This is a genomic window from Nitratireductor sp. (assembly GCF_017794765.1).
Taxonomy (GTDB): Bacteria; Pseudomonadota; Alphaproteobacteria; order Rhizobiales; family Rhizobiaceae; genus Nitratireductor.
The window spans coordinates 59,118-171,276 of record NZ_CP051236.1; the positions used below are offsets into that span (position 1 = coordinate 59,118).

The following is a 112,159-nucleotide window of genomic DNA, read 5'->3' on the forward strand; positions in this document are numbered from 1 at the left end:
ATCGCGCATTGATGCAGCGGTAAGCCTGCTCAAGGCCGGCAAGGGGAAAAGGCTTCTGATAAGCGGTGTAAACCCCGTGGCACGAGCGGACGATCTGCGCATCGCGACCGGTAGCGAAGCGGCTCTCTTTGATTGCTGCGTCGATATCGACCACGCCGCACTCGATACAATTGGCAACGCCGAGGAAAGTGCCAAATGGGTTCAGGCAAACGCCTACAACAGCATTATCCTTGTGACGAACAACTATCACATGCCGCGCAGCCTCCTCGAAATGCAGCGCCTCCTGCCGGATTCGGAGGTCCACCCATATCCCGTCGTCAACACCCCGCTCGATAACGGCGCCTGGCTGGCAAAACCCGATGCGCTACGGGTGCTTGCAACCGAATACACCAAGTATGTCGGCGCACTTGTCCGCGAGGTTATTCCGCTACCCAGAAACACCCGCATGAGCGCCCCCGCGAAACTCACGAAAGCAACGGCACGCCACGACTGACCCCATCAGCGCTTTGCCTCACTGTTCTGTTAATGTAAGAGCCTCGCAAGACACCCAACGGGCCAACTTCATGCTCTTTATCCGTTCTGCCGTTTTCAACGCCGTTTTCTATCTGAACCTCATCGTTCAGATGTTATTCTGGACTCCGCTGTTTTTTCTTTTGCCGCGCAAGAAGGCCTGGTTCGTGCCAAAATTCTGGGCCGCTTCCAGCCTGTGGTTGCAAAGGGTCATCACGGGTGCACGATCCGAGATCACGGGCCTTGAAAACCTGCCCGACGGCCCTTGCATCATTGCCCCGAAGCACCAGTCGTTCTGGGACACGATCGCTTTTTTGCCAAACATTCCCGACGCACTCTATATTCTGAAGCGGGAGCTGGTCTGGATCCCGTTTTTCGGCTGGTATGTGGCCAAGATGCGCATGATCCCGATCAATCGCGGCAGCCGTACCAAAGCGCTGAAACAAGCTGTTAAATCGGCTCACGAGCTGATGCAGGACAACCGTCAGCTCATCATCTATCCGGAAGGCACGCGCCGTCCGCCGGGTGCCGAGCCAGCCTACAAATACGGCATTGTTGAACTCTATGCCCAGCTTGGCGTCCCCGTGGTGCCGGTCGCGCACGCTGCGGGACTCTTCTGGCCCCGGCGCAAGTTTCTCCGCCATCCAGGCGTGATCCGTGCCCGTTTTTTGCCGCCTATCGAGGCCGGGCTTCCCCGTGAGGTGTTCCAAGAACGCCTGGTCAGGGAAACCGAAGCCGCCTGCGACGAGATGCTGGCCGAGGCGGCCACTTCCCCCAACCCGCCGCCACTTCCTGAAACCGCTCGCCAGCGCCTGAGGGATTTGGGCATTTTACAGGAAGCCGGTGAAAGCCGGCTGCGCTAAAGTAAACTCGCCGTCTCGTCGAGGCGCGCAGCCACAGCTTCGAGCCAGTAATCGCGAATGTCCAGTGCCTTCAGGTGCTCCACGGTGTTGCGAACATAATCCACATTGGGTCCTGATTGCCCTATGGATGCGCGAACCTGCTGCACCGCATGGTCGATGTCGAGACTGCCGGCATACTGGCCATGCCTGCGATCAACCACGTAGGTAAGCGCGGTTACCGAGGTCCCGTTTGCCAAGCGGATACCGACCCGGCGTTCCAGATAGACATTCGTGACAAGCTCCCGCTCGCGCAGATAACCGATCACCTCTCCTTCGAGCTCGCCTGGAACCCTAAAGGCAAGACCCAGACAGGATCCGCCCCGGTCGAGCCCGAGGACTAGCCCCGGGCGATCCGGGGTGCCACGATGAACATGGGAATAAATGCACAGAGCGCGGCGATAGCCGTATAGTCTCGCCTTGCAGGTTTCGACGTGAGCAAAACCCGGGCGCCACATCAGCGATCCGTAGCCAAAGACCCAAAAATCGTCCATATCGCCTGCCCAATGCTTGAAAGGGTGCTGCCGTGTCGCCATGACTAGAGGCGAACGGGTTAACCGGAGGACCACATGCCGTCAAGAAAACGCGCCAGGCGCAGCTTCAGTCGCCGCTTCATTCTGTTTGCGCTTTTCATCGTTCTGGCGATCCTGACTTATACGGGCGTCTGGTTCTACGCTGCGGACACACTGGAACGACGCACCATCACGGCAATCGAGAATTTGAACGTCGGCCACCAGCGCGCAAACTGCGAAGAGCCCACAGCGCGTGGCTATCCGTTCCGCATCGGTCTGTTCTGCCGAAGCGTCTTCTACGAAGACGCAAAAAGCGGTGTTTCGGTCAGCGCCGGTGCCTTCCGCTCCGCAGCACAGGTCTACCAGCCAATGCGCACGGTCGGCGAGCTTGATGGACCTGCCCGCATAGCAACACCCTATCTCCCGGCCCTCGAAGCGAGCTGGGAAAACATGCGCGTCAGCGCGCGCCTGACGACAAGCCTGCCCGAACGCATCTCCAGTGAGGCAAGAAATGTTGTCCTGACACTCGATGACGAGAGCCGCCAGCCCATTGCCCGTGCAGAAGCGCTTCAGGGCCACACAAGACAAAACGGAAGCGATCTCGACATCGCCCTCATTGCGCAGGCTTTTACAATCGATCCAGGGCTCACAAACGGCAGCGCGATCCCGGCGATCGATGGCGAATTGCTCCTGACCGTCGAAAACGGTGTGTCACTGGCCAGCATCGAGGCGACCGGATTGCGTGGGCGCTCGGGGAAAATTGAAAATCTCAGCCTGAAGATCGCGGGCGGAGATTCGGGCCTCATGCTAAAAGGGCCGATCCGCATCGCAGATAACGGTTTCGTCGATGCCGAACTGCGCGTGACGGTCAACGAGCCGGAGAGGATTGCGCAACTCGTTGGCGAGATTCTGCCGGACAGGCGCGACGAGATCGCTGGAATAACGGCAGGGCTCGCCAATCTCGGCACGGCACCGACCCTGCCGGTGAACATTCGCCAGGGTCGCGTTTTCGTCGGCTTTCTGCCGCTTGGGTCGATCCCGCCCGTCCAGTGACGCTTACGACTTCTCGGGATGCGCCAGTGCGTGCCGGCCAAAGTCCGGCACGTCGATATCCTGACCTGCCTCGATGATGGACCGCCGTATCGCACGTGTCCGCGTAAACATCTCAAAGAGCTTATCGCCATCGCCCCAGCGGATCGCGCGCTGAAGCGCGGAAAGATCTTCGGAAAAGCGTGCGAGCATCTCCAGAATGGCATCGCTATTGTGCAGACACACATCCCGCCACATGGTCGGGTCGGAGGCTGCAAGGCGCGTGAAGTCACGAAATCCGGAGGCCGAGTATTTGATGACTTCCGACTTGGTGACCGCTTCCAGGTCGTCCGCTGTGCCGACGATGTTGTAGGCGATGATGTGCGGCAGGTGCGAGACGATGGCAAGCACCATATCGTGATGCTGCGGGTCCATGCTGTCGACCATGGCACCACACCGCTCCCAGAACGCCGTCAGACGCGAGAGCGCATCGGAATCGGTATCGGGAAGCGGTGTCAGAATGCACCAGCGCCCTTCAAACAAGTCTGCGAAACCGGCATCAGGACCAGAATCTTCCGTACCCGCGATCGGGTGCCCGGGGATGAAGTGGACGCTGTCAGGCAGGTGCGGCTGCATCTGCGCAATCACCGACGCCTTGGTGGAGCCGACATCTGTGACAATCGCGCCCGGTTTCAACCCGGGCGCGATGGCTTCCGCCACCGCCCCGGAAGCCCCCACGGGGACCGAGACGATCACCAGATCGGCATCCTGCACTGCTTCGGCCGCACCCTGCTCATAGACATCGCCCAATCCCAGTTCGCGCGCTCTGGAGAGGGTCTTTTCGCTCCGGCTCGAAATCGCGACGGTTGATGCAAGACCGCCATGCCTGATGGCTCGCGCCAGCGAGGAACCGATCAGGCCGATGCCGACCAGCGCGATCTTTTCAAAAAGTGGGTCAGGCACAACTCAACTTTCCATGAAATCCTTGAGCGCGGCAACAACGCCGCGATTGGCCTCTTCCGGGCCGACGGTCAGGCGCAATGCATTGGGGAAACCATAAGGCACCACCCTGCGCAGTATATAGCCGCGCGACCCAAGGAAAGCGTCCGCATCAGCCGCGGACTTGCCTCCATTGTCCGGGAAGTGAATCAGCAGAAAATTACCGACGCTGGGCGTGACCCTGAGACCAAGCTTGACGAGTTCGTCGACCAGCCAGGAACTCCACGTCTCATTGTGCGCAACGGCTCGCTCCACATGAGCTTTGTCGCGGATCGCCGCGGCACCTGCCTCGATGGCCAGCGCATTGACATTGAACGGACCGCGCACCCGGTTCACCGCATCCACCACATGCACCGGAGCATACATCCAGCCGATGCGCAGCGCCGCCATTCCATGGATCTTGGAGAAGGTACGCGTCATCACGACATTCTCGCAGGAAGAAACCAGCTCGATACCCGATTCATAGTCGTTGCGGCGCACATACTCGGCATAGGCCGCATCGAGCACCAGAAGAACATTCTTGGGCAGGCCCGCCTGTAGGCGGCGCACCTCGTCCACCGGCAGATACGTCCCGGTCGGGTTATTCGGATTGGCCAGGAACACAATGCGCGTCTTGTCCGTCACCGCCGCGAGAATGGCATCGACATCCGCGCGCTCATTGTCCTCCTTCACCACCACCGGCGTACCCCCGGCAGCCAGCGTCTGGATACGGTAGACAAGGAATCCGTGCTCGGTGAAAACCGCCTCGTCGCCGGGCTTGATATAGGTCTGTGCAAGCAGACCCAGCAACTCATCGGATCCGTTGGAACAAAGAATGTTGGCCGGGTTGAGCCCGTGCGTCTCCGCAATGGCGTCACGCAACTTCGTGGCAGATCCGTCCGGATAAAGTTCCAGATGCCCCATCGCTTTGGAAATCGCCTCGACAGCCGCGGGCGAGGGCCCGAGCGGAGATTCGTTCGAGGAGAGCTTCCACACCTTTGTTGCACCCGGGGCGCTTTCACGGCCGGGCACATAAGCGGCGATATCCATGACACCGGGCTTCGGTTCGGGACGGACGGACGTGCTCATTGAATGGTCCTGTTTTGAAAATCGGTTGATCGGATCCTCGACCCTTGCGTAGAAAATCCGTCCGTTGCTTTAGACCATGACGACGATTGACGCAAAGAAAACACCATCCTAAATAAAGGTCTCTCTTCGTGGTGATTTGGCCGGTCGGCTTGCAGCCACGTAAAACAATTCGCTAAAAGGCCGTGCGAAGCAGAATTTGCTGAGACCGGTCGCGATTTCGCCACCGGTCTTTTTTGTTGGAGCAAAACGATGCCGATCAAAATACCCGACCAGCTTCCCGCCCGCGACGTGCTCGTGCGTGAAGGTGTGTCCGTGATGGACGAGCAGACAGCCCTGCGGCAGGACGTCCGCCCTCTGCAGATCGGGCTCCTCAATCTCATGCCCAACAAAATCCGGACCGAAACCCAGTTCGCCCGTCTGATTGGCGCCTCACCTCTGCAGGTGGAGCTGACCCTCGTGCGCATCGGCAACCACCGCGCCAAGAACACACCGGAGGAACACCTCATTTCCTTCTACCAGACCTGGGAGGAAGTCCGGGACCGCAAGTTCGACGGTTTCATCATAACCGGTGCGCCCATTGAACTTCTGCCTTTCGAGGAAGTTACCTACTGGAAAGAGCTGGAAGAAATACTGGACTGGACGCTGACCAACGTCCATTCCTCCTTTTACATCTGCTGGGGAGCCATGGCGGCTGCCTGGCATTTCCACCGCATTCCAAAATACACGCTTGAGAAGAAGGCTTTCGGTGTCTTCCGGCACCGCAACAACGCCCCCGCGTCGCCGTTTCTGGCCGGTTTCTCAGACGATTTCGCCATCCCGGTATCACGGTGGACAGAAGTCCGCTCTTCAGACATTCCCACCGACCGTGGCCTTCAGGTGCTCATGGAATCGGATGTCACCGGTCCCTGTCTCCTGACAGAAGAAACCGGCAATCGGCTCTATATGTTCAATCACATCGAATACGATTCCACCTCGCTCAAGGAGGAATACGACCGCGATGTTGCAGCAGGAACCGAGGTTGCGGTCCCGCACGGTTATTACCCTGATGACGATCCAAGCCGCCCGCCGCTCAACCGCTGGCGCTCGCACGCGCACCTGCTCTTCGGAAACTGGATCAATCAGGTCTACCAGTCGACGCCTTATGAGCTTGAACAGATCGGTCAGCGCTGACCTCATCACGCGATAAGGCGCTGCTTGCCGGTCTTCGGTTGGCTTGCATGCCCACAGCGAGATCTATCGCATAGGAACCAAGGAGGGATTTAACAATTCCTGCTTGCACTCCCTTGCGACCTAAAGTGATTTCTGAGATACCTTAAATCATTGTATTTTAGTTATAATTTATCATATTCTCATAGGAAGCTATGAATGACGCGCAACTTTATCTCGGCTTCGGTTCTCGTATTTTCTACTTTAACGGGAAATTCATTCGCCGCGGACGGAAGGCTGCAGGATGCCCAGGTGGTGTTATCAGATAGCGGCGACATCACCTTCATTGGAGGCGTGGGGTACACCTTTCTCCAGGCTGAAGAGATCGTTTACGATACTGCTGGAAACCGCATCAGCGCGCTTTATTGGGAAAGCGAAGCTCCTGTCATAACGGGCACTTTAGAAGCGCGGTTCGCCGGACCCTGGACGTTGAAAGCAAGCGCAACAGTGGGATTCTCCGGAGATAGCCGGATGGAGGACTACGACTGGCTCGATGCAGCACCCAGCTACACCTTCAATGACTGGAGTGACCGTTCGATCCATCCCCAAACCGAGCTGGACCATTATTTCACAGGCGATATCGCATTCGGACGGGATTTCGAGATTAGGGATACAGTAATCCTCAACCTGCATGGCGGCTTTAAATACACGGATGTCAAATGGACTTCGTATGGTGGTTCGTATGTTTACAGCGAAGCGGGCTTTCGCGACGACATAGGAAGTTTTCCCGACAATGTGCGTGGCATCTCTTATCAGCAACAGTTTCCGGGTGTTTTCCTCGGAGCGGAAGCCACCACTAGACACAATGGCTGGACCCTTGCGCTGCAGGCTCGTGGCGGCCTCAATTTCGAAGTCAGGGACGAGGATCACCACTGGCAGCGCGACCTGCGTTTCCGTGAGGATTTCGGCATGCTGCCGTTTGTTTCTCTATCCGGGCGGATGGAGTACAGCCTCACCGAAAATACCAATCTGTTTCTCGCCGGAACTTTCGAGCAACACTTCAGCAAAATCGGCGACGGGCGGATTTACGAAATCGCTTCCGGCGCACCAGTCGAGGCATTTCAGGATGGTGCAGGTCTTGAATTCCGTTCCGTCACGCTCTCTGGCGGTTTCAGGGTCGAATTCTGAAACCTTCCAGGTCAGGCGCAGTTCGCCACTCTTATGATGAGGTCAGAATATCGCTTGCTTTATGGCCAGGATCGACCCCGTCGACCAGCAGGACGTCGCCGTCCGAATGGTCACTGCGCAAGCGCTTGATGGCCTGATAAGCTGACGATGCATACCAGTCGTCGGCGTTCTGACGACTGGGGAAGGCGATCACGATCAGGTCGCCCTCCCAGTTTCCTTCCTTCACGTCCGGCGGCGCACCGTGGATGATGAAATGCCCGCCGAACGGCTCCAGCGTTTCATCGATACGTTCCAGATACTCGACAATGGCCGAGCCGATGACGACATTGCGAAGATGACCGATTGCGTAGGCTTGCATTGGGCGACACCCTTCTCTCAAACACTGTTCGAGAGCACATTGGAGTGCCTTCCGAATGAAACCAATTACCCCCGGGGTAAACGTTATCCTCGAAGGAGTTTCTCGGCATCGCGGGCCAATTTGACGGTCAGTTCGCCAGCCGGTATCGGAGCGGCCAGAGCGGCCGCCTGTCCCGCCCAGAGCGGCGAAAAATCACTCACGCCCGCCTTCTCGGCAGCAGCGCGCAATGGACCCACCGCTGCTGTGGCCAGAGGGAATGCCGGAGCCTTGTCACTCATGGGTCCCACTTCGCTGACGAAGCGGTTCAGCAGACCCCGGGCCGGACGCCCCGTGAATACATTGGTAAGAACGGTGCGATCATCCCGTGCCAGCGCCAGCGCATCCCGATGCCCCTGACTGGTAAGCGCCTCCGGCGATTGCAGATAGGCCGTCCCCACCTGAACGGCAGACGCGCCAAGCACGAAGCAGGCGGCCACCGCCCGACCATCGGAAATGCCCCCGGCAGCGATGACCGGAACAGAGACCGCATCGACCACCTGCGGTACCAGAGCCAGTGTTCCCGGCTGCGTGGCGATATCCGGTTCAAGAAAAACGCCTCTGTGGCCTCCGGCTTCCACGCCTTGGGCGATGATGGCATCGCAGCCGTTCTCCTCTAGAAAACGCGCCTCGGCGACAGTCGTGGCAGAAGCGATTATCTTCGCTCCCGCATCGCGCACACGCTGCATCAAGAGAGCGTCTGGCAGGCCGAAATGAAAGCTTACCACCTCTGGACGAAACTCTTCAACGATGGCGCAGCTTTCCTCGTTAAAGGGATTTCGGCCCGCACCGGCAGGCGCGGCGTCGGGATCTATGCCGAATTCGGAATAGTACGGCCGCAGGCATTCGCGCCAAGCCGCTTCGCGCTTTGCATCAGGCATTGGCGGCACATGGCAAAAGAAATTCATGTTGACCGGCCTGTCTGTACGCTGGCGGATAACCCCCATTTCGGTGCGGATCTTTTCCGGCGTCAGCATTGCGCAGGGCAAAGCGCCAAGCCCGCCCGCCGCACTCACCGCGATGGCGAGTTCCGACCCGGCGGATCCCGCCATCGGCGCAAGAAGAACAGGTAGCTCAATACCGAACAATTCGGAGATCCGGGTATTCATCGCCATCAATCAGCACTCCCTTTCCTGATTACGCCGGATCGCGCCGACACGCGTGGCACCCTGCGGTGAAAGAACCGGAACAAAAACGCGGCGCGATGCGCGGGCTGTCACTGGCAGGCCCTGATAGAGGCGTTTTTCAGCCTCCACCACAAGAACACCGGCAAAAATCGGCCAGAAGCGTCGTCCCGCCTGTTCCAGCAATTGATGAAGCCGCAGCACAAAACGACGCTCGGAGGGGGGAAAATGCAGGGCATCGCCCCAGGCCGTCGCAGTAAAATTTGCTTCGCGCAGCGCCTCCGCAAGCTGTGTGCGCGAATAAGGCCGCCCGGTGCCAAAGGGGGTGTTCTCGAACCGGGCCCACATGCCTCGCCTATTGGGCACCGCGATGACGAGGCGGCCACCCGGCGCCAGAACCCGCCAGATTTCCAGGAGCGCCTGTTGCGGATTTTCCGTGTGCTCCAGCGCATGAATCATGAGAACCCGGTCTACCGAGGAGTCAGGCAGCGGCAGTTCCTCCTCGAACACCAGCGCGGTGGTTGAGGGTTGCCCCACGGGCCACGGAACTGCCCCCTGCATGGCCGGCATGAACGCGAATGCGCGCTCAGCATCTGCACCGAAGCGGTCGAGCCAGGGCAATGTGTAGCCAAGGCCCACCAGCCGTTCACTGGCGCTCTTTGACCAGATCGACGAGAGCGCCATGGCGAGAGAACGCTCGGCCAGACGACCAAGCAGGGAAGAGTAGAAGGCGCGAAGCGCGACGATGTCCGAAATCATGGTTGCGACGGTACCCCCCTTCCACGACACCGGCAAGAATTGTCGCACCCGGCGTGACAAGCCGGCGCCCTCGCCCTATCGTCCGCCCGATAACGGAGAGACCCATGGCCCTCGAAATTGAACAGTTCATGTGCCGAAGCGACAATTTCGGCATTCTGGCCCATGACAGCGAAACTGGCGAAACAGCCCTGATCGATGCGCCGGAAGAACGCGCTATCCTTTCGGCCGTTGAACGCACGGGCTGGCGGCCGACTATGATTCTCACCACGCATCATCACCCGGATCACGTGGAAGCAAACCTCGCCCTGAAAGAGCGCTTTGGCCTGACCATCACGGGCCCCGCTGCAGAAGCCGACCGCATACCCGGCATAGATCGCACTGTCAGCGAAGGCGACACGATTTCTATCGGAAAACAGAGCGCCACGGTGATCGAGACCCCCGGGCACACGGCAGGCCATGTGAGCTACCATTTCTCCGATGCCGGCATCGTGTTCACCGCCGATACGCTATTTGCGCTCGGTTGCGGTCGTCTTTTCGAGTGCAAGCCGCCCGTGATGCTGGCCTCACTCCGAAAGCTGGTCGCACTTCCATTGGAAACGGTCGTCTATTGCGGCCATGAATACACCGAAACCAATGCCCGCTTCGCATTGACGGTGGATCCGACCAACTCCGCGCTCAGGGAACGCGCGAAGGAAATCTCGCGTCTTCGCAGCGAAGGCCGGCCTACCCTGCCCACGACCATTGGCAAGGAGATGGCGACAAACCCCTTCCTGCGCTGGCACGACCCGATCATCCGCCGCAATCTCGGCATGGAGGATGCAAGCGACGAAGCAGTCTTTGCCGAGATCAGGAAGCGCAAGGATATTTCCTGATATTACGATGCCGCACCGGCTTGCTGCCGGCGCGGCTTCAGGATCATGTTCTTTGCAGCAAGGGCGGCACCGAACGTGATCAGAAGGCAGGCGGCGATGATGTTTGCCGTTGACTCTGCAGCGCCTGCAGCAATCAGGATCAGCGTCGAAAGAAGCGGGGCGGCATAGCTTGCCGCGCCCAACACCTGAATGTTGCCGCGTTTGACCCCGTAATCCCATGCATAGAACGCTGCCCCCACCGGCATGAGACCTAGGCCAAGCACGTTTAGCCACTCCCCGGCTGAAGCCGGCCAGATGGTCTCCTCCAGCCCGAGATGGCAGAGCGCTGAAAGCACAGCCGTTGCCGCGCAGAACCACGTGACAATGCTGGTTGGCACGGCGTCAAACCGGCGCGAGAGAAGCGAATAGCCAGACCAGAAAAGAGCACAGGCCCCCGCTGCCGCATAACCAAGCGCATAGCGGCTTTCAAAGCTGAACCCACCGCCCTTGGTGATGATAAGCGCCGTACCCGCAAGCCCCAGAAGCGCGCCCGCGATATGATGCCAGCCAAGCCGTTCACCCGGCATCAACGCCGAGCCAAGCACGATCAGCAATGGCCATAGATAGGCGATCAGGCTCGCCTCCACCGCCGGCGCGTTACGCAGCGCCGTGAAGTAGAAGAAGTGATAGCCGAAAAGCCCCGCGATACCGATGAGCCACACCACCGGCGGCACAGGTTCTGCAGGTCCGTCCGACGGAGCAGCGACCCGCATCACAAGGCCAATCAGCGTGGCCACCGAAAAGGACAGTGCGGAAAGAAGGAATGGAGGAACCTTTCCCGTACCAGCCGTGAAAAGCGCCAGAAGCGCCCACATGACGACCGCCGTGAACCCGATCAGCGTGGCACGCGCCAATTGCTCCTCCCCTTGATGACTGTTCTAGTCGACTGGCCGACCCTGAATATAAACCGTGCCAATCTTGGTTGCGATCTGCGCCTGAACGGGCGTGTGATGACCACGCGAGCCAAGCGGTTTGAAAGAAACCAGTATACGAGCCTTGTCGCGCAGGAAAGCGATTGTGGACCGCCCCTTCCGGTAGCCGGAAATCGGAATGAACCGCGCCTTGCAGGTGATCAGGTCGCGTCCGACACGCTCACCCTTGGCGGCAGGTGAAAAGACGATGTCAGCGCGCATTTCACCATCAAAAACCTTGAAACGGCGTTTGCAGACGTCTGAGCCGCTTTTCGCTGGAGAGAGCAGTGCCGAGAGCGGGTCGAGCGCATCCGTAAGATCCTCCTTCGAAACGGCGACCCAGTCATTGCCGCGCTTCTTGGGCTTCGGCGTTATCACCGTCTTCACGACCTGCCCCTTCTTGTATTGGATCGAAGTCGTCTCCCGCTTCTTCCCGCTCGTATAGGCGAGTTCGTAGAAAGAAGGTACGACGGACTGCCTGGAAAGCCGCCCTTTTGACGTGACACGCCCATCGGTCCGGTCAAACAGCCGGGCCACACCCGCGCTTGCAAAACGCCCCGAGACCTCGAAACGGTTCTCTTCAAGCCTGCTTGTGAAATCAGCCCTGCCGATGGGAATGCCGAACAGCGATGCGCTGTATTGAAAGCGGTGCGTTTCCCCGCCCTCAGCACCGGCGTTTCCGGTTGTGCCCAGAAGAAAGATCACCAGAAAAATTCGAACAATAGCAGGCCGCATCACGAGCCGTGCCCTCCAGCATGCCGACAAGCCGGCGCGTCCCTCCACTTGCATAAAGAAGAATAATAAGGCAAATCTTTGGAAAAGGGCCATGGAGATTGACCCAACCGCGTCGCAGGGTGCTTGACCCACACGCCAAATATCTCTATGGAACGGCAACTTTTTCCATAAGGCCGCCAACAATCGACAGTGCGCCGCCAGTTTCAGGTGCGCAGTTGGGTATGGACGGGCCAAGACGATGAAGGTTTGAGAAATGTCCCGCGCCTGCGAACTGACCGGCAAAGCCGTAATGACCGGCAACAATGTGAGCCACGCGAACAACAAGACGCGTCGTCGCTTTCTTCCCAACCTGTGCCATGTGACGCTTCAGTCCGAGGCTCTTGGCCAGAACGTGCGCCTGCGCGTTTCCGCCAATGCCCTGCGCACAGTGGAGCATCGCGGCGGTCTCGACGCGTTTCTCGTCAAGGCGAAGGCCAACGAGCTTTCCCAGCGCGCCCGTCTGCTCAAGAAGCAGGTCGAGAAGAAGATCGCCGAGCAGGCCGCAGCCTGAGGCCACGGCCGCAGCATGGCTGCGGCTCGGCAAAAAATTCATTGGCCCGCCGTGGCCGCGCAGATCATGAATGGGCTTCTGCCCGAGTGAAAAGCGCCGTTGGCGGGCTTTCTGGTTCCATCACCCAGGATAAAAAAATGCATCGTCTCTATGCGATTTGGCCATTCATGGCCGCCATGGCGTTTATCGTCACCGCCTCGAATTTTCTCGTCCAGTATCCATTTCAGCATTTTGGTCTCGGCGATCTGCTCACTTGGGGCGCGTTCACCTATCCGGTGGCGTTTCTGATCAACGACCTGACGAATCGCCGTTTCGGCCCTGCCGCCGCGCGGCGCGTGGTTCTGTCCGGCTTCCTGCTTGCGGTGGTGCTTTCGATCTGGCTTGCGAGCCCGCGCATCGCCATCGCCTCGGGTGCTGCCTTTCTCTTTGCACAATTGCTCGATGTGGCCGTCTTCGACAGGCTTCGCGGGAGCGCCTGGTGGCGCGCACCGCTGATCTCCACGCTTATCGGCTCCATGCTCGACACCGTGTTGTTTTTCTCGCTGGCATTTGCCGCGCGCTTCGCGTTTCTCGACACGGCATTTGGCCTTGAGGATGGATCTCTTGCCTTCCCCGTCTCGCTGTTCGGCACAGGCATTGAAGCACCGCTCTGGCTATCACTGGCACTTGGCGACTTCACGGTGAAGATCCTGATCGGGCTTGCGATGCTCGCGCCCTATGGTGCGCTTCTGACCATGCTGCGCCCCGGACCGGCCGTTAGCCGGCCGTAGAGCAATTTGTGGTCAGGTGGAATCACCTGACGTGCGCAAGAATACGGAAAAACTGATAGATAGAACCGAGCAGCGTTTCCGTGAAACGATGAACCGCTCTAGCACCTAACCCTCGGCAAGTTTCGCCAGGAGGCGCAGGAAAGTTGCCGTCTCGCGCGGCGTAAGGGGTGCGAGCGTTTCCTCGCTCACCTCGAGTGCCTCGGGGAGCAGCGCTTCGATCAGCGTCCTGCCCTCCTCGCTCAGGCTCACGACAAGCCGCCTACGGTCGCGCCCATGCGGTTTGAGCACAACCAGATCACGCGCCTTCAAACGGTCGATGACCCCCTTGATGGTGGCGGCATCCATCGCCACCAGCTGGCCAAGCTGGTTCTGCGAGGTGGCGCCCACCTCGTAAAGCTTGGCCAGAGCCGCGAATTGCGGCGGCGTCAACTCGCTTATGCGCGAAGCGAAGATCGACAGATGGCGCTGGTTGGCCTTGCGCAGGATAAAGCCGACCTGCTCGCTCAGATCATAGGCATCGGCGGACTTTCCGCCGGCCAGAACCCTGAGCTTGCCCTGTTCCACACTCATCTGAGGCCGTCCTCACCTTTCACGTCTTGCGCTTTCAAGCCACCCATGCGCGCATGGATACGCGGACCACACGCCATGGCAAGCACAAACAGTATCTCGTCCGGACGAGGGCCGTCTGCCAACCCCACTTCCATCGCATCGAAGTGGCTGCGCACATAGGCAGCATTGATATGCCCGAGCGGGATGTCTATGCGCGCACCGAAAGCCCCGACTTTTTTCGACGAAGGCACAATCGCCTTTGAATCACCAAGCCGTTCGCGCATCGCGTAGCCGCCAGGAACATGCCAGAGGGCGCCATGTTCAAGCTCCCCATCGGTGCCGACGATCGCCCCCTTGCCGAAACCATCGATCACCGAAGCATCCCCCCCGAGCGCGGCGATCAACCGGTCTGTCATATCGAGGCCGAGAGGTTTCAGATCCTCCATCGCGCTTTCAAGCTCTTCGGCATATCCGCCTGCAAAAGGGTTCCTGACCAGCGCAAGAGCCGCCGCCCGTCGGCGGGGCTCGGCGGGCGCCGGGCCGCCCTCGTGAAAAATTTCTTCGGTGACAAGCGCAATTTTGCGCAGGGTGAATTCAGGCATGGATGAAACCTTTTTGTACGTCAGAATTAGCAGGGGCGGTCGAATGCGCTGGCATCTCCAGCGTGATTGAACCGCATTCTCGGGCTTCCCCCCTCAGGAACAGAGCCGCCGCCTCAATAAGGCCACGCTCACGCATGGCCAGCGCGGTGACAAGCCCGTTGTCGAGGGCAAGCGTAATATCGGCGCAAGAAAGCGCCCCCACCGCCAGTGTCACCAGGCGATTGCGCAGATCGCTGTCCGGGTCAATCTCGTATGCAGGGGCACGCTTCACGGCCGGATGTCCCGGCAGATCGATGGCATTGGCGATCAGCGTCGCCGCTACATCAGCCGCCGCCGCCGAGCGGGCAACAACCGTCACGGCATCCGCAATCCCGAGCGAATGGCTTCTGCCGCGCCAGCCGCTGGTTGCAATTCCACGGACCGGATCGCTGGCGCGCACCGCGATGCGATCAGCCATTCCATGGCCGGTGCCTGCTATCGCTATGTCCAGCCTCTCMCCCTCAGCCAGGTAAAGCGCAACATCACCGCCATTGTTCACATAAGCCCGTGCCAGCGCCCGGTCTTTCACAAGTGCCGCCATCACTTCATCGGCGACACTGCCGGCCACAGCGGCCATCGGCGTAACGAAAGCGGGCACATGCGCATGCGCCGCCCTTTCCATACGCTGCGCGGTGGAGCCGCAAAAGCGGCGGAGCCTCGCACCAGCCGGACTGCGCAGGGCCGGTAGTTCCGCCACCAGTTCGTCAAGGATCGTCTCGAAGCGCGCAACCGCCTGTCGGTAGGCCAAAAGCCGCTCCTGTTCGTCGCCAAAGGCCTCGACGATCAGATCGATGGGCCCGTGGTTCAAATGCAGGCGGCGTCCATCGGCAAGCCAGCTGGCGGTTGGACCGCTCATCGTTTCGGTTCCCGGCGCAATTGCTGAAGCGGTGGCCAGGGATTGGAAACCACAGCCCCCCGCGCCTCACGCGGGTTGAAATATTCGCCACCCTTTTCCAGCACGTCCTCTACGCTGCGGATTTCATCTGCATAGCCACCAAGGCGAATGTAATCCTCCCGCCTGAGCGTGAATTCTATGGGCGCGACCAGCGCCGGCGTCGGCACATAGCCAAAGGCATTTTCCGGCGTGCGCATCACATCCACCATGATGGTGATGCCGCCGCCCGGCCACACATAAACCGGCGCTCCACCAACCGTGACATAGGTTTTGAGGCCCTGAACGGAGCGCGTCAGATTGACCGGGTTCTCCGTCACGCCGGCGCGCAGGCTGCCCCCCGCTCCCCCCATGAAAAGCACGGTGCACAGCGCCGGCTCGCAATTCTGCTCGATCAGGTCGACCGACTTGCGCAGCCGCTCCGGAAAGGGCTTCTTGACCGGCTGAAGCGCCTCATCAAGCTCGTAATAGGCAAACTGCTCGCCCGTGGTGGAAACCATCAGCAGGGAGAGCCCCGGCCGCGCGCCCTTCTTCTCATTGAAGGGTCCCAGAATATCGAGCGGGTCGTCAATGGTCGTCCCGCCCCATCCGAGCCCCGGCTCTGACACCTTGAAATAACGCCCCGGCGTGGAACGGCGGCCGATGATCTTGATGCCGGTATCCTCCCAGCCGATCACCTTGCCCGCCTGATGCTCGGAGACGACACCGGTAATGTGGTCATCGACCACGACGACCTCGTCCACGAGCCCCTTCCACTGGGTAGCGAACATGCCGATGGTGGCCGAGCCGCAGCCCACCCGCATGCGTTCTTCACGCGTTCCGTCGATCACCGGCGGCTGACCGGCCTGCACGATGACGCTCGCGCCCCCGTCAATGGTCAGCTCCACCGGCTTCTTGTTGCACAGGTCGAGCATCGCCTGGCAGGTAACGCGACCCTCCGCCTTCGATCCGCCGGTCAGGTGATGCACCCCGCCGAGCGAGAGCATCTGGCTGCCATATTCGGCGGTGGTGACATGGCCCACCGCCTCGCCATTCGCCCGCACCGTGGCCGCTTCAGGACCCAGATGCCGATCCGTATCGATCTTCACCTTCACCCCGCAATAGGAAAAGATGCCCTCCGTCACCACCGTGACAAGATCGACACCCTCCACCTCCTGCGAAACGATGAAGGGGGCAGGCTTGTAATCCGGATAGGTGGTGCCCGCGCCCACCGCGCTCACGAAGCGGCGCTTCGTGTTGACCAATTCGCCATCCCACGGCACTTCGCCTTCAAAGGGGACGACGGCATCCCCCACCTCGGCGGCATGTTCAAGGATCATCACCGGATCACATCGGGTAATGCGCCCGTCGAAATTGCCATAGCGATCACACGCACCCGTGCGCCCCTCGGCGATATAGCACATCACCGGGCAGGCATCGCAGCGCAGCTTTTCGTCCGAAGGCTTCTTCGGCGGCGTGACCTCAAAACGCTCGGTGAGTTCGTTCATCACCCGTTCTCCCGTGCCCGGATCGCCGCCAGAATGCGGCTCGGCGTAGCCGGCACTTTCGTAACTTCTACTCCCACCGCATGGCGGATCGCATTGAGGATCGCCGGCGCGGTGGGGATCAGCACATGCTCGCCCAGCCCCTTGGCGCCAAAAGGCCCTTCCGGGTCCGGCACTTCCACCAGAATCGTTTCGATCGGCGGCACATCGCCAATGGTGGGGATCAGATAATCATGCAGGTTTTCAGTGCGCCCCGGTACGTATTCCTCCATCAGCGCAAGGCCAATGCCCTGGGCTATACCGCCCTCGATCTGGCCTTCCACCAGAAGCGGGTTGATCGCACGGCCCACATCATGCGCCGCGGTGATCTTCAGGAGCCGCACCGTGCCAAGCGTGGTGTCGACCTCCAGCTCGACAAGCTGCGCACCATAACCGTAGACCGCATAGGGAACACCCTGCCCCTTCTCGTCCAGCGCGGTCGTGGGCGGATCGTAGGTCTCTTCCGCCGAAAACGCATAGCCATGCGCGTCGGCCTCAATATCGGAAAGCGCCACGCGCCGGCGCTCCGTCCCCTCGCTGATCACCAGCGCGCCATCCTCCAGCGCGATAGCCGCCCCCTCTGACACATTGGCAAAGCGCAGGATCTTCTCACGCAGGGCACGCCCCGCCTTTTCCGCGGCCTTGCCCGTCACATAGGTCTGGCGCGAGGCCGATGTCTTGCCGGCGTCAGGTGTCAGGCCCGTATCACCGCCCACAAGCTGAAACGCCGAGAGCGGCAGACCGCTTGCATCGGCGCAGATCTGCGTCACCACCGTGTTGGAGCCCTGCCCGATATCCACCGCGCCCTGATGCAGCATCACCGCACCGGAAGCCGTGATCCCCACGCGAATGGTTGAAGGGTTCGGCAGCGCGGTGTTGCCGCAGCCATACCAGCACGACGCGACACCGATGCCCCGCCGCACCCTGCCCTCTCGCGCATTGGCTTTCTCTGCCTCGCCTTGCGCCCGCGCCCAGTGTGGTTTCAGCGCTTCGAGACACTGGCGAATACCGACGCCAGAAAGAACCTGTCCGCAGGTGGTGCGATCCCCATCGGCAAGCGCATTCTCGATGCGGAATTCCAGCCGGTCGCGTCCCAGCTTTTCCGCCAGCCGGTCATAGAGCGTTTCCTGCATGATCGTCGCCTGCGGCACACCGAACCCGCGAAACGCGCCCGAAATCGGACCATTGGTGTGGATGGCCCGCCCCGTGGCGCGATAATTCGGCGTGCGATAGGGCCCCGACGCGTGAACAGGAACGCGGTTCGCCACCGTCGGCCCCCAGCTTGCATAGGCCCCGGTGTTGAAATCCCCTTCAAACACCATGCCGGTAACGCGCCCTGCCTCATCCGCCGCAATCGAAGCGCGCATCGTTGCCGGGTGCCGCTTGGTGGTGGAGCGCATGGAATCGCCCCGCGTATAGACAATCGCCGCCGGTCTCCCGGTCTTGAGCGCCACCAGCCCCACCAGCGGCTGCAAGGAGACGTCAAGCTTGGAACCGAAACCGCCGCCCGTCGCCAACGGCACGATGCGCACCTTCTCCGGCGGCAGACCGAGCACCTTGGCCGTGTCGTCGCGATCCATATAGGGCGCCTGCGTGCAGGCCTTGATGACCAGCATGTCGCCATCCATCATCGCATAGCCCGCTTCCGGTTCGATATAAGCGTGCTCCACATAGGAGGTCTCTATCTCTCCCGAAACAGAGACAAAGGCTTTGGAAAGCGCGCCTTCCGGGTCGCCGCATTCCACGAACCCTCGTGTCAGCTCGTTGCCCGCCCGCCCCTCATGCAGATCCGCAAAGCCTTCCCGCCGCGCCTCATCGGGCGTCAGCGCGTGGGGCAGCTCCTGCCAGCGGATCGGGAAGGCATCCATATCGAGTGCCTCGATTGCCCCGCGCTCGCCCGCAATCAGCGCCACCGCCTCGCCGCGAAACCGCGCCCGGCCCTCTGCCAGCGCCGGCTGATCGGCGAAAGGCGGGATGACGCCAAACCGATTTTCGCCTGGAATGTCGGCTGCCGTGAAAACCGCGACAATGCCCGGATGCGCGGCGATGAACGCCTCCGTGTCGCCGATTTCGAAATCGGCGTGCCAATGAGGCGACCGCACAACCGCGACCGACAGCGCATCGGCAGGTCGCTCATCCGCGCCGAAAATCTCCGTTCCATTAACCTTGCGCTCGCCATCGAGCCTGATCGGCGAGGCGCCAACCGCATGACCCTGCTCCACCATGCTGGCATCGACACCCACGGAGCGGTTGGCATTCATCACCGCCTCGATGATCTTGCGATAGCCGGTGCAACGGCAAAGAACCCCGCCCAGCGCATCCTGCACCTCGGTCTCAGACGGTGTCGGGTTCTGCTCCAGAAGTGCCGCCGCGCTCACCAGAACGCCCGGCGTGCAAATCCCGCACTGGGCCGCCCCGTGGCGCAGGAAGGATTCCTGGAGTGCCGAGAGGCTGCCATTTGAAAGCCCCTCCACCGTGCGCACGCTTTTGCCCGAAAGACCGGCTGCCGGCACGAGGCAGGCACAAACCACAGCGCCATCCACCATCACCGAACACGCCCCGCAATCACCGGCGTCACAGCCGACCTTGGTGCCGGTCAGGCCCAGTTCGTCACGCAACACCGAAGAAAGCCGCTGCAACGGAGAGACCTCGGTCACGATCGACTTGCCATTGACTTCCAGAGATAAGGAAAGGCTTTTCCCGCTCATGCCGCCACCTCGCTGCGCCCTGCGCCCTGCCACGCCTGCTCAAGCGCACGGATCACGATCTCCCGCGCCGCTTCGCGCCGATAGGCAGCGGTACCACGCACATCGTCGATGGGGGAAAGCTCCGGAAATGCGTAGTCCATCACGGTCCGGCGCAGCTCCGGCCTCTCGACGCCTTCAAGCCGCGCTTCCAGCCCCGAAAGGCGCTGCGCCACGGCAGAGCATGAACCGACACTGATGGCGGCTTTCGCTATCCGCCCTCCCTCAGGCACAACCCGAGCAGCGGCCATGGCGATGGAAATCACGAGATAGCGCCGCGCGCCCAGCTTGACGAAGCCGGAGGCACCGCGCGTCGCTGCCTTGGGCACTCGGATGGCGGTGAGAAGTTCATCATCCGCCCGCGCGGTCTTGCGATTGCCGAGAATAAAGGCCGATAGCGGCAGATGGCGCGCACCTTTTGCCGACCGCAATTCCACCTCTGCATCCAGAGCCAGAAGCGGCGGAACGCCATCTGCCGCCGGTGAGGCGTTGCACAGGTTTCCGGCGACCGTCGCCGTGTTCTGGATCTGCACCGAGCCAACCTCCCGTGCCGCCTGTTTGAGCATGTCGAAGGCGGGCGGCAGCGCCGCACCGATCACCGCACTCCAGCTCGTCCGTGCGCCTATGACGAAATGCGTCTCGGTCTCTTCAATACCGCTCAACGCGGATAACCCGTTGATGTCGAGCACGTCGCTTCTCAGCGGGCCCGCGCCAAGAGCGGGATAAAAATCCGTACCCCCGGCAAGAATGCTCCAGCGCTTCGTGCATAAGAGCCCGAGCGCCTCCTCCAGTTCGGTCGGTCTGGCATAGTCCATGCTGCGCCTGCCTGCCACTTGCGATGTTGTTCCCAGGCCCTTCTTGATGCTCTGACGGCGGGGCCCAAATTTGTTTGTATACGAATGATACGCTCCTCAGCACGCTTGTCAAAGGGGAACATTCGGTCCACCTTCGCGGCGATTTCATGCGAGAGGGAGACAGGGCATGGCCGACGAGGCACTGATCGTGATTGATGTGCAGAATGACTTCTGCCCCGGGGGAGCGCTGGCCGTTGAAGACGGCGACGCGGTGGTTCCGGTCATCAACCGGCTGATCGGGCGCTTTGATCATGTTATGCTTACTCAGGACTGGCACCCTGCCGGCCATTCCAGCTTCGCCTCCTCGCATCAGGGCAAGGCCCCGTTCGAGACGGTCGAAATGCCCTATGGCACGCAGACCCTTTGGCCCGATCACTGCGTACAGGGCACGAGGGGCGCTGCGTTCCACGAAGGGCTGGCATGGGACAAGGCAGAGCTTGTCATCCGCAAGGGGTTCCGCAGCGCGATCGACAGCTATTCGGCCTTTTTCGAAAACGATCACGAAACGCCGACCGGTCTCTCAGGCTATCTGCGCGAACGCGGCATCACCAGAGTGACGCTTGCCGGCCTCGCAACGGATTTTTGCGTTGCCTATTCTGCCATCGATGCGCGCCGGCAGGGTTTTGAGGCCACCGTCATCATGGAAGGCTGCCGCGCCATCGACCTCGGCGGCTCATTGGCAGCGATGACTGCGAAGATGAAAGAGGCCGGTGTGACGCTGGTGTGAGTGATGGGGGCAGGAGCCAGGCGCCAACGTCCCGCGTCACCCCACGCCCACATAACGGTGCACCATCTCGGGATCATCCCGCAGCCGCTCAACATCCACCGTCTCGCGGTTGCGACCGTTCTCGATAAACGCGACCCGATCCGCCACCGGCAGCACCGCATCCACCCGCTGCTCAACGAGAATGGTGGAGACCCCGCGCTCGCGCAGCCCTGCCACCGTTTCACGGATGCGCGCGATCATGGAGGGCATCAGCCCCTCCGTCGGCTCATCCAGAAGCAGCACCTGCGGCTCCAGACACAGCGCCCGCGCCATGGCCAGCATCTGCTGCTCGCCGCCGGAAAGCGTGCCGGAGCGCTGCTTCAGGCGCTCGCGCAACACAGGGAAGAGATCGAGCACACTGTCGCGCGTGGCAGCGCCCTTGCCGCGCGTCATCAGACCGATCTCGATGTTCTCGCCCACCGTCAGTTCGGAAAACAGCCGCCGCCCCTGCGGCACATAGGCGACACCAGCCTTCGGCACCTCGTGGGGGGCAAGACTGTTCAACTCCACATCGCCAAGCAGAATGCGCCCGGCGGTTGCCGGCACCAGTCCCATGATCGTTTTTAGCGCGGTCGTCTTGCCCGCACCGTTGCGGCCAAGCAGGCAAAGCACCTCGCCCTGCCGCAGTTCCAGATCGAAGCCGCGCAGCACCTGCACATGGCCATAGGCGCTGTCGACATGTTCCATTGTCAGGGCAGCCGTCATCTCAACCTCCGAGATAGGCCTGCTGGACGGCCTGGTTTGCGCGGATCTCGGCAGGCGCGCCCTGTGCGAGAATGCGCCCCTGCTCCATCACCGTGATGCGTTCGGCAAGCGCCATGACCACATCCATATTGTGTTCGATCAGAAGCACCGTCGCCTCCTCGCCGATCTGGCGCACCAGCGCGATGAAATTCTCGATCTCGCTGTCGGAAAGGCCCTGCGTCGGCTCATCAAGGATGAGAAGACGCGGCCTGAGCGCCAGTCCCATTGCCACTTCGAGAAGCCTCTGGTGGCCATAGGAAAGATTGCCGGCCACCTTGTCGGCATATTCCCCAAGCCCGACCTTCTGAAGCGCGTCCATGCCGTGCTCGGTCAGCGCGCGTGAGGAAAGCCCCCTCTCATGATCGTCGATCAATTGCCGCTGCACCGCCAGCGCCACATTGTCGAAGGCCGTCAGATTGGCAAACACGCTTGTGATCTGAAACGTGTAGGCGATGCCCGCCCGCACCCGCTTGTGAGCGGGCATAAGCGAAATGTCCTTCCCATCGAAGACGACGCGGCCATCGGTGGGCGCAACACGCCCGCAGATCAGGCTCACAAAGGTCGTCTTGCCGGCCCCGTTCGGCCCGATGATCGCGTGCGTCTCGCCTTCCGGCAGCGAGAAATCCACGCCATCGACCGCACGCAGCCCGCCGAAGGAGCGGCCAAGCTCATGGGTCTCAAGAAGCGGCTTCACGGCAGCCATGGCAACCACCTTTCACGCACCGTACCGATGATGCCTTTGGGGAAAAACAGGATGACGCCGATCAGCACCAGACCGACCACCATGAGATGTGCCGTCGTGTAGCTCGAAGCTGTGTCGATGACATAGAACATGAACAGCGTGCCGATCAGAGGCCCGAGCGTCGTCGCCGCCCCACCGACCAGCACCCACAGCAGCGGCAGGATGGAATACTGGATCGCCGCAAAGCCGGACCCGACATAGCCGAAGAGCACGGCATAGGCCGCACCCGATGCAGCGCAGAAAAGCCCCGAAAGCACCACCGCCATCAGCTTGTTGACGAAAACGTCATAGCCCAGCATGCGCATGCGCTCCTCGTTCTCGCGAATGGCGATCAGCGAGCGGCCATAGGGTGCGCGCACCAGAAACAGGATCGCAGCCAGAACGATCGCGAACAGCGAAAGCGCCACAAGGTAGCGCGTCGACGGATCCGAGAGATCAAGCACCCCGCCGGGAAAGCCCAGAACCCGCATTTCCTGCGGCAGAACAAGCCCTTCCTCGCCGCGCGTATAGGTCGTGAAATAGAGGGTCATCAGGTAGAAGACCTGCGCGAACATCAGCGTCACGATCATGAACGCGACACCCGTGGTGCGCAGCGCCAGAAAGCCGACTACAAGCGCCACCACCACGCCGGCGGCGAGCCCGGCGCCAAAGGCCGGCCACACGCTCCATTCCAGATGATAAATGGTCAACCCGGCTCCATAGAGCCCGGCTGCAAAGAACATCGCGTGGCCAAGGCTGAGCAGGCCCGTATAGCCAAAGGCCAGATTGTAGCCCATGGCGAAGACGGCCAGCACCAGCACACGCGCGAACACGCCACGATGATATTCCGGCAAGAGGAAGTTGAGTGCCAGTAGAAGCACAACCACGCCCACATGCAGCGCAATGGATTTTGTCGAAGGGGTCAGTCTGGTCATCGTGCCGCCGCTCCGAACAGGCCCTGCGGGCGGAACACCAGGATCATCGCAACAGCCAGCGTCGCCAGCATCTTGGCGAGTGTCGGCGAGAAGAACATCGAGATGATGCCATCCGACAGGCCGATCAGCACCGCCGCCAAAACCGTGCCGCGCAACGATCCCAGACCGCCGATGATCACGACAATGAAGGACAGAAGCAGCGGATCGTGTCCCATGAGATAATGCGCCTGCTGGATGGGCACGATCAGCACGGCGGCAACAGCGGCCAGCCCTGCCCCCAGCGCGAAAACGCCGGCATAGACGCGCCCGACCGGAATGCCGAAGGCCTGTGCTGTCTCCCGGTCGAACTGGGTAGCCCGCATGACGAGGCCGATCTTCGTACGCGTCAGCACAAACCACGTCGCCAGCATCATGATGATTGAAAAGCCGATCACGGCCAGCTTGTAGGCAGAATAGCCGAACCATGGCAGTTGCATGCGATAGTGGAATGGAGCCTCCACCGGTCGCGCCTCGGGCCCGTAAAACGTCAGTGCCAGCTGCTGGATGATGTAGAGCAGGCCAATCGTGGCAACGATCGTTGCCTCCGGCTCATACTTCAGCCGGCTCAAAACCAGCCGCTCGGCAACAAAGGCGATGGCGGCGACGACGAGCGGGCTCAGCACCAGCGCCACCATGAAACCGATTGCCGGATGCCCGCCGAACAGCGAGGCAACCCACCAGGCGAGCACCGCGCCCAGCATGTAGAATTCGCCATGGGCGACGTTCACCACGCGCATGACACCGAAGACAAGCGAAAGGCCGAGCGCAATCAGCGACAGGACAGCCGCCGTCACCAGCCCTTCAAGCGTAGCGAGGAGAAAATACGGACCGAAGGCCATTCACAAGCGCACTTTCATGAGAGAAGCCGAAGGAAGTTCACCGGCGTCCCAGCCAACACGGAATGAAGGCCACAACGCTGACGCCCCCTCTCCCAGCAAACGGGGAGAGGGTGACGGTGAGGGGCGAACGCCGCCCCGTGCAACATGTCAGAACGACATTGCCGTGTAATCGGCCTCGGGCTCGTACGCCCCATCCTCGATGGAGGTGCGATGCACCACTTCCAGCTTGCCGTCCTTCACCTGGCTGATGCTCTGTTCGCCAAAGACCTGATGGATCTTGCCATTGAACAGTTTCTTGCCCTGCGGGTGGTCCGGCCCGGCCTCCATCTCGGTCATCGCCTCGGTTGCCTCGATCATCGCGGCGCGGTCATCCGGCCCCTTGTAATCGCAGGCTTCCATCGAGGCCTTGATGATGTTGAGGGTCTCCCAGCAACCAAACATATGGGCCGCCGTGGAAACATCCTTTGCGTCGTTCACGCTGGCGCCATTCTCGTCGATGCCGACGGCCTCGCGGTAGGCGGTCACATAGTCCGGCTGGTCGGATTGCGCATAGCGCGGCATGCCTTCCCAGAAATGGCTGCCCTCGAGGAATTCCAGACCCGGGCTTGCGATATCGACGGCCTCGAGCGAATCGATGAAGCCGAAGAGCTGCGGCCCGCCGGAACCGAAAAATTCGCCCATCTCCTTCACGAAAGTCAGCACGGCCGGCCCCACCATCACATGGTAGATCACATCCGTGTCACGCGGGATCTGCGGGAAATAGCGGGTGAACGAGGTCTCTGTCGGCGGGATCGGCACCTTGGCAACCACCTGCCCGCCCTGCGCCTCGATGGCCGGGGTGAAGAAATCGCGGTGATCATGGCCGAACGCGTAGTCGGGATAGACCAGCGTGACCTTCTTGCCGAGATTGCCTGCAATCCACGGCGCCATGGAGCGGGCCTGCGCCTTCACATCGGTGATGCCCGGCTGCACGCAGTAGCGGTTCATCTTGCCCGAGGCCACGTGATAGCCCTCGCTCACCACGTAATAGGGAATTTTCAGTTCGCCTGCAGCCGGTGCCGAGCCGACGACCACATGGGAAAACAGCGTGCCATAGACCAGGTCGACCTTGTGCTGATTGGCGAATTTCTCGACCACTTCCGCACCGCGCTTCGGGTCGGTGCCATCGTCCTCAATGATGATTTCAAGCGGACGTCCATTGATGCCGCCGGCATCGTTGATGCGCTTGGCGGCAGCCGTCGTCACCCGTTCATACCAACGGCCATAGGCCGCACCGATGCCCGTGCGGTGGCACTGGAAACCGATCTTTATGGGCTCGGAAGACTGCGCCTGGCCATAGCGCACGAACCCCGGTGCGGCCACCAGACCCGCCGCAGCACCCAATCCCTTGAGCGCGGACCTGCGCGTCAGGCCACTGTTTAAATTGATAAGAGACTTGCGATTTTCACTCATGCCGGTTCCCCATTGTTGTGATCGTTTGACCGAGCATTTCCAACGGTTGGAAGCATTTTCCAGCGTCGGAAAAATCACTTGTGTACAAACTAAATCACCAAACCATTCCCTTGGCAACAGGACATGCCGCAAGGGAACTACGCCAGTGTTCTAGTGCATTTCGGGCTTCAGCGGAATTGCCAACGGGGGACAAAATATCGAAGAAACAAAGAGTTACTGCAAAGCAGAGATCGACAGAACGGCTGTCACGCGAAAATGCGCTTCAAGGAAATTTATTCCAGAAATCCTGCATTTCTTCAGCCGGCGGTTGGCGCAGACAGCAGCCACAGACCGAAAACCGTGTATCCGACCATGAGAACCGCAAGAGGAATCTGGCTCATCGTGGCGCGTTGAGCCGAGCCAAAATGGCGATAAGCGATCAAATGCGACAGCACCACCGCCAGAACATGCCCGCCAATGATCGCGAATGCCTGCGCATTCCATATGATCCAGGCCGATTGCGCCCCCAGCGTCGCGCCCGCCTGCACATGCAGGCCTGCCGTTCCGAACAGGTTCCAGCCCCGCATCAATGGGTCGGATAGGGCTGCAAGCGCATACTGGCTGTTGATGGTGAAGCTCACCAGATAGTGCGAGAAGTGATAGGCAAGCGCGATTGGGATGATCGACCATGCAAGATGCCCGGCGAGTTTCAGCCAGTCGCCCTCCCGGGCCAGCCGACAACCAAGCCAGACCGCTCCCATAAAGCCGGAGAAAAGAAGCCCGAACATGGCGACGAGCCCGAAGGAACTCGCCCCGACCACAGCCGATCGACCGGGAAACTCCAACGGGTTGATGCCAATGAGATCGAGCCAGAAGAAGGTGTGCTTGAGGCCGTCAAAGGAGACCGAGCTCAGAGCCAGAAGCAGAAGGGCCATGCCCGAAAGCGACAGTGCCATCGCATCGTCAAGCTTGTGGCCCGGCAGGCCAAGCGTAAGCTTTTGCCGCCCGTTCGGCTCGCTCAGCGCAAAGAATGAGAGGCGCGAGAGCATGCCGAAGAACAGCGTCAGGAATTCCACACGGCGGATCCATGGTTCATAACCATAAAGAATCATGCCTGCGTAGGTGAAACACCAGTAGAGCGATACGACCATCGCCAGCCGCTCGGGATCGGCCGGGGCCAGATAAACCAGCTCGAACCAGGCGAAACCGAACAGGGTCAGAAACGCCGGCCATTGCCTCAGCACACAGGGCAAGCCTCTGACCCCGTCTTCCGGCACTCCAAACCTCACAAGAAGCCGCCAGGGTCCATACCATGGATTGATCCACGCCCAGACATTGCCAAGCACGCCCTGCAGGACAGTCACGCCCACCCAGAGCAGCGTCCATATCACCAGTGGCAACGGATTGGAGAGCGGATCGCGGCTGCCAGAGAATCCGGCGAACACCAGCCCCGCAAGAAGGACAAAGGAGACCGTGCTGGCCACTGCCCGGCCCTCCAGAGCGACCGGAAAAAGCGCGACACGCCGCGCCAGAAGTCGCTCCAAACCCCGAACTGGAAGAAAAACAAGGACGAGAAAGCTTAGTGCAACCGCAAGCATGCCACCGAAAAGATAGTAGTCGGTGGGCAGGAGCAGCACATAGCCGCGCTCGGATGCGTGAGCCCAGGCCGCCCCGGCTGAACAACAAAGCGCCGCCCCCGCAAGAACGGAGCGACCCGTATTCTTCATGCCCTGGTTCCGGCGGCCCCGCCGCCTGCGCCATCCAGATCGGCAAGGGTGAAAACGTCGACCGTCAGACCCACATGCTCTTTCATCAGTGCCAGCGCCCCCTCCAGATTGCGGTCGAGGGCAAACTCCATGAGTTGCGTATGCTGGTCAAGTGACATGGCTGCGTCGAGAGCCGCGATGGCCGCTTCGTGACCATCCTCAGCCCCCGCAGCCGCGCGCAGGGTAGGTGTCACGGTGAGGAAGATGTGGTGCCGGCACAACTGACCCCAGATCTGCGCATAAAAATGCCTGAGCCACGTGGCATCAGCCGCGGAAAGCAGCGCCTCGTGAAAGGCCTGATGCTTCTCCACCCAGTCATGCAGGGCATCATCCGAAAGCCCCTCGGCAGGTATCTGACAGCGCGAAAGACGATAATGTGCGGTCACCACCGCAGCCTCCCAGTCGGCATTGCCCTTGCGAATGGATTCTTCCAGCAGCGTGGTTTCCACCGCCAGCCGCGCCTTGGAAAGGTCTTCCAGTTCCGCGCGCGAAACCGGCGCGACCGAAAAGCCCCGATTGCTTTCAGCCGTCACAAGCCGCTCTGCCTCCAATCGCGAAAGCGCTTCGCGCAGCGGCGTCCAGCCAAAGCCATAGGCCTTGCGCAGGGCCGCGATCGGCAACGGCGCCCCCGGCATGAGCCTTGTCGCGAGAATATCGCGCCGAAGCTGATGATAGGCTGCTTCGGTCTTCGTCAGCGGCTCCGCGCCATCCACCACCATTTGATGCAACTCTGCTCCTCCTCGGGGAACAAAAGTATATATAATTTCATCTCTGTTCAACGATTATATATAGTGTTTGACAGGCATTGCCCCGGCGATATGATGGCCCTTCAACGGATGGGGAGGCCCGGCATATTAGATGCGGAACATCATCCGGCAGGGGTTGCGGCAACAGGCGCGCGATCTCTGACTTTGTGTTTGGCAAGGACGCAGTTTACTGACTGCCCCGTTTTTGCAGGCCCCTGGCCCTGGGAGGAATGACATGACTGAAAAATCACGCTTATCGCTGCGCGGCATTGTGGCTGCCGGTGCAATTCTGTTCGGCCTTGGCGCGGCCAGCGCGGAACCAATCCGCATCGGCATCGCCAATTTCGGCGAGCACCCGCAGCTCAACACCGCCATTCAGGGCTTCAAGGACGCTCTCGCTGCCGGTGGCTATGAGGAAGGCAAGGATGTTGTCTATTCTGAAAGCCACACGAATTTCGATGCCTCGCTGGTGCCTCAGATGATCGCCAAGCTTCAGGCCGAAGGCCCGGCCCTCGTGTATACCGTCACAACGCCGGTTTCCCAGATCGCCAAGAAGGCGCTTGCCGGTTCCGGTATCCCGATCGTCTTTTCCGCCGTCACCGATCCGGTTGCCGCCAAGCTCGTTCCCTCCTGGGAAGCGGGCGATGAAGGCATGACCGGCGCCACCGACCTGCAGGACGTCGCCGCCGTCATGGAATTCGCCAGGAAGCTCGTTCCGGATGCAAAGCGCATTGGTCAGCCCTACAATCCCGGCGAGGCCAATGACGTCGCCCTGCTTGAAAAGGTTCAGGCTGCCGCACCCGACGCCGGCTTCGAGGTCGTCCCCGTGGGCGTCGACAATGTGAATGACATCCAGCAGCGCATTGCCTCGCTCGCCGGCAAGGCCGATGTGATCTACACGCCCGCTTCCAATCTTCTCCAGCCGGCCATCGCTGCCGTTTCCGCCGCCGCGAGGCAGGCCGGCATCCCGATCATCAACTCCGATGATGGTGCCGTGTCCGACGGCGTGGTTCCGGCAAGCTTCGCCGTCAACTACCAGCAGGTCGGCCTTAACGCAGGCAAGATTGCCCTGCAGATCCTCGATGGCGCCGATCCCAAGACGATCCCGCCCATGAATCCGGCCTATGAGGACCACGCTCCGCGCATCTCGAAAAAGGCCATGGCCGCCTTCGGCATCGAGATCCCCGAAGAGTTTGCCGACTGCGACTGCATCGTCGAGTAATCCGCTCAGCCAGAGACGCGGCGCCTTCCAACAGGCGCCGCGTTCATTTCATGGGAGGTGCCGGTGCTGGAAATCCGTGCCGCACGCAAAGTGTTCTATCGGGGACAACCCGACGAGAAGATCGCCTTGAACGGGCTTGATCTCACCCTCAACTCCGGAGAATTCGGTGTGGTGATCGGCTCCAACGGAGCCGGCAAGAGCAGCATGCTCAATGCCATTTCCGGTTCGCTCGCGCTCGATTCCGGACAGATCCTCATCAACGGCGAGGACATGACGGGCCTGCCCGTTCACAAGCGCGCCAAGCGCATTGCGCGTGTGTTTCAGGACCCCATGCTCGGCACCGCCGCCAGCATGACGGTGGCCGAGAACATGCTGCTTGCCGAATTACGCAACTCCAGGCGCACGCTTCGCCATGGTCTCAATGCAAAGCGATTGACCGACTACCGCGAGCGCCTGGCCATTCTGGGTCTCGGCCTTGAGGACCGTCTCAACACCCGTGTCGATCTTCTGTCCGGCGGCCAGCGCCAGTCGCTCTCGCTCATCATGGCCGTTGGCGGATCACCCGATCTCCTTCTCCTCGACGAGCACACGGCAGCGCTCGACCCCCGCACCGCCGACATTGTGATGGAGGCGACCGTTCGCGCTGTCGAAGCGCTGAAACTGACCACACTCATGGTTACCCACAACATGCAGCACGCCGTGGATTTCGGTCATCGCGTCATCATGCTCAATGCCGGCCGTGTCCATCTGGAAATCGGCGGAGAAGAAAAGACCAATGTGACCGTCCCCGACCTGATCGGCCATTTCGCCACCAAGACCGACAGCATGTTGCTCGCGAGCTGACCCATGATCGATTTTCTTCAAACCACGCTCACGAGCTTCGTCGCCCTCATTCCGGTCACGCTTGCGCAAAGCCTGATCCTCGGCTTCGTCGTCGCCGGCATCATGATCCCCTTCCGCATGCTGAGCTTTCCAGATCTCACCAGCGAAGGCGCGTTCCCGCTCGGTGGCTGCGTGTGCGGCGTCGCGCTCGCCTCCGGCCTCGGGCCCCTCACGGCCATCGGGCTGGCGCTGCTCACCGGCTTCATCGCCGGCTGCTGCACGGCCTTCATCCATCTGCGCTTCCGCATCCACACGCTTCTGGCCGGCATCCTCGTGATGACCATGCTCTACAGCGTGAACCTGCGCATCATGGGCCGCTCCAACCTTTCGGTGTTCGGCACGGAAACCATCTTCGACTGGGTGCCGTTCGTGCAGCCTGGTTTCCCGCTGGCCAAGATCCTTGCCGTGGGCGTCATCACGCTGGCTATCTTCCTGGCGCTCAACTTCTTCTTCACCACGGAGAAGGGCACGGCCGTGCGCGCCGTGGGCGCCAACCCGGTCATGGCCGAAGCGCAGGGCATCAATGTCTGGGCGGCGACCATTGGCGGCATCGGCCTTGCCGGCGCATTCTCGGCCTTCAGCGGTGCGCTGATGGTTCAGTCGCAGGGCTTTGCCGATGTGAATATGGGCCTCGGCATCCTGATCAACGGCCTTGCAGCCCTGATGATCGGCGAGGCCATAGTCGGCAAGGCGACTGTCTGGCGGCAGCTGCTCGCCCCCTTCGCCGGTGCGATGGTTTATTACCAGCTTGTCTCGCTGTGTCTGGCAGCCGGCATGCCGCCGCCCGATCTCAAGCTCGCCACCGGCGCATTCGTGCTCCTGATGCTCGCCCTGCCCACACTGCGCGCCGCGCGCGGACGGCAGGCGGCAACCCCGCGTGAAAGCTTCCGCGAATAGAAAATGCCGGGCGCGGCCTCAATCAAGGGGTCGCGCCTCCGATGGCAGCATGATCGGGATCCCGTCGCGCACCGGATAGGCAAGTTTGGCGCTTTTCGAGATCAGTTCGCTGTTCTCCGCGTCCCAGCGCAGTGACCCCTTGGTCAACGGACAGACAAGAAGTTCCAGCAGCTTGGGATCCAGTGCCGTTCCCTCTCTGTCATCGTCTTCACCCTGCATTCGATGCTCCAGTGTTGGGTTTGCAAGCACATCCGCTATTGGAGCCGGTGCCCGGCTTCGCCGCCGCCCTGCGCCAAAACGATTTCCGTAATTGCAATCAGTGTATCGGCACGCGTTTTCAGATCGGGCGCTTCCAGCAATGCCTGCTTTTCAGCCGGCCCATAGGGCACCATCATGGACAGCGCATTCACAAGGCTCGCATCTTCCGCCTGATGGACGCTGTCCCAGTCTGCTTCCAGATTGTTGGCATCGAGATAGGCACGCAATGCCTTCAAGAGCGCGCTGCGGTCCACCTCTTGTTCATCGGGCCCGTCATGCAGATCGGCCTCGAAAGGCAGGATGCGGCACTGGCGGAAAGGCGTCTTGACCTTCAACTCTTCCAGTACCCTGAAGCGGCAGATGCCGATCAGTGTGATTAGATACCTTCCATCGCCGGTTTCCGAAACCGAGCCGAGGCGCCCGACACATCCCACATCGCAGAGTTCAGGTTCGCCATCCGCCTTTTTCGCCCCATCGAGACGCGGCTGAACCATTCCAATCAGCCGCGATCCGGAAAGGGCGTGGTCGGTCATGGCGAGGTAACGCGGCTCAAAAATGTTCAGCGGTAATCTCCCACCCGGCAAGAGTAGGGCCGCAGACAATGGAAACACGGGAATCACACTGTCGATATCCCGCCCGCTGCGGTACGAGCTATTGCCTGCCTTCACATGACATCTCCCGATCTTTCCCCGATATCTGGAGCAGTCCTCCCAATAGGCAAATAATCGAAAGGCTTATGAGAACAGCAGCGAAGAAAGTTTACGCCGTGCCGACAGGGTCGCCGGATCCGTGGCTCCCCATGCTTCAAAGAATTTGAGAAGCTGTGCCCGCGCGCCGTCATCCTGCCATTCGCGGTCGGTGCGTATGATGGTCAGCAGGCTTTCGGCCGCCGCCGCACGATCGCCCTTGGCATTCTGCAAAAGCGCCAGATCAAACCGCGCCTGATGATCGTTCGGGTCCGCGGCAAGGCGCTGCTCCAGGGCGGCGCTGTCACCCAGATTGGCCACCTGTTCGGCAAGCGCGATCTTGGCCTGCACGGCGGCGATGGGTGCGGCCTCTTTGTACTTTTCCGGCACCTGTGCCAGCACCTGCTCGGCCTGCTCTTTCTGGCCAGCCTCGAAGAGCAGGTCAGCCAGTCCGGCGATGGCCTCCACATTCTCCGCATCCCGTTGAAGAACAGCCGAGTAAATCTGCGCCGCCATCTGCTGGTCGCCATTGGCGACGGCTTCCTTCGCCGCTTCGAGCGCACCGGCGATTTCATCGCCACCGGTTCCGGCTGTGAGCTTTTCGATGAATGCCTTGACCTGACTTTCCGGGAGCGCGCCCATGAAACCATCGACTGGCTGCCCGTCCTTGAACGCAAAGACCGCCGGGATCGATTGAACACCAAGCTGTCCGGCGACGGCGGGATGCTCGTCGATGTTCATCTTCACGAGCTTCACCTTGCCGCCAGCCGCGCGCACGGCGTTCTCTATGATCGGCGTAAGCTGCTTGCAGGGGCCACACCACGGGGCCCAGAAATCCACCAGGACGGGCTGATTGCGCGATTCCTGGATAACGTCGGCTGCGAAATTGGCGGTCGTCGTGTCCTTTATCAGGTCAGCGGCCGGTGTCTGCGGCGCGTCCGAAAGCGAAAACCCCTGGCCGGCCGGAGCAGCAGGTTCGGACGCTGGCGCGCCCCCTGCAAAATCCACATTGGTTGTATATTGCCCACCTGCGGCACCATAGTTCTCAGGCTTTCCGTATGGATTGTCGCCGTTGGTCATAAACGCCCCTTCCCTGCTTTCCGTTCGGCGTGGCCATGGCATCTGCCGGCTTGCCGATAGAGTATCTGTCGTCGCACCAAATGTGGCGATCACTCGGTCACTTTCAAGACGAGCGGTGGATGCCCGACCGCTTCAAGAAAACGCATGAGATCATCGCGGCCGATCGAAGTGGTCGCTTCGTTGGTCAGCGGATGCGCATTGATGACATCATTGTCTAACAAATCCGCGTCGAGCACCACTGTTACCTTGCGCTGATCGTCATTCACGGCCCCGAACACGGTCACGGATCCTGGCTCGACCCCGAGATACTCCATCAGCTTGTCCGGCTTGCCAAAAGACACACGGCTCGCCGCGCCGATCCTGTGATGAATTGTTTTCAGGTTCACCTGCGCATCCTCATCCACGGTGACGAGAAAGAAATTGTCTTTCTTGTCCTTGAGAAAGAGGTTCTTTGTATGCCCACCGGGGATTTCTCCCCGCAATGACTGCGAATCGGCGACCGTGAACAGCGGAGGATGGCGATGGGTTTTCACCTCAATGCCAAGTTCCTGCAGATATTCCAGCAGCGCCTCAGTTGATTTTGCCACGACGGAGCCTCGCATGGTCGCTAATCGTTGGTGCGGTTGGTAACCGCGCGCAGCCCATGAAGGCAAGCCCGACAAGGCCGGAAACGCCCCTCTCCGCGAGCCGTCTTCAGCCATCGCATACGGAATCAAAAAAACCGCAGCAGCGCTGTCGATTTCCTGTTGCATTTGCCGGCGAGATCAGACTATAAGCGCGCCGTCGGAAGCGACAAGCCGAGCGGGCGTAGCTCAGGGGTAGAGCACAACCTTGCCAAGGTTGGGGTCGTGAGTTCGAATCTCATCGCCCGCTCCAGTTTTCCTTTTGACATGAACGGCTTACAGGCTCGGGTTTCCCGCGCCTTTTTGCTGTATGGAGCATTTTGCAGTCAGGTGGGATCACCTGACGTCCGCAAAAATGCGGAAAAACTGATGGATTGAGCGGAGCAGCGTTTCCGTAAAACGGTGAACCGCTCTAGATGCCGGGGAGCGGGTGGGCCGGCCAATGAGGCGGGCCCTTTTGTCCTCAGCGATAGCGACCGTGTTTCTGCAGAACTTCGACCTTGTAGCCGTCAGGATCTTCCACAAAGAAAAAACGGGCCAGAAGTGAGCCCTCGCGTTCGAACGAAACAATGTCGCGCGGCTTCAGCCCAGCCTCCCTGAAACGTGTATGCTCGGCATCGAGGTCATCCACGGCGACCGCCAGATGGCCATAACCGTCGCCCAACTGATAGGGTTCGGTCCGTCCTTTGTTGACGGTCAGTTCAACCTCAAAATCAGCTTCCGTATTGCGTAGGTATACAAGGGTGAAACCGTCGAAATCGAATCGATCGGCCACCTCCAGTCCGAAAGCGGTCTTGTAAAACGCGACTGATCTCTCCTCGTTCAAGACGCGGATCATGGTGTGAATGCACTTGGCCAAATTACCTCCAATACGCTCTTCCACAGACACTTGCAGCGCAGGCAAGCCCCATCATTCCGGTTCGAGACCCGACTGGCGCCGAGTCCCGGTGCAAATGTGACAGATCACATGAATAGGGTATCATCAAAGATTGATGGCTGGCACAATGAATGCTAGCTCATAGAGAGTTTCATTCTTATTGTCTGGGAGGATCACGTGAACAGACGGCGTTTTGCGATTATTGGAGCGGTTTTGTGCGGCCTTGCCGCGAGTGGCGTGGCACTTGCACAGCAGCCCCAGTTTTTCCGGATAGGCACCGGCGGCACCGCCGGAACCTACTATCCGATCGGCGGCCTCATCGCCAATGCGATCTCCAACCCGCCCGGCTCGCGCCCCTGCGAGGAAGGCGGTTCCTGCGGTGTTCCGGGCCTGATTGCCACGGCTCTTTCGGCCAATGGTTCGGTGGCGAATGTGAACGCCATTGCGGGTGGCTCGCTTGAATCCGGCTTCTCCCAGTCGGATGTCGCCACCTGGGCCCATAGCGGCACCGGCATCTGGGAAGACCGTGAGCCGGTCGAGAAGCTGCGCGCGATCGCCAATCTCTATCCTGAGACCATTCACCTTGTGGCGAGCGCCGAAAGCGGCATCGACAGTGTGGATGATCTGAAGGGCAAGCGCGTCTCGCTCGATGAGCCCGGCTCCGGCACTCTCGTTGACGCCCGCATCATCCTCAACGCCTACGGCCTTTCCGAAGAGGATGTCGAAGCCCATTACCTCAAGCCCGATCAGGCCGCAGAGCGTATGCGCGACGGCGCGATGGATGCCTTCTTCTTTGTCGGCGGCTTCCCCGCTGGCGCCATTGCAGAACTCGCCAGCCAGCACAAGATCACGCTCGTCTCCATCGCCGGTGATGAGGCAGCAAAGGTCACGGGCGAGCATGGTTTCTTTGCTGCCAACACCGTGCCCGGCGGCACATATGAAGGCGTTGACGGGGATGTCACCACCCTTTCCGTCGGTGCTCAGTGGATCACCAGCGCCGATCAGCCTGAAGAACTCATTTATGAGATCACCAAGGCCCTGTGGAACGAAAACACCCGCAAACTCCTCGATGCCGGCCACCTCAAGGGCCGTCAGATCACCAAGGAAACCGCGCTTGACGGTGTGGGCATCCCGCTGCATCCGGGTGCCGAGAAGTTCTACCGCGAAGCGGGCGTGCTGAGCGAATAACGCTCAGAAAACTCGATGACGACCAATGGACCCGACCTGTATGACCGCAGGCCGGGTCCATCTCTATCCGCCATCGAAATGCGATTATGATGATGTCCAGAGAGGCTTTGCAGGATGGCCCATTCACCTGATACCGATCGTGCCGAAGCGCTGACCGAAGAGGAAATGAAGGCGCTTGAGGAGCAGTTCGATTCCGAAGTTCGCTTCAGACCATTGCCGTCACTGCTCGGCTGGGTTGCCGGCGGTGCCCTCTTCATCCTCTCCTGCTATCACTACTACACATCGGGATATGGCATCCCGCAGGCCACCACCCATCGCGGTCTGCATCTGGCCTTCACCCTCGCCCTGATTTTTGTCTTCTTCGCTGCATGGCACCAACCGCGCGAACCCCGCCGCGGGTTGCTCTACCCGCTTGGCCTGCCTGTTCTCGACTGGATTTTCGCCATCGCGGGTGCCGTATCGGCGCTTTATGTCCCCTGGATTTTCAACGAGCTCGCCTTCCGCGTCGGCGATCCGCTGCCCATCGATGTCATCATGGGCACCGTGCTGATCGCAGTACTGCTTGAAGCGACGCGGCGTGCCATGGGCTGGCCGCTGCCCGTCATTGCGCTGCTTTTCATCGCCTATGCCTATTTCGGCCAGTCGATGCCCGGCATTCTCGCCCATCCGGGTGCCAGCTGGGACAACATCGTCAACCATCTATACCTGACCAGCCAGGGCATTTATGGCACGGCGCTCGGCGTCATCTCCACCTATGTATTCCATTTCGTTCTGTTCGGTGTGCTCGCCACCCGCATCGGCCTCGGGCAGCTTTTCATCGATCTCGCATCGGCTCTTGCCGGCCGCTATTCCGGCGGCCCTGCCAAGGTTTCGGTGCTCTCCTCCGCCATGCTCGGCTCGATCTCCGGTTCTTCCATCGCCAACACGGTGACGACAGGCTCGCTCACCATCCCGGCGATGATCCGCATCGGCTATCCTCGCCATTTCGCGGCAGCCGTTGAGGCTGCAAGCTCCACAGGCGGCCAGATCACGCCGCCGGTCATGGGCGCGGTCGCCTTCCTGATGATCGAATATCTGGGCGTGCCGCTCACCACCATCCTGACCGCCGCGCTTGTGCCTGCCTTCATGCACTTCTTCGGCGTCTTGGTTCAGGTGCATCTGGAAGCGCGCCGCCGCGGCCTGCGCGGTCTCACCAAGGATGAGCTTCCGGTCGCGTGGACGGTCTTCAAGGCCGGCTGGCTCACCACGCTGCCACTCTTCGTGCTGGTCGCCATCCTTCTTTCGGGCAAAACCCCCTACCTTGCGGCCTTCTGGGGCATCACGGCGTGTCTGCTCGTGCTCGTCATCCAGAATTTCCTGCGGCACGATGTGAAAACAGCGATCACCGAGAGCGTCCGCGAGACCTGGGAAGGCTTCGTTGTCGGGGCGAAGTATTCGCTCTCAGTCACCGCTGCCGCGGCCCTCGTCGGCGTCATCATCGGTGTCGTCACGCTTACCGGCGTCGGCTTCAAGATCGCCTATATGGTCACCTCGGTCGCCGCCGGCTGGGCGCAGAGCGTGGCAGACAGCCTCGCCTTCCTGCCCTTCGAGCTGTTCAGCGTAAACACGCTCACCCTGCTCTTCACCCTCATCATGACAGCCATTGTCTGTGTGCTTATGGGCTGTGGTATCCCCACCACTGCCAATTACCTCATCATGATCGCGGTAGCGGCCCCCATCCTCAGCCTGCTTGGCGTCGAGCCGATCGTGGCCCACTTCTTCGTGTTTTATTTTGGCGTTCTGGCAGACATCACGCCGCCCGTTGCCCTTGCAGCCTACGCCGCGGCAGGCATTGCCGGCGCCAACGCTTTCAAGGCCGGCAACACTGCCTTCCGGCTGGGCATGGGCAAGGCGCTGGTGCCCTTCGTGTTCGTCTTCTCGCCATCCATGCTGCTCGTCACCGACAGTTTCACCTGGAACGAGTTTTTCCTGGCAACGATTGGCGCGATGCTGGGCATCTGGATGCTCTCAGCAGCGTTCTCAAGCTGGCTCTTTGCACCGCTGCGCGTCTATGAGCGGCTCCTTCTTGCCTTCGCTGCCATCCTGTTTGTCGCTCCGGACCTCTACGCCACATTGGCTGGGGCGATCATAGTTCTACCGGTTTTCGTGCGACAAATGATGGTTCGCGGACAGGAAAGTCCCTCCTCTTCCTGAGGCCGGCAACGCCACCGGCTTGCCGAGCCGATGAAAGCTGATTACGCTTCCCCTGCCTTTCCTGACTGGGAGAACCTCGATGGGAGAACAAGGAAAGGTGGGAGGAACCGTATGCCGTCTAACGAGACAAACAGCCTGGCATCGCTCGATGCATTCCAGGCTGGTGTGCGCAATGTTTGCGGCCAGTTTCTGGTCTCGCCGCCGGATGGTGCGCGCGACATGCGTGGCATCATCACGCTGAAACAGCGTCAGGCGCTGGCGGTTGCGGTCGTGCGAAACAGCGCTGCGCGCATCAACCGGGACTGGCGCTGCATCCGTCAGGATTCTGCCGAGCACCTCTTTCTCGTCCTGCAAAAGTCGGGACACTCGGTCATGCGGCAGGGCGATGCCGATGTGCGTCTTGCACCAGGCGATTTCATCATGATCGATTCAGCCTATCCGTCGCGCTTTCTCTATGGCGATAGCGGCAGCCTCCAGTATTCCGTCCATCTGAACCGTTCCGAATTCGCGCACCGTTTTGGTACGGCAGCACTCGGCGGCTGTCCGATCCCCGGCTCCACCGAGATCGGCATGGCCCTTCGCGCCACCATCGACCGCCTGGTGAATGCGGAGGATGCCGCCGCCCAGCAGCATTTCATAAGCGAAGCCTTCTTCAATCTGATGGGGGCCTATCTTTGCGGGCTTGAAGCCGGCAGTCTTCCGTCGGTTCGCACCAGCGATGACCTGCTTGTCGCCAAGGCGCGCGCCTATATCCGCCAGCGCTTCCGCGATCCCGAATGCACCCCGGCGAGCGTCGCATCGGCGATGGGGGTCAGCCTGCGTGCCCTGCAGCGCCGGTTTCAGGCTGCGGGCTCATCGCTGTCGGATTGCCTGATAGGCACACGGCTCGATTATGTCTGCGACCGGCTCATGGGTCAGAAATACGCGGGCACATCGGAGCGGATTTCCAGCATTGCATTCGATGCCGGCTTCAACGACCTGTCCTATTTCAATCGCCAGTTCCGGGCACGTTTCCAGATCCCACCCGGAGAATACCGCCTTCATGCAGCGACGTCATCGGCCAAAGACCTGACGCAATAGTCCAAGACCATTGGCCAGACGCGCCTCCACTATGACCGATTGATGCCGCCCGGAAAGCGGCGCTATCGGGAGGAGGAAGACAATGGCTGATACGGCACAGTTTCACAACATCATCAATGGGCGGGCTACACCAGCCACCCAGACACAGCCAGTGCTCGATCCGGCAACCGGCGCACCTGTCGGCCATATGCCGCTCGGCACCCGCTCCGACCTTGACGATGCCGTCAAAGCCGCGCGTGCTGCCTTTCCCGGCTGGGCAGCAGCCCGCGATGAAGAGCGCAGGACAGCCTGCCTGAAGATCGCGGACCTTGTCGAACAGAGCATTCCCGGGCTTGCTCCATTGCTCACCGCCGAACAGGGCAAACCCATCGGSGGTTTCGGCTCCCAGTGGGAAATCGGCGCAGCCGCCGCATGGACCCGCCACACCGCAAATCTCGACCTGCCCGTCTCCGTCCTGCAGGACAACAATGAGGGGCGCGTGGAGGTCCATCGCAAGCCAATTGGCGTGGTCGGCTCCATCACCCCTTGGAACTTCCCGGTGCTGATTGCCGCCTGGCACATCATTCCTGCCGTGCGCACCGGCAATTGCGTGGTCATCAAGCCCTCGCCCAACACGCCGCTTGCCACCATCCGCTTCGTCGAGCTCATCAATCGGGTGCTTCCTGCCGGCGTGGTCAACATCGTCTGTGGCGCCGACGAGATAGGCGCGGCCATGTCCGCTCATGCCGACATCGACAAGATGGTGTTCACCGGCTCCACTGGAACCGGCCGCAAGATCATGGCCTCAGCCGCCGAAACCGTGAAGCGCCTCACGCTTGAACTGGGCGGCAATGACGCCGCGATCGTGCTGCCCGATGTCGACCCACAGGCCATTGCCGAAGGGCTCTTCTGGGGCGCGTTTTTGAACAACGGCCAGACCTGCGCCTGCATCAAGCGGCTCTATGTGCATGACAGCATCTATGATGCCGTGTGCGATGCGCTTGTATCCCTTGCCAAGGCCATCCCCATGGGCGACGGGCGGCAGGAGGGCGTCGCACTTGGCCCGATCCAGAACGCGATGCAGTTCGAGCGTGTGAAGGAACTGGTCGAGGAAGCGAAAGCACAGGGCGCCCGCATCCTCACCGGAGGCGCGCCATCCGGCGGTAGCGGATACTTCTATCCCGCGACCATCGTCGCCGATGCCGAGCACGGCATGCGCCTCGTCGATGAAGAGCAGTTCGGTCCCGTCTTGCCCATCATCCGTTATAATGATGTCGAGGCGGTGATAGCCCGCGCCAACGACAATCCGAACGGGCTTGGCGGTTCGGTCTGGTCGCAGGACACCGAGCGCGCAAAGGCGCTGGCCCTGAAGCTTGAATGCGGCACCGCATGGATCAACAAGCATGGCATGATCCAGCCCAACGCGCCATTCGGCGGCATCAAGCAATCAGGGGTCGGCGTACAGTTCGCCGAGGCGGGGCTGATGGAAAATACGGTCGGCCAGACCATCATCATGTGAAAACCGGGACCTAGGAGGAGCAGATAACATGAGAAGACACTTATCGACCACATGCGCAGCCCTTGCGCTTACCGCCTTATGCAGTGGCGCACTCGCACATCCGCTGGACGGTCTCTCCAAAGACGAGATCGCTGAAATCGTCACGATCATGAAGTCCGATGACCGGATTTCCGACGAAGCCCGTTTTCCCCTGATCGAACTGAAAGAACCCGAAAAGGCCGACGTGCTTGCCTGGAAGGAAGGCGAGGAAGGCCCCCGCGCCGCCACCGTTCATGTCATTTCCGGCGACGACACCTATAAGGCCGAGGTCGATCTGGTTTCCGGTGAAATCAGCGATTTCGGCCCTATCGGCGGCCAGCATATGGTGCTGCTCGAAGAGTTCATCGGTGCCATGGATCTGGCGCTCTCTGACGAAACCTTTGTCGCAGCGCTGGCAAAGCGCGAGCTCAAGCCGGATGACGTCTTCTGCCTGCCACTCACGGCCGGTTCCTTCGACATCGAGGCGGAAGCCGGCCAGCGCCTCATGAAGGTTCCCTGCTACGTCAATCCGACCGGCTCCAATTTCTACGCCAAGCCCATCGAGGGGCTCTACGCCGTGGTCGATCTCGCCGGGAAATCCGTGGTGGAAGTCATCGACACCGGCGTCGTTCCCGTGCCGGCAGACCCCTGGGGCTATACAGAGGAAGAGGTGGAGGCCCGCACCGGCTCCCTGCGGGCCGAGAGCAATCCAGCCGTCCTGCGCCAGGAGGGCGAGCCCAATTTCACCGTCGATGGCAGCCTGGTCAGCTGGGACATGTGGCGCTTCCGCTGGCGCGTGGACAAGCGGCCCGGCGTCGTCTTGTCCAACATCGAGGTGAACGACCGCGACGACTGGCGCTCGGTGCTCTATCAGGCCCATCTGTCGGAAGTCTTCGTGCCCTATATGGACCCGGACAAGGGCTGGTACTGGCGCACCTATATGGACAGCGGCGAATATGGTTTCGGCATCTTCTTAAGCCCGCTGCGCGCAGGCGTCGACTGCCCCTCCTACGCCCGCTTCCTGCCCGCCACCGTGCATGACGATATGGGCAATCCGATCGAGATCCCGGATGCGCTCTGCATCTTCGAGCGTAATATCGGCGACCCCGCATGGCGGCACTATGAGATCTTCGCCCAGAGTGAGGATCAGGCCGTGCCGGCTGAAGGTCGCCCGGCAAACGAGCTCGTGGTCCGTTCCGCCTCACAGGTCGGCAATTATGACTATCTCATCGACTATGTGTTCGAGCAGAATGGCCGCATCCGCGTGATGGTCGGCGCAACAGGCCTCGACGCGGTCAAAGGCGCCGCATCTACCTCCATGGCGGACGCAACGGCCGAGCAGGAAACCCGTTACGGCACACTCATCATGCCCAATCTCGTGGCACCGAACCACGACCATTTCTTCAACTTCCGGCTCGATTTCGACATTGACGGCCAGGACAATGTTTTCATGCGCACTGGCCTTGTGAAGGGCGAGGTCGCAGACGACCTGCCCCGTCGATCCATGTGGGTGACAAAGGCGGAGATGCCGAAGACGGAGATGGAAGCGCGGTACCGGGTCAATCCGGCAACCCCAGCCATGTATCACATCATGAACATGGGCCGAAAGATCGGGGTCGGCCACGCGCCGGGCTACATGATCATGCCGCAAAACAGCGTCGCCTATAGCCCGCTCGACACCGAAAACGACATGCCGGCGAAACGCAATGCCTATATCGACTACACCTTCTGGAACACGCCCTATGCAGTCGACGAGCGCTATGCCGGCGGCGAATACGCGTTCCAGAGCGACGGCACGGACACGCTGGCCGAGTGGGTGAAGCAGGATCGCAGCATCGACAACACCGACATCGTGACCTGGTACACGATGGGCTTCCACCACGTGCCGCAGATGGAAGACTGGCCGGTCATGTCGACCATGTGGAAGGGCTTCACGCTGAAACCTTACAACTTCTTCCCGCACAATCCGGCACTCACCGTGCGGCTGCCGGAATAGGCACGAACGAGGGGTCGAACGGAAAGAGGCGCAGCCCTTTGACTGCGCCTCTCTTTTCCGCCCATGGCAAGCGGTTATTCAGCCCCGATTGCGTCCAGGCCGGCGCGGGCGCAGGTCGCGTCGATATCCCCCGAGGGGGCACCGCCGACACCGATACCCGCCACCAGCGCGCCGCCGACGCGAACTGGTAGCCCGCCCGCCTGGATCACCAGCCGGGAATCCATGTCACGCAGGCCGTCATTCTGCGGGTTTTCGCCAATGAAGTTCGCAAGACCCGCCGTCTCGCGGCCAAGGCTTGCGGAGGTAAAGGCCTTGCCGACGCTGCTGCCGGTCGTGTGTGGGCCTGAAGTGTCGGCCTTGACGAGAACCTTGGTCGCGCCGCTTCGCTCCACCACGGCAACGCTCACCGCGTAACCTTCGGCAGCACATGCCTCGAGCGCCGTCTGGGCTGCCCTGTAGGCCATGTCGAGCGGGAGGTAGGGCGCGGTCGGCAGATCCTGAGCCGATGCCGCGGTTGCGGCCAGAAGCGTAGCGGAAAGAACAGTCGATCGGATCATCGGGGACTCCTTGATTTTGGATGTCCGATCTTCTAGCAACCAACGCTTTGCCGGTGCATCGGTAGGTTTGCCGCCAATATCCGTAGTTCTACGGAGTTTGACCCGCCTGCAGCCACAATCGCGTCATCTCTGCTGCCGATGTCGTTCCAAGTTTCGCGCCAATAGACGCGCGGTGGCTTTCCACCGTGCGGGGCGACAATTCCAGTGAAACGGCAATCTCCTTGGTGGTGAAACCGCCTGCAATGCGCTCCAGTATCTCCTGCTCACGCGCCGTCAGGTTTGCCAGCAGATTAGCCGTCTCGGCGCGTTCGGCGGCAGCCCGTTCGGCGCAATCCAGCATGTCTTGCGCATTCTGGATCGCATCGATCAGATCCTGTTCATCCACGGGTTTGCTTAGAAAATCCACCGCTCCATTGCGAAAGGCCTTGCGGCAGGATTCAATATCTCCATGCCCGCTGATCACCACCGTCGGCCACTCCACGCCGAGTGCCAAAAGCCGCTCCTGCAGCTTCAACCCGGATATCACAGGCATACGGATATCGAGAACCAGACAGCCCGGCGGCATTTTTCCAAGTGCCGCGAGAAAGGTCTCCGGGTCGGAAAATGCCTTTACCTCCATACCCACCGTATTGAGAAGCAGAACGAGCGCTCGGCGCACAGCTTCGTCGTCATCCACCAGATAGACAGGCCGGCTCACGCTGCCGCCTCCGCTTTCATGTTCACGAGATTCAGCCGAACCTGAAACCAGGCACCTTCCTGCGGGGACCTGAGTTCGACCTCACCGTCCATCCGCTCCACCAGCCGTTGCGAGAGTGCCAGGCCGAGGCCCGTGCCCTGGCTCTTTCCTGTGACAAAAGGTTCGAATATCTGGGCGCGGATCGCCGTGTTCACACCGGGTCCGTTGTCACGCACATCAAGAACCGCCAGGCCCGCCTGCCGGCTGCTTTCGATCACCACCTCGCCCCGCCCCTTCGGCATCGTCTCCAGGGCTTCAAATGCGTTGCGAACCAGATTGAAGATCACCTGCTCCAGTTCGGTCTGATCGGCACGCACCGGCAACATGTCGCGTTCGAGGATGAGCGTCAAAATCATCGCGCGCTTGCGCGCCTCCGGCGCTAGAAGCGCTTCGACACCACGGATCGCCTTATTGAGATCGGTCACCGCCGCCGGGTTGCCCCGCGCCGGTCTGATCCACTCACGCAGATGAGCAAGGATATCCGCCCCCCGTCGCGCCTGTCCGATCAGTTCATCGAGCACCGAAGCGACGGCCCCTGTGTCACCATTTCGCAGAAGCCGCTTTCCGGCCTGAGCCTGACTTAACATCGCCGTCAGCGGCTGCGTGAGTTCGTGAGCGATGCCGCTTGCCATCTCACCAAGCGCATTGACACGGGAGGCATGAGCCAGGCGTGTTTCCTGGGCGCTGAGTTGCGCCGCTTGCTCGGCCTGACGCCGACGTGCCCATTGCTGCCACAGGACGAGGCCCACAAGGAAAACCGCCGACATCAGGATGAGCGCGGGCGCCAGCTTGGCAGGAGGGAAAAGCGCGGCCAGTGTTTGGGGAACGGCAATCTCGAGAACAAGCGGCTGTGAAGCGCTCCCCAGCCGCTGCCGGAACGCCGTATCGCCCTCGGTTTCCTGCCCCACAAGCTGTGTTCCGTCGGGAAGCGCCAGCGAGAGGTTGACCGATGGTTCCAGCTCCTGACTGCGTTCAGGTTCAAGCAACCCCTGACCGTCGATGTCGAGCGCCAGCCCATAACGGGCGGCGTCCGTGTTCGGACTGCGCTTGACGAGCAGGTAGCGGCCCGCCTCCCCTGGCGTCGGTCGCAGCGCCAGCCCACCTTTGGACGTCAACGCGGCCTCACGGATCGCTTCCTCCACCGCCGGGTTGCCCCGATCTAGCGTGTTCACCCCCGTCTCGCCGACCCTCAGCGGAACAAGATCGATCGCCACGATCCGCGGATAAAAACGATGAATCGTTTCGGCGACGTCCAGAAAGAGCTCAAAGCGGTTTTCCCCCTCCGAAACCGCAACTGCCGACAGCGCGGTCAGGTGCGCATCGTGTTGGTCGGCACGTTGCGAGGCCAGACTGTGCAGCGCCCTGCCTTCGGCCGCCAGCTCCGAAGACAATCGCCAGCGCTCATTCGCCACAACGGCCACGACCGTCAGAACCGCGAGCACAAGCCAGGCACCGGCGAGCCTGAAAGACCTGCTTGCTTTGGCGTGTTGTTCGGTAGCATTTTGCTTCATGCGCGCGATTTTGAGGAACAATCCGCCTTTTTCAAGCTCAGTGCGCCGGAAACATCTCGGCGATGATATCGGCCAGGTGATGCAGTGCTGCGCTCGCGCCGGTGCCGCGCCACGCAAAACCGATTTCAATGGCGGATTGCTGCTCTGCCAGCCGAAAATAGGCAACACCCGGTCGAACAAGTCCGCGCATGGTGCTTGGTACGAAGGCAATGCCGAGCCCGCTGGAGACAAGGTTTATGATCGTTTGCATTTGGACAGCCTGTTGCCCCGCAACCGGCACCGCATCGCGCTCGGCGTAGTAACGCGTCACAAGATCATGCAGCGCCGGGGCGCTTTGCCGCGGAAACAGAATAACCGGCAGTTCGCGCAGGGCATCGAAATCGAGCTTGCCGCCTCTCGGCGTCACACGCCCGGAAATCACCCATTCCTCCGGCACCGCGACCACCAGCTTGTCCGTTTCAATCGCCCGATAGCGCAGCGGCGAGTGCAACGCTCCGCGCGGCGGAGTGATGATGATGCCCGCGTCCAGCCTGCCATCAAGCAGTTCGGCAATCTGGACATCGCTGGTTGCTTCGTGCAGCACCAGCTCCACCTCCGGAAAACGCTTTTTGAAGCGGCGCACGAGCGCAGGCAGGAAACTGTAGCTGACGAAGCTGATAAAGGAGAGGCGTATCGTACCGATTTCACCGCGCGAAAGCCGCTGTGCCACCTTCGGCAATGCATTCGCTTCCTCCAGCACCCGCCGCGCATGAGGTAGCCATTCCTGGCCGACTGGTGTCAGCATTACACTTCGCCGTGTCCGCTCGAACAGCGTAAGCCCCAGATCCGCCTCCAACGCCTGTATGCTCTGGCTGAGCGGAGGTTGCGTCATGCCGAGACGTGCGGCCGCGCGGCCGAAATGAAGCTCCTCGGCAACTGCAACAAAGTGCCGAATCTGGCGAATATCCATGTTTTCTCATTCGGAATATGAATTAATGCGATACAATATATATATTTCTCATATCTTTCAAACTCTCCTAGCCTGCCGCACACTTTAGGCACGCGCCGGGAGAGAGACATGGCAGCCAACGACCGATCGAAGACCATTACCCAGGGAATCGAGCGCTCGCCCAATCGCGCCATGTACTATGCGCTCGGCTATCGGGAGGAAGATTTTTCCCGTCCCATGATCGGCATCGCCAACGGACATTCCACCATCACGCCGTGCAATGCGGGCCTCCAGCCCCTGGCCAATGCCGCCGTGGAGGCTGTACGCGAAGCCGGCGGCAACCCGCAGACCTTCGGCGTACCCACCATTTCCGACGGTATGTCGATGGGCACGGAAGGCATGAAATACTCGCTTGTCTCCCGTGAGGTCATCGCCGACTGCGTGGAAACAACCGTTCAGGGTCAATGGATGGACGGTGTCCTCGTCATCGGCGGCTGCGACAAAAACAAGCCTGGCGGCATGATCGGCATCGCCCGGGCAAATGTTCCGGCGATCTACGTCTATGGCGGCACGATCCTTCCTGGCCGGCTGAACGGCAAGGACCTCAATCTCGTCTCTGCCTTTGAGGCCGTGGGTGCGTTCAAAGCCGGCAGGATCACGCGGGAAGAGTTCGATGCCATTGAACGCAACGCCATCCCCGGCACCGGCGCTTGCGGCGGCATGTACACTGCGAACACGATGAGCGCGTCTTTCGAGGCTCTGGGCATGTCCCTGTTGGGGTCCTCCACAATGGCCAACGTCCACGAGGAGAAGCGTCACTCCGCCGCCCGTTCGGCCCATGTCCTGCTTGATGCAGTGGGGGCGGGTCGCAGACCCCGCGACATCATCACCCGCCAGAGTGTCGAAAATGCCATCGCCCTCGTTATGGCGACTGGCGGCTCCACCAATGCCGTCCTGCATTATCTTGCCATCTGCCGTGCCGCCGAGGTGGAGTGGTCACTCGACGATTTCGAGCGGGTGCGCCGCAAAGTGCCGGTGTTGTGCGATCTGAAGCCGTCTGGCCAATACATGGCAGTCGATCTCCATCGCGCCGGTGGTGTGCCACAGGTGCTCAAGATCCTGCTCGGGGCCGGTCTTCTGAATGGGGACTGCCTCACAATCACCGGGCGCACCCTGGCGCAGGAGCTTGCCGAAGTTCCTGACAGGCCTTCCGAAGCACAGGACGTCATTCGGCCCATCGAGAGGCCGCTCTATGCGCAAGGCCATCTTGCCATCCTGAGAGGCAATCTTGCCGAAGATGGTGCTGTCGCCAAGATCACCGGTCTCAAATCCACCAGCATCACTGGTCCTGCCCGCGTCTTTGAAGATGAGCAGTCGGCCCTTGGCGCGATTCTGTCAGACCGGATCCGCCCCGGCGATGTGATGGTCCTGCGTTATCTCGGCCCCAAAGGCGGGCCCGGCATGCCCGAGATGCTTGCCCCCAGTTCCGCTTTGATAGGACGCGGTCTGGGCGAAACGGTGGGCCTCATCACGGATGGCCGGTTTTCCGGCGGCTCGTGGGGCTTTCTTGTCGGCCATGTCACGCCTGAAGCTTTCGAAGGCGGCACCATCGCACTGGTCGAGGAAGGAGACATGATCACCATCGATGCGAACCGGCACCTCCTTCAACTGAACGTCAGCGAGGAAGAGCTTGCGCGACGGCGCGCCGACTGGTGTCAGCCCAAGCCGCGCTACCACACCGGCGTTCTGGCCAAGTTCGCTAAACTTGCTGGTCCTGCCAGCCAGGGTGCATTGACTGAATAGCCGCGATAGGCCACAGCCTTTCAGCGAATGGGAGACCTGAATCGCAACGAAATTTTGCAACGGGAGAGAGAGATGAAATTTTCCGCAAGATATACGGCGCCGTTAACGGCAATTGTGACTGCACTGGGCATTGTTACCGGCATGTCGGCCGCTCAGGCCCAGCAGGAAATCAAGATCGGCTACGCGCTCGCGCCGACCTCGCATTACGGTGTCGCAGCAGAGAAATGGCAGGAAGTCGTCGAGGCAAAGACCGATGGCCGCTATTCCTTCCGTCATTTTCCCTCCTCAGGTCTTGGCGGTGAACGCGAAGTGATCGAGGGCCTTCAGATTGGCACGATCGAAGCGACAATCGTTTCTTCTGGCACGCTGAGCAATTTCGTGCCCGAAACCGGCGTGTTCGACATCCCGTTCCTGTTCCGTGACCTCACCCATGCACGCAAGGTTCTGGACGGCGAAATTGGTCAGAATATCCTCGCAAAGTTCGATGACGTCGGCCTTGTCGCCCTCGCATGGGGTGAGCAGGGTTTCCGCCACATCACCAACAACCGCAACACAATCGGTAAGCCCGAGGACGTCTCCGGTCTCAAGTTGCGCACGATGGAGAACCCGATCCACATCACCGCGTTCGAGACGCTGGGCGCCGCGCCGACGCCGATGGCATGGCCCGAGGTCATCTCATCCCTTCAGCAGGGCACGATCGACGGCCAGGAAAACCCGCTTTCCGTCATCACCTCTGCAAAACTTTCCGAAGTCCAGAAATATCTGACGCTCTCCGGCCACGTCTATTCGCCGGCCATGCTTCTGGTTTCCCGCCAGCTTTGGGACAGCATGTCCGACGAGGACAAGAAGGTTTTCGAGGAAGGTGCGACCGAGGCCGTCAAGGCCATGCGGGCCTATGTCGACAACGTTGAGTCCTCGGGCGTCAAGCAGCTTAAGGAAGAGGGCATGGAAGTCGGCGAACTGACCGCTGAACAGAAAGCCGCCTTCCAACAGGCCGTCCAGCCGGCCTACGAAAAGTACTATGAGCAGTACGACAAGGCGCTGATCGACCAGATCATCGCGACCGAATAAGGCTCCCGGAGCCTGAAACTCCGGATAGCGGTCCCCGCGATCGCTATCCGGAGTTTTGCATCATGCTGCATTTTTCGACTATGGCTGGTTCCCACGCTTCATCATGTTGGTCTAAACAGCATGGGGTCAGCACGCTGTGGTGCTTCTGGGAAAGCCGCAGGATGCGCGGGTCGGGGAGGATCGGTGAAAACCTTTGAGAGATGTTTCATAGCCCTCAACAAATGGGCTCTGGTGCTGTTGCTGGGCGCCATGGCGGTCATCGTTTTCGCCAATGTCACGTTGCGCTATCTCACGAATTTCTCGATCACCTGGTCAGAGGAAGTCGCGCGGTATCTGATGATCTGGATGACCTTCATCGGTGCGGGCCTCGCGCTACGCACGGGCGGTCATGTGGCCGTGAGCAACTTTCAGGAGATGCTCGGCACAAAGGGCCAACGTGCCGTGCGCATCCTCATCCTGTGCCTGCTTCTCGCATTCTTCGCCATCATGATCTGGATGGGCATGAATTACATGGATCGCGCCCGCTTTCAGCTCACGCCGGCGACGCGCGTCTCCTTTAGCTATATCTACGCCGCCATGCCCATCGGCTTCGGCCTTCTCATCGTGCACCTGCTTCTCATCGCCCGTCCCTTCGTGATGGAGAACCGGTTCGCCGAAGTGGAGACCGACGCGCCATCCGCCGCCCTTCTCGAGGGCGGGGACACCCATATCGCGGCCAACCGGGACTAGACGACCGTGGCGCTGATCCTCTTTGCTTCCTTCTTCGCCCTGCTCATCATCGGCATGCCGGTGGCCTTCTCGCTTGCGCTTGCAGTCTGGGCCGCGATCAGCCTGGGCAGCACCTATCCGCAGATCGTCATCGTCAAGGAGATGTTTTCCGGTCTCGACAGTTTTCCGCTCATGGCGGTGCCCTTCTTCATCCTGGCTGCAGAGCTGATGTCGAGCGGCGCAATGACCCAGATCCTGCTGCGCTTCGCTTCGCAGTTCGTCGGTCATTTCCGGGGTGGGCTGGGCTACGCCAATGTCGTCTCCTCCACCATGTTCGCCGGCATCTCCGGCTCCGCTCTCGCCGACGCTGCCGGCCCCGGCGCCATGATGATCCGCATGATGGAGAAGGACGGCTACGACAAATCCTATGCCAGCGCACTGACCGCGTCCGCCTCGGTTGTCGGCCCCATCATACCGCCCTCGATCATCATGATCCTCTACGCCATGCAGGATGAGAATGTCTCCGTCATCGCCCTGTTCATGGCCGGCATCATTCCGGGCATCCTGATTTCGCTCGCGATGGCCGCGACCAACTGGTATGTCTGCCGCAAGCGTGGCTTTAGGAGCAGTTCGCCACGCCCGTCCCTGCGCGAGATGATGCGCACGAGTTTTCAGGCCCTACCGGCCATCTTCCTTATCGTCCTCATCATTGGCGGCATCCGCAGCGGATTGTTCACGCCGACGGAAGCCTCGGTGGTCGCCGTCTTCTACGCACTTTTGTGCGGCATGTTCATCTACCGCTCATTGAGGCTGCGCGACCTGCCGGACATTCTCTTTCGATCCGCACTGGTCACGGTCGCGATCCTGCTAATTCTGGCGGCCGCGCGGGCGTTTGCCTGGATCATCATCATCGAGGGAATCCCTCAGGCCATTGCTTCGACAATCGTGGCATGGGAGCTTAGCCCGATCCTGTTTCTTCTGGCGGTAAACGTGCTCCTGCTCGCCTTCGGGCTGTTCATGGATCCGCTCCCCGGTGTCATGATCCTTGTGCCGATCCTTGGTCCCATTGCCTATTCTCTGGGCATCGATCCGATACACTTCGCCATCGTCGTCATCGTCAACCTGACGCTCGGGCTCCTCACTCCGCCGGTCGGCGCGCTGCTTTTCGTAGTTTCCTCAGCCGTGAAAATTCGTGTCAGCGAAATGATCCGGGAAATGCCTCCCTTTCTGGTCGTGCATCTCGTCGTGCTGCTCGCCCTGACCTTCATCCCGGCGTTGTCCACCTGGCTCCCGCACCTCAGTGGATACTGACATGCGGGGAAACCGTATCAGCCTGTCAGAACGTCGGGTTCAAACCTGCCCCTCGGACCACCGAGATCGACCAGGTACACACCGCCGGCAAACGCTGCATCCGGACTGTCCGGGTCCACGCCAATCGAGGCGGATGTGACCAGAAGCCTGTCGGCCTTCGGTCCAACGAACGCCGGACAGGTGATGAGTGCTGCCGGCAGCTCGATCTTGCGAAGCAGCACACCCTGCGCCGAATAGACCTCCACACAGTGGCCGCCCCAGCGCGCCACCCAGAGATTGCCCTCGGCATCGACCACCGCGCCATCCGGATCACCGTCTCTGGACGGCTTCCCAAACGGAGACGGCTCGCCAACCGGAAGTCCCGTCTCGGGGTCGAGAGGCACCTGCATGATCTGAAGTGTGGGCGTATCCGTGAAATAACCCACCCGGCCATCGGGCGAGAAGCAGATCGCATTGGTCACGGTGATCCCGGAATAAAGTCGCCGTACCTCGCCCTTGCGGTACCAGTAGATCGATCCCATCCCCTGTTCCGCGTGCTTGCCCATCGTGCCAATCCAGAAAGCTCCACTGGGATGCACCCGGGAATCGTTGGAGCGGGTCTGCGGATTGTCCTCTTCCAACGGATGGTGAAGCTTGAGGTTTCCATCGGCAATGTTCCGCAGGTAAAGGCCGCTTTCCGCAACGAGCAATTGTCGCTCGTCATCAACCCGGGCCAATGCAGACGAAAGCTCTGGCAGAACATGCTTTCGCGTCACACCATCGGCGAAGCAATGCTCGAACAGAGCTTTGCCCAGAATGTCGAACCACCAGGCGGTATCTGTGTGGCGATCGTAGGTCGGCCCCTCGCCAAGCACACAACGTTCCGCCTCCAGACGTGTCCAATCTGCTCCTGCCACAGGCCAGCCTCCCCTCGGTTGCTTCATCAAAGGCTGCATTAGCCTTCTTTCACCAGAGCATTCAAGCAGCAGCGGCAGGAGGAAAAACCTGATCGTTCGATCACAATCCTGCGATTTGAGGCCGTTTCACCCCCCCGCCAGGGGTCGGCATATTGATATGACGGGCCCGATAGGCCTAGAAATCGTATGGGGGGCCTGTCCATCAAGGCAAATCACACGGTGAAGAGACAAACAGACGAAGGTAACAACAGCACAGTCGCTTTAAAAAACGGACTTGGATTGGTTCGGCTGCTTTCGGATGAAGGTCCGATGACGACGAATGAACTGGCCTTGCGTTTATCGCTGCGCCATGACACCGCCGCCCGGCTCTTAAAAACGTTGGAAATTCACGGCTTCGTAGAACAATCCAGATTTGCACAACGCTTCCAGCCTGGCCGCACTGCCAGCGCGCTTTCCGAAAAATTTCTGAGAGAAACCCCAGTAAGCGAGATCGCCCGCTCGGTCCTGCAGGCGCTAGCTGATCGTCACAATGCCACGTGCATACTGGCGGTCGATGACGCCGGCGAAGCGCTCTCTCTCGTCGTGTGTAACGGTCTCAATCGCGTAAGCTCACCCTGTTGCCACGTCGGTTCAGCCTACCCGCTCACAAAAACAGCCGCGGGTCATGCGCTACTCTTCACCACCAGAAGCGAGACGGATGACACTGATGAAAGCACGTCTCACACCTCCGCCGAGACGGAGGCGCTTCGGGAGAGCTTTTGTTTTTTCCGGGCGTCCGGGTGTTTCAGATTGATGCTTCAGGAAGAAAAACTTCTCCTCCTGGCCGCCCCCTTGCATCTCAACAATGCGGTTCTGGCTATGGAGATTATTCTGCCTGCAGACGCACGGTCGGCCTGCGATTCAGCCGGCACGATGAAGGACCTGCTTGCGGCTGTCGAGCTGGTTCAGCGCAAATGCGCGGCAATGGGCGTGCGGTATCTGGAAGACTCCTGATCAAAACTCCACCGGAGATGGACCGTCACCCGCAGGATCCGGTCAGGCGCTCTCGCGCCCGGACGCCAAAGCTGTCGACAGTCTCACGAGTTCCTGGCCGAGTTCCTTCAATCGGGGAAGCGACATCTGTCCCCGGGGAGCACCGCAGCCGAGCGACATGACGGCAGGCTGGTCGGAAGGTTTGAGAGGCACCGCCACGGCGTAGATGTCAGGATGCCAGCCGCCCAGCGATAGGGTGAATCCGGAGCCGGCGATCTCGGCCAATCCCTGTTCGACCTGAGGCGACAGGATATCCCAGTCGGCCCCGTGGTGACGTGCAAGGTCGCTCATGAAGGAGTGACGCTGTGCCGGTTCCAGACAGGCAAGCAAAGCATGCCCGACCGGCGTTCCGGCAATCGACACTCTGGACCCGGCCTCCAGCCGCAGGGTTACGAGGGTCGCCGTGCTGTGGCAGACCTCCACGTGCAGTGCTTCGATCCCGTCAAGAACCGCAAGCGCCGTATGCACTCGGAAACGGTCTGCAATCTCTTGTAGATGAGGCCGTATGAACTCGATGATCTGCGTCTCGCTCCGGGCGCCATATCCGAGGCGCACGACACCGGGCGCCAGCCGAAATCGCCGACGGCTGCTGCTGTAGTGCAGCAATCCCATCCCGGTGAGTGACTTTGTCAATCGCGCCACAGTCGCCGCCGGCAGATCGGTGCGCCGGGCAATATCTGAATTGCTAAGCCAGACAGGCGCATCGGCGAACACCGACAGCAAATGCAACCCTCGCGACAAGGCAGGCGAAACCGAGGACCCTTTCCGGTGCACTCGCAGCAACGGCTTTGTGGTCGCCATACCCTCCCCCTCAGGTCAACCGCCAGAAACGAACCGGAAGCCTATCAAAAACCCTGCGTCTCCGCCAACGCTCCCCCGGCATGCGCGATTTTTACTGTTCTTCCGTTTGTCCACAGGCGCGGACCATAACGATCTGCCAACTGGACCTGCACCCGATGCGGCCATGCCCTATTTTGGTTGGGGAATACAGCCATTTGCACCCGGTCTTTTTGCAACGGGTCTTTTGCACCCTGTCTTTTGCACAACGGAGCCCTTTCGTGGACGAAACCGAAAAGACGCCTCTGGAGGCCATACTGACAGGCAAAATTGCTCCGCTCGGGGAACGAAACGTGCCCAGCGGCATCGACAAGCGCGTCGTCGAGGGTCCGGTATGGCTTAGCACAAATGGTTTCATCGGCGACCATCAGGGGGACAGAAAAGTCCACGGGGGCCCCGACAAGGCCGTTCATCATTATCCGCGCGACCACTACGCGGCCTGGAGAGATGAGATCGGTGAACATCCCCTGCTCGCATCCCCCGGCGCCTTCGGCGAAAATCTTTCCACCTACGGGCTAAACGAGGAAACCGTTGCTCTTGGCGATGTATTTCGGCTCGGTGAGGCGGTGGTGGAAGTGTCACAGGGCCGTCAGCCCTGCTGGAAGCTCAACAGCCGCTTTGCTGTCGGCACGATGGCTTACCAGGTTCAGAAAACCGGGCGCACGGGCTGGTACTACCGGGTTCTTCAGGAGGGCAGGGTCTCACCCGGAGATCTTCTGCAACGCATCGAGCGCCCTTTGCGGGAGTGGCCTCTGAGGCGTCTGTGGCAGATCCTCTACGTGAAAACCCTCGATCGCGGTGAACTCGAAGAGATGGCGGCGCTCGAAAAACTCCCGGAAGGATGGCGGCGCTATGCCCAACGCCGTCTCGCCTCCGGCAGGGTCGAAGACTGGGACCGTCGCCTGAACGGCCAGGAACAGGCTTGAAGGAACACGGCCCGGTGTCTCGCGCTCGGACAAAAGGCTGGCGGACTGTCTGGAAAGGCCTGTTGGGAGATCTGTGGATGGTGCCGCTTGTCAGACTCGAACTGACGACCTCCGCATTACGAATGCGATGCTCTACCAACTGAGCTAAAGCGGCCCTTTTTTCGCGCCTCGCCAAAACCGGTTTCGACTGGCCACGAAGCACTACACCGTGCACATACCCGCCTCGGCGGGCTTTCGCAACCAAATTGTCGAGCAAGTCTGCCAATCGGACCGGAACTCCGGTCGTCAAATCCGATCAGCCGGGCGAGCGGACCGCCTGATAGCCCCGTTCGCCCCCAAGATCAAGCGCCCAGCTCGAAATTCGCGCTCTCCGCAGCAAGCGCATCAACGACAGAAATGCATAACACTTCAAGCATAAATAGAAATTTGTTGAATTAATAGGCCATATCAATCAAATTTATTTAAGGAGGATGCTATGTATAAACTGGCAATTTTTCTTTCGGTGTTCATCTCACTCGGCGCCCAGAATGCGAGAGCCTCGGAGATGATTTTTCATTGCCGCGCTTTTGGCGCAGTCTTTGAGGTTCACACCAGCTCGCCATGGAGAGCCTATTCGGACGCCTTTGCATTTCTTGTCCAAAATGGATTTCCGAACCACCCTCAAACCCTTCGCGCTATTAGCTGTCGTCTTCACCGCGCTTGAATGGCAGCAGGGCATGGACAGGAAAGCTCCATAGGTTAAGTTGGCACCCGACCAGCGTATCAGCCACCGAAAATTCCAGTAGGCAGGTATTCCATGACAGACGTGACGATGACGGTGAACGGAAAAACGGTTTCGGGCACCGTCGAGGGCAGAACCCTGCTCGTGCAGTTTCTGCGCGACAGTCTTGGCCTGACCGGAACCCATGTGGGATGTGAAACGTCGCAGTGCGGAGCGTGCACGATTCACATGGACGGTCGATCGGTCAAATCCTGCTCCATGCTCGCCGTGCAGGCCGACGGCGCCGCCATCACCACCATCGAAGGCTTGTCCGATGGTGGTGACCTGCACCCCGTCCAGGCAGCTTTCAAAGAGCATCACGGCCTTCAGTGCGGCTTCTGCACACCAGGCATGATCATGGCTGCAACGGACATGATTCGCCGCCACCCGGAAGGGCTCGACGAAAAGACCGTGCGTGAGGAGCTCGAAGGCAATATCTGCCGGTGCACCGGCTATCACAACATCGTCAAGGCGATCATGGCCGCTTCCGAGGCGATGAACAGCGCCGCCAACAAGGCCGCGTAAGCCGGGAGAACAGACTATGTATGACGTCACCTATCACCGCGCCGGGTCTGTTAGCGAAGCACTGAACCTGCTCGAAGCCGCTGAGGAAGGGAAATTCATAGCCGGCGGACAAACCCTGATTCCAGCCATGAAAACACGGCTGGCCGCACCGTCCGATCTCGTGGATTTGCGCCACGTGGCAGAACTGAAATCAATCTCGGTTGCCGACGGAAAGGTCACTATCGGTGCAGGTGTCACGCACGCTGAAGTCGCTGCAAGCAGCGAGATCAGCGATGTATGCCCCGCTTTGTCTCATCTCGCCTCCCTCATTGGCGATCCCCAGGTCCGTCATATGGGCACTATCGGCGGCTCGCTCGCAAACAATGACCCCGCCGCCGACTATCCCGCAGCAATGCTCGCCCTGGCCGCGACCATCATCACCAGCAAGCGCGAGATCGCAGCAGAAGATTTCTTCACTGGCCTGTTCGAAACGGCTCTGGATGACAATGAGTTGATCACCGCCATTCGCTTCGAGGCTCCGGAAAAAGCCGGCTACGGCAAGTTCCCCAATCCCGCTTCGCGCTATGCAATGACCGGCGTTTTCATTGCACGGAAGAGTGAAACCGTCCGCGCCGCCGTCACTGGCGCCGGTGATGACGGAGTGTTCCTCTGCTCCGAACTGGAAAGCGCCCTGAGCACCGATTTCAGTGCAAACGCATTGGATGGCTTGTCCGTACCAGCAGAAAATTTGATGACCGATATTCACGCAAGCGCGGACTACCGCGCCAGCCTCATCGTTGCCATGGCAAAGCGCGCTCTCGCCATGGCAAACGGTTGACTGTGGAAGCCGCGCATTCGTCACCGTCTGCCCCGTGCGATCGTCACGGGGCAGAGTGACGCGTCAGCCTGACAGGGGCAAGTGCCGTCCGCCCTCAGCCCAGTGCGTCAACGAGGCGTGCGGCGCCCTGCCGGAACGGATCGGCCGTGGGCAGCCCCATGCGTGCCTCGATCTCTTCAAGGCAGGCTTTTGCGTCCGCATCGTTCAGCGCCGCTGTGTTTACAGAGATGCCCACCACCTCGACGTCCGGATTGACCACACGCGCTGTCTCCAGCGCCAGATCGCGCAGGGCCTCCAGACTGGGAAGCTGATAGTGCGGCAGGCCGCGCATATGCGTACGTGTCGGCTCGTGACAAAGCACCAGTGCATCGGCCTGGCCACCATGGATCAACGCCATGGTCACACCGGAGAACGAGGGATGGAAGAGACTGCCCTGCCCCTCGATGAGATCCCAATGGTCGGCATCGTTGTCCGGGGTGATGTGCTCAACAGCGCCAGCCATGAAATCGGCTACCACCGCGTCAAGTGGAACGCCTGAGCCGGTGATCAGGATGCCTGTCTGGCCCGTCGCGCGGAACGTTGCCTTCATGCCGCGCTCACGCATTTCGCGCTCCATGGCAAGTGCGGTGTACATTTTGCCGACTGAGCAGTCCGTTCCGACTGCCAGGCACCGTTTGCCGCTCCGTCTCTTGCCGTCTGCGATGGGGTAGTCTTCCTGAGGCACGCGAACGTCAAAGAGCTGCGTGCCCGCTTTCTCGGCGGCTGCCACCAGTGCAGGCTGTGCTGTCAGCCGGTTGTGCAGACCAGACGCGATATCCATTCCGGCCTCGGCAGCGGCCACCAGCGTGGCCATCCAGCTCTGGGAGATCACGCCGCCACGATTTGCAGCGCCCACCACGAGTGTCTGGGCGCCGGCTTCCTTCGCCTCGGCTATCGTCATTTCCCTGAGGCCGAGATCCGCCTTGCAGCCATCGAGGCGCAGCTGGCCCACACAGAACTCCGGTCGCCAGTCCTTGATCCCCTGGGCAACCTTTGCAGTCAGGGCATCAGGGGCATCACCAAGAAACAGGAGATAGGGCGTCTTAAGCATGAGCGGGCGCTCCCTTAGAATTGTTTTACCGGCTCATCAATGATCCAGACACCCCTTGTCAAGCTGCAGTGGACCAGACAGGGCGTCCTGGATCAACACTTGGGCAGTGGCTGAGCCAGCGTTTGCCGACCAGATGCTAAAAGATGGTTCCCGGTAGCCATGTTGAAATCGACGGAAGCAACCAGATAACGCCCATCCCGACGATCTGCAGGATGATGAATGGAATAACGCCGCGATAAATCTGTCCCGTAGTGATTTCCTTGGGCGCTGCCGCCCGCAGGTAAAACAGCGAGAAACCGAATGGTGGGGTCAGGAACGATGTCTGCAGATTGATGGCGATCAGTATCGAGAGCCACAGCGGATCATGCCCCATCAGGATCAGGATCGGCGCCACCAGAGGGAGGACAATCACCGAGATTTCCACGAAATCCAGGAAAAAGCCGAGAATGAAGATCATCGCCATCACGAAGATCAGCGCCCCCTGTGGGCCACCCGGCATCGAATTAAGAATATCCTCAACCCGGGCATCGCCGCCCAGCCCCCGAAAAACCAGCGAGAAGACGCTTGCAGTCAGGATCGTGGCGAAGATCATGGCCGTGACCGTCATGGTGGAGGTGACGATGGGGGTCAGAATACCTCTCCTGCGCGCCCTGCCGATAGAGATCACGATAGCGATGACGCCAAGAACCAGAAGCCCGGTCGTGAGCGCCGCCATGCCCCACTCGAACAAGCCGGCGTCGCTGCGTTGCAGACGCACGGGAAAAAGCCCTGCAAGAACGGCAACCGCGCCGAGTGCGGCCGCACCCAGAACAATCATGCGGCCATTGCCCTCGCTGCGGACACCGGCCAGAAGCAACGCACCGATCGCGCCCACACTGGCTGCTTCGCTCGGTGTGGCGACACCACCGAGAATGGATCCCAATACGGCAACGATAAGCAGAACGGGAGGAACCACCGCACGCTGCACCTCCTGCCGCCCGGGCCGGTCCCCTGCCTCCATCAACGCAGGAGCGGTTTCCGGTTTTAGTGCGGCCCGCGTCATCAGGTATGCGATATAGACAGCGACAAGCGTCAGGCCCGGCAACAGGGCTGCGGCGAAGACCTGCCCCACAGAAATCGTCTCAATGGTGAATTTGCCCTGCTCATACTGCGCCTGCTGATAGGCGGTGGACATCACGTCGGACAGGATAATGAGGAGGGTCGAAGGCGGGATGATCTGGCCAAGCGTTCCGGATGTACACACAACGCCTGAAGCAAGCTTGGGGTCGTAGCCGTTGCGAACCATCGTGGGCAGCGCAATAAGGCCCATGGCCACCACGGTCGCGCCGACAATGCCGGTGGATGCCGCAAGCAGCGCCCCCACCAACACCACCGAAACGCCAAGGCCTCCACGTAAGCCGCCAAAAAGACGGCCCATCGTTTCGAGCAGTTCTTCAGCGATACGACTCTTTTCAAGAACCACGCCCATGAACACAAAAAGTGGAATGGCGATCAGAACTTCATTGGTAAGCGTCCCGAACACCCGCTGCCCCAGCGCTCCCAGGAGCCCGACGTCGAACTGCCCCGTCATCCAGCCCAGGAAGGCGAAGAACGCTGCGGTTCCCGCCAGCATGAAAGAAACCGGATAGCCAATCAGGATCGCGACGATGAGCGCCGCAAACATCAGAATGTCGAGGGGTAAGGTCATGCGGCCGGGTTTTCTTCACGAAGACGCGCAAGATCACGCAGAATGCAGGCAAGCCCCTGAATAATGAGCAGCACACAGAACAAGGGGATCAGCGACTTGAGCAAAAAGGAAGCGGGAATGCCACCGACGGAGATCGCCCCCTCCATGATGGCCCAGGAATTGCGCACGGATGGCCAGGAGTACCAGCCAATCATCACCATTGAGGGGATCAGGAAACAAAGCGCCCCGAAAATGTCGATCCGCGCCCTGCCACGCGGACCAAACATTCCGTAGAAAATGTCCACGCGCACATGCCCGTCCACCAGAAGCGTGTAACCGCCGGCCAGCATGAAGAGCGCGGCATGCAGATAGAGCACGGTCTCATTCATGAAGATAAAGCTGATTCCGTACACGTAGCGCAGCACCACGGTTCCAAACTGGACCAGCACCATGGCAAGCGCCAGCCAGCGCACCGCCGCGCCTACCACCCGGTTGATCCGGTCAAGTCTGTCCGCCAGCTCCAGCATCACGAGCGTTCCCCGAAATGAAAGAGGCCGGGCGCAGACGCCCGGCCCGGTCGATTGTGTCAGCCGCCGTAATTATAGTCCAGCGCCCGGGCGTTCATCTGCCCGTTGTCCGCATAGACCATATAGTCGGCGATGCCGGAACGGTACTCGAGGAAGCTCTCGACAATGCGCTTCACGAGTTCATCGTTGTCCTCACGCAGTTCCGCGATCACCTCGCCCGCGGCGTTGCCCATGGCGACGATCACATCCTCGGGAAGCTGTTTCACCTGCACGCCCTGCTCGGCCACAAGCTGCTTCAGCGCAGCGGCGTGTTTGGTCGTGTACTCCGTCCACACCGGGTTGTAGAGCGATTCACAGGCATAGGCGACGGCCTGCTGAAGATCTTCCGGCAGCGCATCGTAAGCGGCCTTGTTGACCGCGCATTCCTCTGCCGAAGAGGGCTCGCCGACACCCGGCCAATAGTAATTCTTCGCGACCTGATAGAAACCAAGCGCCGAATCCGTCCATGGGCCGATGAACTCGCCCGCGTCGATCGTCCCGGACTGCAGTCCCTGAAACATGTCGCCGCCGCCCATGGCCTGCACGGCCATACCGAGCTTGGCGCACATTTCGGAGGCAAGACCGGTGGTGCGGAAACGCAGGCCCTTCAGATCGTCAACCGAATTGATCTCGTTACGGAACCAGCCCTGCCACTGCGGGCCGGAGTTGCCGCACAGGAACGGCTTCAACCCAAAGCGGCCATACATCTCGTCATAGAGAGCCTGACCGCCACCATGGATCAACCAGCCGAGCTGCTCGTCGGCGCGCAGGCCGAAGGGCTGTGAACCGAAGAGCAGAATGCCGCGCGACTTCGACCCCCAATAGGCGGGAACCGCGTGGTAGAGTTCGGCTGTACCTTCCGACACCGCATCGAACACACCATTGCCAGGTACGAGTTCGCCGGCCGCATAGAGCTTCACTTCCAGCCGCCCGCCCGAAAGCGCGGTAATGCGATCGGCGAGCATCTGTGCGGCAACACCCGGGCCCGGCAGGTTCTTCGGCCACGCCGTAACCATCTTCCAGGTGATCTTGTCCTGCGCGATCGCCGGAGCTGCAAGCCCCGTCGCCACACCGGCAACGCCGGCAGTTTTCAGAAATTGACGTCTTTTCATTTTAAACCCCTCTGTGCTGTTGTTTTCTTAATTTCCAAGAATCCCCGGCAGCCGCAAGCCTTTTTCCTTCGCCCAGTCGAGCGCAATCTCATAGCCTGCATCGGCATGGCGCATCACGCCGGTTGCCGGGTCATTCCACAACACACGCTCAAGGCGACGTGCTGCATCCTCCGTGCCGTCGGCACAGATCACCATCCCCGAATGCTGCGAAAAGCCCATGCCCACGCCGCCGCCATGATGCAGCGAAACCCAGGTCGCGCCCGAGGCGCAATTGAGCAGTGCATTGAGCAGCGGCCAGTCGGACACGGCATCCGAGCCATCTTTCATGGCCTCGGTCTCGCGGTTGGGTGAGGCCACGGAACCGGAATCCAGATGGTCACGCCCGATCACCACCGGAGCCTTGAGTTCACCCTTGGCCACCATTTCGTTGAAGGCCAGCCCCAGCCGGTGCCGGTCGCCAAGGCCGACCCAGCAGATGCGCGCCGGCAGACCCTGAAACGCGATGCGCTCCTTCGCCATGTCGAGCCAGCGATGCAGATGCTCGTTGTCGGGCAGAAGCTCCTTCACCTTCTCATCGGTGCGATAGATGTCTTCCGGGTCACCCGAAAGCGCCGCCCAGCGGAACGGACCAACACCACGGCAAAACAGCGGTCGGATATAGGCCGGCACGAAACCGGGGAAGGCGAAGGCGTTCTCAAACCCCTCCTCCAGCGCCACCTGACGGATATTGTTGCCGTAATCGAGCGTCGGGATGCCTTGATTCCAGAAGGCAACCATCGCCTCCACATGCTCCCGCATCGAGGCACGCGCAGCCTTCTCCACCGCCTTCGGGTCACTCTCGCGCTTCTCGCGCCATTCGGCGACGGTCCAACCCTTCGGTAGATAGCCGTTCACGGGATCATGCGCGGATGTCTGGTCCGTCACCATGTCAGGCTTCACGCCGCGTCGCACCAGTTCCGGCACGATTTCCGCCGCATTGCCGACCAGACCGACCGACTTTGCCTCGCCCGCCTTTGTCCAGCGATCGATCATCTCCAGCGCTTCATCCAGCGTCTGGGCCTTCTCGTCCACATAGCGGGTGCGGATACGGAAATCGATACGCGTCTCATCGCACTCAATGGCAAGGCAGCACGCACCCGCCATCACCGCAGCCAGCGGCTGCGCACCGCCCATCCCGCCAAGCCCTGCGGTCAGGATCCACTTGCCCTTCAAATCGCCGCCATAATGCTGGCGGCCAGCCTCCACGAAGGTCTCATAGGTACCCTGAACGATGCCCTGCGAGCCGATATAAATCCACGAGCCGGCCGTCATCTGGCCGTACATCATCAGACCCTTTTTATCGAGCTCGTTGAAATGGTCCCAATTGGCCCAGTGCGGCACGAGATTGGAATTGGCGATCAGAACGCGCGGCGCATCCTTATGGGTGCGGAATACGCCCACCGGCTTGCCCGACTGGACGAGCAGCGTCTCGTTTTCCTCAAGTGTCTTCAGGGTCGCGGCAATACGGTCGAAATCGTCCCAGGTCCGCGCGGCCCGCCCGATGCCGCCATAAACCACGAGCTCATTCGGATTCTCGGCCACATCGGGATCGAGATTGTTCATCAGCATCCGGAGCGGTGCTTCGGTCATCCAGCCCTTTGCGTTCAGTTCGGCCCCGCGCGGTGCGCGGACTTCACGTATGTTGTGACGCGGATTGGTCATGGTTCATGCCCCCTTCAAGGTCGGCGCGATCTCGGAAAGACGCGCCAGAATGGCTTTGAGATGCGGGCGCAGGCGGGTCGCCTTTTCCTCGGAAAAATCGAACGGGACAGCCTCGCTTTTCAGATGCGTCGCCTGAGCCAGTTCCATCTGAATGGCATGTTCGCCGCGATCCGGCCTGCCGTAATGCCGTGTGGTCCAACCGCCGACAAAGCGCCCATTGAGCACACTCGAATAACCGTCCGCCGAAGCGCAGATATCCGCTGTCGCCTTCTCGATTTCCGGTGCGCAGGTCTTGCCGTGATTGGTGCCAATGTTGAAATCGGGCAACTCCCCCTCAAACAGGAATGGGCAGTGCGAACGGATGGAATGGCAATCATAGAGGATCGCCACTCCATGCAGGGCCTTCACCCGCGCAATCTCGGCTTCCAGCGCCGCATGATAGGGCCGATGGAACGCCTCCACCCGGTCCCTCACATCCTCTTCTGTCGGCGCTTCACCCTCCCGCCAGATGGGTCGGCTGTCGAAATCCGTGAGCGGCACGAGGGTGGTGGTATTCTGGCCGGGATAAAGGCTTTCCCCGGACGGATCGCGATTCGCATCGATCACATAGCGGTGAAACGTCGCCCGCACCGTGGTCACTCCGTCGAGCAGACCATCATAGAGCCTGTCCACATGCCAGTCCGTATCGGTCAGAAGCTGGCCCTGTTCGTTGAGCCGGGCCTTGATCGCAGCCGGCACATGAGTGCCCGTATGCGGCAGGCCCAGAATGACGGGCGAGGAGCCCTGATTCACTTCGACGGGGTTCATTCGAAAAACTCCAGTATTGGCGTCGGCCCCTCATCCTTACCCTCTCCCCGCTGGCGGGGAGCGGGAGGCGACGACGTCGCGGCTATCCTTCTTCTCCCCGCAAGCGGGGAGAAGGTGCCGGCGGGCGGATAAGGGGCGAGCGCCAACGCCGAATACAACATGTCCCGCATCAAACCTCGCTCCTCAGTTCCGGCAGAATATTTTCGGGAATGCTGGCATTCAGCTCCCCCGAACGCACGAGTTCAATGGCCCGCTCCAGATCGGGCGCCAGATAGCGATCCTCCTCCAGATCAGGCACCGCCTGCCGGATCGCCGCATGAGCGGCCGAAAGGGCCTCACTCGTCTTCAACGGCGCACGAAAATCAACCCCCTGCGCCGCTGTCACCGCCTCGATTCCGATAATGCCAAACAGGTTCTCCGTCATCGGAATGAGACGCCGAGCGCCATGGCAGGCCATCGACACATGGTCTTCCTGATTGGCGGAAGTGGGCGTCGAATCCACGGAAGCCGGATGCGACATCTGCTTGTTCTCGCTCATCAGCGCCGCCGAGGTCACTTCGGCAATCATCAGCCCCGAATTGAGCCCCGGCTTCTTCGCCAGAAACGCCGGAAGACCGAAGCTCAACGCGGGATCCACCAGAAGCGCAATGCGCCTTTGCGCAATCGCGCCAACCTCGCAGATGGCAAGCGCAATCTGATCGGCAGCCAGCGCCACCGGCTCGGCATGGAAATTACCGCCCGAAACCACCGTACCGTCCGACAAAACCAACGGATTGTCGGTCACCGCATTGGCCTCGATGGTCAGCGTGTGCGCCGCCTGGCGCAAGAGGTCGAGGCACGCCCCGTCCACCTGCGGCTGGCAGCGAATGCAATAGGGATCCTGCACCCGCTCATCGCCTTCCAGATGGCTTTCGCGGATCTGCGAGCCCTCAAGCAGCGCCCACAGTGCTGCCGCCGTGTCGATCTGCCCCTGATGTCCGCGCAGCGTGTGGATTTCCGGATGAAACGGCGCGGAAGAGCCCATGGCCGCGTCGGTCGACAATGCCCCGGTGATCAGCGCCGAGCGTGCCGCGCGATGCGCCCGGAACAGACCGGTCAGCGCCAGCGCGGTGGAAACCTGCGTGCCGTTGATCAGCGCCAGCCCTTCCTTGGCCTTGAGAACCAGCGGCGAAAGTCCCGCCTTGCGCAACGCTTCGCTGCCCGAAAGCCGCTCGCCTTTGAAGAAGGCCTCGCCCTCGCCCATCATGGCAGCGGCCATGTGGGCAAGTGGCGCCAGATCGCCCGAGGCGCCCACCGAGCCCTTTTCCGGAATCACCGGCACGACACCCCGCGCCAGCATCTCTTCGATCAGTCTCACCACCTCCATGCGGACACCGGAGGCTCCACGTCCGAGAGACAGAAGCTTGAGCGACATGATCAGCCGCACGATGCTTTCATCAAGCGGCGCACCGACGCCGCAGCAATGGGACAGAATGAGATTGCGCTGAAGCGTCTCCACATCGTGCGGCGGGATGCTCACGCTGGCGAGTTTTCCGAAACCGGTATTGACGCCATAGACAGCCGCATTGCCGCGCGCGATCTGATCTATCCGCTCCGCTGCCGCCTCGATGCCAGCATGGCAGCCCTTGTCGAGGCGTACAGGTGTGCCATCGCGCCAGATATGTTCCAGATCCCGGATCGTCACCGCACCGGGCGACAGAACAAGCGTCATGCATGATCTCCTGAAACAAGGCGATGGAGCGGATTGAAACCGATGCGATAGGCAAGCTCGGCGGGATGCTCGACATCCCAGATGGCGATCTCGGCGCGCTTGCCGGCCTCGATCGTGCCAATCTCATCGGCGAGTCCCAGAGCGCGTGCCGCTTCACGCGTCGCCCCGGCCAGCGCTTCTTCCGGCGTCATGCGGAACAGCGTGCAAGCCATGTTGATGGTCAAGAGCAGTGAGGCGAGCGGCGAGGAGCCAGGATTGCAGTCGGTGGCAACCGCAATCCGCACCCCATGCTTCCTGAGCGCGGCAAGCGGAGGATACTGCGTCTCGCGCAAAGTATAGAAAGCGCCCGGCAGCAACACCGCCACCGTCCCCGCCGCGGCCATGGCCGCAACGCCCTCTTCGTCGAGATATTCCAGATGGTCCGCTGACAGCGCACCGTAGGATGCCGCCAGTCTCGCTCCACCCAGGTTGGAAAGTTGCTCGGCATGTAGTTTTACCGGCAGACCAAGCGCCCGCGCCTTATCGAACACCCGGGCCATCTGCTCCGGCGAAAACGCGATCCCTTCGCAGAACCCGTCAACCGCATCAGCCAGTCCCTCGGCCTGGGCCATCTCCATGCCCGGAAGCACGACCTCATCGATATAAGCGTCTTCCTTGCCGCGATATTCCGCCGGCACCGCATGGGCGGCAAGATAGCTCGTCCTGATCCGCACCGGGCGCAGCGTTGCCAGACGGCGCGCAGCACGCAGCATCTTTAATTCATCTTGAATGGCGAGCCCGTAGCCCGACTTCACTTCAACTGTTGCGACACCTTCGGCCAAAAGCGCGTCAAGCCGCTTCAGCGCATCTTCGACCAGCGCGTCCTCACTCATCGCACGGGTCGCCGCGACGGTGGAAACAATGCCGCCGCCCGCGCGCGCCACTTCCTCGTAGCTCGCACCCTCGAGCCGCATCTCGAACTCTCTTGCCCGATTGCCTCCGAAAACAAGGTGCGTATGGCAATCCACCAGCGCTGGCGTCGCAAGCCGCCCGTCGAAATCGACACGTTTCCAATCGAGAAATGCGTCGGGCAATTCATTCGACACACCGGACCAGGCGATCTTACCATCGCTGATCGCGATAGCTGCATCCTCTGTCAGCCCGTAGGATCCGGAATTCTCGCACATGCTTGCCAAGCGGATACCGCTGATGACACTCTGCTTCATGACAGGAAGACCCCTCCCTCCTTGTACAGGGCATATTGCCTAAGCGCGCTTTATTGTCTAGTATTATTCCTATATGTATAGACATAATTAATCTAGGACTGGCACGCGATGCAAGCCATTTTTGCGCAGAATGCTCTCACACCAGACGGTTGGCAAAAAGATGTGCTTGTCGAGCTTAGTGATTCGGGCCGCATCAGCAACGTGACAGTCAAAGCGCAACCGGTCGATGGCAGAACGACCAGTGTTCCGCTCCTCCTTCCCGCCATGTGCAACCTGCATAGCCATACCTTCCAGCGCGCCATGGCTGGCCTTGCCGAGCGGCGGGGCCCGGCTGGCCGCGACAGCTTCTGGACCTGGCGGGAAATCATGTACCGCTTTCTGGACCTGCTATCGCCAGACGATGTGGAAGCCATTGCCGCTTTCGCCTTCATGGAAATGCAGGAAGCGGGCTTTGCCGCCGTTGCGGAGTTTCATTATGTCCACCATCAGCCGGGCGGTGCGGCCTACAGTGACGTCGGAGAACTGTCAGCACGCATCGCGAGTGCCGCAGAGCAGACAGGGATCGGCCTCACACTGCTGCCAGTCCTGTATCGCTATGGCGGCGTTGACCAGCGACCACTTCAAGGTGGCCAACAGCGGTTTGGCAACGATCTCGACCGATACCAGAAGCTGCTTGCCCGCGCCGAAGAGTGCGTGGCCAATCTGTCAGCGGATGCGCATCTCGGCGTCGCGCCGCATTCACTCCGCGCGGTCGGCCTTGATGACCTTCGCGAGGCTCAGTCCATGCGCCCGGATACACCGCTCCACATGCACATCGCCGAGCAACTGCCGGAGATCGACGAGGTGCGCGCGGCCTACGGACAACGTCCGGTGGAATGGCTGCTCGACAATTGCGGCGTCAACGAGCGCTGGTGCTTGATCCATTGCACCCACATGACCGACGAAGAAACCGCAAATCTGGCCGAAACCGGCGCTGTTGCCGGACTATGTCCGGTGACCGAAGCCAATCTGGGAGACGGAATTTTCAACGGTCCGCAATACCGGCAGGCCGGTGGCGCACTCGGTATCGGTTCCGACTCCAACATTCGCATCACCGTTGCCGAGGAGTTGCGCCAGTTCGAATACTCCCAGCGCCTGCGCGATACCGCCCGCGTGGTGCTGGCCGGGCACGGGCGATCCTGCGGTCGCACGCTTTATGATGCTGCGCTTGCAGGCGGATCACAGGCCCTCGGCCGTGCTTCCGGAGCGATCCAGCCGGGATACTGGGCCGACCTCGTCGCGATCAAGCAGTCCAGTTACGCGGGCGCAGCCCATGACGATGGTTTGCTGGACGGCTGGATCTTTACAGGTGACAATGGCGCTGTCAGCGACGTCTGGTCGGCAGGGCGCCATTGCGTACGCGAAGGGTCCCACATCGAACGCGAAACCATCGCTGCGCGCTATGCGCAGACGATACAAAATCTGATGGAGTTGCTGTGACCGGCCGACGCGCTTCATTTCGCACCATACGCGACGAGCTTTCCCGGCGCATTGCCGAGAGAGTTTGGCTGCCGGGAACACTCATCCCTGGAGAGGAAGCGCTGGCCGAGGAATTTGGCGCCGCCCGTGCCACGGTCAATCGGGCCCTTCAGGAGCTGGCCCGCGCCGGAATCCTCGAGCGAAAGCGCCGCGCGGGCACCCGCGTCGCCCTCCATCCGGTGCGTGAAGCCCGCTTCGTCATTCCACGCATCCGCCAGGAGATCGAAGCGCGCGGTTCCGAATATCAGTACCGCCTTTTGAGCGTGGAAGAGGCCAATGCACCGGAAGTCATCTGTGCCCGGCTCAGCCTGCTGACGAAGTCCAACATGCTGCATGTTCGCTGCCTCCATCTGGCGGACCGCGTTCCCTACCAGTTTGAAGATCGCTGGATCAATCTGAACACCGTGCCCGATGCCCGCACGGCCGACTTCACGCTGATGGGGCCGAACGAATGGCTTGTCGGCCACGCTCCGTTCTCGAATGCGGAATTTACGTTCATGGCGGGTGCTGCCAGTGCCGATGAGGCGTCCCTGTTGCAGATTAGGGAAGGCGACCCCGTATTCATCGGCGAGCGTATCACCTGGATGAAGGGTGAGCCGATCACGCTGGCCCACCTTGTCCATCCGTCCTCGCATCGCATGGTGACACATCTGTGAGGCACCTCGACAAGCGCCGGCAGAGGCGTTAGGGCAGGCCAGTCTCATCGTTCCGGGAAATCGCAATGACTGCGCGCAACACGCTCATCGCCCCTTCCATTCTCGCTTCGGATTTCTCTCGTCTCGGCGAAGAGGTCGAAACCGTCGCAAAGGCGGGCGCTGACTGGATACATCTTGACGTGATGGACGGGCATTTCGTCCCCAACATCACCTTCGGCCCGCCGATCATCAAGGCAATTCGTGACTGCACCGACAAGGTGTTCGATTGCCACCTGATGATCACGCCAGCGGATCCGTTCCTCACCGCGTTTGCAGATGCGGGCTGCGACATCATCACTGTTCATGCCGAAGCCGGTCCGCATCTCCACCGGTCCCTCCAGACGATCCGGAATCTCGGCAAGAAGGCCGGCGTTTCGCTCAATCCTTCCACTCCGGAAAACGTCATCGAATATGTGCTCGACGAGCTCGACCTCGTGCTCCTGATGACCGTCAACCCAGGCTTCGGTGGACAGGCCTTCATCCCGTCCGTGGTCGAGAAGGTGCGCCGCATCAAGGCAATGATCGGCGAACGCCCCATCGACATCGAGATCGATGGCGGTGTCTCGCCTGCAAACGCCGGGGAGCTGACTGCCGCAGGCGCCAATGTGCTGGTCGCCGGATCCGCCGTCTTCAAGGGCAACAGCGAAGAGGCCTACGCGAAAAACATCGCCGCAATCCGCGAGGCGGCAGACCGCTGACCCTCGATTGCGCCAATAAAAAAAGCCGCGCGGACAATGTCCGGCGCGGCTTTTTTTCGTTCCTGGTGCAGAAGCTTAGCTGCTGCCACCATTCAGCACCGTGACAGCACGGCGGTTCTGCGACCAGCAGGAGATGTCGTCGCAGGTCGCGACCGGACGCTCCTTGCCGTAGGAGATGGTGCGAATACGATTGGCGGCCACACCGCGGGCAACCAGGAAGTCCCGGGCAGAAGCTGCGCGGCGCGCACCGAGCGCAAGGTTGTACTCACGCGTGCCGCGTTCGTCCGCATGGCCTTCGACAGTGATCGAATAATTCGTATACTTGTTCAGCCACTGTGCCTGGCGCGTCAGCACCTGCTGCGCATCCGCACGGATCACCGACGAGTCGAGGTCGAAGAAAATCCGGTCGCCCACGCTGACGGTGAATTCCTGCTGCGATCCGGGAGGACCGCCTGCACCGCCGAGACCGATATCGGCCGCGTTGTTGGGAACCTGCTTATTGGCACACCCGGCCAGGGCAAGGGCCGCTACCAGAGCGATGCCAACCGGGTTTTTGGCGATAGCTGCAATCGACAGCATTGCCACCTCTCCTTCAGATTAGAGATATTTTGTTCAACGATCAGTAACCACGTTGCCGTTAAGGACCCCTCAAGAAACGCGGTTAACAAACCCCTATCGATACAAATCAGAACCGTTATTTCGCGCAAACTAGCTTAAAATGCGGCGGAAACGCGGCGTTTCAGTCAGAGCTCGCGGCTATCCTACTCAAGAAGCGGCGACCATGCCGGGTCCGAACCGTAATTCGCGGTCGGGATTTTCTGCTCGTTGCGCCCCGTCAGGTCGATCGAATAGAGCTGCGGACCAGCCGAGCCCGCGGGCTGACGGAAGAACATGATCACGCGACCGTTGGGCGCCCAGGTCGGCCCTTCCTGAAGGAAGCCGGAGGACAGAATGCGTTCGCCGGAACCGTCCGTCCGCATCACACCGATCTGAAATTGACCGCCCGTCTGCTTGGTGAAGGCGATCAGATCGCCGCGCGGCGACCACACGGGCGTCGAGTAGGTTCCATCACCGAAGGAAATACGCTTGGCATCCCCACCGCTAGCGCTCATCACATAGATCTGCGCCCGTCCGCCACGATCGGACGTGAACACGATTTGCGAGCCGTCCGGCGAATAGGACGGCGACGTATCAATCGCGTTCGAGGTTGTCAGACGCGTTGTATTGCGGCTTCTCAGATCCATCGCGAAAATATTGGAATTGCCGTCGTCGCGCAGCAGGCTCATCACGATCTGCTGACCATTGGGCGAGAAACGCGGCGCAAAGGTCATGCCCGGGAAATTGCCGACGAGTTCGCGCTGACCGGTCTCAAGCTGCAGCAGATAGACCTGCGGCTGCCCGCCCTCATAGGACATGTAGGTGATTTCCTGACGCGTCGGCGAGAAACGCGGCGTCAGAACGATGGCGCGCCCGTCGGTCAGGAAGCGCTGGTTCGCCCCGTCCTGATCCATGATCGCAAGCCGTTTCACGCGGTTGTTGCGCGGGCCGGACTCGTCCACATACACGATGCGCGTGTCAAAATACCCGGTTTCGCCGGTCAGCCGCTGGTAGATCGCGTCTGCGATGATGTGCGCAACACGCCGCCATTTGTCCTTGCTGGTGAAGAACTGCTCACCGACGAGCTGCTGGCCTGCATAAGTATCCCACAACCGGAACTCTGCCTTCAACCGCCCGTCCGGCGTCTCCGAAACCTTGCCGGTCACCAGCGCCTGCGCGTTGATCACCGTCCAGTCCTGAAAACGCGGCGCAGCATCCGGATTGGAGATTTTTTCGATAAAGGCGCCCTTCTCAATGGGCGCAAACAGGCCGGAACGCCGCAGGTCGGCTTCAACGACGCTGGCGATCTCCGCCCCTTTTCCATCCGCGGAGATAAACTCCGTGATGGCAATCGGCAGCGGTTCCACCACACCCTTGTTGATGTCGATCTCGACCACTGCCCTTGCCGGCAGCACCGCAATGCCAAGCCCTGCGACCAGCGTCGCGATCAGGAAGGTCGCTCTCATGATCATCTGCATTTGCTCCTGCCTCTCCCGCTTTGGTTAGGCTCAAGCCCCCATCGCCTTGCGAATGGTGCTCAGGTTAAAACATGTCGCTTGGATCGAAGTGGACGATGACTTCGGACCAGGTATCGTATTTTGCCGCCGGCAGATTGTAAGGCGCACACTGCAAAACGGCACGCCTCGCGGACTCCGCCGCGGCGCGTTCCACCATGGTCCCGTTACCGCCAGCAATAATGCGCGGACTGCCCTCGATGTTCCCGCTCGGATCAAGTTTCATCTGGACGGAAACTTTGAGGTTTTCCGCATCCAGCGCACCTGCGGGCACATTCCAGCAGCGCTGGATCTGGCCACGCAGCGCATCCATTTCGCTCTGTGAAAGCTTCTCGCCCGGTGTGCTACGGCTGCCGCCGAGAGACGCCTGTTCCTGCGAGCGCTTTGCACCGCCACCAGACGCCTTGTCCTTGTTCAGGAGCGCGGCCACCTCATCGAAAAGCTCGTCGGAATTCTGCGATTTCGGCTTCGAAGCGGTTTTCTGCGCCGGCTTGTCCGCGTCCTTCCGCTCAGGCGCCTTGGCCGTGCTCGCCTTGGGTGGCTGGGGACGCGACTGCGGCACAGGCGCGCTGTTGGGCAGCGCAACGCTCTCGGTCGCTTCGGGTGCTTCCGCCACCACTGCCTCTTCAGGCGCCGGGTCCGGCTTCACCTCCTGCTTGGGCTGTGGCTCTGGCCGCACTTCCGTCGCAGGCACCGGCGTTGGCTCGGCTGCCGCCTGCTGTTTCTCGGGCTCGGGCTTGGGTTCGGGTTTGGGCGTGGGTTTGGGAGCAGGCGGCGGTTCCGCCGTCTTCTCCACCTCACGGTTGCGCGGCTCGGGTGTGGGCGGCGTTTTAAGGTCGACATCATTGTCGCCTGTGTTCTGCGCGTTCTCCACCGGATCCGGACGCTTGGTCGGTGTCGGTGCCGGCTTCTCGGAAAGCTCCGCCTTCTTGTCACCCTCCTGCACCTGCGTCATCGATTCAATCGGAATGATGTCGACAGGCAGCGCTTCGACATCCGCCACCTCGAAGGCGCGCGGCGCCGACAGCGAGAACAGGCCGAAGCCCAGCAACGCAGCATGCATGGTCACCGATGTAACGAGACCCGCCTTCATTCGGTCAATTGCCTTCTTCCTGCAGAGTGACCAGGCCGAGATTGCGATATCCAGCCGCCGAAATGCGTGCCATCACCCGCATCACAGTGCCGTAATCGGCCGCGCGGTCACCGCGCACATAGATTCGCTCGTCATAGCCCGAGCGCGCTATCGCCTGCAGCTTCGGCACCACTTCTTCAATCGGCACCTCGGTTTCCTGGAGGTAGATCTGGCCCTCATTGTTGACCGAAACCGTGATCGGCTGCGTCTCGGAGTTCAGTGCCTTGGCCTGCGTTTCGGGAAGATCGATCGGCACGCCGACCGTCAAAAGCGGCGCCGCCACCATGAAGATGATGAGCAGCACCAGCATCACGTCCACGAAAGGCGTCACGTTGATCTCCGAGATCAGCCCCGTGCGAGAGCCACGGCGGCCACGCCGCCGTCCGCTTCTTCCGCCCGCCGAACCGACTGACATACCCATTGCGTTCTCCTAAGCCGCCTTGGCGGCGACCTTCTCGTCGATCTGGCGCGACAGAATGGTCGAAAATTCGTCCGCAAAGCCTTCCATCCGACCAGCGAGCTTGCTCGCGTCCGATGACAGCTTGTTGTAGGCGATAACCGCGGGAATGGCGGCCAGAAGGCCGATGGCCGTGGCCAGAAGCGCCTCTGCGATACCAGGCGCCACAACGGCAAGATTGGTGGACTTGGAACCGGCGATCGCCTGGAACGAGGTCATAATGCCAACCACCGTGCCGAACAGGCCAATGAACGGGGCAGCCGAGCCGATGGAGGCAAGAAAGCCGAGCCGGCTCTCAAGCCGCTCCATTTCGCGCGTCAAAGCCAGATCCATTGCCCTGTCGATACGTGTCTGCAAACCAATGGGCGAGCGCGCACCTTTCTCAAAACTCTTTTTCCATTCCCGCATGGCGGCGACAAAGATCGAGCCCATACCGGTGGTCTTGCGCTCGGAAAGCGCACGATAGAGTTCCTCGAGCGACTGGCCCGACCAGAAGGTCTTCTCGAAACGATTGAGGGCCGTGCGCATACGAGCGTAGGCGATCAGCTTGTCAACGATGATCGCCCAGGTCCAGACCGATGCGACAAGCAGACCGATCATGACCAGCTTGACCACCCAGCCTGCCTGCCAGAACAGAGCCCAGATCGACAACTCCCCACCCGGTGCGGCGAGCGTAACACTTTCCATGGATCAACATCCTCTTAAGATCAGGGCGGCGTACATCTCGGTCTCGGCCGCGCCCCTGCTTGCGTGCCGTTGCCTGCGTCCGATCCGAGGCGTCCCCGCAAGATGCTTCAACGCCCCTTTATCCGGTAAATTTTGGTGAAAGGAAGGCGCACGGATTCGCTACGGATTTCATGGTTTTCTTCATGAACCGTTATGGTTAATTAAGCGTTAGAAAATACGGCTGCGATCAGGTATTCGGTGCATGCAACAGTGGCAGTTGAAATAAAAGCCTTGCCGATATGCTCCACCACTGCGACCCAATATCACAAAATTTGTCTCACGTGCCCTTTGGTTTGAAGGCTGCGATCCACTCTTTCGGAAACCGGCGCGGCCGCCCGGACGCGCCGATGATCGCCGCCTCGACCTTCGCCTCCACCAGTACCTCCTCGCCACGCAGGAGCCGTTGCGCCATCTGAATGCGCGCCCCGGATATCGTCTCGGTGCATGTCTCCACAGTCACGATATCGTCCACACGGGCAGGCTGTCGAAACTCGATCTCCATTCGCCGCACCACCCAGGAAAGCACCTCGCCATGCTTGCCATCGGCCAATTCAGTGTGATGCACACCGGCAAGCCGCAGAAAATCCGAGCGTCCCCGTTCCAGGAATTCCAGATAACGGGCATGGTAGACCACACCGGTGAAATCCGTGTCGGCAAAATAGACCCGCGCCACGAGCCTATGCCCGAAATCGGTCAGTTCGCCTGAAAGCCCGACGCTCAAATTCCCGTCCGCAGCTTCGTTCATTCCCCGTTGCCCTCCTGAAACAGGCTGATCTGGGCTTCCGCGAGTTCTTTCGGTGGCTGCAGCCCCATGTGACGCCATGCCCTGGCGGCCAGCACACGCCCGCGTGGTGTACGCTGAATGAAACCCTGCTGGATCAGATAGGGTTCGATGATATCTTCGATTGCGTCGCGCGGTTCCGACAGTGCCGCCGCGATCGTTTCGATGCCCACTGGCCCGCCACCGAAATTTTCAACGATCATGGTAAGGTAGCGTCGATCGAGCTGATCGAGACCGAGGGCATCGACTTCAAGCCGCGACAGCGCCTCGTCGGCCACCTTCCGCGTCACCTCGCTCGCGCCCGCCACGGTCGCGAAATCGCGCACCCGGCGCAACAGACGTCCGGCAATACGCGGTGTGCCCCGCGCCCTTCGTGCGATTTCCTCGGCTCCGTCTGCCGCCAGCGGCAGGCCAAGAATGCGCGAGCCGCGTGTCACGATCGATTGCAATTCGTCGACGGTGTAGAAATCGAGCCGCACGGGAATGCCGAAACGGTCGCGCAGCGGCGTCGTCAAAAGGCCAAGCCGCGTCGTCGCCGCCACCAGCGTGAACTTGGCAAGGTCGATCTTCACCGAGCGCGCTGCCGGCCCCTCACCAATGATCAGGTCGAGCTGAAAATCCTCCATCGCCGGGTAGAGGATTTCCTCCACCGCGGGATTCAGCCGGTGAATTTCATCAATAAAGAGCACGTCGCGCTCTTCGAGATTGGTTAAAAGCGCCGCCAGATCACCCGCCTTTGCGATCACAGGGCCGGAGGTGGAGCGGAAATTCACGCCCAGTTCGCGCGCCATGATCTGCGCCAGCGTGGTCTTGCCAAGGCCGGGCGGCCCGACGAACAGCACGTGATCCAGCGCCTCGCCGCGTCCGCGCGCCGCCTCGATGAACACTTTCAGATTGGCGCGCGCTGCTTTCTGTCCGACGAAATCATCCAGCGACTGCGGACGCATCGTCGAGTCCAGGTCTTCACCGCGCTTGTCGGCTGCAATCAGCCTCTCGCCATCCGTCATTCGCAGGTTTCCATCTCACAACCACCAGAGGCACAAAGGGCAAACACTGCCCTGACTAACGCGCCAGTTCCTTCAGGCCAAGCCTGATCAGCGTGCCGGCATCCGCGCCCTCGCCAGCCGTCTTCATCGCGGCGGCAACCGCATTCGCCGCGACATCACGCGAATAGCCGAGATTGGAGAGGGCCGAAACGGCATCGGCGACCGGCGCAGGTGCTGCGCCCTCACCCAGTTCCTGCTTCAGGCCGATCGTGCCTGTCGCTTCGCCGGCATAGGCTGGCGCCTTGCTCTTCAGTTCGGTCACGATCCGCTCCGCGACCTTCTTGCCCACGCCCGGCGCGCGCGCCACGGTCGCCGCGTCCTTGAGCGCAATCGCATTGGCCAGTTCCGAAGCCGAAAGTGTCGAAAGCACCGAAAGCGCCACCTTGGCCCCCACGCCCTGCACATTGTTCTGCAAAAGGCGGAACCATTCGCGCTCCAGCGCGGTGCGGAAGCCGTAGAGCCGGATCATGTCCTCGCGCACATAGGTCTCGATGAACAGCGTCACAGCGGTCCCCTCGCCGTCGAGCGCCGCCAGCGTGCGCGCCGGACAATAGGCGACATAGCCGACGCCCCCCACATCGATGATGCAATGGTCTTCGGCAATCTCGTCGATGATGCCCTTCAGTTTACCGATCATTTGAGTGCTTCCATGGCCAGTCGGGAGGTGGCGGATTGCCTGTGATGAGCATGACAAATGGCGATGGCAATCGCATCCGCCGCATCGTCCGTATCGAATCGCGCCTTCGGCATGAGCACCTTCACCATCATGTGGATCTGCTTCTTGTCTCCGTGGCCGACCCCGATCACGGTCTTCTTCACCGCATTGGGCGCATATTCGGCGACCGGCAGCCCGGCTCGCGCCGGCACAAGCATGGCGATGCCCCGGGCCTGGCCGAGCTTCAGCGTTGCCGAGGCATCCTTGTTCACGAAGGTCGCTTCCACCGCCGCTTCGTCCGGCCGGTGGTCATGGAGAATGGCGTCCAGCCCGTCATGCAACTGGCAAAGTCTTGACGCGAGATCGGCCTTTCCATCGGATGTCACGGTTCCGGCCCCTACGAAGCGCAGGGAGTTGCCCTGCGCATCGATGATGGCCCAACCGGTGCGCCGGAGTCCGGGGTCGATGCCGAGAATGCGAATCGGTGTGTTCATGGCACTAACATAGACGCGGGCAGGCCCATTGCCACGCGCAAGCGACATGCGAGAAGGATCGCACTTCGCCAAATATCCTTTCGGAGCTGAACCGCTGCCCGATTTCGACCTCAGCCTTTCTCTTCTGACCGCCACCGTGCTGGTGGCAGGCGTGGTGCGAGGGCTTTCGGGTTTTGGCACCGGCCTGATCGTCGCACCCATTGCCGGAGCGCTCTATGACCCCGTGACGGCGGTCGTCATGCTCGTCATCATCGATTCGCTGCCCACCCTGCCCGTGGCGCTTCCCGTGGTGAAACTCGCCCGCTGGCGCGAGGTCCTACCTGTGCTCGCGGGGCTGGCGCTGTTCGTTCCGCTCGGGGTCTATATCCTGAAGAACGGAGACGAAATCGTTCTGCGCTGGATCATCTGTATGATTATTCTTGCCTGCGCGCTCACTCTGCGCAGCGGCTGGCGCTACCACGGTCCGCGCAGCCTGCCGCTCTCCTTTGGCATTGGAGGCATAGCGGGAACCTTGTCAGGCATCGCGGCGATCCCTGGCCCGCCCGTCATCATATACTGGATGGCGTCGACGCTTCCTGTCGCGGTGGTACGCGCCAATCTGATGACCCTGTTTCTGATTTCGGAGATCTTCTCCGCCGGCAATCTGTGGGCAGCCGGCCTGTTCGAGCAGTCCCGCGTCATGCTGGGACTGTTGATGATACCGCCCTACATGTTCAGCCTGCTCCTCGGCGGAAAACTCTACGGCATCGCCAGTGACACGACCTATCGCCGCCTCGCCTTCACGCTGATCATCGCCTCGGCGCTGATCGCGCTACCACTTACCGAGATGGTGTTTAACTGGCTGTTCAGCGATGCCCGAATGCTGTCTTCAACAGAGTGATCTGCTCGTAAACCGGATTGTTGCTGAAGAGATCTGCCCCTTCGGCCGGTGACGGCTCCCCCCCGTAGATTTCTTCATCCATCCGGCGAACCAGATCCTGAAGCCGCATCGAGCGCACCACGAGACTCTGGAATTTCTCGGGAAGGTCAGTCCAGCCCGGCGCCTGTTCCTGCGGTGAGTGCGTATCGAGGCGCACCTTGGATTTTTCCGCCGCCACCTGCTCACGGGTCATTTCGCCCGAGTTGGCGGCCCGTTGCAGAAGAAGCCATGAGGCAAGCTGCATGAGTCGTGTGGTCAACCGCATGGATTCAGCTGCGTAGAGAGCCGCTCCAGCACGCGTCAGGCATTTGGCATCCGCACGCCCATCGCCGTCGAGATATTCCGCAGCCTCTTCGACCAGGCTCATGCCCTGATTGTAAAGCGGTTTGAACGAATCCGAGAACACGCGATGCTCGGCCAGCTTGATCGTGGTCGCGCGACCGTTCCCGTTTTCAATCATTGTGCCTACGCCCCACCAGATACGATTGTTCCGGCCACCGCCGGTTGATGCGTTCAATCACAAGTGCGCCTGACTCTCAATGCCGGCACGCCACTCAAGAATGGGCTTGTGCACAGCTGTTGGCAAGTTCTTCCTTAACGAAGGGTTAATACTGAATTTGGACAAAAAAAGAGCCGCAAAGGCGGCTCTCAGGAGTTTAAACAGGGAGGCGTCAAACAGAATGGCTCCAGCCACTCGGTAAGAATCCAGATCACTGGATACACACAGTAAACACGTGTAAAGCTTAATGGACGGTTAACGTCCCGGCTATTTCTTGAAACGAATCCCGCGCATCAGCGCCTGCTCACGGCAGTTCCCTGGCCTGTTCCCGCAGACGGAATTTCTGGATTTTCCCTGTGGATGTCTTCGGAATCTCGGAAAAAACGACGCTTTTTGGACATTTGAAATGCGCGAGCAGCGAGCGGCAATGGGCGATAATCTCCTCCGCGCTCGCCGTTTTTCCGGGCTTCAGTTCCACGAAGGCGACAGGCGTTTCGCCCCATTTCTCATCCGCCTTCGCCACCACCCCGCAGGCAGCAACGGCTGGATGCTTGTAAAGTGCATCCTCTACTTCGATGGAAGAAACATTCTCGCCACCTGAGATGATGATGTCCTTCGAGCGATCCTTGAGCTGGATATACCCGTCCGGATGCATCACCCCCAGATCGCCGGAGTGGAACCACCCGCCGGCAAAGGCTTCATCCGTCGCTTTCGGGTTCTTCAGATAGCCCTTCATCACGATGTTGCCGCGAAACATCACCTCGCCGATCGTCTCGCCATCATGCGGGGTTTCGGTCATCGTCTCCGGATCCATCACGGTCAGCCCCTCGAGCGCCGCATAGCGAACGCCCTGCCGCGCCTTGCGCGCCGCCTGCCCGGCCCCGTCAAGCGCGTCCCACGCGCCCTTCCATTCATTCACCACCGCCGGTCCGTATGTTTCGGTCAGGCCATAAAGATGGGTCACCGCAAAACCCGCATCGGCCATCGCCGAAAGCACGGTTTCGGGCGGCGGCGCCGCCGCCGTGTTGAACGTCACCGTGTGGGAAAACGCCCGTTTTTCGTCTTCAGGCGCGTTGAGCAGCGCCGACATCACCACCGGCGCACCACAAAGATGCGTGACCCGATGGTCGGCGATCGCATCGTACATCGGTTTCGCCCGCACCCAGCGCAGACACACATGGGTGCCCGCCGTCAATGCCAGCGTCCAGGGAAAGCACCACCCATTGCAGTGGAACATGGGCAGCGTCCACAGATAGACCGAGCCCCGCGCCAGAGCCGCATGCACTGTGTTGGCATAGGCCATCAGTGCGGCTCCGCGATGATGATAGACAACGCCCTTGGGATTGCCGGTGGTGCCGGACGTATAATTCAGCGTGATCGCATCCCACTCGTCATCCGGCATGGACCAGGCAAAGCCAGCATCCCCCGATGCAACGAAGGCCTCGTAATCCAGGCTGCCGATACGCTCCCCCTTCGGATAGGGCGCATCGTCCGGATATTCGGGATCGTCATAGTCGATCACCAGCGGCTTGACCCTGGCCAGCGCCAGCGCCTCCTTCATCACCGCGGAAAACTCCCGATCAACAATAACCACCCTCGTCTCGGCATGGTCGAGCTGAAAGGCGATGACCGCCGCATCTAGCCGGGTGTTCAGCGAATGCAACACCGCCTTCGTCATCGGCACACCATGATGCGCCTCCAGCATGGGTGGCGTGTTGGAGAGCATGACCGTCACCGTATCGCCCTTGCCGATACCGTGGCTGGCAAGCGCTGAGGCCAGCCTGAGCGACCGCTCCCAGAAACGCGCATAGGTTACGCGCTCGTTGCCGTGAATGATTGCCACCTCGTCAGGAAAGACCTTCGCGGCGCGTTCCAGAAGCACAAGCGGTGTCAGGGGCTGAAAATTGGCGGGATTCCTGTCGAGATCCCGATCATATGCGTTCCCGGTCACAAACGTCCTCCCGCAGTTTTCGTCTTATAAAGCATAGGCTTCCGAAATCGTCACCATCCCATAAGGTCGGATACACCGTCATGGATCAGCTTCAGGGATACGATCAGCACCATCACATACATGAATGGATAAAAGACCGAGGGCTTCATCCGTTTGACAACCCACACGCCGGCGAGCGTGGCAAGCGGCGCGAGCGGAATCAGGATCAGCGATGCCGTCAGGTTCGAGCGGTCGAACTGACCGAGTGCGAAATAGGGAATGAGCTTCACCGCATTGACGATGGCGAAAAACACCACGCTCGTTCCCGTGTAAACGCGCGGATCGTGCCCCAGCGGTAGCGCATAGACCTGGTATGGCGGGCCGCCCGCATGGGCGACAAAACTGGTGAAACCGGCCACCGCCCCCCAGAAGGTGCCGCGCGGCCGGCTCTGCTCTGCGATGCGCGCCCGCCCGGCCAGTTTCTCGAAAACCCAGCGAATAAAGAAAGCGAGCGTCACCAGACCGACGATGAGGCGCACATGGCCCTCCGTCACGATGGCCGCTGTCGCCCAGCCAATGGCAATTCCCAAAAGAGCGCCAGGCAACATGATCCAGAGCGTCCCGCGATCCACATGGCCCCGCCATGCCCACAGGGAGACGATGTCCATCACAATCAGGATCGGCAGAAGGATCGCCGCTGCCTGCACCGGCGAGACGACAAGCGACAGCATCGGCACACCGAGCAGAGCCATGGCGCCACCGAACCCGCCTTTGGAAAGGCCTACAAGAATGACGGCGGGTATCGCCGCGATATAGAATGCCGGATCGGAAAGAAGTGAAGTCATGAAACGCGTCTGCGCCCCGTTTGTCGGGCCTCGCCCCTCATAGCCCCGTTGCCGGGATTTGGCGAGACTTGCGGGAAATGCTTCAATTTTCCTTGTCGTCCACCCTGCTCGTCGTCTATGCCGCATTCACACCAAATTGACGGGCAAGAAACGGTCCTGACCGGTTCCGCGCGGACCTGCGTACAACAATGAGACGGAGCCTTTTCGCCACGCGGGCAAATCACGAAAAGGTTTGAGGAGTTCCTGTATGACCAATCGCTGCCGCCTCGTATTGATCGCACCGCCGCCTGAAACGGCTGCCAATGACGAAGCCCATCTGGAGGCCGCACTGGCCGCCGGCGATGTCGCCTCGCTCATCATACCCGACTACGGGCAGGATGAGGTCAGCTTCCAGGCGCGTGCCGAACGCCTGACCCCGCTCGCTCAGTCGCGCAATGTCGCCGTGATGATCGCCGGCGCCCCGCGCATCGCGGCCCGCGTGAAGGCGGATGGCATTCACGTCGAAGGCTCCCTTGAAGAAATTACCGATGTCATCGAAAAATATCAGGACCGCATGATGATCGGCGTCGGCGGCGTCAAAACCCGCGACGATGCCCTCCAGCACGGAGAATTGCAGCCGGATTACCTGTTCTTTGGTCGTTTCGGCTACGACAACAAGCCAGAACCGCACCCCCGCAATCTCGCACTCGGCGCCTGGTGGTCGGAGATGATCGAGATTCCGTGCATCGTGATGGCCGGCAACACCGTGGCATCCGTCGAACCGGTTGCCGCATGCGGCTCGGACTTCACCGCGCTCTGCGCCGCGGTGTTTGCAGACGATACCGATCCGGCGGCCGCCGTCTCGGAAGCCAATGCGATCCTCGACAGGGCTACACAGCAGGTCGAGGGGGCCTGAAAATGCGCGCACGGCTTCTTCCTGCTTCGCTTCTTGCAGCCACACTGTGCGGGCTTGCTGGAAACGCAGTCTCTGCCGGTAACACCGAGAGGGATACGGCAGGCTCCGAAGCGCTCCAGTCCAGCGATCGTGTCAGCGATCGCTTGCAGCCGCCCGGCGACCGGCCTCTTTCAGCCCCCACCGTCGACCAGGTCGACCCTGATCGGTTCGGCAAGCTGCCGGATGCAGCCTATGGCGCCTTCCAACGCGGCTATTACATCACCGCACACAATTTGGCCCTCCCTCGCGCAGAGGCCGGCGATGCCGCGGCACAGACACTGGTCGCGGAAATCTACGCCCGCGGTCTCGGCATGCCACGCGACGCAAAAAAGGCAGCGGAATGGTATTCGAAAGCAGCTCGGCAGGGTGTTCCCGAGGCCCAGTTTCAATACGCGCTGATGTTGCTCGATGGAAATTTCGTCGAGAAAGACGTCGACCGCGCGTTCGAACTCATGCAGGTCGCGGCCGACAAGGGCAATCGGCTTGCCCAGTTCAATCTCGCGCAACTCATTCTGGACCGGCAATCAAGCTTCGAGAGCCAGCAGCGGGCGGTGAGCTATTACGAAAAAGCCGCAAACGCCGGTTTGGCGGATGCCCAGTACGCTATGGCCCAGGTTTACGCCAATGGCTTTGGGGGCCGGCAGATCGATGAAAAGCTCGCTCGGAGCTGGCTTGAGAAGTCGGCAATGCAGAATTTTGACACCGCGCAACTGGACCTTGGCACCTGGATGGTGGAAGGAAGGGGCGGCCCCCGCAACATGGAGGCCGGTTTCAGCTGGTTGAAGCGTGCGGCCGAGGGTGGCAATGTTGCCGCGCAGAACAGGCTCGCCAAGCTATACCGCGCCGGCGTGGGTGTTGAGGCGAATACCATTGAAGGAGCCGCCTGGTATGTATCGGCCCGCCGGGCAGGTCTGATCGACCCGGAGAACGAAGATTTCCTGGCCGGTCTCACGCCCGAGGAAATGAAGGAAGCAATCCAGCGCGCAAACCGCCTGCGTTGAGATTTTCCTTGGCCACATTTGGCCCGCGGCTTGCCTTGACCCGCATTTTATGGTCTTGGAAGCGCCGAATTGCGCGAGACTGCGCGCTTGAGACCCGCAGGACGATCACATGAAAATCAACGGCAATGAAATCCGCCCCGGCAACGTCATTGAGCACAATGGCGGTCTGTGGGTGGCGGTGAAGACCAACGCAGTGAAGCCCGGCAAGGGCGGTGCGTATAACCAGGTCGAACTGAAGAACCTGATCGACGGCACCAAGCTCAACGAGCGCTTCCGTGCTGCAGAGACGGTCGAGCGCGTTCGCCTCGAGCAGAAGGATTTCAGCTTCCTCTACGAGCAGGAAGACGCGCTGGTGTTCATGGATTCCGAAACCTACGAGCAGCTTGAACTGCAGAAGGATTTTGTCGGCGACCGCGCTGCATTCCTGCAGGATGGCATGACCGTGACGGTGGAACTCTATGAGGAAAAGCCCATCGGCATTTCACTGCCTGATCAGGTCACGCTCACCATCGCCGAGGCCGATCCTGTGGTGAAGGGCCAGACGGCGGCCTCTTCCTATAAACCCGCCGTGCTGGAGAATGGTGTGCGCGTCATGGTACCGCCTTTCATCGAGGCTGGCGAAAAGATCGTGGTCGACACCAACGAAATCACCTATCTGCGTCGCGGCGAGTAATTCCGCCCGGCACGCTTACCGAAACTTCAAGTCACAAAGGCTCTTCATCCATGGCCCGTTCGGCGATCATCAATGTCATGGTTCAGGCTGCCATGAAGGCAGGCCGCTCCCTCGCACGCGATTTCGGCGAGGTGCAGAACCTGCAGGTTTCGCTGAAAGGTCCCGGTGACTATGTGAGCCAGGCGGACCGCAAGGCCGAGGAAATCATCCACTCGGAGCTGTCGCGTGCGCGCCCGGGCTATTCCTTCCTCATGGAGGAGAGTGGCACGGTGGAAGGTGACGACCCGCAGCACCGCTGGATTGTCGACCCGCTCGACGGCACCACGAACTTCCTGCATGGCATTCCGATCTTCTCGATCTCGATTGCGCTTGAGCGGCAGGGGCAGATCGTCGCCGGCGTGATCTACAATCCGGCCATGGATGAGCTTTACACCGCCGAGCGCGGTGGCGGAGCCTTTCTCAACGACCGTCGCCTGCGTGTTGCAGCACGCAACAGGCTTTCCGACGCGGTGGTCGGCACCGGCATCCCGCATCTGGGTCGTGGCCACCATGGTACCGCGCTGCTCGACCTGCGCAATGTGATGGGCGAGACGGCAGGCATCCGCCGGCTTGGATCGGCGGCACTTGATCTCGCCTATGTGGCCGCAGGGCGCATGGATGGCTTCTGGGAGGAATGGCTCTCCCCCTGGGATACTGCGGCTGGCATCATCCTTGTGCGCGAGGCGGGCGGCTTCGTCACCGACAAGAGCGGCGGAGACAGGATGTTCGAGACCGGCCAGATCGTCGCCGGCAACGAAGCCATTCACCGCGCTCTATTGAAGACGCTCGCAAAACCGGCTCCTCAAAAGTCCTGACGCATACACGCGCATTCAAGTCCGCGCCCCATCTGCCTGAAAAACTCGAAGGGCCGGAGGCTGCGGAGGGCGCTTGGCGCTGCCTGCACGATATGACAGTTTGTTGCGGTCATCTCTCACGCTTCAGAAAGGGGATCGCCGGGTAAAAGCTGATGCGTGCATCACAACACGCTGCGTGCGGCTTTCAATTTCGTCATAATTTCGATTAGAATCCCGCGCGATACAGGAATCATCACTGGTTCCGCATCGCAATGGATACGAGGAGCTGATGGCCTTGCTGAAATCGCGTGAGGACGCCGAACCATCCGTTGGGCTTGACTATGACCCGCACACACTGTCGAGCCCGCAGGTCTTCCTCTATTCAATGCTGGTGTTTCTTGCGATAGCAGGCTTCGTGGCCGCCATCCTTTACCGGCAGATCGCTTCCGCCTTTCAAACGAATCCTGGGTTGAACGGCCTGATTCTCGGCGTTCTTCTCATAGGCATTCTGCTTGCCTTCATGCAGGTGACGCGCCTCTTTCGGGAGGTTCGGTGGGTGAACTCCTTCCGAGCCGGATCGGATGCCTCGGATCCCGTCTTGCTGGCACCGATGAAAGCGCTCCTCAGTCGTGCTTCCACCATGGCGTTGTCCACCAGTTCCATGCGCTCGATTCTCGATTCCATAGCCACGCGCCTTGATGAGAGCCGTGACATCTCGCGCTACCTGATCGGCCTCCTCGTCTTTCTTGGCCTGCTCGGCACTTTCTGGGGGCTGCTTCAGACGATCGGCTCCATCGGCGACACGATCCAGTCGCTCGACCCTGCCTCCGGCAATGCGAACGACGTTCTCGACGCACTGAAATCGGGGCTCTCGGCTCCGCTGGAAGGTATGGGAACCGCGTTCTCGTCGTCGCTCTTCGGTCTCTCCGGTTCATTGATCCTCGGCTTCCTCGACCTGCAGGCGGGCCGGGCACAGAACCGGTTTTATGTAGAGCTTGAAAACTGGCTCTCCTCCGTCACCGACCTGAGCTCCGACCTGTCTGAAGGCCGCAACGGCGCCTCGGAAGAGATGCAGCAGCTCGCCGACAAACTGCGTGCCGCTCAGGAGGAGGGCTCCTCCAATCCGCGCCTGACCGCCTCCATGGCCAATCTCGCCGAGGGCATATCCGGCCTCGTCAAGAACATGCGCCAGGAGCAACAGATGATGCGCGACTGGGTGGAGGCCCAGGCGAATGAGCAAAAGGCCATGCGCGCCACCCTGGAAAAACTGTCTGTAGCATTGAAAAAGCGGGATAGCTGACATGGCGCTGGCCCGCGCACGCCGCACCGACCGCCGGGTCGATTACTGGCCGGGCTTCGTGGATGCGATGGCGACGCTTCTGCTTGCCATCATGTTCCTGCTCTCGGTTTTCGTTCTCGCGCAGTATTTTCTCAGTCAGGAAATCACGGGCAAGGATGCCGTTCTCGACCGGCTGAATGCGCAGATCAACGAATTGACGCAGCTTCTCGCTCTCGAGCAGGCCAACAGCCAGGATGCCGAAGACACCATCGCCAGCCTGCGCGCTTCGCTTGAGGATGTACGGGCCGACCGCTCGAGACTGGAACAGCTTCTGGCGAGTGGCAGCGGCCAGAGCGAGCAGGCCGAGGCCCGGATCGGCGAACTTTCCGGTGCCCTTGATGAAGAACGACAGGTCAGTCAACGCGCGCTTTCGCAGGTGGAGCTTTTGAACCAGCAGATCTCTGCGCTGCGCAAGCAGATCGGAGCGCTGGAAGCAGCCCTTGAAGTTTCGGAAGAACGTGATCGCGAATCCCGCACCAAGATCGCCGACCTCGGCCGCCGCCTCAACGTGGCACTGGCCCAGCGCGTTCAGGAACTGAACCGCTATCGCTCCGATTTCTTTGGCCGGTTGCGCGAAATCCTCTCCGACCGTGAAAACATCCGCATTGTCGGCGACCGTTTCGTGTTCCAGTCGGAAGTTCTATTCCCTTCTGGCGCAACGGAAATCAACCCGAACGGCCAGACGGAAATGCGTAAACTGGCAGACGCCATTCTCGAATTGCAGCAAGAGATTCCACCCGAAATAAACTGGGTGCTGCGCGTCGATGGCCACACCGACGATGTTCCGCTTTCCGGCACCGGTCGCTTCCGCGACAACTGGGAGCTCTCGACGGCCCGCGCTACCGCCGTGGTCAAATTCCTGATCGAGAACGGCGTGCCTGCCAACCGGCTCGTGGCCGCCGGCTTCGGCGAGTATCAACCGCTCGACACCGAAGACACTGCCGAAGCCCGCGCCCGCAATCGCCGCATCGAGCTGAAGCTCACTGAGCGCTAACCTTTTCTACTGCCGGGCAACCCCTGCTCTTTTTCTACGCGTATGAGGAACTCCATGTCCTTCCAGAAACTCGACGATCTTGGCCACAGGCTGGAAGCGCTCGGCCACGCGCTTGCGATCCTTGGTGCCGATGAGGCTACGCATATGGCGCCGGGTGGGGGCGAGGCACGCGCCGAAGCCATGTCCACGCTTGCCGGGATGGCGCATCGCCAGGCCACGGCACCGGAAATCGCCGACTGGATCGAAGCGGCAGAGCAGGAAGACCTGAATGCCGAACAGAAAACGGCAGTCGCGGAATTCCGCCGCCACTACATCAACCTCACCTGCCTGCCCTCCGACTTCGTCGAACGACAGACCCGCACCCGCATGCGCTGCGAACAGCTTTGGCGCGAGGCGCGTCCGAAGGGCGACTGGGCCGGCTTCCTGCCAGCACTCGAAGGCGTGATCGAAATGGCGAGGGAGGAGGCAGAGCGGCGTTCCGACGTGCTCGGCCTTGCCCCGTACGATGCGCTGATGGAGCAGTTCGACCCGGGCAACAGAACGGCTGAAATCGCTCCGGTTTTCGAGAATTTGAAGGCGTTTCTGGTTGATTTCGTCCCAAACGCGCTGGAAATTCAAAAAAAGAAACGGGCGACGAATCCGCTGCGTCCGCTGTCGGGAAACTACCCTGTCGAGCGGCAGCGCGAGCTCGGTCTTGCGATGATGGCGGCTGTCGGTTTCGACCTGACACGCGGCAGCCTCTCTGTCTCGCACCACCCGTTCTGTGGCGGCGTCCCAACCGATGTCCGCATCACCACACGATATCGGACCGACGAGTTTCTGTCCTCGCTGATGGGCATCTTGCATGAAACCGGCCACGCGCTTTATGAGCAGAACCTGCCATCCGATTGGGCGCATTGGCCGGTCGGCAAGGCAAGGGGCATGGCCATGCACGAAAGCCAGAGCCTGTTTGTCGAAAAGCAGATCGGCAGAAACCCGGCTTTCTGGGAATGGGCGCTGCCGGTCGTGGAAAAGCATCTCGGTGAGAAATGGTCGAAAGACGAAATCCTCGCCCATGTCCATCATGTCGAGCGCGGGCTGATCCGCGTCGACGCGGACGAAGTGACCTATCCGCTCCATGTGATCCTGCGTTTCGAGCTGGAGCAGGATCTGATTTCCGGCAAACTCGAAGCCCGCGACCTGCCGGAAGCCTGGGACGCGAAGATGCAGGCCTATCTCGGTCTCTCCACCATCGACACGCCGCAGGATGGCCCGATGCAGGATGTGCACTGGCCCTCCGCCGCGTTCGGCTATTTCCCCTCCTACACGCTTGGCGCGATGATCGCCGCTCAACAATGGGCGGCGATCGAGAAGGATATCCCGGATGTGAACGAACAGTTTGCCCGCGGACAGTTCGAAGCCGTGAATGCGTGGCGGCACGAAAAGGTCTGGTCGCAGGCATCGCGGCTTTCAACCCCGGACCTCATCGAGCAGGCGACCGGCGAACCGCTCAACGCAGCGCATTTCACAAGGCATCTGGAGAAACGCTACGGCGAATAGGCCGCGCTGACCGGCCAGGAAGGCTTGTCAGAACGCCGGCGTCGGCACACTCTCCCCAGCATGGAAGATACCGATTCCCGATCGACTGTGGAGACAGTGGCCGACGCTCTCACCGAAGCCGTTCGTACCGGGCGCCTCGTGCCCGGGCAAAGGCTGACGGAGAACGAATTTACCAACCGGCTCGGCGTATCACGCTCGTCGGTGCGGGAAGCGTTTCGCCGTCTGACGGCCGACGGGCTTTTGATGGCGGAGCCGCATCGCGGCGTGATGGTTCGCCAGTTATCACGCGTGGAGGTGGACAATCTTTTCCAGGTGCGCGGGGCTCTGGAAGCGCTTGCGGTCACCCTCGCCCTGCCCGCGCTTCATCAGGCCCCATCCACCCTTGTCGCATTGCAACGTGATCTCGACGCCGCCGTGGAACAAGGCGACATGAACCGATTCTCGCAGCTCAATGGCCGGTTCCATCGGCTCTTTCGCGACACCGCGGATAACGCCCTTCTGAGCGACACACTCACCCGACTGTCGAATTCGCTCTACTGGCTCCAGTTTCGTGTTCTGGTGGATCGTAGCGATGTATTCGACACCAACCGGCAGCACAGGGAAGTGACAGAATGCGTGGTCGCCAACGATGAAGGCGGGGCGCGGGCTGCAATGCTTCGCCATGTCGAGAACGCGAGAAAGCTTATCCAATCGCTGCCGGACGACCACTTCGCGCGCCCACAACCGCGCAAAGACCGGAGCCGCATAACGGATTGAACGACGTTGCTGCTTGACGCCGACCTTGGTTTATTCGATTGTCCGACAATATTATCGGACAAAATTGGAGAAGTGTCCGCATGAGCACCAAGGCCACTCAGGAATACCGCCCTGTTCCACTTCCCGATTACAAAGAGTTTCCGGTGGAGGAAATGCGGGCACGTGCGCAGGCCTTCTACGACGAGATCCGCACCCGGCATACGGTGCGCGACTTTTCCTCCCGGCCCGTCCCGCGCGACATCATCGAGACCTGCATCAGGGCTGCAGGCACGGCACCCAACGGCGCAAATCATCAGCCCTGGCATTTCGCTGTCATCGGCAACCCTGCCGTGAAAAAGCAGATCCGTGAGGCGGCCGAAGTCGAAGAGAAAGCGTTTTACGAAGGCCGTGCGGGCGAAGAATGGCTGCAGGCGCTGGGACCGCTGGGCACCGATGCGAGCAAGCCGTTTCTGGAGGAGGCACCGTGGCTGATCTGCGTGTTCGGCGAGCGCCGCAGCCGTTCTGCAGATGGCGTGAAGCGCAAGAATTACTATGTGCCCGAATCGGTGAGCATCGCCACGGGTTTTCTGATCGCAGCCCTGCACCGGGCGGGGCTTGCCACGCTGACCCACACACCCAACCCGATGAGCTTTCTCAACGAACTGTGCGGCCGGGACCCGCACGACAAGCCGTATATTTTGATGGTCGTGGGCTATCCCAAAGAGGACGCCACGATTCCCCAGCATGCAATGGAGAAAAAGCCTCTGGAGGAAATCGCGACGTTTATTTGAGGCGGGAGTTCAGCCTCAATTCATTCTGCCGCCTCGCCGGGGGCATCGAACTGCAGGCTTGCGAGTTTGGCATAAACACCGCCCGCCGCAACAAGCTCGGAGTGCGTGCCTTCTTCCACGATGCGTCCCTCGTCCAGCACGAGAATGCGGTCGGCCTTTAGAACCGTCGACAGCCGGTGCGCGATGACGAGCGTGGTGCGTCCCTTCATCAGATGTTCCAGCGCCTGTTGCACCAGCGTCTCGCTCTGTGAATCCAGTGCAGAGGTGGCTTCGTCCAGAAGCAGGATCGGTGCATCGCGCAGGATGGCCCGCGCAATGGCGATGCGCTGGCGCTGACCGCCGGACAGGGTGACGCCGCGCTCACCCACCGGCGTGTCGTACCCCTCTGCCAGATCGCTGATGAAATCATGCGCAAGCGCAGCCCGCGCTGCAGCCTCGATCTCCGCACGGGTCGCATCCGGGCGGCCGAAGGCAATGTTCTCGCCCGCACTGGCTGCAAAGATAGTGACATCCTGCGGTACGATGGCCATGCGCGCCCGCAGAGCCAGCGGATCCGCCTGCCGGGCATCGACGCTATCGACAAGTACAGTTCCCTTTTCGGGATCGTAATAGCGCAGCAGCAGAGAGAAAATGGTGGTCTTACCCGCACCGGACGGACCGACAATCGCGACCGTCTCCCCGGGTCTGACAGTGAAGCTCACCCCATGAAGGGCAGACCTGTCCGGCCGCGTGGGATAGGCGAACGAGACATTCTGGAACGCCACCTCCCCGCGTGCCGGCTGTGGAAGCACCGCCGGACTGGCCGGCGCCGTGATGACCGGTTTTTCGGCTAGAAGCTCGCTCATGCGCTCGGCAGCACCCGCGGCCTGCGAAAGCTCCCCCCAGACTTCCGAAAGGGCGCCCAAAGCGCCAGCCGCCAGAACCGAATAGAGCAGGAACTGCCCGAGCGTTCCTGGAGTCATGACGCCCGAGAGAACGTCACGCGATCCAAACCACAAGACGGCGACAACCGAGCTGAAGGTCATGAAGATGGCAAAGAATGTGAGAAAGGATCGCGCGAAAATAGAGGAACGTGCCGCCGCAAATGCCGTTTCGATGGCATCGGAAAATTTGCTTCGTGCCGTCGCTTCGCCGGTGAAAGCCTGGAGTGTGCGCATGGCGCCGATCTGTTCACCCGCATAGGCGGTGGCGTCGGCCAGCGTGTCCTGCGCAAATCGCGACCGCCGGCGAACGGAGCGGCCAAAAGCCACCAGCGGCAACACGATGACCGGTATTGCTGCCACCACAAGGAGCGAAAGCCGGGGGCTCGTGACCACCATCATGCCAACGGCGCCCAGCCCCATGATGACATTGCGCAAAGCCTGGGAGATCGTGGCACCCACGGCAGACTTGACCTGTGTCGCATCGGCAGAAATGCGTGACACGATTTCGCCGGACTGGACCGTGTCGAAAAAGCCGGGGGACAGGCGCGTCACATGTTCGAACACGTCGCGCCGCAGATCGCTGACGACACGCTCACCAAGCGTGATGACGAAGAAATACCGCCCCGCAGAGGCAACAGCCAGCACGGCTGCCACCACAATCAGCATTGAAAAATAATTCGCGATGAAGATGGAGTCTGATTCCGAGAATCCATGATCAATCATGCGGCGCACGGCAAGCGGCAGCGTCAGCGTCGCGATGGCCGCGATAACAAGGAAAAACGCGGCGCCGGCAGCCAGACCGCGATAGCGTCCGACATAGGGCAAGAGGCGCCGGAGTGGCTTGAGAGACCGCCGCTTGGCTGCCTGTTCCCTCTCGTCCGACGCCATTCTTCCACGCGCCATCATCTGTTCCCTTTTTCACACCATGTCCGCGAGCGGCAATTTGTACCCCGCTCAACTCTTGTCTTGTCGCCGGACCTGATGTATAGGCTCGCCAACCAATTCCGAAGCCGTAGCCTTCCTTGGCCGCGGCTTCAAGTTTTCAGGATGGGTGCAATTGCCGCAAGCGCGGTCTTGATTGTTACCCCGACCAAATTCAGGACAAGCCGATGAAAGCCGAAATTCATCCCGACTATCACACGATCAAGGTCGTCATGACGGACGGCACCGAGTATGAGACCCGCTCCACCTGGGGCAAAGAGGGCGACACGCTCCAGCTCGACATCGACCCGTCCACGCACCCGGCATGGACCGGTGGCCAGCAGTCGCTGATGGACCGCGGTGGCCGTGTTTCAAAGTTCAAGCAGCGTTATCAGGGCCTGGGTATTTAACCCGCTCCAACGCAGCAGGCATTGCAAAAACCCGCCTCAAGAGGGCGGGTTTTTTGTTGTCTGTCTCTAAGTTGCCGGCTTGTCGATATGTCCGAGATCGCGCTCCGGATCGATCACGTCACGCACGCGCTGCTTCAGTGTCTTGGCATCGGGAAAACCACCATCGCGCTTCCGCTCCCAGATGAGAGTGTCATCGCAGGAGACCTCGAAGACGCCTCCCGTACCGGGACGCATGGCCACTTCGCAAAGCTCTGTGGAAAAGGTGGAGAGAAGCTCCTGCGCGAGCCAGGCCGACCGCAGGAGCCATTGGCACTGGGTGCAATAGGTAATCGTCACGCGGTGCCCGGACATGTCAAGCGTCCTTTGCCAATTGCACAGAAGAGGATGCCGGGCACGAATACCCGGCAGGAGCGCTGTCAGGCCGCGCTGAGTTTCGCCAGCGTTTCGTCGTCGACCTCGAAATTGGCGTAGACGTTCTGGACGTCATCGTCGTCTTCTAGCGTGGCAACAAGTTTGAGAATCGACTGGGCGCGCTCCTCGTCAACCGGTGTGCCGGTCTGCGGACGCCAGATCGCCTTGACGGATTCCGCCTCGCCGAGCGCGGCTTCCAGCGCCGTCGTGACATCGCCGATGTCTTCAAAGGCGCAGGTGATGACATGGCCGTTCTCATCCGACTGAACGTCTTCGGCACCGGCCTCGATGGCCGCTTCCATCACCGTGTCGGCGTCGCCCTTGTCGGCCGGATAGATGATCTCACCCACACGGTCGAACATGAACGAGACAGATCCTGTCTCCCCCAGCGATCCGCCGGCCTTGGTGAAGGCGGCGCGAATGTTGGAGGCGGAACGATTGCGGTTGTCGGTCAGGGCCTCGACGATGATTGCCACGCCGCCGGGGCCATAGCCCTCATAGCGCACCTCGTCATAATTCTCCGCATCGCCGCCCGACGCCTTCTTGATAGCGCGTTCGATATTGTCCTTGGGCATGGACTGGGCCTTGGCGTTCTGGATGGCCAGGCGCAGACGCGGGTTCATCGCCGGGTCGGGCAGTCCCATCTTGGCTGCGACGGTGATTTCGCGCGCCAGCTTGGAAAACATCTTCGAGCGAACGGCATCCTGCCGGCCCTTGCGGTGCATGATGTTCTTGAATTGGGAATGACCGGCCATGGGGCTCCTTCTCACGGTCTTTTGAATGCAACGAAATAACGCCGCCTTATAGTGAAAATGCCGGCCAACGTCCAGAACCGCCGGCCGCCAAACGTGGCGCATTGCCGCGCTTTGCAGTAGGATGGCCCCTATTCGCACGGGAGATGCAGATGAATGCCTTCCGACTGACCGCAAGCTTGCTGACATTTCTGCTCGCCCCCCTTGCAGCCGCATGGGCGCAGACCGAGAGACCGAGCACTTGTCTCGCCATGGCGCAGACACTGCCCGACGTAATCTACGCTTCACTTGCAATTCCGGCAGCGGCCGGCGCGGAGGCAGTGGACATAACCTATGCAGGCCACTCCACCTACATCATCGAGACGCCCGCCGGTGTAACCATCGCCACCGATTTTTCAGGTGCCTACGGCGCCAGTCCCTTGCCGCGGGTCGTCACCATGAACAAGGCGCACGGCACGCATTTCACCCACAATCCTGACCCGGCCATCGAGCATGTGCTGCCGGGCTGGAACCCGGAGGGTGGACCGGCACGGCATTCACTCCTGGTTGAAGATGTCTATATCCGCAACGTCACCACCGACATCCACCGCTATGGCACGATGGAGCCGGACGCCAACTCCATTTTCATCTTCGAGGTGGCGGGGCTGTGCATCGGCCATCTGGGCCATCTGCACCACAGGCTCGACGACAGCCACTATGCGGCGATCGGCAGGCTCGACGTGCTGATGGTGCCCGTCGACGGCGGGCTGACGCTCTCGCTTGACGGCATGAGCGAAATAGCGCGCCGGCTTTCCTCTTCAGTCATCCTGCCGATGCATCGGCACTCCACGCCTCTCAGCGCGTTCACCAGCCGGATGGGCGGTGGTTTCGAGCTGGATTTCCGCGAGGGACGGACGATCACCGTGGCGCTGGACAACCTGCCACGGCGACCGACCATCGTCATCCTGGACGGTGTATAGCCGTAGCTATTCGGCCGAACCTTCTGCCAGAGCCTTGTCACGCGCCCGCTTGCGCCGAGCCAGCATGTTGAGCCCCTCGACCAGCGCCGAGAAGCCCATGGCGGCGTAGATGTAGCCCTTGGGCACATGAAAGCCCATGCCGTCTGCGATAAGCGTCATGCCGATCATCAGCAGGAAAGCGAGCGCCAACATGACCACGGTCGGGTTGGCCGCGATGAAGCGCGACAGAGGCTCCGCGGCGATCAGCATCACGGTCACGGCCGAGATGACGGCAATGAACATGATGGCGATCTCATCGGTCATGCCGACGGCGGTGATGATGGAATCGATCGAGAACACCAGGTCGAGAAGCAGGATCTGAACAATGGCCGCACCAGCCGTCATCGTGACCTTGCCCATCATGTTTTCCTTGCCATCGTCGGGATCGACCGAATGGTGAATTTCCTTCGTGGCCTTCCAGACAAGGAAGAGACCGCCGGCAATCAGGATCAGGTCGCGCCAGGAGAAACCGTGGCCGAACAGTTCGAACACCGGCTCGGTGAGCTGTACGATGATGGAGATGGTGCCAAGCAAAGCGAGCCGCAGGATCAGCGCTCCGCTGATGCCGATGCGCCGCGCCCGTGCCTGCTGCTCCTTGGGCAGCTTGTTCGTGAGGATGGAGATGAAGATCAGATTGTCGATGCCGAGAACGATCTCAAGCACCACCAGGGTCACAAGCGCGACCCAGGCTTCCGGATTGGAGACAAACTCGAAGTGACCGGCAAGCCATTCCATTGCAGCACCCCTCGCTGGCAATTGTTCAAAATATAGCGTTTCGCAGAGTTATGCGTGCACGCGCCCAGCGTCAACGCCAGAAGGCGGGAACGGTTTCCTCAAGCCGGGGACCAAGCCGCAACGGCGCGATCTTTTCGCAAAGACCTGTGCGGTCGGAAATCTCCAGGCCGACACCGCAGATCGTAGCAGGGCCGGACGCCGCCTCGAAGCGCCCCTTGGGCACTTTTGCGGTGAAGCGGTTCAGCGGTTCTTCCTTGTCCATGCCGAGGGAAGAATCGTAATCGCCGCACATGCCGGCATCGGAGAGATAGCCTGTGCCTCCGTTGAGGATCTGGTGATCGGCGGTCGGTTGATGCGTGTGCGTGCCGACGACAAGGCTCGCCCGCCCATCGACGAAATGGCCAAAGCACATCTTCTCGGACGTCGCCTCGGCATGAAAATCGAGAATGACGGCATCCGCCTGATCGCCAAGCGGACAGGCAGCCAGCACATCCTCCACGCAGGCGAAGGGATCATCGAGCTCGGGATGCATGAAGACCCGGCCCATAATGTTGGAAACCAGAACCCTTGCGCCATTCTTCGCCATATAGACACCCGAACCGCGGCCCGGAGTGCCCTTGGGGAAATTCGCCGGGCGGAGAAACCGCTCCTCGCGCGGAGCGAAAGTGAGCGCCTCGCGCTGATCCCAGACGTGATTGCCCGTTGTCACCACATCGGCGCCGGCATCGAGCGTGGCGCGGAAAATCTCCTCGGTGATGCCGAAACCGCCTGCCGCGTTCTCACCATTCACCACCACGAAATCCAGCCGGAAATCCGAAATCAGGCCCGGGAGCTTTTCCCAGACCGCCGTGCGGCCCGCACGGCCGACCATATCGCCAAGAAACAAAAATCTCATGCGCCGCTTCTAGAGCATCGGACCAAAAAGTGGAATCCGGTTTTCGGATTATTCCGATGCCCCATTGATAGTCTRGATCGTCCTTTGYGCGTCCGGATGGACGCACGGCGATCTAAAGCAATTGGGGCATCGGTGAAAAGTGGAAATGCCTTTCAGGCCCCATCGAAACGCCGCAGGCCCGTCTCGGTGAGAATTTCCGATAATGGCTGGTCATGCTCCTCGTCGGGCACGTGTTCGACCTCCTGACAGTCGAAGGCGATGCCGATCAGGCGTGGCGCGCAGCCCTTCGCCTTCAGCCGAGCGATGGCCCGGTCATAGTAGCCCGCCCCATAGCCGATGCGATGGCCGCGTGCATCGAAGGCGGCGAGCGGCACCAGCATCACATCGGGATCGAGCACCGGTGCTTCCTCGTCCGGGCCCATGGTTCCGAACCCCATATCGACCATCGGCGCACCGGGCACATATTCGCGGAAAACGATCGTCGTTTTATCCAGAATGGCGGGCAGCGCGATCCGTGCGCCCCTTGCGTCAAGTGTCGACATCAGCGGACGCACATCCATTTCCGAACGCATCGGCCAGAAACCTGAAACCACACCACCTGGCGCAGGTGCCACTGCGACCGCATGTGCGGCAAGCTGCTGCCCGACCTCGGCGCGCCATCCGGCATCCAGCGCATCGCGGCGCGCAAGCGCTGCTGAACGAAGCTGCTTTTTCAGATCGCGTGGAGTGGTCATGCGGAAAGGTGTATTGCGCGTCTCGACATCACGCCACGATAAACAGGCAAACTGCAGAGAGAAAGGAAAAGAGTGGCGATCCACGGCGACCGATGGAATACACGATCCCGGGAACCTACAAAGTAGGTGGGCGCCGTGTAGCCAAGCCCACGGGCGAGACCAGGGACAGCTCCCTTAAGGATCGATAAGGCCCCGGGGAATTAGATTCCTGTCGGGAAGCGCAGACCGCAAATTCAATATAGGCTTCCGCCCCCTGCTCCGCCAGTGGCATTCGCGCACTTGCGCCAGCAAAATTCACCCAATAGGGTCGCGCTCGAAATTTGAGCTGGAACAACACCGCAAGGACTGATGCGCATGCGTTTTGAAGGCACGGCGGATTATGTCGCCGACAGGGATCTGATGGTGGCCGTGAATGCGGCAATCGCGCTGGAGCGCCCGCTTCTGGTGAAGGGTGAGCCCGGCACAGGCAAGACCGAGCTTGCCAGGCAGGTGGCGGCATCCCTGGGGCTCGATCTGATCGAATGGCATGTCAAATCCACCACGCGCGCTCAACAGGGCCTTTATGAATATGACGCCGTCTCGCGCCTGCGCGACAGCCAGCTCGGCGATGAGCGCTTCAACGATATCAAGAACTACATCAAACGCGGCAAACTGTGGGAAGCCTTCGCGGCAGACCGCAAAACCGTTCTCCTGATCGACGAGATCGACAAGGCCGATATCGAATTCCCCAACGACCTGTTGCAGGAACTCGACAAGATGGAGTTCTTTGTCTACGAGACCGGCGAGACGGTCAGGGCAATCCACCGCCCCATCGTCATCATCACGTCGAACAATGAGAAGGAGCTGCCCGACGCCTTTCTGCGCCGCTGCTTCTTCCACTATATCCGCTTTCCCGATGCCGAAACGCTGTCCGAGATCGTCGAGGTTCACTATCCCGGCATCAAGAAGAACCTGGTTTCGGCGGCCCTCAGCCAGTTTTATGAAATCCGCGACGTGCCGGGGCTGAAGAAAAAGCCCTCCACCTCCGAGGCGCTGGACTGGATCCGGCTTCTGGTTTCAGAAGACGTGGAGCCAGAAGACCTCCGCGGCGAAGCAAAGAACGCCCTGCCCCGTCTGCATGGCGCGCTGTTGAAGAACGAGCAGGACGTTCACCTCTTCGAGAAACTCGCCTTCATGGCGCGACGGCAATAGGCGCAAAGCCTCCGCCTTCCTGGCCCTTGCAGCCGGAGCACCATCCCCCGACAGTGCTTCGACCATGAGGGAGAACACCATGACCGTTATCAGCATCCGTCCGCTCGCAAGAACCGACGAGCCGGAATGGCGCCGCCTCTGGACCGCCTATCTGGAATTTTACAAGACGAGCGTGCCCGAAGAGGTCTATGCCACGACATGGAGGCGGCTCTTCGATAATGGCGAATACGAGCCGAACGGGCTGATCGCGGAGATTGACGGAAAGCCTGTCGGTCTGGTGCATTACATGTTCCACCGCACCTGCTGGACCGTGGGCAACAACTGCTATCTGCAGGATCTCTACGCCGATCCTTCCGTGCGTGGACAGGGCATAGGCCGGGCTCTCATCGAGGCCGTATACGAAAAGGCGGACCAGGCAGGTGCAGCCAACGTCTACTGGATGACGCAGGATTTCAACGAAACCGCTCGCAAACTCTATGACCGGATCGCGAAGCTGACACCATTCATCAAGTACCAGCGGCGCTAGGCCCGGTACCCGTTGTTTTACGCTCGCCCTTCCGGACCTGTCCGTTGAGCGTGTAACTTTTCTTCAAATAGGCGAGCCCGGCAACAAACCACAGATGAGGGAGGGGCCATTGATGGCGATGTTTCCGCTTCCTCTTCTCAGCGAAGTACGTGCTGGAAAGGAACTCCGCAACAGACTGGGTGCCCTTGGCATGGTTGCATTCAAGACAGCATGGCAGGGTGTGTAAACCGGGAGCGTAGACACGAGGGACAACATGATCGCGTGTTGCCTTGGATAGTGGCAAAGGTTTGCCCACGGTGGCGCGACGCCGCATCGGAATTCCGCAATAGGCGCACCAATTCTTACGGTCATCCTGCCACCAGAAACCGATGAGGGACTCCGCCGAACGTATCAGGGAATGCAATTGATCCGTTTCCATGGCTCCTGTTGTATGGGATTTGTTCCAACGTGAGCCAAACGCCAGCTGAAAGTTTTTAATCAAAATGTTCATCCCCTTCTTCCTCGAGCTGAAAGCCGCGCGTATTCCTGTTTCGCTGCGTGAGTATCTTTCGCTGCTGGAGGGGATGGAGAAGGAGCTTGTCTCCTATGATGTGGAGGCATTCTATTATCTCGCTCGCGCGACGCTGGTGAAGGACGAACGGCATATCGACCGGTTCGATCAGGTGTTCTCGCATGTCTTCAAGGGTGTCGAAGCGGTGTCGGGCGGGGACGGCGTCGAACCGCACGCGATTCCCGAGGAATGGCTGCGCAAGCTGGCGGAAAAGCACCTCAGCGAGGAAGAGAAAAAGCTGGTCGAGGCCATGGGTGGCTTCGAAAAGCTCATGGAAACACTGAAAGAGCGTCTTGCCGAGCAGAAGGGGCGGCATCAAGGTGGCAACAAGTGGATCGGCACCGCCGGCACTTCTCCATTTGGCGCCTATGGTTACAATCCCGAAGGCGTGCGCATCGGCCAGCATGAATCGCGCCACCGCCGCGCGGTAAAGGTGTGGGACAAGCGCGAGTTCAAAAATTTCGACGATGCGGTGGAGCTCGGCACGCGCAACATCAAGGTGGCGCTGAAGCGGCTACGCCGCTGGGTGCGCGAGGGCGCGGTGGAAGAGTTCGACCTGCCCGGCACAGTTCAGGCCACCGCCGAACACGGCTATCTGGATGTCAAAACCCGACCCGAACGGCGCAACGCGGTGAAGCTTCTGATGTTTTTCGATGTGGGCGGCTCGATGGACGATCACATCCGCATTGTGGAAGAGCTGTTTTCGGCGGCGCGCGCCGAGTTCAAGCACATGGAATATTATTACTTCCACAACTGCCTCTACGAGGGCGTATGGAAGGACAACCGCCGACGCTATTCCGAAGTAACACCCACTTTCGACGTGCTTCACAAATTCGGGCCCGACTACAAGGTCATTTTCGTTGGTGATGCTTCAATGAGCCCGTATGAAATCGCCTATCCGGGCGGCTCGGTGGAGCACTGGAACGAGGAAGCCGGCCATATCTGGCTGAACCGCGTTCTCCAGCAATGGCCGAATGCGGTGTGGCTCAACCCGGTGCCGGAAAAACACTGGCGCTACACACACTCGATCCAGATGCTGCAGGAGATTTTCTCAGGCCGCATGTATCCAATGACGCTCGCGGGACTGGAAGCGGCCACGCGGGAGCTTTCGCGGAAGCATTGACCCCGAGGAGGCGCGTTTCGATCAGGCCACGCCCCTGCGCCCGACCATACGCCGGCCGACCGGGTGTTGCCCCGTCGCTTGGTCGCCGGCCTGCAGCGTTCCGGTGCATTCGCGCCCGAAAATCAGTTCCAGAAACTCCACCAGCCACTGTTTCAGGTGACGGTCCCATATGAGACGGCCGCCCAGATGATCGCGGCCCTGCTGCGCGCCCGGCATGACAAAACGATGCGCGCCACGCACCACCCAGCGCTGCATCATGGCGCGGGTGAGCTCGGCATGGAACTGAACGCCCCAGGCATTTTCGCCATAGCGAAACGCCTGGTTGGGATAATGCTCGGCGGTGGCGAGGAGCGTGGCGTCCTTTGGTAGCGAGAACCCTTCCCGGTGAAACTGATAGACCATTTCGGGCCAATGGAGCAGCTTGCGCCCGGCGTCCGTCGCGCGCAGCGGATACCAGCCGATCTCGACCAGCCCGTCATCACGGCTCCTCACCTGTCCACCCAGATGCTTCACCAGCAATTGCGCGCCCAGGCAGATGCCAAGAAAAGGTTTGTTCTCCCGCAGTGGAACGGCGAGCCAATCGGTTTCGTGCTTTACAAAATCATCATGATCATTGGCACTCATGGGGCCACCGAACATCACCACGCCAGCATGATCTTCAAGCGTTTCAGGCAGAAGATGACCCAGCGGCGGACGGCGGACGTCCAAAGAGAAACCGCTCGACGCCAGAACCTGACCAACACGGCCCGCGCTGGATGTTTCCTGATGCAGGACGATTAGAATCTTGCGGCTCGGCTCGGTCCCCATGGCAATCAGCTCTTGGCGTGTTTCTCTTGCATTTCCTGGCGCAGGATTACCCTGTCCCGGTTGTCGACACCGATGAGCTCGGCCACGCGCCAGACAAGGTTGTCCTCCAGTTCGTGCATCTCGCCATCGGCAAAGACGATGCCCCACATGAGACCGATGAAGGCCTTTCTTGCATCGGCGTCGAGGTGCCGTTTCAGAACACTGGTAAAGGCATAAAGGTCGATCGCCTCCTGCTCGGCTTTCTCGCCGGCCTTGAGGATCTTCTCGAGTTCCACTCCCGTCAGATTGTAGGTGCTGGACAGGGTCTCCCTGAGCTTTTCAACCTCAGATGCTTCACGAATGCCATCAGCATCGAGAACGTGGAAAAGCAATGCGGCGGCAGCCACACGCGGATCATCTTCCGGCTTCACCGTCGCTTGGCGGCTGCTGCCTGGAAGATCTTTCAGAAAGGACAGAATGCTGTCGAACATGAGGGCCTGCTGTTCGGATCACGTGGAGTAGCGACCCGCCCTGGGGCGAATCGCGGTATCTCACTCTTAGAATAGGCGGAAGGGGCTTTGCGTCGAGCCGTTCTTGTCATCCGGGTCCACGCCAGGGTCATCAGGCAATGGCGGTTTGACTGGTTCGTCTTTCGATGAAGCATCTGTCTTCAGCCCGTTGACCGGGACGGGTTTCGCCTGCGGCGCAGGCTTCTGCGATCCGACTCCCGTATCCGCTGCCTTTTCTTCCGGCTTTGCGTCTTTCGGCTTTTCTGCTTCGACAGGCTCTGCCTCGATTACCACTGGATCGGCTGCCGGCTCATCGGGTTCACGCGTTTCTTCCGCACCCTTTGGCGCTGCGATGGCAGGGGCCGGCGAGAAATCTTCATCGCCTTCGACCACCTGCGCCAGCCGCTCCATGGGCATGCGCCACTCGAAGGCGTCAAGCTTGCCGGTGACGGGCGAGATCGGCGCCCAGCGCTCTGCCACATAGCCATCGGCCACCCACGCAGGATCACGCGGCGCACGCAACGCCTTGGCAAGCCACTGGCGTACCCGCCCCTGATCTCCTGTCTCGGCTTCCTCGATGTCGGCCATCAGGAGATAGACGCTTTCGCGCGGCCCGAGCCGGGCGGCCGCCTCGCAGGATTCACGCGCGAGTTTGAACTCGCCAGCGTCGAGCGCCGCACGGCCAACGATCAGCGCCGATTCCACATTGTTGCGCTTCAGCGACTGGAGTTTCTTGGCGCGCGCCAGACGGTCCTGCGTGGAATCGCCAGGGCGGGCATGGATATAAGCTTCTGCAATTTCGGGATGCGGTTCCTTCTTCCAGACGGTCTCCAGAACTTTTGAACCCTTGCGCAACTCATTTTGGCGGAAAAGCGCCCTCGCAGCAGTCACAGCCGCAGGCACAAAATCAGGCCGCAGCTTGTGTGCTTCCATGGCTGCGGTGCGCGCAGCCTGCGGATCGGCATCCAGCACATCGAGAGCCTTGGCGGTGAGCAACACGGCACGACGGTCTGTGACGCTCTCGCGCGCATCCTTGCCGGTCGGCTTGCGGCTGCCGAGCAGCGTTAATGCTCCATCCCAGTCACCTTCTGCCGTTTTCCCGTCAAGGGCGGCATTCACGGCCCAGTCGAGCTGAGGGGCATCTTGCACCGCCCGTTCGGCATAGTGGCGGGCAACCTCGCGCTCACCCATTCGCTCGGCCTCGAGATAAAGTCCGCGGAGACCCAGAAGGCGCATCTCGGGATCGTCGAGCATGGCGGTGAACTTGTCGCGCGCCGCCTGCCGATCACCGTCCAGCAATGCTGCCTGCGCATCGAGAAGATGGATGAGCGGCTCCTGATCCGAAGAGATCAGCTTGGCCGCCTGCTGGCTCATGCGCCGCGCCAGACCGCCATCACCGGCGCCAGCCGCTATCATCCCGGTGGAAAGCGCCTGATAGCCACGATCGCGGCGACGCACGCGGAAATACCGGGCAACGGCATAGGGGCTCGTCCAGATGCTGCGGATCAGCCACCACAGGATCATCACCGTCGCGACGATCGCGACGATCGCGACCGCGGCCACCATGAGAGAAACTTCATATCGATAGCCCGCAAAGGTGACGACGAGATCGCCCGGACGCTCGGCGAGCCAGGCAAAGCCTAGCCCCAGAAGGAAGACAACAACAAGGTAGAAGAGAATACGGAACATCTGCGCTTATGCCCCCTTCAGCGCATCGGCGAGCGCCCTGTTCAATATCTGATCGGCGGCGTGACGGGCCCTGAGCCTTTCGACGAAATCGGCGGCTGCCTCTTTTCCGGCCTCCGGCAGCGTCTCGTATTCGGCAAGCGCCTTTTCATAATCATTTGCGACAACAGCCGCCTCCATGCGAGCGGCGATCGCATCCGGCCCATCGCCTTCGACGCTGCCCACCGGCCGCACCACCACGAGCGAGCGGGCGCTGGCCATCAGATTGTCGATGATACCGCCCTCGCCGTCGCCGGCCCGGCGGGTGGTGGCGGCCACGATACGACTCGCCACTTCGGGCGCCTCGGCAGCAAGCGTCGCGCGGCTTGGCACACCGGAGCTCGCGTTGGCCTCAAGCGGCGCCAGCGCCTCGGCCTCACCCTCGGGTGCGATGGCGGTGTAGGTCTCAAGCTCGCTGGCATAGGGCGTACCGCGCTCCACAGCGGATTTCAGTGTGGTCGCGGCAATGACCAGCGCCATGCGCGGTGCGGCATCCGCCTCCTCGACCTGCGCCTTCAGCGCATCGACTTCGGTCTTGATCGCGGAAAGAGCCGCAGCGTTGTCAGACGCCGTCTTACGCGCCGTACCGGCCACCTCGGATGCTTCCCGCACGCCGGCCTCTATCGACGAGATCCGGGAGGTTACATCTTCAAGCGCGGCTCCAGCCCCTCCGCCTGCAGAAAGGCTTTGCGTCTGTTCTTCAAGTGCGGCAAGCCGTTTCGAGACAGCCTCGAGCCCCGGCCCCTCGCCGGCTTCGCCTGAGGAGATCGATTCGCGCAGCGCCGTTATCTCATTTCCCAGCTCGGAAAGGCGCCGCTCGGTGGCCTCGGCACGCTCACGCGCCTCGCTCAGAGCGGTCGCAACCGCCTCGGTGTTACCTCCGGTGGCGGGCTCATCGCTCAACCTGCTTTCAAGGGCTGCAACCTGCTGGCGCAGCGACTCCACCGCCGGATCGGCCGCATCGCCGCCCCTGTCTGGAGCCGGCAGGATTCCTGCCCATTGCAAGCCACCGGCAAGTGCAAGCGCCATGAGGCCGCCCACAACACCACCGGCAACCGCACGGCCGGCGCCGCCGCCACCTGTGGCGGGCGGGGCGTCCTCAGGTTTTTCGGATTTCTTTCCAGCATCGCCCTTGCTGACGTTTGCACCGCCAGCTTTTGCGTCGCGTCCGAACCCGGCATCCTTGTTCGCGGGCTTGTCTTTGGACGCGGCAGCAGGCTTTTCGCCTTTTGGAGCGGTAGAGGAGGCGGGCTTGGCAGATGTCTCTGTCCCGGACGCCTCCGGCTTCGCTTCAACGCCAATTTGCGTGTCCTGCCCGGCTGCCTGTTTGGTAGCTTCACCGGGCGCGTCAGGCTTGTCGACCTTTTCCTTCTTCACCTGATCGGGATCCAGATCAATGGTCACTGGCTCCTTCTGGGTTTTGGAATGACGCGTTCTCGGCGTTTTGACCATCAGGCAACTCCGCTGCAAAGGACTGATCCTGCACTATGTGCAGTGCATATAAGTTCCTATCACACCCCTATGTGGTGAAAACAGGGGCCCACAGGATTGCGGCTACGTCTTTAGCAGAAAGAGCAGACGATCTTCCGACGGAAAATCCGCAATTCGAGCGGTTTTTGCGACATCCTGACCCAAAACCCCGGCAATACGCTCTGAGAGACAATAAAATGTCGCAGCCGCCAGTTTTGTTCCCATACCAGACCGCGCCATGGACCGCCTGAGTTGTTCCGCGCCATTGGCCGAGTAGAGCAACACGTCATCGACCGGCCACTCGCCAATCACCGACTGGATAGCGGCATCTGAAGGCTCCAGCAGCAGCGTGTCGTAAATCTCGATCAGACGTGGCCGGTGGCCTGCTGCAAGAAGCCGCGTTTCCAGCACATCGCGGCGTACACGCCCGCACAGCACCGTTACATGGGCGGGAGCCGTGAAAGCGGCATCGATGCGCGCTGCCAGTCTCTCAGCGTCGCCTGCCTCATCGTCTACCAGGTTGAGCCCCGCCAGGCGCACGGCCTCACCCGTGCGGCGCCCCACGGCGAAGACCGGCCTGCCCTTCAATGCATCGAAAACAGATTGTGGCGCATGGCGGATTGCGTTGGGGCTGGTCACGGCCACCACATCCACTTGTTCGGTGGCGATGGCAGGATGCAGTGGCACGGTTTCCGTCAACGGCAGGACGAGCGGCTCAAAACCCATTTCAATGAGCCTGGCGGCGGTTTCCGAAGCGCCCGGTTCGGGGCGCGTGACCAGCACCCGCCGCATCTCACTGCCAGCTGTCGAAGAAACGTGTGCCGGCCTTCTCACGGATTTCTGCACCAGCCTCCGCGCCGAGACGGATAGCATCCACCGCGAGGCCTTCGGTTGCAATTTCATGGGTTTCGCGGCCATCGGGCGTGAGAATCAAGCCGGAGAACCGCAGTCTGTCGCCCTCGATGCGGGCAAGCCCCGCAATGGGCGTGCGACAGGAACCGTCAAGCGCACCAAGAAAGGCCCGCTCGCAGAGAAGCGCGTCACCGGTCTCGGCATGATGAATGGCCGCGATCATCGATCCGATGCGCCGGTCGCCGATGCGGCTTTCAATGCAGATCGCGCCCTGCCCGAGTGCGGGCGGAAAACGTTCGGGGTCCATCACCTCGGTGGCGATGTGCGGCATGCCAAGCCGGTTGAGCCCGGCAAGCGCCAGAAGCGTACCTTCGGCAACGCCTTCCTCCAGCTTCCGGAGCCGCGTCTGCACATTGCCACGAAACATGCCCACTTCGAGATCGGGGCGAAGACGAAGCACCAGCGCCTGACGGCGCAGCGACGAGGTGCCGAGCTTGGCGCCCTGCGGCAGATCCTCAAGTTTGGCGATGGAGCGCCCGATGAAAACGTCGCGCACATCCTCGCGCTCCAGAAAGGCAGAGATTTCCAGACCATCAGGGAGTACGGTGGGCATGTCCTTGGAGGAATGTACAGCCAGATCGATGCGGCCATCGAGCATGGCTTCCTCGATTTCCTTGGTGAAGAGCCCCTTGCCGCCGGCCTGCGAGAGCGGGCGGTCCTGAATGCGGTCGCCGGAGGTGGAGATGACGACGATCTCGAACGCCTCTTCTGGCAGGCCGTGTGCCGCCATGAGGCGCGCGCGCACCTCGGCAGCCTGAGCCACTGCCAGAGCGCTTCCGCGCGTTCCAATCTTCACCACATCAGTTTGCATGCCGTCATGTCCGTGCTAACCCCGCATCCGAACCGGATGCACCACACCCCTAACGGGGATTGGCTGCGACGGCAACATGAGCAGGTAAGTCTGAATGACGCGCATCCTTGGCATCGAGACGAGTTGCGACGAAACGGCGGCGGCCGTGATCGAGAAATCGGGCAACGACACAAAAATCCTGTCCAATGTGGTTCTGAGCCAGATCGCCGACCATGCCGCCTTTGGCGGCGTGGTGCCGGAGATCGCCGCGCGCGCGCATGTAGAGGCGCTCGACGGTGTGGTGAAAGCCGCACTCGATGAAGCCGGCCTCTCGCTACAAGACATCGACGCCATCGCCGCAACGGCCGGACCCGGCCTCATCGGTGGGCTGATCGTCGGCCTGACCACCGCCAAGGCGATTGCGGCAGCGAGCGGCAAGAAGCTTGTTCCGGTCAATCATCTGGAAGGCCATGCGCTGACCGCCCGGCTGACCGACGGAATCGAATTTCCCTATCTGCTTCTGCTCGTCTCCGGTGGACACACGCAGATCGTTCATGTGGAAGGCGTCGGGCGCTATCAGCGCTGGGCCTCGACCATCGACGATGCACTGGGCGAGGCATTCGACAAGACGGCAAAACTCCTTGGCCTGCCCTATCCCGGCGGCCCCAGCGTGGAAAAGGCGGCAGCGGATGGCGACCCGGAACGTTTCGCCTTTCCGCGTCCGCTCAAAGGCGAAGCGAGGCCTGATTTCTCCTTCTCCGGTCTCAAGACAGCCGTGAGGCGGGAAGCCACCGCGCTTGCACCGCTCAGCGAACGAGACATTGCCGACATCTGCGCCTCGTTTCAGCAAGCCGTGACCGAGACGCTGGCCGACCGGGTGGCGCGAAGTCTTGCACGCTTCCGCGAGGCGCATCCCGATCTCGAAACTCCGATCCTTGTTGTGGCAGGCGGTGTGGCGGCCAATCAGGCGATCCGCGCAGCACTCGATACACTCTGCGTCAACGCCGGTTTCAGGCTCATCGCCCCACCGCTGCGCCTGTGCGGAGACAATGCCGCGATGATCGCCTGGGCTGGGCTGGAGCGGCTGGAAGCAGGCCTTGAAGAAGAAGACGGTCTTGGCTTCGCGCCTCGCCCGCGCTGGCCGCTGGATCATGCATCAGCACCGCTTTTCGGCGCGGGCAAACGTGGAGCCAAGGCATGAGAAAACCATGGATCATCGCCGTTCTGGGTGCTGGCGCGTGGGGCACGGCGCTCGGCGCAACCATGCTCACGGGCGGGCACCGCGCAGGGCTATGGGCGCGGGATGAGGCACTGGCACACGCGATCAATGCCAATCACATCAACGAACGCTATCTGCCCGGGGTCCCGCTTGATAAGCGGCTTGTGGCAACGAGTAGCATGCAGGATGCACTCACGGGCGCCGACTGCATTCTCGCGGTGACACCTGCACAGACCCTGCGGACGGTTCTCGCCGATGCCGGGCCGCATGCGCCGAAAGGCATCCCCATCGTGCTATGCGCCAAGGGGATTGAGCGAGAGACAGGCAGGCTCATGTCGCAAATCGCCTCCGAGATGCTGCCTGAAAACCCGGTCGCCGCCCTTTCCGGCCCGAGCTTTGCCAGCGATCTTGCGCGCGGCCTGCCAACCGCCGTGACGGTGGCGGCGCAAAATACCGATCTGGCAGTTACACTCGCCGAACAGCTCTCCGCACCGCGCCTGCGTTGCTATTCGACCGACGATCTGACGGGCGTGGAGATCGGCGGCGCGCTAAAAAACGTTCTGGCCATCGCCGCCGGCGCAACCCATGGCGCGGGCCTTGGCGCCAGCGCATCGGCAGCGCTCATCACCCGTGGCTTCGTGGAGTTGCGCCGGATCGGCGAGGCCTTCGGCGCGCGCCCCGACACGCTGATGGGGCTTTCCGGTCTCGGTGACCTGATCCTGACCTGCGGCTCGGAGCAATCGCGCAATTTTGCCTATGGCGCCGCACTAGGACGCGGCGAGAAACTTGAGGGCCGGCCACTGGCCGAAGGCGCCCATACGGCCGGCATCGCCGCGCGCATCGTGCGCGAACGCGGCCTCGAAGCGCCCATCATCGAAAGCGTGACGGAACTTCTGAAAGGCCGGCTCACCGTGCAGACGGCCATGGAGACGCTGCTTTCACGTCCGCTCAAGAGCGAAACCTGACAAAAGGGGGAAAACCATGATCTTCGCCATCATCTGCCGCGACAAGCCCGGCCATCTGGAAACGCGCATGAGCACACGGCCCGAACATGTAAGCTATCTCAACGGGCTCAATGAGAACGGCGCGCTGAAATTCGCCGGGCCATTCCTTGACGATGAGGGCAAACCCTGTGGCAGCCTTGTTGCAGTGGAGGCCGAGGACCAGGCAGCAGCGGAACTGATCGCTGCAGCGGACCCCTATGCTCTTGCGGGCCTGTTCGAATCCGTTGAAATACGGGCCTGGAACTGGGTCTTCAACAATCCGGAGAATGCGTGATGGCCTATTGGCTGTTCAAATCCGAGCCTTCCACCTGGTCGTGGGAAATGCAGAAGAAAAAAGGCGCAGAAGGGGAGCAGTGGGACGGCGTGCGCAACTATCAGGCACGCAACAACATGCGCGAGATGAAGCTTGGCGATCTCGGCTTCTTCTACCACTCGGTCAAGGAAACTTCCGTGGTGGGCATCGTGGAAGTGTGTGCGCTGGCGCATCCCGACACCACGACGGATGACCCGCGCTGGGAATGCGTGGACATTCGCGCCGTCGAGGACATGCCCCGCCCGGTCACGCTGGCCGAGATCAAGGCCAATCCAGCGCTTTCGGAAATGATCCTGGTCAACAATTCGAGGCTCTCCGTGCAGCCAGTGCAACCGGACGAATGGGCCGAGATCTGCCGTATGGGCGGCCTCAAGAAAATTCCCTGAGAACGCGCTCATGAGGCGCGTCACCCCGGACAATGCGGCGGCGTTCATCCACGCCAACACAGCGCTGACGCGCCCGCCGCATGTGCCCGAAATCGCGCTCCATCTGGCCGATGAGGCCCATGATCTGTGGCAACGCACAGAGGAGGAGCTTGCCGCGATCGGCCTGCCGCCGCCTTTCTGGGCCTTCGCATGGGCAGGCGGACAGGGGCTTTCGCGCTACATCCTCGACCACCCCGAAACCGTGCGCGGGAAAAGCATTCTCGACTTTGCAACCGGATCCGGTCTTGTCGCCATTGCCGCCATGAAGGCAGGCGCTAAACATGTTTTGGCAGCGGACATAGACCCGTTCAGCGCCCCGGCCTGCGCGCTGAACATGGCCGCAAACGATGTGCAGTTCGAGACCACGCAGGACGACCTCACCGACGCAACAGGCAAATGGGATGTGGTGCTTGCCGGCGACGTTTTCTACGACCGGGCGATGACCGACGCGCTGGTGCCATGGTTCGAGCGCCTGCCGAAAGCAGGCGCGACGGTCTTTGTCGGCGATCCGGGGCGCAGCTACCTGCCACGCGCACACCTTGCCGAACTGGCGAGTTATATCGTGCCGGTGACCCGTGCGCTCGAAGACGCAGAGGTGAAGCGCACAACCGTCTGGCAATTCGCTTGACCGCTTTGTGGAGTGCGGGTTCAATCCACCCTGCTGGACATGTGAGGAGAACCCCATGGATTTCGCCGGTCTCAACTATCTCGCCATCCTCGTTGCCGCCATCGCAGCGTTCATGTTCGGCGCCATTTATTACGGCGCGCTCGGCAAGCCATGGATGAAGGCCGCTCGCATCAAGCCCGAAGACGCCAGGATGGAACCGTCGCTCTTTATCACCTCGTTCGTGGCCGAGCTGATCATGGCATGGGTTCTGGCCGGCGTGATCGGCCATCTGGGCGCGGGCCAGGTGACGTTCTGGAATGGCATCGTCTCCGGTGCCTTCATCTGGCTGGGCTTCATGGCCACGACCGTGGCAGTCAACCAGCGCTATGAAGGCTTTGGCTGGAACCTGACCCTGATCGATGCCGGCCATTGGCTTGGCGTCGCGCTTGTCATGGGTGCAGTGATCGGAGTCTTCGGCGTATGACCAATTCAGAACCTCATAATTGATGTTCTAGACATCAATTCTAAATCAATATATCTAAATTAAAAGACGGAGCGCCAATGATAACCGCCGCACAGATGCGCGCTGCCCGAGCCCTTTTGGGCATTGACCAGAAGCAACTGGCCGAGCTTTCGGGCGTTTCCCTGCCAACCATTCAGAGGATGGAGGCGAGCGAAGGCAATGTGCGCGGTGTTGTCGACACGCTTTCCAAGGTGGTCGAAGCGCTGGGGGCAGCTGGCATAGAGCTGATCGGCGACCATGCGCCCAGCCTCGGCACCGGACGCGGCGTACGGTTCAGGGAGCCGACCCCGGCAAAGGCGAAATCCGTCTGAGACAACGCAGTTCCAGCAAAAGTGGAAACCGGTTTTGCATCCGGAACTGCGGGAAACGATGAGAACGCAACGGCGACCGCCTGCAAGACGCCGACGGCCTTCCGCTGCGGATGGTATGAGGCTTTCCCATGCAGGCGAGCGCAACGCGCCCGGGTTTCATTGATCTTTTCACACCAAAACTGCTGACCGTGCTGCGCGAGGGCTACGGCCTCGACGCGTTCAGGGCCGACATTGTTGCAGCCTTGACGGTCGCGATCATCGCGCTGCCCCTGTCCATGGCCATCGCCATTGCGTCTGGCGTGGGACCGGAGCGCGGGCTTTACACCGCCATCGTGGGAGGGTTTCTGGTCTCCGCCCTCGGCGGCAGCCGGTTCCAGATCGGCGGGCCGGCGGGGGCCTTCATCATTCTCGTATTCGCAACGGTTCAGGCGCACGGCATGGACGGGCTGATCCTCGCCACTTTTCTGTCGGGCTTCATCCTGCTTGCCATCGGTGTCTTGAGGCTGGGAACTTTCATCAAGTATGTGCCCTATCCCGTCACCGTGGGTTTCACCTCCGGCATCGCCGTGATCATCCTCACGA

At 60.8% G+C, this 112,159-nt stretch carries 116 protein-coding genes, 2 tRNA genes, 1 other RNA gene and 1 riboswitch (2 of these 120 only partly in view); of the genes, 52 read left to right on the forward strand and 67 right to left on the reverse strand.

Annotated elements, in window-relative coordinates; genetic code table 11:
• Nucleotides 1-493, forward strand: the 3' portion of a protein-coding gene (locus tag HF949_RS00280) for a YdcF family protein (RefSeq protein ID WP_404934418.1). The gene continues 224 nt to the left of window position 1, outside the view; 493 of the gene's 717 nt are visible here — the last part of the coding sequence; its start codon lies beyond the left edge, outside the window; the stop codon is at nt 491-493.
• Between the two features lie 70 nt (nt 494-563).
• On the forward strand, nt 564-1,373 hold the full coding sequence (locus tag HF949_RS00285; protein ID WP_292897494.1) for a lysophospholipid acyltransferase family protein: 810 nt from the start codon (nt 564-566) through the stop codon (nt 1,371-1,373).
• Here the strand turns inward: HF949_RS00285 and HF949_RS00290 are convergent.
• On the reverse strand, nt 1,370-1,903 hold the full coding sequence (locus HF949_RS00290) for a gamma-glutamylcyclotransferase (protein ID WP_292897496.1): 534 nt from the start codon (nt 1,901-1,903) through the stop codon (nt 1,370-1,372). The genes HF949_RS00285 and HF949_RS00290 overlap by 4 nt on opposite strands.
• A 75-nt stretch (nt 1,904-1,978) precedes the next feature.
• Here HF949_RS00290 and HF949_RS00295 point away from each other — a divergent pair, with 75 nt between their 5' ends.
• Nucleotides 1,979-2,974, forward strand: a complete 996-nt coding sequence (locus tag HF949_RS00295; protein ID WP_292897498.1) for a DUF2125 domain-containing protein — start codon at nt 1,979-1,981, stop codon at nt 2,972-2,974.
• Nucleotides 2,975-2,977: 3 nt separating this feature from the next.
• On the opposite strand, the gene HF949_RS00300 is transcribed toward HF949_RS00295, so the two are convergent.
• Nucleotides 2,978-3,913: a prephenate/arogenate dehydrogenase family protein gene (locus tag HF949_RS00300; protein ID WP_292897500.1), complete on the reverse strand. Its 936-nt coding sequence runs from the start codon at nt 3,911-3,913 to the stop codon at nt 2,978-2,980.
• 3 nt (nt 3,914-3,916) lie between these two features.
• Nucleotides 3,917-5,017 (reverse strand): histidinol-phosphate transaminase, encoded by a 1,101-nt coding sequence (gene hisC, locus HF949_RS00305; RefSeq protein WP_292897502.1) that lies wholly within the window; start codon nt 5,015-5,017, stop codon nt 3,917-3,919.
• A 118-nt stretch (nt 5,018-5,135) separates the two neighbouring features.
• Nucleotides 5,136-5,213: riboswitch (SAM riboswitch) on the forward strand.
• Nucleotides 5,214-5,266: 53 nt separating this feature from the next.
• Between hisC and metA the strand changes: the two genes are divergently transcribed.
• Together metA and HF949_RS00315 are read left to right on the forward strand one after the other, a co-directional pair.
• The gene (gene metA, locus HF949_RS00310; protein ID WP_292897504.1) at nt 5,267-6,187 is read left to right on the forward strand and encodes a homoserine O-acetyltransferase MetA; all 921 of its coding nucleotides are present in this window, start codon (nt 5,267-5,269) and stop codon (nt 6,185-6,187) included.
• A 195-nt stretch (nt 6,188-6,382) separates the two neighbouring features.
• Nucleotides 6,383-7,351, forward strand: a complete 969-nt coding sequence (locus HF949_RS00315) for an omptin family outer membrane protease (protein WP_292897506.1) — start codon at nt 6,383-6,385, stop codon at nt 7,349-7,351.
• A gap of 31 nt (nt 7,352-7,382) precedes the next feature.
• On the opposite strand, the gene HF949_RS00320 is transcribed toward HF949_RS00315, so the two are convergent.
• The 3 genes from HF949_RS00320 to HF949_RS00330 form a co-directional block, all read right to left on the reverse strand.
• Entirely contained in the window at nt 7,383-7,709 is a 327-nt protein-coding gene (locus tag HF949_RS00320) for a DUF1330 domain-containing protein (protein WP_292897508.1), read from the reverse strand.
• A gap of 83 nt (nt 7,710-7,792) precedes the next feature.
• Complete coding sequence (locus HF949_RS00325) at nt 7,793-8,860, reverse strand: NAD(P)H-dependent flavin oxidoreductase (RefSeq protein ID WP_292897510.1); 1,068 nt, start codon at nt 8,858-8,860, stop codon at nt 7,793-7,795.
• Between the two features lie 3 nt (nt 8,861-8,863).
• Complete coding sequence (locus tag HF949_RS00330; RefSeq protein WP_292897512.1) at nt 8,864-9,628, reverse strand: class I SAM-dependent methyltransferase; 765 nt, start codon at nt 9,626-9,628, stop codon at nt 8,864-8,866.
• Nucleotides 9,629-9,732: 104 nt separating this feature from the next.
• Here HF949_RS00330 and gloB point away from each other — a divergent pair, with 104 nt between their 5' ends.
• Complete coding sequence (gloB, locus tag HF949_RS00335) at nt 9,733-10,500, forward strand: hydroxyacylglutathione hydrolase (protein ID WP_292897514.1); 768 nt, start codon at nt 9,733-9,735, stop codon at nt 10,498-10,500.
• A 2-nt stretch (nt 10,501-10,502) separates the two neighbouring features.
• Here the strand turns inward: gloB and yddG are convergent, their stop codons facing one another.
• Both yddG and HF949_RS00345 read right to left on the reverse strand, forming a co-directional pair.
• Nucleotides 10,503-11,393, reverse strand: coding sequence for an aromatic amino acid exporter YddG (yddG, locus tag HF949_RS00340; RefSeq protein ID WP_292897516.1), 891 nt, complete (start codon nt 11,391-11,393; stop codon nt 10,503-10,505).
• 24 nt (nt 11,394-11,417) lie between these two features.
• Nucleotides 11,418-12,185 carry a DUF3108 domain-containing protein gene (locus HF949_RS00345; protein ID WP_292899953.1) on the reverse strand — a complete coding sequence of 256 codons (768 nt, stop codon included), beginning with the start codon at nt 12,183-12,185 and terminating at the stop codon, nt 11,418-11,420.
• A gap of 253 nt (nt 12,186-12,438) precedes the next feature.
• On the opposite strand from HF949_RS00345, the gene rpmB reads away from it, so the two are divergent.
• Together rpmB and HF949_RS00355 are read left to right on the forward strand one after the other, a co-directional pair.
• On the forward strand, nt 12,439-12,735 hold the full coding sequence (rpmB, locus tag HF949_RS00350; RefSeq protein ID WP_007010112.1) for a 50S ribosomal protein L28: 297 nt from the start codon (nt 12,439-12,441) through the stop codon (nt 12,733-12,735).
• A 137-nt stretch (nt 12,736-12,872) separates the two neighbouring features.
• A complete protein-coding gene (locus HF949_RS00355) occupies nt 12,873-13,505 on the forward strand; it encodes a queuosine precursor transporter (RefSeq protein ID WP_292897520.1) in 633 nt (210 codons plus the stop codon).
• A 105-nt stretch (nt 13,506-13,610) separates the two neighbouring features.
• Here the strand turns inward: HF949_RS00355 and HF949_RS00360 are convergent, their stop codons facing one another.
• The 6 genes from HF949_RS00360 to HF949_RS00385 are packed head-to-tail and all read right to left on the reverse strand — an operon-like array spanning nt 13,611 to nt 20,669.
• On the reverse strand, nt 13,611-14,075 hold the full coding sequence (locus tag HF949_RS00360; RefSeq protein WP_292897522.1) for a MarR family winged helix-turn-helix transcriptional regulator: 465 nt from the start codon (nt 14,073-14,075) through the stop codon (nt 13,611-13,613).
• The gene (locus HF949_RS00365) at nt 14,072-14,656 is read right to left on the reverse strand and encodes an amino acid synthesis family protein (protein WP_292897524.1); all 585 of its coding nucleotides are present in this window, start codon (nt 14,654-14,656) and stop codon (nt 14,072-14,074) included. The genes HF949_RS00360 and HF949_RS00365 overlap by 4 nt, the downstream gene beginning before the upstream one ends.
• Complete coding sequence (locus tag HF949_RS00370) at nt 14,649-15,551, reverse strand: UPF0280 family protein (protein ID WP_292897526.1); 903 nt, start codon at nt 15,549-15,551, stop codon at nt 14,649-14,651. The genes HF949_RS00365 and HF949_RS00370 overlap by 8 nt, the downstream gene beginning before the upstream one ends.
• Complete coding sequence (locus HF949_RS00375) at nt 15,548-17,074, reverse strand: 6-hydroxynicotinate reductase (protein WP_292897528.1); 1,527 nt, start codon at nt 17,072-17,074, stop codon at nt 15,548-15,550. The genes HF949_RS00370 and HF949_RS00375 overlap by 4 nt, the downstream gene beginning before the upstream one ends.
• Nucleotides 17,074-19,818: a molybdopterin-dependent oxidoreductase gene (locus HF949_RS00380; protein ID WP_292897530.1), complete on the reverse strand. Its 2,745-nt coding sequence runs from the start codon at nt 19,816-19,818 to the stop codon at nt 17,074-17,076. Before HF949_RS00380 ends, HF949_RS00375 begins: the two co-directional genes overlap by 1 nt.
• Complete coding sequence (locus tag HF949_RS00385; RefSeq protein WP_292897532.1) at nt 19,815-20,669, reverse strand: FAD binding domain-containing protein; 855 nt, start codon at nt 20,667-20,669, stop codon at nt 19,815-19,817. The genes HF949_RS00380 and HF949_RS00385 overlap by 4 nt, the downstream gene beginning before the upstream one ends.
• A gap of 166 nt (nt 20,670-20,835) precedes the next feature.
• On the opposite strand from HF949_RS00385, the gene pncA reads away from it, so the two are divergent.
• Nucleotides 20,836-21,435 carry a bifunctional nicotinamidase/pyrazinamidase gene (gene pncA / locus HF949_RS00390; protein WP_292897534.1) on the forward strand — a complete coding sequence of 200 codons (600 nt, stop codon included), beginning with the start codon at nt 20,836-20,838 and terminating at the stop codon, nt 21,433-21,435.
• A 36-nt stretch (nt 21,436-21,471) separates the two neighbouring features.
• Here the strand turns inward: pncA and HF949_RS00395 are convergent, their stop codons facing one another.
• The 7 genes from HF949_RS00395 to HF949_RS00425 all read right to left on the reverse strand — a co-directional run bounded on the left by HF949_RS00395 (nt 21,472) and on the right by HF949_RS00425 (nt 28,668).
• Nucleotides 21,472-22,179: an ABC transporter ATP-binding protein gene (locus tag HF949_RS00395; protein ID WP_065818189.1), complete on the reverse strand. Its 708-nt coding sequence runs from the start codon at nt 22,177-22,179 to the stop codon at nt 21,472-21,474.
• 1 nt (nt 22,180) lies between these two features.
• Nucleotides 22,181-22,921: an ABC transporter ATP-binding protein gene (locus HF949_RS00400; RefSeq protein ID WP_292897537.1), complete on the reverse strand. Its 741-nt coding sequence runs from the start codon at nt 22,919-22,921 to the stop codon at nt 22,181-22,183.
• The gene (locus HF949_RS00405; RefSeq protein WP_292897539.1) at nt 22,909-23,874 is read right to left on the reverse strand and encodes a branched-chain amino acid ABC transporter permease; all 966 of its coding nucleotides are present in this window, start codon (nt 23,872-23,874) and stop codon (nt 22,909-22,911) included. The genes HF949_RS00400 and HF949_RS00405 overlap by 13 nt, the downstream gene beginning before the upstream one ends.
• Entirely contained in the window at nt 23,871-24,752 is an 882-nt protein-coding gene (locus HF949_RS00410) for a branched-chain amino acid ABC transporter permease (protein WP_292897541.1), read from the reverse strand. The genes HF949_RS00405 and HF949_RS00410 overlap by 4 nt, the downstream gene beginning before the upstream one ends.
• A 147-nt stretch (nt 24,753-24,899) precedes the next feature.
• Entirely contained in the window at nt 24,900-26,204 is a 1,305-nt protein-coding gene (locus HF949_RS00415; RefSeq protein WP_292897543.1) for an ABC transporter substrate-binding protein, read from the reverse strand.
• A gap of 296 nt (nt 26,205-26,500) precedes the next feature.
• A complete protein-coding gene (locus tag HF949_RS00420) occupies nt 26,501-27,910 on the reverse strand; it encodes a hypothetical protein (protein WP_292897545.1) in 1,410 nt (469 codons plus the stop codon).
• Nucleotides 27,907-28,668, reverse strand: a complete 762-nt coding sequence (locus HF949_RS00425; RefSeq protein WP_292899954.1) for a GntR family transcriptional regulator — start codon at nt 28,666-28,668, stop codon at nt 27,907-27,909. Before HF949_RS00425 ends, HF949_RS00420 begins: the two co-directional genes overlap by 4 nt.
• A 262-nt stretch (nt 28,669-28,930) precedes the next feature.
• Here HF949_RS00425 and HF949_RS00430 point away from each other — a divergent pair, with 262 nt between their 5' ends.
• The 3 genes from HF949_RS00430 to HF949_RS00440 all read left to right on the forward strand — a co-directional run bounded on the left by HF949_RS00430 (nt 28,931) and on the right by HF949_RS00440 (nt 31,696).
• A complete protein-coding gene (locus tag HF949_RS00430) occupies nt 28,931-29,917 on the forward strand; it encodes an ABC transporter substrate-binding protein (protein WP_292897547.1) in 987 nt (328 codons plus the stop codon).
• A gap of 63 nt (nt 29,918-29,980) precedes the next feature.
• Nucleotides 29,981-30,760 (forward strand): ABC transporter ATP-binding protein, encoded by a 780-nt coding sequence (locus HF949_RS00435; RefSeq protein ID WP_292897549.1) that lies wholly within the window; start codon nt 29,981-29,983, stop codon nt 30,758-30,760.
• A 6-nt stretch (nt 30,761-30,766) separates the two neighbouring features.
• Complete coding sequence (locus HF949_RS00440; protein WP_292899955.1) at nt 30,767-31,696, forward strand: ABC transporter permease; 930 nt, start codon at nt 30,767-30,769, stop codon at nt 31,694-31,696.
• Between the two features lie 18 nt (nt 31,697-31,714).
• Here HF949_RS00440 and HF949_RS00445 read toward each other — a convergent pair whose 3' ends face one another.
• The 4 genes from HF949_RS00445 to HF949_RS00460 form a co-directional block, all read right to left on the reverse strand.
• The gene (locus tag HF949_RS00445; protein ID WP_292897551.1) at nt 31,715-31,915 is read right to left on the reverse strand and encodes a Trm112 family protein; all 201 of its coding nucleotides are present in this window, start codon (nt 31,913-31,915) and stop codon (nt 31,715-31,717) included.
• A 35-nt stretch (nt 31,916-31,950) separates the two neighbouring features.
• Nucleotides 31,951-32,622: an LON peptidase substrate-binding domain-containing protein gene (locus HF949_RS00450; protein ID WP_292897553.1), complete on the reverse strand. Its 672-nt coding sequence runs from the start codon at nt 32,620-32,622 to the stop codon at nt 31,951-31,953.
• Nucleotides 32,623-32,688: 66 nt separating this feature from the next.
• Nucleotides 32,689-33,720, reverse strand: coding sequence for a thioredoxin (trxA, locus tag HF949_RS00455; protein WP_292897555.1), 1,032 nt, complete (start codon nt 33,718-33,720; stop codon nt 32,689-32,691).
• A gap of 89 nt (nt 33,721-33,809) precedes the next feature.
• The gene (locus HF949_RS00460) at nt 33,810-34,322 is read right to left on the reverse strand and encodes a prolyl-tRNA synthetase associated domain-containing protein (protein ID WP_292899956.1); all 513 of its coding nucleotides are present in this window, start codon (nt 34,320-34,322) and stop codon (nt 33,810-33,812) included.
• Between the two features lie 199 nt (nt 34,323-34,521).
• On the opposite strand from HF949_RS00460, the gene HF949_RS00465 reads away from it, so the two are divergent.
• Nucleotides 34,522-34,596 (forward strand) — tRNA-Gly (locus HF949_RS00465).
• 210 nt (nt 34,597-34,806) lie between these two features.
• Here the strand turns inward: HF949_RS00465 and HF949_RS00470 are convergent.
• Nucleotides 34,807-35,202 carry a VOC family protein gene (locus HF949_RS00470; RefSeq protein ID WP_292897557.1) on the reverse strand — a complete coding sequence of 132 codons (396 nt, stop codon included), beginning with the start codon at nt 35,200-35,202 and terminating at the stop codon, nt 34,807-34,809.
• 195 nt (nt 35,203-35,397) lie between these two features.
• On the opposite strand from HF949_RS00470, the gene HF949_RS00475 reads away from it, so the two are divergent.
• The 5 genes from HF949_RS00475 (at nt 35,398) to HF949_RS00495 (ending at nt 43,193) form a co-directional block, all read left to right on the forward strand.
• On the forward strand, nt 35,398-36,408 hold the full coding sequence (locus HF949_RS00475) for a TAXI family TRAP transporter solute-binding subunit (protein WP_292897559.1): 1,011 nt from the start codon (nt 35,398-35,400) through the stop codon (nt 36,406-36,408).
• 114 nt (nt 36,409-36,522) lie between these two features.
• Complete coding sequence (locus HF949_RS00480) at nt 36,523-38,601, forward strand: TRAP transporter permease (RefSeq protein ID WP_292897561.1); 2,079 nt, start codon at nt 36,523-36,525, stop codon at nt 38,599-38,601.
• 111 nt (nt 38,602-38,712) lie between these two features.
• On the forward strand, nt 38,713-39,681 hold the full coding sequence (locus HF949_RS00485; protein ID WP_292897563.1) for a helix-turn-helix domain-containing protein: 969 nt from the start codon (nt 38,713-38,715) through the stop codon (nt 39,679-39,681).
• Nucleotides 39,682-39,763: 82 nt separating this feature from the next.
• Nucleotides 39,764-41,179, forward strand: coding sequence for an aldehyde dehydrogenase family protein (locus tag HF949_RS00490; protein WP_292897565.1), 1,416 nt, complete (start codon nt 39,764-39,766; stop codon nt 41,177-41,179).
• Between the two features lie 28 nt (nt 41,180-41,207).
• Nucleotides 41,208-43,193, forward strand: a complete 1,986-nt coding sequence (locus tag HF949_RS00495) for a copper amine oxidase (RefSeq protein WP_292897567.1) — start codon at nt 41,208-41,210, stop codon at nt 43,191-43,193.
• A 74-nt stretch (nt 43,194-43,267) separates the two neighbouring features.
• On the opposite strand, the gene HF949_RS00500 is transcribed toward HF949_RS00495, so the two are convergent.
• From HF949_RS00500 to HF949_RS00515, 4 genes are all read right to left on the reverse strand, one after another.
• Nucleotides 43,268-43,750 carry a GlcG/HbpS family heme-binding protein gene (locus HF949_RS00500; protein ID WP_292897569.1) on the reverse strand — a complete coding sequence of 161 codons (483 nt, stop codon included), beginning with the start codon at nt 43,748-43,750 and terminating at the stop codon, nt 43,268-43,270.
• Nucleotides 43,751-43,838: 88 nt separating this feature from the next.
• Nucleotides 43,839-44,447 carry a response regulator transcription factor gene (locus HF949_RS00505; RefSeq protein ID WP_292897571.1) on the reverse strand — a complete coding sequence of 203 codons (609 nt, stop codon included), beginning with the start codon at nt 44,445-44,447 and terminating at the stop codon, nt 43,839-43,841.
• Nucleotides 44,444-45,997, reverse strand: a complete 1,554-nt coding sequence (locus HF949_RS00510; RefSeq protein WP_292897573.1) for a sensor histidine kinase — start codon at nt 45,995-45,997, stop codon at nt 44,444-44,446. Before HF949_RS00510 ends, HF949_RS00505 begins: the two co-directional genes overlap by 4 nt.
• A gap of 37 nt (nt 45,998-46,034) precedes the next feature.
• Nucleotides 46,035-46,946, reverse strand: a complete 912-nt coding sequence (locus HF949_RS00515) for a LysR family transcriptional regulator (protein WP_292897575.1) — start codon at nt 46,944-46,946, stop codon at nt 46,035-46,037.
• 108 nt (nt 46,947-47,054) lie between these two features.
• Between HF949_RS00515 and ilvD the strand changes: the two genes are divergently transcribed.
• From ilvD to HF949_RS00535, 4 genes are all read left to right on the forward strand, one after another.
• Nucleotides 47,055-48,728, forward strand: a complete 1,674-nt coding sequence (gene ilvD, locus HF949_RS00520) for a dihydroxy-acid dehydratase (protein WP_292897577.1) — start codon at nt 47,055-47,057, stop codon at nt 48,726-48,728.
• Nucleotides 48,729-48,800: 72 nt separating this feature from the next.
• Nucleotides 48,801-49,799, forward strand: a complete 999-nt coding sequence (locus HF949_RS00525) for a TRAP transporter substrate-binding protein (protein WP_292897579.1) — start codon at nt 48,801-48,803, stop codon at nt 49,797-49,799.
• 183 nt (nt 49,800-49,982) lie between these two features.
• Nucleotides 49,983-50,528 carry a TRAP transporter small permease gene (locus HF949_RS00530; RefSeq protein WP_292897581.1) on the forward strand — a complete coding sequence of 182 codons (546 nt, stop codon included), beginning with the start codon at nt 49,983-49,985 and terminating at the stop codon, nt 50,526-50,528.
• Nucleotides 50,529-50,534: 6 nt separating this feature from the next.
• Nucleotides 50,535-51,818 (forward strand): TRAP transporter large permease, encoded by a 1,284-nt coding sequence (locus HF949_RS00535; RefSeq protein ID WP_292897583.1) that lies wholly within the window; start codon nt 50,535-50,537, stop codon nt 51,816-51,818.
• Between the two features lie 17 nt (nt 51,819-51,835).
• Here the strand turns inward: HF949_RS00535 and HF949_RS00540 are convergent, their stop codons facing one another.
• Nucleotides 51,836-52,741 (reverse strand): SMP-30/gluconolactonase/LRE family protein, encoded by a 906-nt coding sequence (locus HF949_RS00540; RefSeq protein ID WP_441338381.1) that lies wholly within the window; start codon nt 52,739-52,741, stop codon nt 51,836-51,838.
• 159 nt (nt 52,742-52,900) lie between these two features.
• Between HF949_RS00540 and HF949_RS00545 the strand changes: the two genes are divergently transcribed.
• Nucleotides 52,901-53,707: a helix-turn-helix domain-containing protein gene (locus HF949_RS00545; protein WP_292897587.1), complete on the forward strand. Its 807-nt coding sequence runs from the start codon at nt 52,901-52,903 to the stop codon at nt 53,705-53,707.
• A 42-nt stretch (nt 53,708-53,749) separates the two neighbouring features.
• Here HF949_RS00545 and HF949_RS00550 read toward each other — a convergent pair whose 3' ends face one another.
• On the reverse strand, nt 53,750-54,547 hold the full coding sequence (locus HF949_RS00550; RefSeq protein WP_292897589.1) for an IclR family transcriptional regulator: 798 nt from the start codon (nt 54,545-54,547) through the stop codon (nt 53,750-53,752).
• Between the two features lie 257 nt (nt 54,548-54,804).
• Here HF949_RS00550 and HF949_RS00555 point away from each other — a divergent pair, with 257 nt between their 5' ends.
• Nucleotides 54,805-55,509 carry an MOSC domain-containing protein gene (locus HF949_RS00555; protein ID WP_292897591.1) on the forward strand — a complete coding sequence of 235 codons (705 nt, stop codon included), beginning with the start codon at nt 54,805-54,807 and terminating at the stop codon, nt 55,507-55,509.
• Between the two features lie 78 nt (nt 55,510-55,587).
• On the opposite strand, the gene HF949_RS00560 is transcribed toward HF949_RS00555, so the two are convergent.
• Nucleotides 55,588-55,663, reverse strand: a tRNA-Thr gene (locus tag HF949_RS00560).
• Between the two features lie 642 nt (nt 55,664-56,305).
• On the opposite strand from HF949_RS00560, the gene HF949_RS00565 reads away from it, so the two are divergent.
• Together HF949_RS00565 and HF949_RS00570 are read left to right on the forward strand one after the other, a co-directional pair.
• Entirely contained in the window at nt 56,306-56,794 is a 489-nt protein-coding gene (locus HF949_RS00565) for a (2Fe-2S)-binding protein (protein WP_292897593.1), read from the forward strand.
• 16 nt (nt 56,795-56,810) lie between these two features.
• On the forward strand, nt 56,811-57,611 hold the full coding sequence (locus HF949_RS00570; RefSeq protein ID WP_292897595.1) for an FAD binding domain-containing protein: 801 nt from the start codon (nt 56,811-56,813) through the stop codon (nt 57,609-57,611).
• Nucleotides 57,612-57,705: 94 nt separating this feature from the next.
• On the opposite strand, the gene dgcN is transcribed toward HF949_RS00570, so the two are convergent.
• The 8 genes from dgcN to hutI form a co-directional block, all read right to left on the reverse strand.
• Entirely contained in the window at nt 57,706-58,701 is a 996-nt protein-coding gene (gene dgcN, locus HF949_RS00575; protein ID WP_292897597.1) for an N-acetyltransferase DgcN, read from the reverse strand.
• Nucleotides 58,702-58,837: 136 nt separating this feature from the next.
• On the reverse strand, nt 58,838-60,388 hold the full coding sequence (locus HF949_RS00580) for a TRAP transporter large permease (protein WP_292897599.1): 1,551 nt from the start codon (nt 60,386-60,388) through the stop codon (nt 58,838-58,840).
• The gene (locus HF949_RS00585; RefSeq protein ID WP_292897601.1) at nt 60,385-60,894 is read right to left on the reverse strand and encodes a TRAP transporter small permease subunit; all 510 of its coding nucleotides are present in this window, start codon (nt 60,892-60,894) and stop codon (nt 60,385-60,387) included. Before HF949_RS00585 ends, HF949_RS00580 begins: the two co-directional genes overlap by 4 nt.
• A gap of 59 nt (nt 60,895-60,953) precedes the next feature.
• Nucleotides 60,954-62,045 (reverse strand): TRAP transporter substrate-binding protein, encoded by a 1,092-nt coding sequence (locus HF949_RS00590; RefSeq protein WP_292897603.1) that lies wholly within the window; start codon nt 62,043-62,045, stop codon nt 60,954-60,956.
• Nucleotides 62,046-62,072: 27 nt separating this feature from the next.
• Nucleotides 62,073-63,746, reverse strand: coding sequence for a urocanate hydratase (hutU, locus tag HF949_RS00595; RefSeq protein ID WP_292897605.1), 1,674 nt, complete (start codon nt 63,744-63,746; stop codon nt 62,073-62,075).
• Nucleotides 63,747-63,749: 3 nt separating this feature from the next.
• Complete coding sequence (gene hutG / locus HF949_RS00600) at nt 63,750-64,553, reverse strand: N-formylglutamate deformylase (protein WP_292897607.1); 804 nt, start codon at nt 64,551-64,553, stop codon at nt 63,750-63,752.
• 169 nt (nt 64,554-64,722) lie between these two features.
• Nucleotides 64,723-66,264, reverse strand: a complete 1,542-nt coding sequence (hutH, locus tag HF949_RS00605; RefSeq protein ID WP_292897609.1) for a histidine ammonia-lyase — start codon at nt 66,262-66,264, stop codon at nt 64,723-64,725.
• On the reverse strand, nt 66,261-67,469 hold the full coding sequence (gene hutI / locus HF949_RS00610) for an imidazolonepropionase (RefSeq protein WP_292897611.1): 1,209 nt from the start codon (nt 67,467-67,469) through the stop codon (nt 66,261-66,263). Before hutI ends, hutH begins: the two co-directional genes overlap by 4 nt.
• Nucleotides 67,470-67,577: 108 nt before the next feature.
• On the opposite strand from hutI, the gene HF949_RS00615 reads away from it, so the two are divergent.
• From HF949_RS00615 to rpe, 3 genes are all read left to right on the forward strand, one after another.
• On the forward strand, nt 67,578-68,948 hold the full coding sequence (locus HF949_RS00615; protein WP_292897613.1) for a formimidoylglutamate deiminase: 1,371 nt from the start codon (nt 67,578-67,580) through the stop codon (nt 68,946-68,948).
• The gene (locus HF949_RS00620) at nt 68,945-69,643 is read left to right on the forward strand and encodes a GntR family transcriptional regulator (RefSeq protein WP_292897615.1); all 699 of its coding nucleotides are present in this window, start codon (nt 68,945-68,947) and stop codon (nt 69,641-69,643) included. Before HF949_RS00615 ends, HF949_RS00620 begins: the two co-directional genes overlap by 4 nt.
• Nucleotides 69,644-69,708: 65 nt before the next feature.
• The gene (gene rpe, locus HF949_RS00625) at nt 69,709-70,380 is read left to right on the forward strand and encodes a ribulose-phosphate 3-epimerase (RefSeq protein WP_292897617.1); all 672 of its coding nucleotides are present in this window, start codon (nt 69,709-69,711) and stop codon (nt 70,378-70,380) included.
• Between the two features lie 75 nt (nt 70,381-70,455).
• On the opposite strand, the gene pal is transcribed toward rpe, so the two are convergent.
• The 9 genes from pal to ruvC all read right to left on the reverse strand — a co-directional run bounded on the left by pal (nt 70,456) and on the right by ruvC (nt 77,782).
• Entirely contained in the window at nt 70,456-70,959 is a 504-nt protein-coding gene (gene pal / locus HF949_RS00630) for a peptidoglycan-associated lipoprotein Pal (RefSeq protein WP_065818148.1), read from the reverse strand.
• Nucleotides 70,960-71,141: 182 nt separating this feature from the next.
• On the reverse strand, nt 71,142-72,449 hold the full coding sequence (gene tolB, locus HF949_RS00635; protein WP_292899957.1) for a Tol-Pal system beta propeller repeat protein TolB: 1,308 nt from the start codon (nt 72,447-72,449) through the stop codon (nt 71,142-71,144).
• 70 nt (nt 72,450-72,519) lie between these two features.
• Nucleotides 72,520-73,584, reverse strand: coding sequence for a hypothetical protein (locus HF949_RS00640; RefSeq protein ID WP_292897619.1), 1,065 nt, complete (start codon nt 73,582-73,584; stop codon nt 72,520-72,522).
• Between the two features lie 4 nt (nt 73,585-73,588).
• The gene (tolR, locus tag HF949_RS00645; protein WP_292897621.1) at nt 73,589-74,044 is read right to left on the reverse strand and encodes a protein TolR; all 456 of its coding nucleotides are present in this window, start codon (nt 74,042-74,044) and stop codon (nt 73,589-73,591) included.
• Between the two features lie 9 nt (nt 74,045-74,053).
• Nucleotides 74,054-74,767 carry a protein TolQ gene (tolQ, locus tag HF949_RS00650; protein WP_292897623.1) on the reverse strand — a complete coding sequence of 238 codons (714 nt, stop codon included), beginning with the start codon at nt 74,765-74,767 and terminating at the stop codon, nt 74,054-74,056.
• Between the two features lie 316 nt (nt 74,768-75,083).
• Nucleotides 75,084-75,551, reverse strand: a complete 468-nt coding sequence (gene ybgC / locus HF949_RS00655; RefSeq protein ID WP_292897625.1) for a tol-pal system-associated acyl-CoA thioesterase — start codon at nt 75,549-75,551, stop codon at nt 75,084-75,086.
• Entirely contained in the window at nt 75,548-76,594 is a 1,047-nt protein-coding gene (gene ruvB / locus HF949_RS00660) for a Holliday junction branch migration DNA helicase RuvB (protein ID WP_223021725.1), read from the reverse strand. The genes ybgC and ruvB overlap by 4 nt, the downstream gene beginning before the upstream one ends.
• Before the next feature lie 55 nt (nt 76,595-76,649).
• The gene (gene ruvA, locus HF949_RS00665) at nt 76,650-77,270 is read right to left on the reverse strand and encodes a Holliday junction branch migration protein RuvA (protein WP_292897629.1); all 621 of its coding nucleotides are present in this window, start codon (nt 77,268-77,270) and stop codon (nt 76,650-76,652) included.
• Complete coding sequence (gene ruvC / locus HF949_RS00670; protein ID WP_007007075.1) at nt 77,267-77,782, reverse strand: crossover junction endodeoxyribonuclease RuvC; 516 nt, start codon at nt 77,780-77,782, stop codon at nt 77,267-77,269. Before ruvC ends, ruvA begins: the two co-directional genes overlap by 4 nt.
• Before the next feature lie 46 nt (nt 77,783-77,828).
• Here ruvC and HF949_RS00675 point away from each other — a divergent pair, with 46 nt between their 5' ends.
• A complete protein-coding gene (locus HF949_RS00675; RefSeq protein ID WP_292897638.1) occupies nt 77,829-78,662 on the forward strand; it encodes a sulfite exporter TauE/SafE family protein in 834 nt (277 codons plus the stop codon).
• Here HF949_RS00675 and rcdA read toward each other — a convergent pair.
• From rcdA to HF949_RS00690, 3 genes are all read right to left on the reverse strand, one after another.
• Complete coding sequence (gene rcdA / locus HF949_RS00680; protein ID WP_292899958.1) at nt 78,628-79,161, reverse strand: protease adaptor protein RcdA; 534 nt, start codon at nt 79,159-79,161, stop codon at nt 78,628-78,630. The genes HF949_RS00675 and rcdA overlap by 35 nt on opposite strands.
• 343 nt (nt 79,162-79,504) lie before the next feature.
• Nucleotides 79,505-81,151 (reverse strand): acyl-CoA synthetase, encoded by a 1,647-nt coding sequence (locus tag HF949_RS00685; RefSeq protein WP_292897640.1) that lies wholly within the window; start codon nt 81,149-81,151, stop codon nt 79,505-79,507.
• 50 nt (nt 81,152-81,201) lie between these two features.
• Complete coding sequence (locus HF949_RS00690) at nt 81,202-81,975, reverse strand: sulfite exporter TauE/SafE family protein (protein ID WP_292897642.1); 774 nt, start codon at nt 81,973-81,975, stop codon at nt 81,202-81,204.
• 247 nt (nt 81,976-82,222) lie between these two features.
• Here HF949_RS00690 and HF949_RS00695 point away from each other — a divergent pair, with 247 nt between their 5' ends.
• The 9 genes from HF949_RS00695 (at nt 82,223) to HF949_RS00735 (ending at nt 90,814) form a co-directional block, all read left to right on the forward strand.
• Nucleotides 82,223-82,870, forward strand: coding sequence for a thiamine phosphate synthase (locus HF949_RS00695; protein ID WP_292897644.1), 648 nt, complete (start codon nt 82,223-82,225; stop codon nt 82,868-82,870).
• A 2-nt stretch (nt 82,871-82,872) separates the two neighbouring features.
• Nucleotides 82,873-83,910, forward strand: coding sequence for a tetratricopeptide repeat protein (locus tag HF949_RS00700; protein WP_292897646.1), 1,038 nt, complete (start codon nt 82,873-82,875; stop codon nt 83,908-83,910).
• A gap of 109 nt (nt 83,911-84,019) precedes the next feature.
• A complete protein-coding gene (gene efp, locus HF949_RS00705; RefSeq protein WP_007007082.1) occupies nt 84,020-84,583 on the forward strand; it encodes an elongation factor P in 564 nt (187 codons plus the stop codon).
• A gap of 50 nt (nt 84,584-84,633) precedes the next feature.
• Entirely contained in the window at nt 84,634-85,437 is an 804-nt protein-coding gene (locus HF949_RS00710) for an inositol monophosphatase family protein (RefSeq protein ID WP_292897649.1), read from the forward strand.
• A gap of 268 nt (nt 85,438-85,705) precedes the next feature.
• Nucleotides 85,706-86,716: a MotA/TolQ/ExbB proton channel family protein gene (locus tag HF949_RS00715; RefSeq protein WP_292897651.1), complete on the forward strand. Its 1,011-nt coding sequence runs from the start codon at nt 85,706-85,708 to the stop codon at nt 86,714-86,716.
• A 1-nt stretch (nt 86,717) separates the two neighbouring features.
• On the forward strand, nt 86,718-87,749 hold the full coding sequence (locus HF949_RS00720; protein WP_292897653.1) for a peptidoglycan -binding protein: 1,032 nt from the start codon (nt 86,718-86,720) through the stop codon (nt 87,747-87,749).
• 54 nt (nt 87,750-87,803) lie between these two features.
• Entirely contained in the window at nt 87,804-89,288 is a 1,485-nt protein-coding gene (locus HF949_RS00725) for a carboxypeptidase M32 (RefSeq protein WP_292897655.1), read from the forward strand.
• Between the two features lie 96 nt (nt 89,289-89,384).
• On the forward strand, nt 89,385-90,044 hold the full coding sequence (locus tag HF949_RS00730) for a GntR family transcriptional regulator (RefSeq protein ID WP_292897657.1): 660 nt from the start codon (nt 89,385-89,387) through the stop codon (nt 90,042-90,044).
• 80 nt (nt 90,045-90,124) lie between these two features.
• Nucleotides 90,125-90,814 (forward strand): nitroreductase family protein, encoded by a 690-nt coding sequence (locus HF949_RS00735; protein WP_292897659.1) that lies wholly within the window; start codon nt 90,125-90,127, stop codon nt 90,812-90,814.
• Nucleotides 90,815-90,834: 20 nt separating this feature from the next.
• Here the strand turns inward: HF949_RS00735 and HF949_RS00740 are convergent, their stop codons facing one another.
• Nucleotides 90,835-92,640: an ABC transporter transmembrane domain-containing protein gene (locus tag HF949_RS00740; RefSeq protein WP_292897661.1), complete on the reverse strand. Its 1,806-nt coding sequence runs from the start codon at nt 92,638-92,640 to the stop codon at nt 90,835-90,837.
• 206 nt (nt 92,641-92,846) lie between these two features.
• On the opposite strand from HF949_RS00740, the gene rpmE reads away from it, so the two are divergent.
• Nucleotides 92,847-93,068: a 50S ribosomal protein L31 gene (rpmE, locus tag HF949_RS00745; RefSeq protein ID WP_223021740.1), complete on the forward strand. Its 222-nt coding sequence runs from the start codon at nt 92,847-92,849 to the stop codon at nt 93,066-93,068.
• Nucleotides 93,069-93,134: 66 nt separating this feature from the next.
• Here the strand turns inward: rpmE and HF949_RS00750 are convergent, their stop codons facing one another.
• Both HF949_RS00750 and HF949_RS00755 read right to left on the reverse strand, forming a co-directional pair.
• Nucleotides 93,135-93,419, reverse strand: a complete 285-nt coding sequence (locus HF949_RS00750) for a SelT/SelW/SelH family protein (RefSeq protein ID WP_292897664.1) — start codon at nt 93,417-93,419, stop codon at nt 93,135-93,137.
• A 65-nt stretch (nt 93,420-93,484) separates the two neighbouring features.
• Nucleotides 93,485-94,234, reverse strand: a complete 750-nt coding sequence (locus HF949_RS00755) for a YebC/PmpR family DNA-binding transcriptional regulator (protein ID WP_229449870.1) — start codon at nt 94,232-94,234, stop codon at nt 93,485-93,487.
• Nucleotides 94,235-94,383: 149 nt separating this feature from the next.
• Here HF949_RS00755 and HF949_RS00760 point away from each other — a divergent pair, with 149 nt between their 5' ends.
• The gene (locus HF949_RS00760; RefSeq protein ID WP_292897668.1) at nt 94,384-95,190 is read left to right on the forward strand and encodes an MBL fold metallo-hydrolase; all 807 of its coding nucleotides are present in this window, start codon (nt 94,384-94,386) and stop codon (nt 95,188-95,190) included.
• A gap of 6 nt (nt 95,191-95,196) precedes the next feature.
• Here the strand turns inward: HF949_RS00760 and HF949_RS00765 are convergent, their stop codons facing one another.
• The 4 genes from HF949_RS00765 to ssrS form a co-directional block, all read right to left on the reverse strand.
• On the reverse strand, nt 95,197-95,964 hold the full coding sequence (locus HF949_RS00765) for a TerC family protein (protein ID WP_292897670.1): 768 nt from the start codon (nt 95,962-95,964) through the stop codon (nt 95,197-95,199).
• 70 nt (nt 95,965-96,034) lie between these two features.
• Entirely contained in the window at nt 96,035-96,859 is an 825-nt protein-coding gene (locus HF949_RS00770; RefSeq protein ID WP_007007096.1) for a TIGR00282 family metallophosphoesterase, read from the reverse strand.
• Nucleotides 96,860-97,011: 152 nt separating this feature from the next.
• Nucleotides 97,012-97,593: a 5-formyltetrahydrofolate cyclo-ligase gene (locus HF949_RS00775; RefSeq protein WP_292897673.1), complete on the reverse strand. Its 582-nt coding sequence runs from the start codon at nt 97,591-97,593 to the stop codon at nt 97,012-97,014.
• A 73-nt stretch (nt 97,594-97,666) separates the two neighbouring features.
• Nucleotides 97,667-97,823: non-coding RNA, 6S RNA (ssrS, locus tag HF949_RS00780), on the reverse strand.
• 124 nt (nt 97,824-97,947) lie between these two features.
• Between ssrS and HF949_RS00785 the strand changes: the two genes are divergently transcribed.
• On the forward strand, nt 97,948-98,784 hold the full coding sequence (locus HF949_RS00785; protein ID WP_292897675.1) for an AAA family ATPase: 837 nt from the start codon (nt 97,948-97,950) through the stop codon (nt 98,782-98,784).
• A gap of 79 nt (nt 98,785-98,863) precedes the next feature.
• Nucleotides 98,864-99,310, forward strand: a complete 447-nt coding sequence (locus HF949_RS00790) for a GNAT family N-acetyltransferase (RefSeq protein ID WP_292897677.1) — start codon at nt 98,864-98,866, stop codon at nt 99,308-99,310.
• On the opposite strand, the gene HF949_RS00795 is transcribed toward HF949_RS00790, so the two are convergent.
• Nucleotides 99,291-99,800 (reverse strand): hypothetical protein, encoded by a 510-nt coding sequence (locus HF949_RS00795; RefSeq protein ID WP_292897679.1) that lies wholly within the window; start codon nt 99,798-99,800, stop codon nt 99,291-99,293. The genes HF949_RS00790 and HF949_RS00795 overlap by 20 nt on opposite strands.
• Between HF949_RS00795 and HF949_RS00800 the strand changes: the two genes are divergently transcribed.
• Nucleotides 99,793-100,983 (forward strand): vWA domain-containing protein, encoded by a 1,191-nt coding sequence (locus HF949_RS00800; RefSeq protein WP_292897681.1) that lies wholly within the window; start codon nt 99,793-99,795, stop codon nt 100,981-100,983. The two genes, HF949_RS00795 and HF949_RS00800, sit on opposite strands and share 8 nt — an antisense overlap.
• Before the next feature lie 21 nt (nt 100,984-101,004).
• Here HF949_RS00800 and HF949_RS00805 read toward each other — a convergent pair whose 3' ends face one another.
• The 6 genes from HF949_RS00805 to hemC form a co-directional block, all read right to left on the reverse strand.
• Nucleotides 101,005-101,790 (reverse strand): glutamine amidotransferase, encoded by a 786-nt coding sequence (locus HF949_RS00805; RefSeq protein WP_292897683.1) that lies wholly within the window; start codon nt 101,788-101,790, stop codon nt 101,005-101,007.
• Nucleotides 101,791-101,795: 5 nt separating this feature from the next.
• Entirely contained in the window at nt 101,796-102,260 is a 465-nt protein-coding gene (locus HF949_RS00810; protein ID WP_292897685.1) for a TerB family tellurite resistance protein, read from the reverse strand.
• Nucleotides 102,261-102,326: 66 nt separating this feature from the next.
• Nucleotides 102,327-103,967, reverse strand: a complete 1,641-nt coding sequence (locus HF949_RS00815; protein ID WP_292897687.1) for a heme biosynthesis protein HemY — start codon at nt 103,965-103,967, stop codon at nt 102,327-102,329.
• A gap of 6 nt (nt 103,968-103,973) precedes the next feature.
• The gene (locus HF949_RS00820) at nt 103,974-105,407 is read right to left on the reverse strand and encodes a COG4223 family protein (RefSeq protein ID WP_292897689.1); all 1,434 of its coding nucleotides are present in this window, start codon (nt 105,405-105,407) and stop codon (nt 103,974-103,976) included.
• Nucleotides 105,408-105,557: 150 nt separating this feature from the next.
• Entirely contained in the window at nt 105,558-106,265 is a 708-nt protein-coding gene (locus HF949_RS00825; RefSeq protein ID WP_292897691.1) for a uroporphyrinogen-III synthase, read from the reverse strand.
• A 1-nt stretch (nt 106,266) separates the two neighbouring features.
• Nucleotides 106,267-107,196 (reverse strand): hydroxymethylbilane synthase, encoded by a 930-nt coding sequence (hemC, locus tag HF949_RS00830; protein WP_292897693.1) that lies wholly within the window; start codon nt 107,194-107,196, stop codon nt 106,267-106,269.
• A gap of 94 nt (nt 107,197-107,290) precedes the next feature.
• Here hemC and tsaD point away from each other — a divergent pair, with 94 nt between their 5' ends.
• The 8 genes from tsaD to HF949_RS00870 all read left to right on the forward strand — a co-directional run.
• Nucleotides 107,291-108,376, forward strand: coding sequence for a tRNA (adenosine(37)-N6)-threonylcarbamoyltransferase complex transferase subunit TsaD (tsaD, locus tag HF949_RS00835; RefSeq protein ID WP_292897695.1), 1,086 nt, complete (start codon nt 107,291-107,293; stop codon nt 108,374-108,376).
• Entirely contained in the window at nt 108,373-109,359 is a 987-nt protein-coding gene (locus HF949_RS00840) for an NAD(P)H-dependent glycerol-3-phosphate dehydrogenase (RefSeq protein WP_292897697.1), read from the forward strand. Before tsaD ends, HF949_RS00840 begins: the two co-directional genes overlap by 4 nt.
• 16 nt (nt 109,360-109,375) lie before the next feature.
• Nucleotides 109,376-109,672 (forward strand): YciI-like protein, encoded by a 297-nt coding sequence (locus tag HF949_RS00845; RefSeq protein WP_292897699.1) that lies wholly within the window; start codon nt 109,376-109,378, stop codon nt 109,670-109,672.
• Nucleotides 109,672-110,097: an EVE domain-containing protein gene (locus HF949_RS00850; protein WP_292897701.1), complete on the forward strand. Its 426-nt coding sequence runs from the start codon at nt 109,672-109,674 to the stop codon at nt 110,095-110,097. The genes HF949_RS00845 and HF949_RS00850 overlap by 1 nt, the downstream gene beginning before the upstream one ends.
• A gap of 10 nt (nt 110,098-110,107) precedes the next feature.
• Nucleotides 110,108-110,764 (forward strand): class I SAM-dependent methyltransferase, encoded by a 657-nt coding sequence (locus tag HF949_RS00855; protein WP_292897703.1) that lies wholly within the window; start codon nt 110,108-110,110, stop codon nt 110,762-110,764.
• A gap of 55 nt (nt 110,765-110,819) precedes the next feature.
• Entirely contained in the window at nt 110,820-111,227 is a 408-nt protein-coding gene (locus HF949_RS00860) for a DUF1761 domain-containing protein (protein WP_292897705.1), read from the forward strand.
• Between the two features lie 77 nt (nt 111,228-111,304).
• Nucleotides 111,305-111,577, forward strand: a complete 273-nt coding sequence (locus tag HF949_RS00865; protein ID WP_292897707.1) for a helix-turn-helix domain-containing protein — start codon at nt 111,305-111,307, stop codon at nt 111,575-111,577.
• A 128-nt stretch (nt 111,578-111,705) separates the two neighbouring features.
• Nucleotides 111,706-112,159: the beginning of a SulP family inorganic anion transporter gene (locus HF949_RS00870; RefSeq protein WP_292897709.1), read on the forward strand. It continues 1,235 nt past the right edge of the window; only the first 454 of its 1,689 coding nucleotides appear in the window; the start codon lies at nt 111,706-111,708; the stop codon falls past the right edge of the window.

Excerpts from the sequence above, each read along its gene's own strand:
- HF949_RS00540 (WP_441338381.1), bottom strand. The coding sequence starts at position 52,741 with ATGAAGCAACCGAGGGGAGGCTGGCCTGTGGCAGGAGCAGATTGGACA.
- HF949_RS00395 (WP_065818189.1), bottom strand. The coding sequence starts at position 22,179 with ATGACGGCTGCCCTGACAATGGAACATGTCGACAGCGCCTATGGCCAT.
- HF949_RS00425 (WP_292899954.1), bottom strand. The coding sequence starts at position 28,668 with ATGGTGGTGGATGGCGCGGAGCCGCTGACGAAGACCGAAGCAGCCTAT.
- HF949_RS00790 (WP_292897677.1), top strand. The coding sequence starts at position 98,864 with ATGACCGTTATCAGCATCCGTCCGCTCGCAAGAACCGACGAGCCGGAA.
- HF949_RS00770 (WP_007007096.1), bottom strand. The coding sequence starts at position 96,859 with ATGAGATTTTTGTTTCTTGGCGATATGGTCGGCCGTGCGGGCCGCACG.
- HF949_RS00420 (WP_292897545.1), bottom strand. The coding sequence starts at position 27,910 with ATGAAGAATACGGGTCGCTCCGTTCTTGCGGGGGCGGCGCTTTGTTGT.
- HF949_RS00760 (WP_292897668.1), top strand. The coding sequence starts at position 94,384 with ATGAATGCCTTCCGACTGACCGCAAGCTTGCTGACATTTCTGCTCGCC.
- HF949_RS00495 (WP_292897567.1), top strand. The coding sequence starts at position 41,208 with ATGAGAAGACACTTATCGACCACATGCGCAGCCCTTGCGCTTACCGCC.
- HF949_RS00785 (WP_292897675.1), top strand. The coding sequence starts at position 97,948 with ATGCGTTTTGAAGGCACGGCGGATTATGTCGCCGACAGGGATCTGATG.
- HF949_RS00330 (WP_292897512.1), bottom strand. The coding sequence starts at position 9,628 with ATGATTTCGGACATCGTCGCGCTTCGCGCCTTCTACTCTTCCCTGCTT.
- HF949_RS00725 (WP_292897655.1), top strand. The coding sequence starts at position 87,804 with ATGTCCTTCCAGAAACTCGACGATCTTGGCCACAGGCTGGAAGCGCTC.
- HF949_RS00825 (WP_292897691.1), bottom strand. The coding sequence starts at position 106,265 with ATGCGGCGGGTGCTGGTCACGCGCCCCGAACCGGGCGCTTCGGAAACC.
- trxA (WP_292897555.1), bottom strand. The coding sequence starts at position 33,720 with ATGACCAACGGCGACAATCCATACGGAAAGCCTGAGAACTATGGTGCC.
- HF949_RS00345 (WP_292899953.1), bottom strand. The coding sequence starts at position 12,185 with ATGCGGCCTGCTATTGTTCGAATTTTTCTGGTGATCTTTCTTCTGGGC.
- HF949_RS00480 (WP_292897561.1), top strand. The coding sequence starts at position 36,523 with ATGGCCCATTCACCTGATACCGATCGTGCCGAAGCGCTGACCGAAGAG.
- rpe (WP_292897617.1), top strand. The coding sequence starts at position 69,709 with ATGACTGCGCGCAACACGCTCATCGCCCCTTCCATTCTCGCTTCGGAT.
- HF949_RS00765 (WP_292897670.1), bottom strand. The coding sequence starts at position 95,964 with ATGGAATGGCTTGCCGGTCACTTCGAGTTTGTCTCCAATCCGGAAGCC.
- HF949_RS00550 (WP_292897589.1), bottom strand. The coding sequence starts at position 54,547 with ATGGCGACCACAAAGCCGTTGCTGCGAGTGCACCGGAAAGGGTCCTCG.
- HF949_RS00750 (WP_292897664.1), bottom strand. The coding sequence starts at position 93,419 with ATGTCCGGGCACCGCGTGACGATTACCTATTGCACCCAGTGCCAATGG.
- HF949_RS00810 (WP_292897685.1), bottom strand. The coding sequence starts at position 102,260 with ATGTTCGACAGCATTCTGTCCTTTCTGAAAGATCTTCCAGGCAGCAGC.
- rpmE (WP_223021740.1), top strand. The coding sequence starts at position 92,847 with ATGAAAGCCGAAATTCATCCCGACTATCACACGATCAAGGTCGTCATG.
- HF949_RS00675 (WP_292897638.1), top strand. The coding sequence starts at position 77,829 with ATGCGAGAAGGATCGCACTTCGCCAAATATCCTTTCGGAGCTGAACCG.
- tolB (WP_292899957.1), bottom strand. The coding sequence starts at position 72,449 with ATGATCATGAGAGCGACCTTCCTGATCGCGACGCTGGTCGCAGGGCTT.
- ruvB (WP_223021725.1), bottom strand. The coding sequence starts at position 76,594 with ATGACGGATGGCGAGAGGCTGATTGCAGCCGACAAGCGCGGTGAAGAC.
- tolR (WP_292897621.1), bottom strand. The coding sequence starts at position 74,044 with ATGGGTATGTCAGTCGGTTCGGCGGGCGGAAGAAGCGGACGGCGGCGT.
- HF949_RS00410 (WP_292897541.1), bottom strand. The coding sequence starts at position 24,752 with ATGGCCTTCGGTCCGTATTTTCTCCTCGCTACGCTTGAAGGGCTGGTG.
- HF949_RS00565 (WP_292897593.1), top strand. The coding sequence starts at position 56,306 with ATGACAGACGTGACGATGACGGTGAACGGAAAAACGGTTTCGGGCACC.
- metA (WP_292897504.1), top strand. The coding sequence starts at position 5,267 with ATGCCGATCAAAATACCCGACCAGCTTCCCGCCCGCGACGTGCTCGTG.
- efp (WP_007007082.1), top strand. The coding sequence starts at position 84,020 with ATGAAAATCAACGGCAATGAAATCCGCCCCGGCAACGTCATTGAGCAC.
- HF949_RS00640 (WP_292897619.1), bottom strand. The coding sequence starts at position 73,584 with ATGAAGGCGGGTCTCGTTACATCGGTGACCATGCATGCTGCGTTGCTG.
- HF949_RS00405 (WP_292897539.1), bottom strand. The coding sequence starts at position 23,874 with ATGACCAGACTGACCCCTTCGACAAAATCCATTGCGCTGCATGTGGGC.
- HF949_RS00845 (WP_292897699.1), top strand. The coding sequence starts at position 109,376 with ATGATCTTCGCCATCATCTGCCGCGACAAGCCCGGCCATCTGGAAACG.
- rpmB (WP_007010112.1), top strand. The coding sequence starts at position 12,439 with ATGTCCCGCGCCTGCGAACTGACCGGCAAAGCCGTAATGACCGGCAAC.
- hemC (WP_292897693.1), bottom strand. The coding sequence starts at position 107,196 with ATGCAAACTGATGTGGTGAAGATTGGAACGCGCGGAAGCGCTCTGGCA.
- HF949_RS00365 (WP_292897524.1), bottom strand. The coding sequence starts at position 14,656 with ATGCCTGAATTCACCCTGCGCAAAATTGCGCTTGTCACCGAAGAAATT.
- HF949_RS00740 (WP_292897661.1), bottom strand. The coding sequence starts at position 92,640 with ATGGCGCGTGGAAGAATGGCGTCGGACGAGAGGGAACAGGCAGCCAAG.
- HF949_RS00315 (WP_292897506.1), top strand. The coding sequence starts at position 6,383 with ATGACGCGCAACTTTATCTCGGCTTCGGTTCTCGTATTTTCTACTTTA.
- HF949_RS00815 (WP_292897687.1), bottom strand. The coding sequence starts at position 103,967 with ATGTTCCGTATTCTCTTCTACCTTGTTGTTGTCTTCCTTCTGGGGCTA.
- HF949_RS00735 (WP_292897659.1), top strand. The coding sequence starts at position 90,125 with ATGAGCACCAAGGCCACTCAGGAATACCGCCCTGTTCCACTTCCCGAT.
- ruvC (WP_007007075.1), bottom strand. The coding sequence starts at position 77,782 with ATGAACACACCGATTCGCATTCTCGGCATCGACCCCGGACTCCGGCGC.
- HF949_RS00700 (WP_292897646.1), top strand. The coding sequence starts at position 82,873 with ATGCGCGCACGGCTTCTTCCTGCTTCGCTTCTTGCAGCCACACTGTGC.
- HF949_RS00485 (WP_292897563.1), top strand. The coding sequence starts at position 38,713 with ATGCCGTCTAACGAGACAAACAGCCTGGCATCGCTCGATGCATTCCAG.
- HF949_RS00320 (WP_292897508.1), bottom strand. The coding sequence starts at position 7,709 with ATGCAAGCCTACGCAATCGGTCATCTTCGCAATGTCGTCATCGGCTCG.
- HF949_RS00715 (WP_292897651.1), top strand. The coding sequence starts at position 85,706 with ATGGCCTTGCTGAAATCGCGTGAGGACGCCGAACCATCCGTTGGGCTT.
- hutI (WP_292897611.1), bottom strand. The coding sequence starts at position 67,469 with ATGAAGCAGAGTGTCATCAGCGGTATCCGCTTGGCAAGCATGTGCGAG.
- HF949_RS00290 (WP_292897496.1), bottom strand. The coding sequence starts at position 1,903 with ATGGACGATTTTTGGGTCTTTGGCTACGGATCGCTGATGTGGCGCCCG.
- HF949_RS00805 (WP_292897683.1), bottom strand. The coding sequence starts at position 101,790 with ATGGGGACCGAGCCGAGCCGCAAGATTCTAATCGTCCTGCATCAGGAA.
- HF949_RS00695 (WP_292897644.1), top strand. The coding sequence starts at position 82,223 with ATGACCAATCGCTGCCGCCTCGTATTGATCGCACCGCCGCCTGAAACG.
- HF949_RS00525 (WP_292897579.1), top strand. The coding sequence starts at position 48,801 with ATGAAATTTTCCGCAAGATATACGGCGCCGTTAACGGCAATTGTGACT.
- ruvA (WP_292897629.1), bottom strand. The coding sequence starts at position 77,270 with ATGATCGGTAAACTGAAGGGCATCATCGACGAGATTGCCGAAGACCAT.
- HF949_RS00850 (WP_292897701.1), top strand. The coding sequence starts at position 109,672 with ATGGCCTATTGGCTGTTCAAATCCGAGCCTTCCACCTGGTCGTGGGAA.
- HF949_RS00775 (WP_292897673.1), bottom strand. The coding sequence starts at position 97,593 with ATGACCACTCCACGCGATCTGAAAAAGCAGCTTCGTTCAGCAGCGCTT.
- HF949_RS00295 (WP_292897498.1), top strand. The coding sequence starts at position 1,979 with ATGCCGTCAAGAAAACGCGCCAGGCGCAGCTTCAGTCGCCGCTTCATT.
- HF949_RS00865 (WP_292897707.1), top strand. The coding sequence starts at position 111,305 with ATGATAACCGCCGCACAGATGCGCGCTGCCCGAGCCCTTTTGGGCATT.
- HF949_RS00515 (WP_292897575.1), bottom strand. The coding sequence starts at position 46,946 with ATGGATATTCGCCAGATTCGGCACTTTGTTGCAGTTGCCGAGGAGCTT.
- HF949_RS00840 (WP_292897697.1), top strand. The coding sequence starts at position 108,373 with ATGAGAAAACCATGGATCATCGCCGTTCTGGGTGCTGGCGCGTGGGGC.
- gloB (WP_292897514.1), top strand. The coding sequence starts at position 9,733 with ATGGCCCTCGAAATTGAACAGTTCATGTGCCGAAGCGACAATTTCGGC.
- pncA (WP_292897534.1), top strand. The coding sequence starts at position 20,836 with ATGGCCGACGAGGCACTGATCGTGATTGATGTGCAGAATGACTTCTGC.
- HF949_RS00445 (WP_292897551.1), bottom strand. The coding sequence starts at position 31,915 with ATGCAGGGTGAAGACGATGACAGAGAGGGAACGGCACTGGATCCCAAG.
- HF949_RS00400 (WP_292897537.1), bottom strand. The coding sequence starts at position 22,921 with ATGGCTGCCGTGAAGCCGCTTCTTGAGACCCATGAGCTTGGCCGCTCC.
- ilvD (WP_292897577.1), top strand. The coding sequence starts at position 47,055 with ATGGCAGCCAACGACCGATCGAAGACCATTACCCAGGGAATCGAGCGC.
- HF949_RS00430 (WP_292897547.1), top strand. The coding sequence starts at position 28,931 with ATGACTGAAAAATCACGCTTATCGCTGCGCGGCATTGTGGCTGCCGGT.
- hutH (WP_292897609.1), bottom strand. The coding sequence starts at position 66,264 with ATGACGCTTGTTCTGTCGCCCGGTGCGGTGACGATCCGGGATCTGGAA.
- HF949_RS00710 (WP_292897649.1), top strand. The coding sequence starts at position 84,634 with ATGGCCCGTTCGGCGATCATCAATGTCATGGTTCAGGCTGCCATGAAG.
- HF949_RS00585 (WP_292897601.1), bottom strand. The coding sequence starts at position 60,894 with ATGCTGGAGCTGGCGGACAGACTTGACCGGATCAACCGGGTGGTAGGC.
- HF949_RS00545 (WP_292897587.1), top strand. The coding sequence starts at position 52,901 with ATGGGGGGCCTGTCCATCAAGGCAAATCACACGGTGAAGAGACAAACA.
- HF949_RS00285 (WP_292897494.1), top strand. The coding sequence starts at position 564 with ATGCTCTTTATCCGTTCTGCCGTTTTCAACGCCGTTTTCTATCTGAAC.
- ybgC (WP_292897625.1), bottom strand. The coding sequence starts at position 75,551 with ATGAACGAAGCTGCGGACGGGAATTTGAGCGTCGGGCTTTCAGGCGAA.
- HF949_RS00380 (WP_292897530.1), bottom strand. The coding sequence starts at position 19,818 with ATGAGCGGGAAAAGCCTTTCCTTATCTCTGGAAGTCAATGGCAAGTCG.
- HF949_RS00720 (WP_292897653.1), top strand. The coding sequence starts at position 86,718 with ATGGCGCTGGCCCGCGCACGCCGCACCGACCGCCGGGTCGATTACTGG.
- tsaD (WP_292897695.1), top strand. The coding sequence starts at position 107,291 with ATGACGCGCATCCTTGGCATCGAGACGAGTTGCGACGAAACGGCGGCG.
- HF949_RS00360 (WP_292897522.1), bottom strand. The coding sequence starts at position 14,075 with ATGAGTGTGGAACAGGGCAAGCTCAGGGTTCTGGCCGGCGGAAAGTCC.
- hutU (WP_292897605.1), bottom strand. The coding sequence starts at position 63,746 with ATGACCAATCCGCGTCACAACATACGTGAAGTCCGCGCACCGCGCGGG.
- hutG (WP_292897607.1), bottom strand. The coding sequence starts at position 64,553 with ATGAACCCCGTCGAAGTGAATCAGGGCTCCTCGCCCGTCATTCTGGGC.
- HF949_RS00510 (WP_292897573.1), bottom strand. The coding sequence starts at position 45,997 with ATGAAGCAAAATGCTACCGAACAACACGCCAAAGCAAGCAGGTCTTTC.
- HF949_RS00795 (WP_292897679.1), bottom strand. The coding sequence starts at position 99,800 with ATGAACATTTTGATTAAAAACTTTCAGCTGGCGTTTGGCTCACGTTGG.
- HF949_RS00355 (WP_292897520.1), top strand. The coding sequence starts at position 12,873 with ATGCATCGTCTCTATGCGATTTGGCCATTCATGGCCGCCATGGCGTTT.
- HF949_RS00615 (WP_292897613.1), top strand. The coding sequence starts at position 67,578 with ATGCAAGCCATTTTTGCGCAGAATGCTCTCACACCAGACGGTTGGCAA.
- HF949_RS00500 (WP_292897569.1), bottom strand. The coding sequence starts at position 43,750 with ATGATCCGATCGACTGTTCTTTCCGCTACGCTTCTGGCCGCAACCGCG.
- HF949_RS00570 (WP_292897595.1), top strand. The coding sequence starts at position 56,811 with ATGTATGACGTCACCTATCACCGCGCCGGGTCTGTTAGCGAAGCACTG.
- tolQ (WP_292897623.1), bottom strand. The coding sequence starts at position 74,767 with ATGGAAAGTGTTACGCTCGCCGCACCGGGTGGGGAGTTGTCGATCTGG.
- HF949_RS00580 (WP_292897599.1), bottom strand. The coding sequence starts at position 60,388 with ATGACCTTACCCCTCGACATTCTGATGTTTGCGGCGCTCATCGTCGCG.
- HF949_RS00755 (WP_229449870.1), bottom strand. The coding sequence starts at position 94,234 with ATGGCCGGTCATTCCCAATTCAAGAACATCATGCACCGCAAGGGCCGG.
- pal (WP_065818148.1), bottom strand. The coding sequence starts at position 70,959 with ATGCTGTCGATTGCAGCTATCGCCAAAAACCCGGTTGGCATCGCTCTG.
- HF949_RS00855 (WP_292897703.1), top strand. The coding sequence starts at position 110,108 with ATGAGGCGCGTCACCCCGGACAATGCGGCGGCGTTCATCCACGCCAAC.
- hisC (WP_292897502.1), bottom strand. The coding sequence starts at position 5,017 with ATGAGCACGTCCGTCCGTCCCGAACCGAAGCCCGGTGTCATGGATATC.
- HF949_RS00385 (WP_292897532.1), bottom strand. The coding sequence starts at position 20,669 with ATGGACTATGCCAGACCGACCGAACTGGAGGAGGCGCTCGGGCTCTTA.
- HF949_RS00375 (WP_292897528.1), bottom strand. The coding sequence starts at position 17,074 with ATGAACGAACTCACCGAGCGTTTTGAGGTCACGCCGCCGAAGAAGCCT.
- HF949_RS00860 (WP_292897705.1), top strand. The coding sequence starts at position 110,820 with ATGGATTTCGCCGGTCTCAACTATCTCGCCATCCTCGTTGCCGCCATC.
- dgcN (WP_292897597.1), bottom strand. The coding sequence starts at position 58,701 with ATGCTTAAGACGCCCTATCTCCTGTTTCTTGGTGATGCCCCTGATGCC.
- HF949_RS00690 (WP_292897642.1), bottom strand. The coding sequence starts at position 81,975 with ATGACTTCACTTCTTTCCGATCCGGCATTCTATATCGCGGCGATACCC.
- HF949_RS00415 (WP_292897543.1), bottom strand. The coding sequence starts at position 26,204 with ATGAGTGAAAATCGCAAGTCTCTTATCAATTTAAACAGTGGCCTGACG.
- HF949_RS00590 (WP_292897603.1), bottom strand. The coding sequence starts at position 62,045 with ATGAAAAGACGTCAATTTCTGAAAACTGCCGGCGTTGCCGGTGTGGCG.
- rcdA (WP_292899958.1), bottom strand. The coding sequence starts at position 79,161 with ATGATTGAAAACGGGAACGGTCGCGCGACCACGATCAAGCTGGCCGAG.
- HF949_RS00460 (WP_292899956.1), bottom strand. The coding sequence starts at position 34,322 with ATGCGAGGCTCCGTCGTGGCAAAATCAACTGAGGCGCTGCTGGAATAT.
- HF949_RS00325 (WP_292897510.1), bottom strand. The coding sequence starts at position 8,860 with ATGGCGATGAATACCCGGATCTCCGAATTGTTCGGTATTGAGCTACCT.
- HF949_RS00800 (WP_292897681.1), top strand. The coding sequence starts at position 99,793 with ATGTTCATCCCCTTCTTCCTCGAGCTGAAAGCCGCGCGTATTCCTGTT.